This window comes from Frondihabitans sp. GW821-FHT04F02 (assembly GCF_059420045.1).
The window spans coordinates 168,892-282,195 of the sequence record NZ_JBWKSZ010000003.1 but is presented as its reverse complement, the minus strand read 5'-3'; the positions used below and the strand labels follow the sequence as shown (position 1 = coordinate 282,195).

108 protein-coding genes, 1 tRNA gene and 1 riboswitch (2 of these 110 cut by a window edge) are annotated in these 113,304 nt (G+C 69.6%); of the genes, 76 read left to right on the top strand and 33 right to left on the bottom strand.

Annotated elements, in window-relative coordinates:
* The 7 genes in view from AC07TY_RS09965 to AC07TY_RS09935 are tightly spaced (at most 28 nt apart) and all read left to right on the top strand, a layout consistent with a single transcriptional unit that may run on beyond the window.
* A protein-coding gene (locus tag AC07TY_RS09965; protein ID WP_123506282.1) for an ABC transporter substrate-binding protein crosses the window boundary here: on the top strand, nt 1-187 show its final stretch. 941 nt of this gene lie to the left of the window's left edge; the window shows 187 of its 1,128 coding nt (coding positions 942-1,128); its start codon lies off the left edge, out of view; its stop codon occupies nt 185-187.
* Between the two features lie 28 nt (nt 188-215).
* Entirely contained in the window at nt 216-1,049 is an 834-nt protein-coding gene (locus AC07TY_RS09960) for an ABC transporter ATP-binding protein (protein ID WP_233579996.1), read from the top strand.
* The gene (locus AC07TY_RS09955) at nt 1,042-1,929 is read left to right on the top strand and encodes an ABC transporter permease (RefSeq protein WP_488625674.1); all 888 of its coding nucleotides are present in this window, start codon (nt 1,042-1,044) and stop codon (nt 1,927-1,929) included. The genes AC07TY_RS09960 and AC07TY_RS09955 overlap by 8 nt, the downstream gene beginning before the upstream one ends.
* Nucleotides 1,929-2,816 carry an ABC transporter permease gene (locus AC07TY_RS09950; RefSeq protein WP_494785209.1) on the top strand — a complete coding sequence of 296 codons (888 nt, stop codon included), beginning with the start codon at nt 1,929-1,931 and terminating at the stop codon, nt 2,814-2,816. The genes AC07TY_RS09955 and AC07TY_RS09950 overlap by 1 nt, the downstream gene beginning before the upstream one ends.
* Nucleotides 2,813-3,799 carry a nucleoside hydrolase gene (locus AC07TY_RS09945; RefSeq protein WP_488625675.1) on the top strand — a complete coding sequence of 329 codons (987 nt, stop codon included), beginning with the start codon at nt 2,813-2,815 and terminating at the stop codon, nt 3,797-3,799. The genes AC07TY_RS09950 and AC07TY_RS09945 overlap by 4 nt, the downstream gene beginning before the upstream one ends.
* On the top strand, nt 3,796-4,809 hold the full coding sequence (add, locus tag AC07TY_RS09940) for an adenosine deaminase (protein ID WP_494785208.1): 1,014 nt from the start codon (nt 3,796-3,798) through the stop codon (nt 4,807-4,809). The genes AC07TY_RS09945 and add overlap by 4 nt, the downstream gene beginning before the upstream one ends.
* Nucleotides 4,797-6,182 (top strand): 8-oxoguanine deaminase, encoded by a 1,386-nt coding sequence (locus AC07TY_RS09935; RefSeq protein WP_494785207.1) that lies wholly within the window; start codon nt 4,797-4,799, stop codon nt 6,180-6,182. Before add ends, AC07TY_RS09935 begins: the two co-directional genes overlap by 13 nt.
* 60 nt (nt 6,183-6,242) lie before the next feature.
* On the opposite strand, the gene gnd is transcribed toward AC07TY_RS09935, so the two are convergent.
* Nucleotides 6,243-7,703 (bottom strand): NADP-dependent phosphogluconate dehydrogenase, encoded by a 1,461-nt coding sequence (gene gnd / locus AC07TY_RS09930; protein ID WP_123506276.1) that lies wholly within the window; start codon nt 7,701-7,703, stop codon nt 6,243-6,245.
* Between the two features lie 250 nt (nt 7,704-7,953).
* Here gnd and AC07TY_RS09925 point away from each other — a divergent pair, with 250 nt between their 5' ends.
* Both AC07TY_RS09925 and pth read left to right on the top strand, forming a co-directional pair.
* Complete coding sequence (locus AC07TY_RS09925; RefSeq protein ID WP_494785206.1) at nt 7,954-8,568, top strand: 50S ribosomal protein L25/general stress protein Ctc; 615 nt, start codon at nt 7,954-7,956, stop codon at nt 8,566-8,568.
* A gap of 48 nt (nt 8,569-8,616) precedes the next feature.
* Nucleotides 8,617-9,201: an aminoacyl-tRNA hydrolase gene (gene pth, locus AC07TY_RS09920; protein ID WP_123506274.1), complete on the top strand. Its 585-nt coding sequence runs from the start codon at nt 8,617-8,619 to the stop codon at nt 9,199-9,201.
* Between the two features lie 93 nt (nt 9,202-9,294).
* On the opposite strand, the gene AC07TY_RS09915 is transcribed toward pth, so the two are convergent.
* On the bottom strand, nt 9,295-9,585 hold the full coding sequence (locus AC07TY_RS09915; protein ID WP_494785205.1) for a hypothetical protein: 291 nt from the start codon (nt 9,583-9,585) through the stop codon (nt 9,295-9,297).
* Between the two features lie 170 nt (nt 9,586-9,755).
* Between AC07TY_RS09915 and mfd the strand changes: the two genes are divergently transcribed.
* Nucleotides 9,756-13,379 (top strand): transcription-repair coupling factor, encoded by a 3,624-nt coding sequence (gene mfd / locus AC07TY_RS09910; RefSeq protein WP_494785204.1) that lies wholly within the window; start codon nt 9,756-9,758, stop codon nt 13,377-13,379.
* Nucleotides 13,380-13,796: 417 nt separating this feature from the next.
* On the opposite strand, the gene AC07TY_RS09905 is transcribed toward mfd, so the two are convergent.
* Nucleotides 13,797-14,966, bottom strand: a complete 1,170-nt coding sequence (locus AC07TY_RS09905; protein ID WP_494785203.1) for a Na+/H+ antiporter NhaA — start codon at nt 14,964-14,966, stop codon at nt 13,797-13,799.
* 125 nt (nt 14,967-15,091) lie between these two features.
* Here AC07TY_RS09905 and AC07TY_RS09900 point away from each other — a divergent pair, with 125 nt between their 5' ends.
* The 9 genes from AC07TY_RS09900 to AC07TY_RS09860 all read left to right on the top strand — a co-directional run bounded on the left by AC07TY_RS09900 (nt 15,092) and on the right by AC07TY_RS09860 (nt 23,841).
* Nucleotides 15,092-15,826, top strand: a complete 735-nt coding sequence (locus AC07TY_RS09900) for a MazG nucleotide pyrophosphohydrolase domain-containing protein (protein WP_494785202.1) — start codon at nt 15,092-15,094, stop codon at nt 15,824-15,826.
* A 204-nt stretch (nt 15,827-16,030) separates the two neighbouring features.
* Nucleotides 16,031-16,627, top strand: a complete 597-nt coding sequence (locus AC07TY_RS09895; protein ID WP_494785201.1) for a TetR/AcrR family transcriptional regulator — start codon at nt 16,031-16,033, stop codon at nt 16,625-16,627.
* Nucleotides 16,628-16,892: 265 nt separating this feature from the next.
* Nucleotides 16,893-18,119, top strand: a complete 1,227-nt coding sequence (gene hisS / locus AC07TY_RS09890) for a histidine--tRNA ligase (RefSeq protein WP_494785200.1) — start codon at nt 16,893-16,895, stop codon at nt 18,117-18,119.
* Between the two features lie 134 nt (nt 18,120-18,253).
* The gene (eno, locus tag AC07TY_RS09885; RefSeq protein WP_488625689.1) at nt 18,254-19,534 is read left to right on the top strand and encodes a phosphopyruvate hydratase; all 1,281 of its coding nucleotides are present in this window, start codon (nt 18,254-18,256) and stop codon (nt 19,532-19,534) included.
* Between the two features lie 151 nt (nt 19,535-19,685).
* Nucleotides 19,686-20,234 carry an FtsB family cell division protein gene (locus AC07TY_RS09880; RefSeq protein WP_488625690.1) on the top strand — a complete coding sequence of 183 codons (549 nt, stop codon included), beginning with the start codon at nt 19,686-19,688 and terminating at the stop codon, nt 20,232-20,234.
* Between the two features lie 20 nt (nt 20,235-20,254).
* A complete protein-coding gene (locus tag AC07TY_RS09875) occupies nt 20,255-20,773 on the top strand; it encodes a DUF501 domain-containing protein (protein WP_494785199.1) in 519 nt (172 codons plus the stop codon).
* Nucleotides 20,774-20,777: 4 nt separating this feature from the next.
* Nucleotides 20,778-22,025, top strand: a complete 1,248-nt coding sequence (locus tag AC07TY_RS09870; RefSeq protein WP_494785198.1) for a S8 family peptidase — start codon at nt 20,778-20,780, stop codon at nt 22,023-22,025.
* A gap of 39 nt (nt 22,026-22,064) precedes the next feature.
* On the top strand, nt 22,065-23,549 hold the full coding sequence (locus AC07TY_RS09865; protein ID WP_123506264.1) for an NAD(P)/FAD-dependent oxidoreductase: 1,485 nt from the start codon (nt 22,065-22,067) through the stop codon (nt 23,547-23,549).
* A gap of 218 nt (nt 23,550-23,767) precedes the next feature.
* Nucleotides 23,768-23,841 (top strand) — tRNA-Leu (locus AC07TY_RS09860).
* A gap of 14 nt (nt 23,842-23,855) precedes the next feature.
* Here the strand turns inward: AC07TY_RS09860 and AC07TY_RS09855 are convergent.
* Nucleotides 23,856-26,111, bottom strand: a complete 2,256-nt coding sequence (locus AC07TY_RS09855) for a hypothetical protein (RefSeq protein WP_494785197.1) — start codon at nt 26,109-26,111, stop codon at nt 23,856-23,858.
* Between the two features lie 184 nt (nt 26,112-26,295).
* Here AC07TY_RS09855 and AC07TY_RS09850 point away from each other — a divergent pair, with 184 nt between their 5' ends.
* The gene (locus AC07TY_RS09850) at nt 26,296-26,877 is read left to right on the top strand and encodes a LemA family protein (RefSeq protein WP_199738261.1); all 582 of its coding nucleotides are present in this window, start codon (nt 26,296-26,298) and stop codon (nt 26,875-26,877) included.
* Nucleotides 26,878-26,896: 19 nt separating this feature from the next.
* The gene (locus AC07TY_RS09845; protein ID WP_123506262.1) at nt 26,897-27,802 is read left to right on the top strand and encodes a M48 family metallopeptidase; all 906 of its coding nucleotides are present in this window, start codon (nt 26,897-26,899) and stop codon (nt 27,800-27,802) included.
* Between the two features lie 142 nt (nt 27,803-27,944).
* Here AC07TY_RS09845 and AC07TY_RS09840 read toward each other — a convergent pair whose 3' ends face one another.
* A complete protein-coding gene (locus AC07TY_RS09840; RefSeq protein WP_494785196.1) occupies nt 27,945-29,159 on the bottom strand; it encodes a winged helix-turn-helix domain-containing protein in 1,215 nt (404 codons plus the stop codon).
* Between the two features lie 72 nt (nt 29,160-29,231).
* Between AC07TY_RS09840 and ilvA the strand changes: the two genes are divergently transcribed.
* A complete protein-coding gene (gene ilvA, locus AC07TY_RS09835; protein ID WP_123506260.1) occupies nt 29,232-30,473 on the top strand; it encodes a threonine ammonia-lyase in 1,242 nt (413 codons plus the stop codon).
* A 62-nt stretch (nt 30,474-30,535) separates the two neighbouring features.
* On the opposite strand, the gene greA is transcribed toward ilvA, so the two are convergent.
* Both greA and AC07TY_RS09825 read right to left on the bottom strand, forming a co-directional pair.
* Nucleotides 30,536-31,027 carry a transcription elongation factor GreA gene (gene greA, locus AC07TY_RS09830; RefSeq protein WP_233579994.1) on the bottom strand — a complete coding sequence of 164 codons (492 nt, stop codon included), beginning with the start codon at nt 31,025-31,027 and terminating at the stop codon, nt 30,536-30,538.
* A 101-nt stretch (nt 31,028-31,128) separates the two neighbouring features.
* Nucleotides 31,129-31,569: a DUF4307 domain-containing protein gene (locus AC07TY_RS09825; protein ID WP_494785195.1), complete on the bottom strand. Its 441-nt coding sequence runs from the start codon at nt 31,567-31,569 to the stop codon at nt 31,129-31,131.
* A gap of 49 nt (nt 31,570-31,618) precedes the next feature.
* Here AC07TY_RS09825 and mca point away from each other — a divergent pair, with 49 nt between their 5' ends.
* Together mca and AC07TY_RS09815 are read left to right on the top strand one after the other, a co-directional pair.
* On the top strand, nt 31,619-32,503 hold the full coding sequence (mca, locus tag AC07TY_RS09820) for a mycothiol conjugate amidase Mca (protein WP_494785194.1): 885 nt from the start codon (nt 31,619-31,621) through the stop codon (nt 32,501-32,503).
* A complete protein-coding gene (locus tag AC07TY_RS09815; RefSeq protein ID WP_199738259.1) occupies nt 32,500-32,784 on the top strand; it encodes a hypothetical protein in 285 nt (94 codons plus the stop codon). The genes mca and AC07TY_RS09815 overlap by 4 nt, the downstream gene beginning before the upstream one ends.
* A 66-nt stretch (nt 32,785-32,850) precedes the next feature.
* Here the strand turns inward: AC07TY_RS09815 and trhA are convergent, their stop codons facing one another.
* Nucleotides 32,851-33,498: a PAQR family membrane homeostasis protein TrhA gene (gene trhA / locus AC07TY_RS09810; RefSeq protein WP_123506258.1), complete on the bottom strand. Its 648-nt coding sequence runs from the start codon at nt 33,496-33,498 to the stop codon at nt 32,851-32,853.
* A 249-nt stretch (nt 33,499-33,747) separates the two neighbouring features.
* Between trhA and AC07TY_RS09805 the strand changes: the two genes are divergently transcribed.
* The 10 genes from AC07TY_RS09805 (at nt 33,748) to AC07TY_RS09760 (ending at nt 43,644) form a co-directional block, all read left to right on the top strand.
* Nucleotides 33,748-34,521, top strand: coding sequence for a hypothetical protein (locus AC07TY_RS09805; protein WP_494785193.1), 774 nt, complete (start codon nt 33,748-33,750; stop codon nt 34,519-34,521).
* On the top strand, nt 34,518-34,934 hold the full coding sequence (locus tag AC07TY_RS09800) for a peptidase inhibitor family I36 protein (RefSeq protein ID WP_158614218.1): 417 nt from the start codon (nt 34,518-34,520) through the stop codon (nt 34,932-34,934). The genes AC07TY_RS09805 and AC07TY_RS09800 overlap by 4 nt, the downstream gene beginning before the upstream one ends.
* Nucleotides 34,935-34,981: 47 nt before the next feature.
* Nucleotides 34,982-35,428 (top strand): peptidase inhibitor family I36 protein, encoded by a 447-nt coding sequence (locus tag AC07TY_RS09795; RefSeq protein WP_494785192.1) that lies wholly within the window; start codon nt 34,982-34,984, stop codon nt 35,426-35,428.
* Nucleotides 35,425-36,300, top strand: a complete 876-nt coding sequence (locus tag AC07TY_RS09790) for a hypothetical protein (protein WP_494785191.1) — start codon at nt 35,425-35,427, stop codon at nt 36,298-36,300. Before AC07TY_RS09795 ends, AC07TY_RS09790 begins: the two co-directional genes overlap by 4 nt.
* A 13-nt stretch (nt 36,301-36,313) precedes the next feature.
* Nucleotides 36,314-37,426 (top strand): peptidoglycan-binding protein, encoded by a 1,113-nt coding sequence (locus AC07TY_RS09785; RefSeq protein WP_494785190.1) that lies wholly within the window; start codon nt 36,314-36,316, stop codon nt 37,424-37,426.
* 1 nt (nt 37,427) lies between these two features.
* Complete coding sequence (locus AC07TY_RS09780) at nt 37,428-39,302, top strand: ABC transporter ATP-binding protein/permease (RefSeq protein WP_494785189.1); 1,875 nt, start codon at nt 37,428-37,430, stop codon at nt 39,300-39,302.
* 93 nt (nt 39,303-39,395) lie between these two features.
* Nucleotides 39,396-40,208, top strand: a complete 813-nt coding sequence (locus AC07TY_RS09775) for an isoprenyl transferase (protein WP_123506541.1) — start codon at nt 39,396-39,398, stop codon at nt 40,206-40,208.
* A gap of 25 nt (nt 40,209-40,233) precedes the next feature.
* Nucleotides 40,234-41,361, top strand: coding sequence for an aminotransferase class V-fold PLP-dependent enzyme (locus tag AC07TY_RS09770; protein ID WP_494785188.1), 1,128 nt, complete (start codon nt 40,234-40,236; stop codon nt 41,359-41,361).
* A gap of 264 nt (nt 41,362-41,625) precedes the next feature.
* Nucleotides 41,626-42,981 carry an RNA 5'-3' helicase PhoH2 gene (gene phoH2, locus AC07TY_RS09765; protein WP_494785434.1) on the top strand — a complete coding sequence of 452 codons (1,356 nt, stop codon included), beginning with the start codon at nt 41,626-41,628 and terminating at the stop codon, nt 42,979-42,981.
* A gap of 150 nt (nt 42,982-43,131) precedes the next feature.
* Nucleotides 43,132-43,644 carry an A24 family peptidase gene (locus AC07TY_RS09760; RefSeq protein ID WP_488625705.1) on the top strand — a complete coding sequence of 171 codons (513 nt, stop codon included), beginning with the start codon at nt 43,132-43,134 and terminating at the stop codon, nt 43,642-43,644.
* A gap of 91 nt (nt 43,645-43,735) precedes the next feature.
* On the opposite strand, the gene AC07TY_RS09755 is transcribed toward AC07TY_RS09760, so the two are convergent.
* The 5 genes from AC07TY_RS09755 to xseA form a co-directional block, all read right to left on the bottom strand.
* Entirely contained in the window at nt 43,736-45,175 is a 1,440-nt protein-coding gene (locus tag AC07TY_RS09755; RefSeq protein WP_255410950.1) for a class II fumarate hydratase, read from the bottom strand.
* 46 nt (nt 45,176-45,221) lie between these two features.
* Complete coding sequence (locus AC07TY_RS09750; protein WP_488626771.1) at nt 45,222-45,815, bottom strand: carbonic anhydrase; 594 nt, start codon at nt 45,813-45,815, stop codon at nt 45,222-45,224.
* A 104-nt stretch (nt 45,816-45,919) separates the two neighbouring features.
* Entirely contained in the window at nt 45,920-46,579 is a 660-nt protein-coding gene (locus AC07TY_RS09745) for a DUF4245 domain-containing protein (protein ID WP_494785187.1), read from the bottom strand.
* Nucleotides 46,576-46,815, bottom strand: coding sequence for an exodeoxyribonuclease VII small subunit (locus AC07TY_RS09740; RefSeq protein ID WP_123506248.1), 240 nt, complete (start codon nt 46,813-46,815; stop codon nt 46,576-46,578). The genes AC07TY_RS09745 and AC07TY_RS09740 overlap by 4 nt, the downstream gene beginning before the upstream one ends.
* A 9-nt stretch (nt 46,816-46,824) precedes the next feature.
* Nucleotides 46,825-48,081 carry an exodeoxyribonuclease VII large subunit gene (gene xseA / locus AC07TY_RS09735; protein WP_494785186.1) on the bottom strand — a complete coding sequence of 419 codons (1,257 nt, stop codon included), beginning with the start codon at nt 48,079-48,081 and terminating at the stop codon, nt 46,825-46,827.
* A gap of 72 nt (nt 48,082-48,153) precedes the next feature.
* Between xseA and AC07TY_RS09730 the strand changes: the two genes are divergently transcribed.
* Nucleotides 48,154-49,227, top strand: coding sequence for a 4-hydroxy-3-methylbut-2-enyl diphosphate reductase (locus AC07TY_RS09730; protein WP_494785185.1), 1,074 nt, complete (start codon nt 48,154-48,156; stop codon nt 49,225-49,227).
* The gene (locus AC07TY_RS09725; RefSeq protein ID WP_488625708.1) at nt 49,224-49,859 is read left to right on the top strand and encodes a DUF6264 family protein; all 636 of its coding nucleotides are present in this window, start codon (nt 49,224-49,226) and stop codon (nt 49,857-49,859) included. The genes AC07TY_RS09730 and AC07TY_RS09725 overlap by 4 nt, the downstream gene beginning before the upstream one ends.
* An 88-nt stretch (nt 49,860-49,947) precedes the next feature.
* On the opposite strand, the gene fbaA is transcribed toward AC07TY_RS09725, so the two are convergent.
* Entirely contained in the window at nt 49,948-50,976 is a 1,029-nt protein-coding gene (gene fbaA, locus AC07TY_RS09720; RefSeq protein WP_123506245.1) for a class II fructose-bisphosphate aldolase, read from the bottom strand.
* Nucleotides 50,977-51,127: 151 nt separating this feature from the next.
* Here fbaA and glpX point away from each other — a divergent pair, with 151 nt between their 5' ends.
* Complete coding sequence (glpX, locus tag AC07TY_RS09715; RefSeq protein ID WP_123506244.1) at nt 51,128-52,123, top strand: class II fructose-bisphosphatase; 996 nt, start codon at nt 51,128-51,130, stop codon at nt 52,121-52,123.
* A 4-nt stretch (nt 52,124-52,127) separates the two neighbouring features.
* On the opposite strand, the gene AC07TY_RS09710 is transcribed toward glpX, so the two are convergent.
* Nucleotides 52,128-53,357 carry a DNA recombination protein RmuC gene (locus tag AC07TY_RS09710; protein ID WP_494785184.1) on the bottom strand — a complete coding sequence of 410 codons (1,230 nt, stop codon included), beginning with the start codon at nt 53,355-53,357 and terminating at the stop codon, nt 52,128-52,130.
* Nucleotides 53,358-53,493: 136 nt separating this feature from the next.
* On the opposite strand from AC07TY_RS09710, the gene iolC reads away from it, so the two are divergent.
* The 10 genes from iolC to AC07TY_RS09660 are packed head-to-tail and all read left to right on the top strand — an operon-like array spanning nt 53,494 to nt 64,288.
* On the top strand, nt 53,494-54,459 hold the full coding sequence (gene iolC, locus AC07TY_RS09705) for a 5-dehydro-2-deoxygluconokinase (protein WP_494785183.1): 966 nt from the start codon (nt 53,494-53,496) through the stop codon (nt 54,457-54,459).
* A complete protein-coding gene (locus AC07TY_RS09700; protein ID WP_494785182.1) occupies nt 54,452-55,375 on the top strand; it encodes a class I fructose-bisphosphate aldolase in 924 nt (307 codons plus the stop codon). Before iolC ends, AC07TY_RS09700 begins: the two co-directional genes overlap by 8 nt.
* A gap of 31 nt (nt 55,376-55,406) precedes the next feature.
* Nucleotides 55,407-56,936 (top strand): CoA-acylating methylmalonate-semialdehyde dehydrogenase, encoded by a 1,530-nt coding sequence (locus AC07TY_RS09695; RefSeq protein WP_494785181.1) that lies wholly within the window; start codon nt 55,407-55,409, stop codon nt 56,934-56,936.
* A 7-nt stretch (nt 56,937-56,943) separates the two neighbouring features.
* The gene (iolB, locus tag AC07TY_RS09690; protein ID WP_494785180.1) at nt 56,944-57,867 is read left to right on the top strand and encodes a 5-deoxy-glucuronate isomerase; all 924 of its coding nucleotides are present in this window, start codon (nt 56,944-56,946) and stop codon (nt 57,865-57,867) included.
* On the top strand, nt 57,864-59,777 hold the full coding sequence (iolD, locus tag AC07TY_RS09685) for a 3D-(3,5/4)-trihydroxycyclohexane-1,2-dione acylhydrolase (decyclizing) (protein WP_494785179.1): 1,914 nt from the start codon (nt 57,864-57,866) through the stop codon (nt 59,775-59,777). Before iolB ends, iolD begins: the two co-directional genes overlap by 4 nt.
* A gap of 39 nt (nt 59,778-59,816) precedes the next feature.
* Nucleotides 59,817-60,740, top strand: coding sequence for a sugar phosphate isomerase/epimerase family protein (locus AC07TY_RS09680; RefSeq protein ID WP_488625715.1), 924 nt, complete (start codon nt 59,817-59,819; stop codon nt 60,738-60,740).
* A gap of 39 nt (nt 60,741-60,779) precedes the next feature.
* Nucleotides 60,780-61,826 carry a Gfo/Idh/MocA family protein gene (locus tag AC07TY_RS09675; protein ID WP_494785178.1) on the top strand — a complete coding sequence of 349 codons (1,047 nt, stop codon included), beginning with the start codon at nt 60,780-60,782 and terminating at the stop codon, nt 61,824-61,826.
* Complete coding sequence (locus AC07TY_RS09670) at nt 61,826-62,731, top strand: sugar phosphate isomerase/epimerase family protein (RefSeq protein ID WP_494785177.1); 906 nt, start codon at nt 61,826-61,828, stop codon at nt 62,729-62,731. Before AC07TY_RS09675 ends, AC07TY_RS09670 begins: the two co-directional genes overlap by 1 nt.
* A gap of 39 nt (nt 62,732-62,770) precedes the next feature.
* On the top strand, nt 62,771-63,877 hold the full coding sequence (locus AC07TY_RS09665; RefSeq protein WP_494785176.1) for a transaldolase family protein: 1,107 nt from the start codon (nt 62,771-62,773) through the stop codon (nt 63,875-63,877).
* Nucleotides 63,878-63,883: 6 nt separating this feature from the next.
* A complete protein-coding gene (locus tag AC07TY_RS09660) occupies nt 63,884-64,288 on the top strand; it encodes a tautomerase family protein (RefSeq protein WP_494785175.1) in 405 nt (134 codons plus the stop codon).
* Between the two features lie 117 nt (nt 64,289-64,405).
* On the opposite strand, the gene AC07TY_RS09655 is transcribed toward AC07TY_RS09660, so the two are convergent.
* Nucleotides 64,406-65,167, bottom strand: a complete 762-nt coding sequence (locus tag AC07TY_RS09655; RefSeq protein ID WP_123506232.1) for a GntR family transcriptional regulator — start codon at nt 65,165-65,167, stop codon at nt 64,406-64,408.
* Nucleotides 65,168-65,357: 190 nt separating this feature from the next.
* Here AC07TY_RS09655 and AC07TY_RS09650 point away from each other — a divergent pair, with 190 nt between their 5' ends.
* Nucleotides 65,358-66,644, top strand: a complete 1,287-nt coding sequence (locus AC07TY_RS09650) for a glycoside hydrolase family 2 TIM barrel-domain containing protein (protein ID WP_494785174.1) — start codon at nt 65,358-65,360, stop codon at nt 66,642-66,644.
* Nucleotides 66,645-66,696: 52 nt separating this feature from the next.
* Here the strand turns inward: AC07TY_RS09650 and AC07TY_RS09645 are convergent, their stop codons facing one another.
* Nucleotides 66,697-67,287, bottom strand: a complete 591-nt coding sequence (locus AC07TY_RS09645; RefSeq protein WP_494785173.1) for an exonuclease domain-containing protein — start codon at nt 67,285-67,287, stop codon at nt 66,697-66,699.
* Between the two features lie 128 nt (nt 67,288-67,415).
* Between AC07TY_RS09645 and ychF the strand changes: the two genes are divergently transcribed.
* The 5 genes from ychF to AC07TY_RS09620 all read left to right on the top strand — a co-directional run bounded on the left by ychF (nt 67,416) and on the right by AC07TY_RS09620 (nt 70,818).
* On the top strand, nt 67,416-68,489 hold the full coding sequence (ychF, locus tag AC07TY_RS09640) for a redox-regulated ATPase YchF (RefSeq protein WP_494785172.1): 1,074 nt from the start codon (nt 67,416-67,418) through the stop codon (nt 68,487-68,489).
* A gap of 87 nt (nt 68,490-68,576) precedes the next feature.
* A complete protein-coding gene (locus tag AC07TY_RS09635) occupies nt 68,577-69,158 on the top strand; it encodes an LON peptidase substrate-binding domain-containing protein (protein ID WP_494785171.1) in 582 nt (193 codons plus the stop codon).
* Nucleotides 69,159-69,546: 388 nt separating this feature from the next.
* Nucleotides 69,547-69,945, top strand: a complete 399-nt coding sequence (locus AC07TY_RS09630; RefSeq protein WP_494785170.1) for an ADP-ribosylation/crystallin J1 — start codon at nt 69,547-69,549, stop codon at nt 69,943-69,945.
* Between the two features lie 89 nt (nt 69,946-70,034).
* Nucleotides 70,035-70,499, top strand: a complete 465-nt coding sequence (locus AC07TY_RS09625; RefSeq protein WP_494785169.1) for a DUF8821 family protein — start codon at nt 70,035-70,037, stop codon at nt 70,497-70,499.
* Nucleotides 70,500-70,602: 103 nt separating this feature from the next.
* A complete protein-coding gene (locus AC07TY_RS09620) occupies nt 70,603-70,818 on the top strand; it encodes a hypothetical protein (RefSeq protein ID WP_123506228.1) in 216 nt (71 codons plus the stop codon).
* A gap of 125 nt (nt 70,819-70,943) precedes the next feature.
* Here the strand turns inward: AC07TY_RS09620 and AC07TY_RS09615 are convergent, their stop codons facing one another.
* Nucleotides 70,944-71,450 (bottom strand): DUF1877 family protein, encoded by a 507-nt coding sequence (locus AC07TY_RS09615; protein WP_488625728.1) that lies wholly within the window; start codon nt 71,448-71,450, stop codon nt 70,944-70,946.
* Nucleotides 71,451-71,572: 122 nt separating this feature from the next.
* Here AC07TY_RS09615 and AC07TY_RS09610 point away from each other — a divergent pair, with 122 nt between their 5' ends.
* Complete coding sequence (locus tag AC07TY_RS09610) at nt 71,573-71,863, top strand: hypothetical protein (RefSeq protein WP_123506226.1); 291 nt, start codon at nt 71,573-71,575, stop codon at nt 71,861-71,863.
* 131 nt (nt 71,864-71,994) lie between these two features.
* Here the strand turns inward: AC07TY_RS09610 and AC07TY_RS09605 are convergent, their stop codons facing one another.
* Both AC07TY_RS09605 and AC07TY_RS09600 read right to left on the bottom strand, forming a co-directional pair.
* Nucleotides 71,995-72,354 (bottom strand): DUF4180 domain-containing protein, encoded by a 360-nt coding sequence (locus AC07TY_RS09605; protein ID WP_494785168.1) that lies wholly within the window; start codon nt 72,352-72,354, stop codon nt 71,995-71,997.
* A gap of 9 nt (nt 72,355-72,363) precedes the next feature.
* Entirely contained in the window at nt 72,364-73,254 is an 891-nt protein-coding gene (locus tag AC07TY_RS09600) for an aldo/keto reductase (RefSeq protein WP_494785167.1), read from the bottom strand.
* 88 nt (nt 73,255-73,342) lie between these two features.
* On the opposite strand from AC07TY_RS09600, the gene AC07TY_RS09595 reads away from it, so the two are divergent.
* Nucleotides 73,343-73,963 (top strand): TetR/AcrR family transcriptional regulator, encoded by a 621-nt coding sequence (locus tag AC07TY_RS09595; protein ID WP_494785166.1) that lies wholly within the window; start codon nt 73,343-73,345, stop codon nt 73,961-73,963.
* Between the two features lie 151 nt (nt 73,964-74,114).
* On the opposite strand, the gene AC07TY_RS09590 is transcribed toward AC07TY_RS09595, so the two are convergent.
* A complete protein-coding gene (locus AC07TY_RS09590; RefSeq protein WP_494785433.1) occupies nt 74,115-75,062 on the bottom strand; it encodes a bifunctional methionine sulfoxide reductase B/A protein in 948 nt (315 codons plus the stop codon).
* A 107-nt stretch (nt 75,063-75,169) separates the two neighbouring features.
* Between AC07TY_RS09590 and AC07TY_RS09585 the strand changes: the two genes are divergently transcribed.
* On the top strand, nt 75,170-76,780 hold the full coding sequence (locus AC07TY_RS09585) for an ABC-F family ATP-binding cassette domain-containing protein (RefSeq protein WP_494785165.1): 1,611 nt from the start codon (nt 75,170-75,172) through the stop codon (nt 76,778-76,780).
* Nucleotides 76,781-76,790: 10 nt separating this feature from the next.
* Nucleotides 76,791-77,630, top strand: a complete 840-nt coding sequence (locus AC07TY_RS09580) for an NAD-dependent epimerase/dehydratase family protein (protein ID WP_494785164.1) — start codon at nt 76,791-76,793, stop codon at nt 77,628-77,630.
* Nucleotides 77,631-77,684: 54 nt separating this feature from the next.
* Here the strand turns inward: AC07TY_RS09580 and bla are convergent, their stop codons facing one another.
* Complete coding sequence (bla, locus tag AC07TY_RS09575) at nt 77,685-78,608, bottom strand: class A beta-lactamase (RefSeq protein ID WP_494785163.1); 924 nt, start codon at nt 78,606-78,608, stop codon at nt 77,685-77,687.
* 309 nt (nt 78,609-78,917) lie between these two features.
* On the opposite strand from bla, the gene deoC reads away from it, so the two are divergent.
* Nucleotides 78,918-79,628: a deoxyribose-phosphate aldolase gene (deoC, locus tag AC07TY_RS09570; RefSeq protein ID WP_494785162.1), complete on the top strand. Its 711-nt coding sequence runs from the start codon at nt 78,918-78,920 to the stop codon at nt 79,626-79,628.
* On the opposite strand, the gene AC07TY_RS09565 is transcribed toward deoC, so the two are convergent.
* Nucleotides 79,622-80,554, bottom strand: coding sequence for a glycerophosphodiester phosphodiesterase family protein (locus AC07TY_RS09565; protein ID WP_494785161.1), 933 nt, complete (start codon nt 80,552-80,554; stop codon nt 79,622-79,624). The genes deoC and AC07TY_RS09565 overlap by 7 nt on opposite strands.
* 97 nt (nt 80,555-80,651) lie before the next feature.
* Between AC07TY_RS09565 and AC07TY_RS09560 the strand changes: the two genes are divergently transcribed.
* Complete coding sequence (locus AC07TY_RS09560) at nt 80,652-81,038, top strand: VOC family protein (RefSeq protein WP_488625738.1); 387 nt, start codon at nt 80,652-80,654, stop codon at nt 81,036-81,038.
* Between the two features lie 100 nt (nt 81,039-81,138).
* Here the strand turns inward: AC07TY_RS09560 and AC07TY_RS09555 are convergent, their stop codons facing one another.
* The 4 genes from AC07TY_RS09555 to AC07TY_RS09540 all read right to left on the bottom strand — a co-directional run bounded on the left by AC07TY_RS09555 (nt 81,139) and on the right by AC07TY_RS09540 (nt 84,623).
* On the bottom strand, nt 81,139-81,987 hold the full coding sequence (locus tag AC07TY_RS09555) for an ABC transporter permease (protein ID WP_494785160.1): 849 nt from the start codon (nt 81,985-81,987) through the stop codon (nt 81,139-81,141).
* Nucleotides 81,974-82,942 carry an ABC transporter ATP-binding protein gene (locus AC07TY_RS09550; protein ID WP_494785159.1) on the bottom strand — a complete coding sequence of 323 codons (969 nt, stop codon included), beginning with the start codon at nt 82,940-82,942 and terminating at the stop codon, nt 81,974-81,976. Before AC07TY_RS09550 ends, AC07TY_RS09555 begins: the two co-directional genes overlap by 14 nt.
* Before the next feature lie 11 nt (nt 82,943-82,953).
* The gene (locus tag AC07TY_RS09545; RefSeq protein ID WP_494785158.1) at nt 82,954-84,063 is read right to left on the bottom strand and encodes a LolA family protein; all 1,110 of its coding nucleotides are present in this window, start codon (nt 84,061-84,063) and stop codon (nt 82,954-82,956) included.
* Between the two features lie 77 nt (nt 84,064-84,140).
* Nucleotides 84,141-84,623, bottom strand: a complete 483-nt coding sequence (locus AC07TY_RS09540) for an FBP domain-containing protein (protein WP_494785157.1) — start codon at nt 84,621-84,623, stop codon at nt 84,141-84,143.
* An 80-nt stretch (nt 84,624-84,703) separates the two neighbouring features.
* On the opposite strand from AC07TY_RS09540, the gene AC07TY_RS09535 reads away from it, so the two are divergent.
* Nucleotides 84,704-85,078, top strand: a complete 375-nt coding sequence (locus tag AC07TY_RS09535) for a PH domain-containing protein (protein WP_494785156.1) — start codon at nt 84,704-84,706, stop codon at nt 85,076-85,078.
* A gap of 38 nt (nt 85,079-85,116) precedes the next feature.
* Complete coding sequence (locus tag AC07TY_RS09530; RefSeq protein WP_123506214.1) at nt 85,117-85,896, top strand: class I SAM-dependent methyltransferase; 780 nt, start codon at nt 85,117-85,119, stop codon at nt 85,894-85,896.
* A gap of 14 nt (nt 85,897-85,910) precedes the next feature.
* Here AC07TY_RS09530 and AC07TY_RS09525 read toward each other — a convergent pair whose 3' ends face one another.
* Nucleotides 85,911-86,975, bottom strand: coding sequence for a DUF475 domain-containing protein (locus AC07TY_RS09525; protein ID WP_494785155.1), 1,065 nt, complete (start codon nt 86,973-86,975; stop codon nt 85,911-85,913).
* Nucleotides 86,976-87,155: 180 nt separating this feature from the next.
* Here AC07TY_RS09525 and AC07TY_RS09520 point away from each other — a divergent pair, with 180 nt between their 5' ends.
* The 4 genes from AC07TY_RS09520 to gcvP all read left to right on the top strand — a co-directional run bounded on the left by AC07TY_RS09520 (nt 87,156) and on the right by gcvP (nt 92,528).
* A complete protein-coding gene (locus AC07TY_RS09520; protein WP_488625742.1) occupies nt 87,156-87,749 on the top strand; it encodes an SseB family protein in 594 nt (197 codons plus the stop codon).
* A 71-nt stretch (nt 87,750-87,820) separates the two neighbouring features.
* Nucleotides 87,821-87,915, top strand: a riboswitch (glycine riboswitch).
* A gap of 153 nt (nt 87,916-88,068) precedes the next feature.
* The gene (gene gcvT, locus AC07TY_RS09515; protein ID WP_488625743.1) at nt 88,069-89,256 is read left to right on the top strand and encodes a glycine cleavage system aminomethyltransferase GcvT; all 1,188 of its coding nucleotides are present in this window, start codon (nt 88,069-88,071) and stop codon (nt 89,254-89,256) included.
* A 12-nt stretch (nt 89,257-89,268) separates the two neighbouring features.
* The gene (gcvH, locus tag AC07TY_RS09510; protein WP_488625744.1) at nt 89,269-89,643 is read left to right on the top strand and encodes a glycine cleavage system protein GcvH; all 375 of its coding nucleotides are present in this window, start codon (nt 89,269-89,271) and stop codon (nt 89,641-89,643) included.
* A complete protein-coding gene (gene gcvP / locus AC07TY_RS09505; protein WP_494785154.1) occupies nt 89,640-92,528 on the top strand; it encodes an aminomethyl-transferring glycine dehydrogenase in 2,889 nt (962 codons plus the stop codon). Before gcvH ends, gcvP begins: the two co-directional genes overlap by 4 nt.
* A 178-nt stretch (nt 92,529-92,706) precedes the next feature.
* On the opposite strand, the gene AC07TY_RS09500 is transcribed toward gcvP, so the two are convergent.
* Nucleotides 92,707-93,495, bottom strand: a complete 789-nt coding sequence (locus tag AC07TY_RS09500) for a CPBP family intramembrane glutamic endopeptidase (RefSeq protein ID WP_494785432.1) — start codon at nt 93,493-93,495, stop codon at nt 92,707-92,709.
* 312 nt (nt 93,496-93,807) lie between these two features.
* Between AC07TY_RS09500 and AC07TY_RS09495 the strand changes: the two genes are divergently transcribed.
* From AC07TY_RS09495 to typA, 5 genes are all read left to right on the top strand, one after another.
* A complete protein-coding gene (locus AC07TY_RS09495; RefSeq protein ID WP_370454090.1) occupies nt 93,808-95,445 on the top strand; it encodes a peptide ABC transporter substrate-binding protein in 1,638 nt (545 codons plus the stop codon).
* A 153-nt stretch (nt 95,446-95,598) separates the two neighbouring features.
* On the top strand, nt 95,599-96,528 hold the full coding sequence (locus tag AC07TY_RS09490; RefSeq protein WP_123506208.1) for an ABC transporter permease: 930 nt from the start codon (nt 95,599-95,601) through the stop codon (nt 96,526-96,528).
* The gene (locus AC07TY_RS09485) at nt 96,518-97,474 is read left to right on the top strand and encodes an ABC transporter permease (protein ID WP_488625747.1); all 957 of its coding nucleotides are present in this window, start codon (nt 96,518-96,520) and stop codon (nt 97,472-97,474) included. The genes AC07TY_RS09490 and AC07TY_RS09485 overlap by 11 nt, the downstream gene beginning before the upstream one ends.
* Nucleotides 97,471-99,231, top strand: a complete 1,761-nt coding sequence (locus tag AC07TY_RS09480; RefSeq protein WP_494785153.1) for a dipeptide ABC transporter ATP-binding protein — start codon at nt 97,471-97,473, stop codon at nt 99,229-99,231. The genes AC07TY_RS09485 and AC07TY_RS09480 overlap by 4 nt, the downstream gene beginning before the upstream one ends.
* A 170-nt stretch (nt 99,232-99,401) precedes the next feature.
* A complete protein-coding gene (gene typA / locus AC07TY_RS09475) occupies nt 99,402-101,309 on the top strand; it encodes a translational GTPase TypA (protein ID WP_123506205.1) in 1,908 nt (635 codons plus the stop codon).
* A gap of 169 nt (nt 101,310-101,478) precedes the next feature.
* On the opposite strand, the gene AC07TY_RS09470 is transcribed toward typA, so the two are convergent.
* Nucleotides 101,479-103,152, bottom strand: a complete 1,674-nt coding sequence (locus AC07TY_RS09470; RefSeq protein WP_123506204.1) for an ABC transporter family substrate-binding protein — start codon at nt 103,150-103,152, stop codon at nt 101,479-101,481.
* A 210-nt stretch (nt 103,153-103,362) separates the two neighbouring features.
* On the opposite strand from AC07TY_RS09470, the gene AC07TY_RS09465 reads away from it, so the two are divergent.
* Genes AC07TY_RS09465 through AC07TY_RS09455 form a run of 3 tightly spaced genes read left to right on the top strand, consistent with a single transcriptional unit; the run spans nt 103,363 to nt 107,529 of the window.
* Nucleotides 103,363-104,349, top strand: a complete 987-nt coding sequence (locus AC07TY_RS09465; protein ID WP_494785152.1) for an ABC transporter permease — start codon at nt 103,363-103,365, stop codon at nt 104,347-104,349.
* A 10-nt stretch (nt 104,350-104,359) separates the two neighbouring features.
* Nucleotides 104,360-105,409: an ABC transporter permease gene (locus AC07TY_RS09460; protein WP_123506202.1), complete on the top strand. Its 1,050-nt coding sequence runs from the start codon at nt 104,360-104,362 to the stop codon at nt 105,407-105,409.
* Entirely contained in the window at nt 105,406-107,529 is a 2,124-nt protein-coding gene (locus tag AC07TY_RS09455) for a dipeptide ABC transporter ATP-binding protein (RefSeq protein ID WP_488625750.1), read from the top strand. The genes AC07TY_RS09460 and AC07TY_RS09455 overlap by 4 nt, the downstream gene beginning before the upstream one ends.
* A 26-nt stretch (nt 107,530-107,555) precedes the next feature.
* On the opposite strand, the gene efeB is transcribed toward AC07TY_RS09455, so the two are convergent.
* Genes efeB through efeU form a run of 3 tightly spaced genes read right to left on the bottom strand, consistent with a single transcriptional unit; the run spans nt 107,556 to nt 110,939 of the window.
* Nucleotides 107,556-108,869, bottom strand: coding sequence for an iron uptake transporter deferrochelatase/peroxidase subunit (gene efeB, locus AC07TY_RS09450; protein WP_494785151.1), 1,314 nt, complete (start codon nt 108,867-108,869; stop codon nt 107,556-107,558).
* Nucleotides 108,870-108,876: 7 nt separating this feature from the next.
* Nucleotides 108,877-110,073: an iron uptake system protein EfeO gene (gene efeO / locus AC07TY_RS09445; protein WP_494785150.1), complete on the bottom strand. Its 1,197-nt coding sequence runs from the start codon at nt 110,071-110,073 to the stop codon at nt 108,877-108,879.
* Complete coding sequence (efeU, locus tag AC07TY_RS09440) at nt 110,070-110,939, bottom strand: iron uptake transporter permease EfeU (protein WP_494785149.1); 870 nt, start codon at nt 110,937-110,939, stop codon at nt 110,070-110,072. Before efeU ends, efeO begins: the two co-directional genes overlap by 4 nt.
* 138 nt (nt 110,940-111,077) lie before the next feature.
* On the opposite strand from efeU, the gene AC07TY_RS09435 reads away from it, so the two are divergent.
* The 3 genes in view from AC07TY_RS09435 to dapC are tightly spaced (at most 10 nt apart) and all read left to right on the top strand, a layout consistent with a single transcriptional unit that may run on beyond the window.
* Nucleotides 111,078-112,379, top strand: coding sequence for a PIG-L family deacetylase (locus AC07TY_RS09435; RefSeq protein ID WP_494785148.1), 1,302 nt, complete (start codon nt 111,078-111,080; stop codon nt 112,377-112,379).
* Nucleotides 112,376-112,702 carry a ferredoxin gene (gene fdxA, locus AC07TY_RS09430; protein ID WP_123506196.1) on the top strand — a complete coding sequence of 109 codons (327 nt, stop codon included), beginning with the start codon at nt 112,376-112,378 and terminating at the stop codon, nt 112,700-112,702. The genes AC07TY_RS09435 and fdxA overlap by 4 nt, the downstream gene beginning before the upstream one ends.
* A 10-nt stretch (nt 112,703-112,712) precedes the next feature.
* Nucleotides 112,713-113,304, top strand: partial view of a succinyldiaminopimelate transaminase gene (dapC, locus tag AC07TY_RS09425; protein WP_494785147.1) — the 5' portion only. It continues 539 nt past the right edge of the window; 592 of the gene's 1,131 nt are visible here — the first part of the coding sequence; it begins with the start codon at nt 112,713-112,715; the stop codon falls past the right edge of the window.

The following is a 113,304-nucleotide window of genomic DNA, read 5'->3' as shown; positions in this document are numbered from 1 at the left end:
CACCGACGACGTCAACTCGAACGGCCTCTTCACGATGACCGACGAGCTCGTCTCCGAGACCATCAAGTCGCTCGGCGACATGGGCACGACCATCACGGCCGACAAGCTCTTCGACCTCTCGATCCTGAAAGAGGTCTACAAGGAGAACCCCGACCTCATCACCTCCTTCACGATCCCGGCTTCCTGATAGCTCCGCTCCAGTAGAGATGTCCTTCATGCCCAGTACTCAGCTCGCCCTCGCCACGAACGACCCGGCCGGTTCGCCGGACCTCGCGACCGGCATCAACATTCAGGGACTCACCAAGACGTTCCAGCTCGGCCGCAAGTCGGTGCAGGCGCTGTCCGAGGTGAACCTGGGCACGAAGAAGGATGCCTTCCTCACGCTCCTCGGCCCGTCGGGATGCGGAAAATCGACGATTCTCCGCATCCTGGCGGGGCTGGAGACCCCGACCACCGGCTCCGTCGTCGTGAACGGCAAGTCGTCGGCCGAGGTCCAGAAGAGCCACGAGACCGGCATCGCCTTCCAGGACAGCGCGCTGCTGCCCTGGCGCACGGTCGCCAAGAACATCCGGCTGCCCCTCGAGGTGGCTGGCATCACCCCCGAACCCGGTCTCATCGACGACCTGATCGACCTCGTCGGCCTCAAGGGCTTCGAGAACGCCAAGCCCGCCCAGCTCTCGGGCGGAATGCGCCAGCGCGTGTCGATCGCCCGCTGCCTCGCGGTGCAGCCGACGATCATGCTCCTCGACGAGCCGTTCGGCGCCCTCGACGACATGACGCGCCAGCGCATGAACGTCGAGCTCCTCCGCATCTGGACCGAGAAGCCCTCGACCACCCTCATGGTGACGCACGGCATCTCGGAGGCGGTCTTCCTCTCCGACGTCGTCGCGGTCATGAGCGCTCGCCCCGGACGCATCGCCGAGGTCGTCGAGATCGACCTTCCGCGCCCGCGCCTCCCTGAGCTGACCCGCACCCCCGAGTTCCACGCCTACGTCGACCAGATCTCGGAGATCCTCTTCGGAGCGCACGGGGCGGCGACCGATGACTGACATCAGGAGAGAGTACGAACGCGATCTCTCGCAGAGCATCGCGCTCGACGCCGAGACGAGCAGACGCACCCGCCGCTCCGTCATGGGCACGTTCCACGCCATGCCGCCGTGGGTCGGGGCCGTCGTCGGCATCGTCGTCATCCTGATCGTCTGGCAGATCGTCGCCGTCACGATCTTCAAGGTCACCGGCAGCGTGCCGCAGCCCGGCCTCGTCTTCGCGCAGCTCTTCCACGACCTGACCGACTCGGTCTACTGGAACGCCATCGCCAAGACCGCGGCCAGCGCCGGCTGGGGCTTCCTCTGGGGCAACGTCATCGCGCTCGTGCTCGCCGCGCTCGTGCTGGTGTTCCCCTGGTTCGAGGGCATGTCGACGCAGCTCGCGGTGGTCACGACATGCATCCCGCTGACTGCGATCGCCCCGATCGTCACCCTGCTGATGCCGGCCGGCAGCCGCACGACGTCGATCTTCCTGGCGGCGCTCAGTGTCATCTTCACGACGGTGGTCGGCACGATCCTCGGCCTGAACGCCGCCAGCCAGACGCAGATCGACGTGATCCGCGCCTACGGCGGCTCGCGCTTCACCGTGCTGGTGAAGGTGCGCCTCATCGCGGCCCTCCCGAGCATCATGGCCGCCCTCAAGCTCGCGGCGCCCGCGGCGTTCCTCGGCGCCGTCCTCGGCGAGTACTTCCTCATCGGGGTCGACTCCGGCATCGGCATCCTCCTGCTCGCTGCGACGGCCACCGCCGCCTCGGTGAAGCTCTGGGCGGTCGCGCTCATCAGCGCCGGCGTGGCCGGCCTCGCCTACTTCGTCATCGGACGCATCGGACGCCTCGTGGCGCCCTGGTCGGCCGGCGACGCCCGTGCTGGAGGAGGGTTCTGATGGCCACCGCACTCACCACCGCCCGTCGCGCTCCCGTGACAACGACGGCGAGCACGTCCACCGCCCGGTTCATCGGGCGCCGCGTCGGGCGCACCGTGCTGACGATCGCGATCTCGCTGATCCTCATCTGCATCGCCTGGCAGCTCGCCCTGATCGCGCTGCACGCCAATCCGCTGATCGCCAAGACGCCGCTCGACGTGTACCGCTACCTGTTCGTGGACAGCGCGGGCACCCCCGCGAACGACGCCTCGAAGAACCGCGAGGTGCTCGTGGGCCTCAGCGGCGAGACGCTCTTCCACTCTCTCATCGGCTTCGTGTTCGGCGTCGGGGGGTCGGTCGTCATCGCGATCGCCTTCACCCTGATCCGCCCGCTCGAGTTCATGTTCATGCCGATCGCCATGGTGCTCCGCACCGTGCCGCTGCTGGCCATGGCCCCCGTCATCTTCCTGATCTTCGGCGTCGGCTGGGTCACGGCCGCCTTCGTCGGCGGCGTGGTCGTCTTCTTCCCGCTCCTGGTCAATCTGACGCTGGGCTTCAACTCGGTCAGCGCGCAGTCCGTCGACCTGATCCGCGTCTACGGCGGCAATCGCTGGACGATCATGCGCCGCGTCGCGATCCCGACGGCGCTCCCGCACTTCTTCGCCTCGATGCGGATCGCCGTCCCCGGTGCGATCACGGGTGCGATGCTCTACGAGTGGCTCTTCACATACCAGGGGCTCGGCGCCGCGGTCACCAGCGCCAAGGCGCAGTTCGACTACGGCCAGATCTGGGCCATCGGCGTGATCGTCACGGCCCTGTCGGTGCTCTTCTACACGATCGCGACCTTCGTCGAGACGGCCGTCCTGGCCAAGTGGGGCCCTGACGCCGGAAAGGCCGTCACGAAGTGACCCGCACCGTCCACGTCGATACCGATACCGGCATCGACGACGCGTTGGCCCTGCTCTTCCTCGCCGCGCAGCCGGATGTCGAGATCGTCGGCATCAGCGCCGTCTACGGCAACTGCGTCGTCGACGACGCCCTCCGCAACATCGGCCACGTCACGCGCCTCGGAGGCCGGCCTCTGACGCCCGTCTCCCGGGGGGCCGCCGGCCCGCTCGCCGCGGAGGCGCACATCGCGCACTACGTCCACGGTCACGACGGCCTCGGCGACGTCGTCGAGACGCGCCTCCTCCCCGAGGTGCTCCTCGAGCTGACGGCGGCCGAGCACCTCGTGAAGTCCGCGAACGACGCCCCGGGCGAGGTCGACCTGCTCACGCTCGGCCCCCTGACGAACCTGGCCCTGGCACTGGCGCAGGATCCCCTGCTCTTGACGAAGTTCCGGTCCGTCACGATCATGGGCGGCAGCGGGCCCTTCCCCGAGCTCGGCGCCAGCCACATGTTCGACGCCAACATCCAGAACGACCCGAAGGCGGCTAAGGCGGTCTTCTCCGCACCGGCCACCCGCCGGGTCATGGTCGGAGTGAATGCCACGGGGACCGTCTTCACCGACGAGGCCGACATCAAGGCCCTGCACGCCTCCGGCACCCCGACCGGCACCTTCGCCGCCGACATCCTGGAGTCGTACCTCGACTTCTACCAGTTCGCCTGGGGTCGCCGCGTCAGCCCGGTGCACGACGGACTCGCCGCAGCCCTGACGGTCCGCCCCGAGTGGATCGCCGAGTCGGCGAGCGGGCCCGTCAACATCACCGACGACGGCTTCACGGTCCGGGCGCGCATCATGACCGCCGCCGACGGCACCCCGGTGCCGTGGGCGATCGACGAGGTCCCCGACACGATCGCCGTCCTCACCGTCGACAACGACGCATTCCACCGAGCATTCCTCGACGCCCTCGTCGGCGGCGGGGCTCGCACCCAAGGAGCACCCGAATGACCGAAGCACCCGCAGCCGTCCGCGACCTCGTCGCCGTCCGCGACCTGAAGGACCTCCCGAAGGCCCACCTCCACATCCACCACGAGGCGGCCATCCGGCCCGAGACCCTCGCTGAGATGGGGGCGGCGGAGGGCGTCGATGTCAGCGTCCCCGATCACTTCGACGATTTCAGCGACTTCAGCCAGACCTACCGCGGCATGCTGCAGGTGCTGTCGATCAAGGAGAACCTGTTCCGCCTGATCGAGGAGTCGATCGAGGACTGCGCTCGCGACGGCGTCGCCTACGCCGAGTTCGGCGCGAGCCCGCACTTCTACGTCGCCACCTTCGGCTCGACCGAGCTGGCCCTCGACGCCATGATCGAGAAGGCCCGCGAGTACGGCGCCAAGTGGGGCGTCGAGGTCGGCTACATGATCACGGCCGACCGCGTCGAGAGTCCCGACGAGGCAGTGGCCTACGCGAAGACGGTCGCTCCCTACGCGGGCCGCGGCGTCGTCTCGTTCGGTCTCGCCAACGACGAGCGCGGCCACCCCGCCGCACAGTTCGAGGAGGCCTTCCGCATCGCCAAGGAGGCCGGTCTCCTCGCGACTCCGCACGCCGGCGAGCTGGCCGGCCCCGACGAGATCCTGTCGGCGCTCGACGTGCTCGGTGCCGACCGCATCCTGCACGGTGCCACCGCCGTGCAGAGCGACGAGCTCGTCGCCCGCCTCGCGCAGGACGGCACCTGCCTCGACCTCTGCCCGACGTCGAACCTGCTGCTCGGCGTGGTGCCGACCCTCGAGGCGCACCCGCTGAAGACGCTGCTCGACGCCGGCGTGCGCTGCTCGATCAATGCGGACGACCCGGTGCTGTTCGGCCCCGGAATCCTCGAGGAGTACCAGCTCTGCCGCGATGTGCTCGGCCTCAGCGACGAAGAGCTCGCCGCGTGCGCGCTCTCGTCGATCGAGTGCAGCGGGGCGTCCGAGGTCGTGAAGCAGAAGGCCGTCGCCGGCATCGCGGCGTGGCTGGCGTGACCCGGCGCCTCGTCTTCGAGGGCGCCTATGTCGCGACGGTCGACGCAGCGGGCTCCGAGTTCGCGGCGGGCCACGTCGTCGTCGACGACTCGCGCATCGTCGCGGTGGGCGACGGGCCGGCACCGGAGTGGGCCACCGATGCGTTGGGCGACGTGACCGTCGAGCGCATCGACGCTCGCGGACGTCTCCTGACGCCCGGACTCGTCAACACCCACCACCACCTGTACCAGTGGCTCACGCGCGGCATCGCGCAGGACTCCATCCTGTTCGACTGGCTGGTCGCGCTGTACCCGACCTGGGCGCGCATCGACGAGACGCTCGTCGAGGCCGGCGCGGAGGCAGGACTGTCCGTCCTCGCCAAATCGGGCTGCACCCTCGCCGCCGACCACCACTACGTCTTCCCCGCAGGATCCGGCGACATCCTCGGCGGGATCGTCCGGGCGGCGGCCCGTGTCGGAATCCGGCTCCACGGCACCCGCGGTTCGATGGACCTCGGACGCTCGGCCGGCGGCCTCCCGCCCGACTTCGCCGTCGAGACCACGACCGCCGCCCTCGAGGCGTCCGCGGTCGCCGTCGAGAAGTACCACGACGCGTCTCCCGACGCCATGACGCAGATCGCGCTGGCGCCGTGCTCGCCGTTCTCGGTGACGTCCGACCTGCTGCGCGAGGCCGCCGTGCTCGGGCGCTCGCTCGGGGTGCGGCTGCACACGCACGGTTCCGAGACCGTCGAAGAGGACGCCTTCTGCCAGGAGCGCTTCGGAAAGACGCCGACCCAGTACCTCGACGATCTCGGCTGGCTCGGCGACGACGTGTGGATGGCGCACAGCGTCCATCTCGACGAGCACGCGATCGCCCGCTTCGGCGCCACCGGCACCGGCAGCGCGCACTGCCCGTCCTCCAACGCGCGCCTCGCCGCGGGGATCGCGCCGATCCCGCAGCTGCTCGCCGCCGGGGCTCCCGTCGGGCTCGGCGTCGACGGCTCGGCCTCGAACGAGTCCGGCCAGCTCGGCACCGAGATCCGCCAGGCCGTGCTGATGAACCGGCTCCGCGCCGGGGCCGACGGCTTCAGCGTGCGCGACGGACTCCGCATCGCGACCATCGGCGGCGCCCGGGTGCTCGGACGAGACGCCGATCTCGGCTCGATCGAGGTCGGCAAGCTGGCCGACCTGGCGCTCTGGGACGTCTCGGGCGTCGAGTTCGCCGGCCTGGTCGACCCGGTCGCAGCTCTCGGCCTGGCGTCGATGCCGCCGGTGGCGGGACTGTTCGTCGGCGGCGACCGCGTGGTCACGGACGGCCGCCTGACGACGGTGGACGAGGTCGGCGTCGCGGAAGCGGCGGCACGGGCGACGACGGAGCTGCTCGCGCGGGTGTGAGACGGACGGGCGACGGGACAGTTCCTGCGCCCGCCGCCCGCGCTCTTCTCTGATCTGCCTCTAGTGCGTCGAAGGGTCCTGTGCCACCTCGCTGCGGTCGTCCGACCACAGCGTGTGGAAGGTGCCCTCCTTGTCGACGCGCTTGTAGGTGTGCGCTCCGAAGAAGTCGCGCTGGCCCTGGATCAGGCTCGCGGGCAGGCGCTCGGAGGCGAGCGAGTCGTAGTAGCTGAGCGCGGACGCGAAGCCGGGAACGGGGATCCCCGACAGGGCGGCCTTGGCGACGATTCGCCGCCAGGCATCCTCGCCGTCGGCCACGGCCTTGGCGAAGTACTCGTCTTCGAGGAGCGTCGCGATGGTCGAGTCGTTCTCGTAGGCGTCGACGATCCGGTTCAGGAACTGGGCCCGGATGATGCAGCCGCCCCGCCAGATCTTGGCGACGGCGCCCTTGTCGATGTCCCAGCCGTACTCCTTGGCCCCGGCGATGATCGCGTCGAAGCCCTGAGCGTAGGCGACCATCTTCGAGGCGTAGAGCGCCTTCTGCACGTCGTCTTCGAAGCCCTCGCCGGCCTCCTGGATGTCGGGACGGTTCTTGAGCGTCTTCTGCACCGCGGCGCGCTGGTCGGGCTTGGACGACACGGCGCGCGCGAACACGGCCTCGGCGATGCCGCCGACGGGGACGCCCAGGCCGACCGAGTTCTGCACGGTCCAGACGCCGGTGCCCTTGGAGCCCGCCTCGTCGAGGATGAGGTCGACGAGCGGCGTGCCGGTCTCGGCGTCCTTCTGCTTGAGCACCTCGGCGGTGATCTCGATCAGGTACGACTCGAGCTCGCCCTTGTTCCACTCCTCGAACACGGCGGCGATCGCGTCGGGGTCGTGGCCGCCGACGCGGCGGAGCAGGTCGTACGACTCGGCGATGAGCTGCATGTCGGCGTACTCGATGCCGTTGTGGATCATCTTGACGAAGTGTCCGGCGCCGTCGGTGCCGATGTGCGTCACGCACGGCTCGCCCTCGGCGACCGCGGCGATCGACTTCAGGATCGGGCCGAGCGTCTCCCAGGCCTCGGCGCTGCCGCCCGGCATGATCGACGGGCCCTTGAGCGCGCCCTCCTCGCCGCCCGAGATGCCGGTGCCCACGAAGTTGAGGCCCTTCTCCTTCAGGTCGTGCTCGCGGCGGATCGTGTCGTGGAAGTTGGCGTTGCCGCCGTCGACGATGATGTCGCCCTCCTCGAACAGGTCGGCGAGTTGGCCGATGACGGCGTCGGTGCCACGGCCCGCCTGGACCATGATGATCGCCGTGCGGGGCTTCGACAGCGAGGCGACGAAGTCCTCGATCGACTTCGACGCGATGAACCCGGCGTCGCCGTGCTCGTCCATGAGCAGGTCGGTGCGCTCGGGGGAGCGGTTGTAGACGGCAACGGTGTTGCCCTCTCGGCTGGCGAGGTTGCGGGCGAGGTTCGAGCCCATGACGGCCAGCCCCACGACGCCGATGTTCGCCTTTGCGGTCTCTCCGTGTTCGGCCACGGTGCCTCCTTCACAGTAAGTACGGACAATCTATCCACGCTTCTGGGCGGACAGCCAGGGTCTGGCAGTACGAGGTTCGACCATCCGGTGAACGTGCCGTAGACTCCTACCCGAACTTCGGCGAGGGGTGCGGTGCACCCGTTATCGACGCGGTGGGCGGACAGTCCCTGTCTTTCCTCACGCTTATTGATGCGTTCGAGTTGAATTCCCGGGCTCCACGAGAGCCCACCACTTCCAGAAGGAGACACACATGTCTGACGACAACAAGCTGTCCGTCGAGATCCGCACGAGCTTCGGCAAGGGCGCGGCCCGCAAGATCCGCGCCGTCAACAAGATCCCCGCCGTCATCTACGGCCACGGCACCGAGCCGGTCCACGTGACCATGCCCGGCCACGAGACCATGCTGATCACCCGCCGCTCGAACTCGGTCCTCGAGCTCGACATCGAGGGCACCAAGCAGCTCGCCCTCGTCAAGGACATCCAGCGCGACCCGGTCCGCCAGATCATCGAGCACATCGACCTCGTCATCGTCCGCGCCGGCGAGCGCGTCGAGGTCGAGGTCCCCGTTCACATCGAGGGCGAGTCGTACCCCGGCACGATTCACGTGATCGAGTCGAACACTCTGCTGCTCGACGTCGAGGCCACTCACATCCCCCAGAACGTCGTCGTCTCGATCGAGGGCCTCGAGGACGGCGCCCAGATCCTGGCCTCGGCCGTGGAGCTGCCGTCCGGCGCCAAGCTGATCAGCGACCCCGAGTCGCTCGTCGTCATCATCAGCCTCCCTCGCGCCGAGGTGGCTGCGGAGGGCGAGGTCGCCGCCGAGGGCGACGTGCCCTCGATCGAAGACGAAGAGCGCTCCGAGTAGGTTCTCGCAACGGCACATCCCGAAGGCGGATCAGCGAAGGGCGCAGTCCTGGACGACAACAGATGGCTCGTGGTCGGGCTCGGCAACCCCGGGCCCGGCTACGCGTCCACCCGGCACAACGTCGGTCAGATGGTGCTGTCGCTGCTCGCTGACCGGCTTCACTCGGGTTTCAAGACCCACAAGACGCAGGCGACGGTCGCCGAGGGACGCTCGTTCCCCGGCGGCCCCCGGCTGGTCCTGGCGAAGCCCACCACGTTCATGAACGTGTCCGGCCCGCCGGTGGCAGCACTGCTGCGCTTCTACGACCTCGACGTGTCGCGGCTCATCGTCGTGCACGACGAGCTCGACATCCCGTTCGACACCCTCAAGATCAAGCAGGGCGGCGGGCACGGAGGCCACAACGGCCTCCGCGACATCATCTCCGCGTGCGGCTCGAAGGACTTCCTCCGGGTGCGGGTCGGCATCGGCCGTCCCCCCGGTCGGCAGGACGCCGCCGATTTCGTGCTGCACGACTTCAGTGCCACCGAGCGCAAGACGCTCCCCAACCTCCTCGACGAGGCGGCCGACGCGGTCGAGCTCATCGCGACCGACGGTCTGACCGCGGCGCAGCTCCGGTTCCACACGGCGAGTTAGGTCCGCGCGGCGGGTCGGGTCGCCGCGGCGGGCCCTGTGCGCGGCCTCCGCCCGGGCCAGTGTCGCACGGGACGACTCAGCCTGTGTGGCTTGTCACCTCCGCCGTACCCGCATGCCGAGACGGCCTTCGCGGATCTCCTTGCGGACCGTCAGCAAGACGGACACGGATACGCCGCCAACGACGACGAGTAGCAGACCCAAGTCATTCACGGCGAAGCTCACGGCGGGCAGGCCGTCGTTTTCCGCGAACCGTCCGGCAACGAGCCCCGGCAGGCGGATATCGACCGCACTGAAAAGTGATATCGAGACCGCCGTGAGGATGACAACGACTAGTACGGCCAGCCCGCCCAGCGCGCCGCGTAGGGCGCCTGCAACGAGTCTCATGGTTACACGCAATCTGTCCTCCAGGAGCTCGCGTCACGTATGAATACAGAATTCCACACTGATCCGTGGGGCGCATCCTCTGAGCAGATAAAACCGTGCACAAAAGAGGACTCTCGTGATGGCGACCTCCGCCCGGGCCAGTGTCAGAGGGGGCCCGTACACTCGTACGAGTGATCCTCCAGGGCTTGATTCCTGCGCTTTCGCGCGCCTCGACGTTCGGCGACGCCCTCGAGGGGGCTGAGAGATCGAGCGACTTCTCCGTGGTCGACGGGCTGCGCGTGCCGCTGCTCGCCGGGCTCCTCTCCAGCCGGGAGGGGCCGCAGCGCCAGACCCCCCAGTGCCTCCTCGTGATCACCGCGACGGGCCGGGAATCCGAGGCGGTCCGCTCGGCGATCTCCTCCTACATCCCCGAGGCCGAGGTGCTGGAGTTCCCCGCGTGGGAGACCCTGCCCCACGAGCGCCTCAGCCCGAGTGCCGAGACCGTGGGCAAGCGCATCCGCGCGCTCCGGCGCCTCGCGGAGTGGGAGAAGACTGAGAAGGTCGCAGGAACTCCGCCACTCGTCGTCGTCGCCGGCGTCCGGGCGGCCCTCCAGCCCCTCTCCGACAACCTCGCCGACGTCGACCCCGTCGTGCTCGCCACCGGCACGCGCGGCCACGACCTGTCGGGCATCGCCACGCAGCTCGTCGACCTCGCCTACGCCCGCGTCGACATGGTCACGCGACGCGGCGAGTTCGCCGTGCGCGGCGGCATCCTCGACGTCTTCCCGCCGACAGCCGAGCACCCCGTCCGCGTCGACTTCTTCGGCGACGAGGTCGACCAGATCCGTCCGTTCTCCGTGGCCGACCAGCGCAGCCTCGACTCCGAGGTGACCGAGGTCGAGTTGCCGCCGAGCCGCGAGATGCTGCTCACCGAAGTCGTCCGACAGCGTGCGCGCGAGATGCAGCACGAGTTCCCGAGCCTGGCGCAGATGCTCGAGAAGCTCGGCCAGGGGATCCCCGTCGAGGGCATGGAGTCGCTGGCACCGGCGCTGGTGCACCGCCTGGTGCCGATCACGCACTATCTGCCGCAGAGTGCGGCCATCGCGGTGCTGTCTCCCGAGCGAGTCGTGTCGCGGGCGAAGAGCCTGGCCGAGACGAACCGCGAGTTCCTGCAGGCTGCCTGGATCGCGGCCACCGCCGGCGCCGAGGCCCCGATCGACCTCGACTCGGGCGACTTCCTCACCGTCGGCGACCTGCGGCTGAAGGCCGACGGCCGAGCCTGGTGGTCGATCTCGGGCTTCGACTCGGGTCTCGTGCTCACCGACGAAGAGAAGATCGAGGCCGCCGGCGACTACCGCCGCGTCGACGCCGAGACCGTCCCCAGCTTCGCCGGCAACGCCGAGGGCGCCGCCCTGCACGTCGCCGAGCGCGTCTCCGGGGGCTGGACCGTCGTCGTCACGGCCCGCGGCACCGGGCTCGTCGACCGCGCCCGCGACGTGCTCGCCGAGCTCGGCGTCGCGGCACGCGTTCAGGAGTCCCTGCCCGCCGACCCCGAACCCGGCGTCGCGCACCTCGTCACCGCCGGCGTCGAGGCCGGCTTCGAGATCCCGTCGGCGAAGCTCTCCGTGCTCAGCGAGTCCGACTTCTTCGGCCGGGCCGCCGGCTACGAGTCGCGGCAGGTCAAGAAGCTCGCCTCGCGACGCAAGAACGTCGTCGACCCCTTGCAGCTCAAGGCCGGAGACATCGTCGTGCACTCCACGCACGGCATCGGCAGGTTCCTGGAGCTCACCAGCCGCGAGGTGTCGACCGGCGGCCGCAACGCCGTCAAGCACAACCGCGAGTACCTCGTGCTCGAGTACGCGCCGTCGAAGCGTGGCCAGGCGGGCGACCGCCTCTACGTGCCGACCGACCAGCTCGACCTCCTCAGCCGCTACGTCGGCGGCGAGGCCCCGAAGCTCAGCAAGATGGGCGGCAGCGACTGGTCTCAGGCCAAGGGCAAGGCGCGCAAGGCCGTCCGCGACATCGCCGTCGAGCTCGTGAAGCTCTACTCCGCGCGCATGGCCTCGAAGGGGTACGCGTTCGGCCCCGACACCCCGTGGCAGCGCGAGCTCGAAGAGGCGTTCCCGTTCGCCGAGACGCCCGACCAGCTCACGACCATCGACGAGATCAAGGCCGACATGGAGCGGCCCATCCCGATGGACCGCCTCATCTCGGGCGACGTCGGCTACGGCAAGACGGAGGTCGCGATCCGTGCCGCCTTCAAGGCCGTGCAAGACGGCAAGCAGGTCGCCATGCTCGTCCCGACGACACTGCTCGTGAAGCAGCACATGGAGACCTTCTCGGAGCGCTTCGCCGGGTTTCCGGTGCACCTGCGCGCCCTCAGCCGCTTCCAGTCGGCGAAGGAGTCGAAAGAGACGATCAAGGGCATCGGCGACGGCACCGTCGACATCGTCATCGGCACGCACCGCATCCTTACCGAGGGCCTCGCGTTCAAAGACCTCGGCCTCGTCATCATCGACGAGGAGCAGCGGTTCGGCGTGGAGCACAAAGACCAGCTGAAGAAGCTCAAGACCAACGTCGACATCCTCGCGATGAGCGCGACGCCGATCCCGCGCACGCTCGAGATGGCGGTCACGGGAATCCGCGAGATGTCGACGCTGGCGACGCCACCCGAAGATCGGCACCCGATCCTCACCTTCGTGGGGCCGAACAGCGACCGCCAGATCGCCGCCGCCATCCGGCGGGAGCTGCTGCGCGAGGGTCAGATCTTCTTCGTGCACAACCGCGTCTCGTCGATCAACCGCATCGCCGCCCAGCTCGCCGAGCTCGTGCCCGAGGCGCGCATCGCCGTCGCTCACGGGCAGATGCCCGAGTCGGCGCTCGAGCAGGTCATGGTCGACTTCTGGGAGCGCAAGTTCGACGTGCTCGTCTCGACGACCATCATCGAGACCGGTCTCGACATCGCCAACGCGAACACCCTGATCATCGACCGCGCCGACCGGTACGGCCTCTCGCAGCTGCACCAGCTCCGCGGCCGCGTCGGCCGCGGGCGCGAGCGCGGCTACGCGTACTTCCTCTTCGACGCCGACAAGCCGCTCAGCGAGACTGCTCAAGACCGCCTGGAGACGATCGCCGCCAACAACGAGCTCGGCGCGGGCATGCAGGTCGCGCTGAAAGACCTGGAGATCCGAGGCGCCGGAAACCTGCTCGGCGGCGAGCAGTCGGGCCACATCGCGGGTGTCGGCTTCGACCTCTACCTGCGGATGATCGGCGAGGCCGTGAATGCGTTCCGCGGCGATGTGGCCGAGGGCCAGACCGAGCTGCGGCTCGAGCTGCCGGTCGACGCCCACATCCCCGAAGACTACGTCGAGAGCGAGCGCCTGCGCCTCGAGGCCTACCAGAAGCTGTCCACCGCCTCGTCGCCGACCTCCACCGACGAGCAGATCGACTCCGTCCTCGACGAGATGAAAGACCGGTACGGCGAGCCGCCCGCCGAGGTGCTCGCGCTCATCGAGGTCTCGCGCCTCCGCCGCATGGCCCAGAAGACGGGTCTGAGCGAAGTCGTCGCCATGGGCTCCAACCTCCGGGTGGCGGCGCAGGAACTCCCCGACTCCGTCCAGCTCCGCCTCGGCCGGCTGTTCCCCGGCGGCCGCTACTTCGCGCAGACGAAGTCCGTGTCGGTGCCAATGCCGCGGAAGAACGGCGAGCCCCTGCCGGACGCCGAGCTGATCGAGTGGGTCGAGCAGCTGCTCACCGCGATCTACGACGCGGCGCCGGCGAAGCCGGCCGGCAGCGCGGCGCCGTCGCCGGGGTAGGCGGCGCGCGACCCGCGGGGCGCGAGATCGCGATCCGCGTCGGGTCCGACCCGGGGCGGCGACGGGAAGTGCGATCTCGCGGCCGCGTCGTGGGGCGGTCGGGCGGCGGGTCCGGAGTTCCTGCGCCCGGGGCTGCCCCTCGGAATCGGCACGGAGAGACGCGGTCGGCTGCAAAGTCCACGCGCTCGGTGCGGCCGCGCGGCTGGCTTGGGCGCGAGATCGCGATTGGCGTCGGGTCTGACCCGACGGGGCGACGGGAAGTGCGATCTCGCCGCCTCGGCCTGCGGCCCGGTGAGGTGCGGCGGGCGCGAGGAATGCGCCGGTTCGAGGAACGCGGCGGACGCGAGGAACGCGGCGGCGCGAGGAACGCGGCGGGCGCGAGGGGCGGCGCTCAGCGGGGCGCGGCGCGGGCCGGGCTCAGCGCACGCGACGTTGGTGTGCGCGCTTGAGCATGCTCACCAGGACGGCCGCGATGACGATCGAGATGCCCGAGCCGAGGAGCACGGCGAGCGTGCCCTCGTCGACGATCTCCTCCGACTGCTTGAAGGCGAGCTCGTTCATGAGGAGCGAGACGGTGAAGCCGATGCCGCCCAGCATCGCGACGGTGACGATCTCGACCATCGACAGCGTCTGACTGCGGCGGGCCGGGTCGGGGTTGCGGAAGATGCGGGAGGCGATCCCGCCGGCGAGAGTGATGCCGATGAGCTTGCCGATGGGGAGCGCGATGACGATCGCCCAGAACACGGGGCTGAGCTCGCCGAGCCCGACGCTCGGCACGACGACCGCCGCGGCGGCGAAGGCGAAGACGGGCAGCACGATGCCGTTGGTGAACGGCTCGAGCGCGTGGACGGCCTTGCGGGCCGGACCGAGCGGCAGCACCAGGCCGACGGCGACTGCGGCGATCGTCGCGTGCACGCCCGAGCGGTAGACGAGGTACCAGGTGACGACGGCCAGGACGGTGATCATCACGACGACGGCGACGCCGGCGGCGCCCGTGCGACGGCCGAGCAGCTTGCCCGCGGCGAAGGTGGCGATCACGGCCACGACGCCGAGCGCGAGAAACAGCAGGTTGCTGCCGTGGGTGAAGAACACCGCGATGATCAGGATGGCGATGAGGTCGTCGAGCACGGCGAGCGCCAGCAGGAACACCCGGATGCGACCCGGCAACGCCGACCCGAAGACCGCGAGGACGCCGAGGGCGAAGGCGATGTCGGTGGCGGTCGGCACCGGCCAGCCCGAGGAGTACCGGGTGCCGGCCGTGACGAGCAGGTAGACGCCGGCCGGGACGATCACGCCGCCGACCGCGGCGATCGCCGGCACGACGGCCTTCGACACCGAGTTGAGGTCGCCGCGCACCAGCTCGTGCTTGAGATCGACGGCGACGACGAAGAAGAAGAGGGCGAGGAGGCCGTCCGAGATCCAGTGCCCCACCGACAGGTCGAGCCCCATGGACGGGAAGCCGAAGTGGAAGGCCTTGATGTCGAGCAGAGCGGGCCCGGTGGCGAGGTTCGCGAGGAGGAGGCCGAGCACGGCGGCGCCGAGGAGGATGCCCGCGGACGCGCGCTCCGAGCGGAAGAGAGAGCTCATGGAGTCCTGACTGATGAGGTCGAGCCCCGAGAAGAGGTCGACAGAGGAAGCGTCGACCAGACTTCCCGACTCACCGAGGAGCATTCTATCGTGAGACCACCGACATCGGCTGGGACAGGAGACACGTGACGGACCACGACGCGGGCACGGCCATCGAGGCTCTTCAGCACACGGTCGACGATCTGCTCGACCCGCCCGGCTGCGAGTGGAACCGCGCCCAGACCCACGCCTCGCTCGTGACCTACCTGCTCGAGGAGTCCTACGAGCTGGTCGAGGCCATCGAGGCGGGCTCGGCTGACGATCTCCGCGAGGAGCTCGGCGACGTGCTGTACCAGGTGGTGCTCCACGCCGGTATCGCCCAGCGCGCGGGGGAGGGCTTCGGCCTGGCCGACGTCGTCGACGACGTCGACGCGAAGATCCGCAGGAGGCACCCGCACGTGTTCGGCGCGGACACAGCCGCCGACGTCGACGACATCGTCCGGCTCTGGTCGGCGGCGAAGGCCGTCGAGAAGGCGGGGCGCGAGAGCGCGTTCGACGGGGTCCCTCTCGGGCTCCCGGCGCTGTCGCGCGTTCAGAAGATCGCGGGTCGTGCGGGCGAGGCAGGGGGCGCAGGAACTCGACGCGGCACCTTTGCCGCCGACACCGAGCTCGACTGGGGACGCCACCTGCTCGCCGAGGTCGACGAGGCATCGGCTCGCGGCTGGGATGCGGAACGGGCTTTGCGCGAGGCTCTGCGTGAGCGCGAGCAGGCGCTGCGTGCCCGAGAAACGTCGCTCCGCACCCGAGAAAAGTCGCTGCGCACCCGAGAAGAGTCGCTGCGCGGAGAAGAAGAGTGGCGGGGCGCCCCACAACCCGAATAGAGGGGACCCCGCCCGGATCAGTGATCAGCCGACCCGATCGCGCTTGTTCAGCGCGACGTGCTCACTCTACACCAGACTGAAATGTCATCTGAACATTCTCGGTATTTCACCAGGTCGTTTTCGTGTGCGACTGCTCTGTTATCGTGATTCAGCTTGCTCGGGGGCGCAGGGTCTCCGGAGGCGGGCAATCGTGAAGGACGGCTCGTGCCCCGGAAACCCGACCCCACTCGCAAGCCGGAGCTCCTGGGGCGGATCCTCGAGCATCTCGCCGGCCGCACGCTCGCGACCGTGTCGTTCCGGACGCTGGCCGAGGCCCTCGGTGTCAGCACGTACGTCTTCGTCTACCACTTCGGCAACCGAGCGCAGCTCGTCGACGAGATCGTGCGCGCGATCGTCGCCCGCCAGGACGCCCTCCTGGCCGTCGACCCGGTCGACCTCGACGAGCCTGCGTGGCTCGAGTTCATCGAGACGGCCTGGGCCGAGGTATCGACGCCGTACAACCTGCAGCTGATGCGCCTCGAGTACGAGGCGGCGATGCTGGAGATGATCGACGGCGATGCCGGCGGGATCGCGCGCTCGGCCGTGTCGCGGTGGCAGGCCTTCACCAAGGAATGGTGCATCGCGCGCGGCCTCGACGTTGACGTCGCCGACGTGGAGTCGCGGCTGTTCACCGACACGATCTACGGGCTGCAGTACGACGCTCTGGCGACGGGCGACACCGAGCGGGTCACGGCGGCGTTCCGCCTCCACGTGCGCGCGTTCGCGGCACGAGTGCGGGCGACGGCAGCCGCGGCCGTCTGACCTGTCAGTCGTGAGATGAACGGTGCCCCGCGCTCTAGCGCGGGGCACCGCCAGCCTGGCCGGGATCGTCGCCGCAGGGAAGGGACGAGCCGCCAGGCAGACGAGCGCGCAACCCGATTCGCGCTCGTCGGTCTCGGGGAGCAGCAGTCACGAGGAAGGGGTGACTCGTGTCTCCTGCTCTGCCATGCGGGCGACACCCAGCGTACATGAAATTTCACATGGAGACAAGTCACGGCTTCCTCCGCCCATCTGGGAGGATTGACGCATGCCCTCTCCCGTGAACCCGCCCCGCGGAATGCGCGACTTCCTCCCGGCCGACAAGCGACGGCGCGATCTCGTGCTCGGGACCATCCGCGAGACCTATCGCTCGTACGGCTTCGACGAGATCGAGACGCCCGTCGTCGAGGAGAGCTCGCGGCTGCATGCCGGGCTCGGCGGAGACAACGAGAAGCTCGCCTTCGCGATCATGAAGCGCGGCCTGAGCACCGAGACGCTCCAGAGCGCCGAGACGGCGCTCGAGCTCGCCGATCTCGGCCTCCGCTTCGACCTCACCGTGCCGCTCGCCCGGTTCTACGCCACCCACCGCGCGACGCTTCCGACCGTCTTCCGCGCCATCCAGATCGCCCCGGTGTGGCGCGCAGAGCGTCCGCAGAAGGGTCGCTACCGCCAGTTCGTGCAGTGCGACATCGACATCATCGGCGAAGCCGGCCCGATGGCCGAGATCGAGCTGATCAGCGCGACTGCCGAGGTGCTCGGGCGCCTCGGCCTCGTCGGCACCACCATCCGGATCAACGACCGGCGCATCCTCCTCGGGCTGCTGTCGCACTGGAAGGTGCCGACGGAGCGATTCGACACCGCGCTGGTGATCATCGACAAGCTCGACAAGATCGGGATCGACGGCGTCGTCGGCGAGCTGGCCGAGATCGGAGTCCCGACCGACGACCTCGCGGCGCAGCTGGCGGAGCTGGCGGGGGCCACCTGGGAGTCCTCGGTGGGTGCTCGGTGGCTCGACGCCGAGGCCTTCGGCGACCTGCTGTCGCTGCGCGAGGCGCTTCCGGACGCCCGGCTCGAGTTCGACCCGACGCTGGTGCGCGGCATGGGCTACTACACGGGCACCATCTTCGAGGTGGCCCACCCCGACTTCGGCTACTCGCTCGGCGGCGGCGGGCGCTACGACGGGATGATCGGGCGGTTCCTCGGCGCCGACGTGCCGGCGGCCGGCTTCTCGCTCGGCTTCGAGCGGCTCGTCGACCTCGTCGAGCTGCCCGGCGGCTCGGCCGAGGGCTCCGTCATCCTCTACGACGCCACAGTCCCACCCGCCGAGCTGGTGCGCCTCCAGCACGAGCTCGCCGCCGACGGCACCCGGGTGCGCCTCGACAGGCGCGCGAAGAACCTCAAGAACCAGCTCGCCGGCCTGGCCGAGCTCGGCTACACGCGCTTCGCCACCCCCGCCGATGCGGCAGCGCCCTTGGAGTGGAAGCCGCTCAGCTAGACGGGGCGGCTACAGCCGAGCGGGGCCTGTGGAGAACGTCTCCTCCCCGATGAGGCCGGTGGGTAGGATTGGGGCCGGGTCAGCGCCGGTGACGCTCGCGGCCCTCGTAGTCAGTCAACCGAAGGAGTAATTCCGTGGCAGCAATCGACGCCGTAGGCGCCCGCGAAATCCTCGACTCGCGGGGCAACCCCACGGTCGAGGTCGAAGTCCTGCTCGACGACGGCGTGGTCGCCCGCGCCGCAGTGCCGTCCGGCGCATCGACCGGTGCCTTCGAGGCGTACGAGCTCCGCGACGGAGACAAGGCCCGTTACCAGGGCAAAGGCGTGCTCAAGGCCGTCGCCGCCGTCATCGACGAGATCGGCCCTGAGATCGAGGGCCTCGACGCCACCGACCAGCGCGTCATCGACGGCGCTATGATCGCCCTCGACGGCACCGACAACAAGGCCCGCCTCGGCGCCAACGCCATCCTCGGGGTCTCGCTCGCCGTCGCCCGTGCCGCAGCCGACTCGGCCGACCTGCCGCTGTTCCGCTACATCGGCGGCCCGAACGCGCACACGCTGCCCGTGCCGATGATGAACGTCATCAACGGCGGCTCGCACGCCGACAGCAACGTCGACATCCAGGAGTTCATGATCCTGCCGATCGGCGCCTCGACGTTCTCCGAGGCGCTCCGCTGGGGCACCGAGACCTACCACGTGCTCAAGGGCCTGCTCAAGTCTCAGGGCCTCTCGACCGGCCTGGGCGACGAGGGCGGCTTCGCGCCCAACCTCTCGAGCAACCGCGCCGCGCTCGACCTCCTCGTCGAGGCGATCACGACCGCCGGCTTCACCCCCGGCAAAGACATTGCGCTCGGCCTCGACGTCGCCTCCAGCGAGTTCTTCAAGGACGGCTCGTACACCTTCGAGGGCTCCGCGAAGTCGGCCGAGCAGATGTCGTCGTACTACGAGGAGCTCGTGGCCTCGTACCCCCTCGTCACCATCGAAGACCCCCTCGACGAAGACGACTGGGAGGGCTGGGCTCACCTCACGTCCGTCATCGGCTCGAAGACCCAGATCGTGGGCGACGACCTGTTCGTCACGAACCCGACGCGCCTCGCCAAGGGCATCGAGAACGGCGCCGCCAACGCGCTGCTCGTCAAGGTCAACCAGATCGGCACGCTGACCGAGACCCTCGACGCCGTCGCGCTCGCTCAGCGCTCCGGCTACAAGACGGTCATGTCGCACCGATCGGGCGAGACCGAAGACACCACGATCTCCGACCTCGCGGTCGCGACCGACGGCGGCCAGATCAAGACCGGCGCCCCGGCTCGCTCCGAGCGCGTCGCGAAGTACAACCAGCTGCTCCGCATCGAGGAGGAGCTCGGCGAGGCCGCGATCTACGCCGGCGCGTCGGCGTTCCCGCGCTTCACGGCGTAGTCACGAGCACCGGCAGGCCCGCCCCGCGCACGTCGCGGGGCGGGCCTTCGCCGTGTCGGCGGCGGGGTGGCACTTCCTGCGCCCAGAGCACTCTCAGCGACCCACCGCCGCAGCGGCTCGAGAAGCCGGAACGGTCGCCTAGGGTCGGAGCATGGCCGAGACACCCCGCACCCGCAGTGCGTCCGACAGGCGGGCACCCGTCAAGCGCGTCCCCGTCAGCCTGCCCGCGATGGAGAGCGCCGCCGGCGGGTGGCTCCGCGGCATGCGGTTCTCCGGCTTCAGTCTGCTCATGCTCGTGATAATCGTGCTCTTCATCGTCATCCTGGCCCCGAGCCTGCGCACGCTCATCCAGCAGCAGCAGCAGATCACGCAGCTGCAGGGGCAGGTCGACGAGCAGAAGCAGAACGTGGACGACCTCAAAGACGACGTCGCGCGCTGGAACGACCCGGCCTACATCGAGGCGCAGGCCCGCGACCGCCTGCTCTACGTCTACCCGGGCGAGTACAGCTACCTGGTGATGGACGACTCGAAGTCGAGCGGCACGACGTCGACCACGTCGACGGGCACGAAGATCACCAGAGACATCCAGACCCCGACGGTCGACTGGGTGAGCGCGATGCAGGCGTCGATCCTCGATGCGGGGCTGACCGACGAGCCGGCGACGAAGCTGGTCGCCCCCGACATCAGCGGCAAGAAGTAGCGTTTAGGCTTGGTGGCGAAATGACCACGCCTCCCTTCGCCGCCGTCACCGAGCGCGACATCCAGATCGTGTCCGCCCAGCTCGGCCGCCCCGCGCGCAACGTGATCGGCATCGCAGCGCGGTGCGTCTGCGGCAACCCCACGGTGGTCTCGACGAAGCCGCGCCTCGCCGACGGGACGCCGTTCCCCACCCTGTACTACCTGTGCCACCCGGGCGCGACCGCCGCCATCTCGACCCTCGAGGCGAACGGCGTCATGGCCGAGTTCACCGACCAGATGGCATCGAGCCCCGAGCTCAAGCAGCAGTATGCCGCGGCGCACGAGGCCTACCTCGCCGACCGCGAGAGCATCGAGCACGTCGACGAGATCGCGCACGTGACCGCCGGCGGCATGCCCGAGCGCATCAAGTGCCTGCACGCGCTGGCCGGCCACTCCCTCGCAGCCGGCCCTGGCGTCAACCCGTTCGGCGACCTCGCCCTCGAGCGCGCGACCTGGAGCCCTGACGTCTGCACCTGCGACGACTACCTCCTCGAGAGCTGATCGGATGCGCCGGGGGAGCGCCATCGCGGCGTTCGTCGCCGCAGTCGCCCTTGCCCTCCTGCTGCCGGCCTCGGCGGCGTCGGCCGACTCGATCCGCGACCGCGAGTACTGGCTGAGCGACTACGGCATCGAGCAGGCGTGGGCGACGACCCGCGGCGAGGGGGTGAAGATCGCCGTCATCGACTCGGGCGTCGACGGCAGCGTCCGAGAGCTGCAGGGCGCCGTCGCGGGCGGCACCGACTTCTCGGGGTCGGGCGGAGCGAACGGCCAGACCCCGATCGGCGACGACTCCGCGCACGGCACGCTCGTCGCCTCCCTTCTCGTCGGGAGGGGCACGGGCGCAGGAACCGGCGTGATCGGCGTCGCACCCGACGCCCAGGTGCTCAGCATCTCCGTCGGGTTCGGCGCCCAGGCCACGGACGCCGACGACCAGATCGCCAAGGCGGTGCGGTGGGCCGTCGACCACGGCGCCAAGGTCATCAACATGTCGTTGACGCGCAACACGCTGGACTGGCCGCAGAGCTGGGACTCCGCGTTCCTCTACGCGATGAAGAAGAACGTCGTCGTCGTGGCTGCCGCAGGCAACCGGGGGAGCGGCACGGACGAGGTCGGGGCGCCGGCGACCATGCCCGGCGTGCTCGCCGTGGCCGGTGTCGACCAGTCGCAGAACGCCTCGTTCGACGCGTCGAGCCAGGGCATCACCATCGGCGTGGCCGCACCGAGCGAAGGCCTCGTCGGCGTCGGCCCCGGTGGGCAGTACCTACTCTGGTCGGGAACCAGCGGTGCGGCCCCGCTCGTCTCGGGCATCGCCGCTCTCGTGATCGCGGCGCACCCCGGCATCAGCGCGGATGACGTGATCCAGCGCATCGTCTCGACGGCGACGCCGAAAGGCAGCCCGTCGCCCGGGCCGATCTACGGGCACGGACTGGTGAACGCCGAGGCGGCTGTCACGCGCGACGTCGCCCACGCCACCGAGAACCCTCTCGGCAGCCTGACCGACTGGGTGCGGCTGCACCGTCGGGCCGAGGCCGCGCCCATACCGACCTCGTCGCCCGAGCCCTCGGCTCCTGTGACGGCGACGCCGACGACAGCTGTCGCCAATAGGGACGGAAACGCTGGGTTCCCCCCGTCAACCCAGGAGCTGCGCTCCACTGCCATCCCGCTGGCGGTTTACGCTGGTCTCGGTGTCAGTGTGATCGCCGTCGTCATCGGGGCCGTTCGGCATTTCAAACGCTTACGCAACAGGCACTAGCCTGTTTCTCGTCCACACCTACCAAGGAGTCAATCCCTCGTGCCCAAAATCCTGATCGTCGGCGGCGGCTACGCCGGTTTCTACACCGCCTGGAAGCTCGAGAAGTGGCTGCGCAAGGGCGAGGCGGATGTCACGGTCGTCGACCCCCTGCCGTACATGACCTACCAGCCCTTCCTCCCCGAGGTCGCCGCCGGCTCGATCGAGCCCCGCCACGCCATCGTGTCGCTGCGCCGTCACCTCACGCGCACCAACGTCGTCACCGCGAAGGTGACCAAGGTCGACCACGCCTCCAAGACCGCCACCATCACCCCCGAGGTCGGCGACGCCTGGGAGATGGAGTACGACCAGATCGTCATGACGGCCGGCGCAGTGTCGCGCACCTTCCCGATCCCGGGTGTCGCTGACGAGGCCATCGGACTCAAGACGATCGAAGAGGCCGAGGCGATCCGCGACAAGCTCCTCACCAACTTCCAGAAGGCGGCGAACCTCGACGCCGGCCCCGAGCGCGACCGCCTGCTCACGACCGTGGTCGTCGGCGGAGGCTTCGCCGGCATCGAGGTCTTCGCCGAGCTCCGCAGCTTCGCGACCGACCTCCTCAAGAACTACCCGAACCTGACCATCGACGACACGCACTTCCACCTCGTCGAGGCGATGGGCCGGATCATGCCCGAGGTCGCCCTCGAGACCAGCCACTGGGTGTTGAAGAACCTCGCCGAGCGCCAGGCGATCGTGCACCTCGACACGCAGCTCCAGTCCGCCGTCGGCGGCAAGGTCGAGCTCTCCACCGGCGAGTCATTCGAGTCCGACCTCATCATCTGGACCGCGGGCGTCATGGCGAACCCCGTCGTCCGCAGCACCGACTTCCCGCTCGAGGCCCGTGGCCGCATCACCGTGCAGCCCGACCTCCGCATCGTCACCGAAGACGGCACCGTCGTCCCCGACGCGTGGGCCTGCGGCGATGTCGCAGCGACCCCCGATCTCACCGGCGCCGGCGTCGGCGGCTTCTGCGTGCCCAACGCGCAGCACGCCGTCCGCATGGGCAAGCAGCTCGCTAAGAACATCACCGCGGTGCTCCGCGGCGAGAACACGAAGGACTACCGCCACGACAACCTCGGCGCCGTCGCGGGCCTGGGTCTCGGCATCGGCGTCTTCCAGAGCGGCAAGTTCGCGCTCAAGGGCTTCCCGGCCTGGGCCGCGCACCGCGGCTACCACGGCATGGCGATGCCGTCGTTCGAGCGCAAGATTCGCGTCGTCACCGGCTGGGCCAACAACATGATCCTCGGCCGCGACATCGCCTCGCTCGACAACGTGACCAGGCCGCGTGCGGCCTTCGAGGAGTTCGCGTCGCGCCCGAAGCCGGCCGCCCCGGCCGAGGCCTCTGCTCCGGCGCCCGAGATCGGTGCGCCGAAGGACGCCCCTGGTCCCGCGTACGCGACGCCGGCCGACTCGTCCACCGAGGCTGCGCCCGTGAAGAAGGCTCCGGCCCGCAAGGCCGCCGCCAAGAAGGCTCCGGTCGCCGAGTAGCTGTCAGCTCCCGGAACGCCCCGCGTCGACATCGGTCGGGCGGGGCGTTCCTGCGTGCGATACATCCCCCGGCCGCTCGCACCACGATCGGGACTCCGCACCACGGCTTCGCGTGGTGCCGAGTCCCGATCGTGGGTCGAAGCGCGGCCGGGGTGGTGTCGAGTCCGGATCGTGGTGCGGCGGCGGGAGGCCGGGCGTCCCCTACGCTGGAAGCCCGCGCCCCCGTAGCCCAATTGGCAGAGGCAGGCGACTTAAAATCGCTTCAGTCAGGGTTCGAACCCCTGCGGGGGCACCGCGAGCGCGAGGTCAGACGTAGTCGTCGGTCGCCGGCTCGACGAACCGCACCCACGCCCACGCGCCGAGGGCGACCACGGCGAACGCTATCGCGGCGACGACCAGCGGGCCGATGGGGAAGGCCTCGGCAGGGCCCCCGGCGTAGACGACCGCGGCGGCGGCCACCCCGACGATCGCGAGCCCGACGAGGGTCGGCTTCGACCACGAGTAGAGCGCGCGGCCGGGCAGCCTGCCGACGGGCACGAGCAGCACGATGAGCGACCCGAGGCCCGCCAGGCACACGGTGGCCAGCGTCTCGCGGGTGATCTCGACGGCGAAGACGGCGTTGCCCGCGGGAACGAGGCCGTGGGCGACCCAGGCGACGAGCGAGACGAGGGCGAGGCTGCCGAGCTGCGCGGTGGCGACGATTCCGCCGCGCCGCACGTCGCCGATCTCATCGAGGTCGCGCCCGGCGGTGTCGACCAGGCCGGCCGCGAGGAGCACGCCCAGCACCATCGGCGGGTCGAGGTCGAGGATACGCGTCGCGAGGCAGGCGAGGGCCGCGGCCAGCAGCAGGCGGGGCGACAGGGTGAGACGCAGGCGCAGGCCCAGTCGGCGCCCGGCGATCCACGTCGGCAGGACGATGCCGAGCCCGTTGATGAGGCCGAGTCCGATGACGATGGCCACGGCGAGGCGGACGTAGCGGACCTGGTCGTCGACCCCGGCGGCGAGGGCGACGAGGAGAGCGCCCGCCGCCAGGGCGGTGGCCACGGCGGCGGCCGGAGAGAGCGCAGGCTGCGCGGAGTCGTCGCGGCGGGAGCGGTTGCGGCCGGTGAGGTGCCGGGCCCGCATCGCGAGGCGGCCGCCGAGCGCCGACGCGGCGAGCCTCATCGGAGCGAGCACCAGGGCGACGAAGACCAGCCCGAGAAGGAGCGCCCACGCCCACGCGGAGCCGCCCACGCTCTCCGAGAGGGTCGGCAGACTGCGGCCGAAGCCCGTCGAGGCCGTCCAGGAGGAGGCCTCGGACAGGGCGGAGCCCGGTGCGGCGGCCGAGCCGTGAGTTCCTGCGCCGCCGTCACCGGGGACAGCCCCGCCGGAGCCCGGGCCTCCTGCGCTGCCGGAGCCGACGCCGGTCGACCCGCCGCCGCCGGGCGTGCTCGGTGAGGCGGTCGAAGAGGAGCCGGGGTCGCTCGGCGTCTGGCCGCTGCCGGGTGCCTGCCCCGGCGTGTTCGTCGAGGGGGCCGACGGCGTCGACGACGGGGTGGCCTTGGCGAAGTCGACCTTCACGGCAGCGCTCGGTGCGCCGTAGTTGCCGGCGGCGTCGCGCTGCGCGGCCTGGACGCTTCGCGTACCGGAGGGAAGCAGGAGCCCGGCCGAGGTGCAGCTCCAGTAGCCGTTCTTCACGACCGCGGTGCAGACCGGGTTGCTGTCGACGTAGGTGGTGACGGTCGCGCCGTTCTGGCCGTTGCCGTCGAACGTGAGGGGCTGCGTCGAGACCGTCGAGCCGGCGGCGGGGTGCAGGAGCCGCGGGGCGGGCGGGGCCTCGCGGTCGATCGACACGGAGAGCGGCGACGACGCGCTCGACACGGGCACCTTCGGCACGGCCGTCGACGACTGGACGCCGGTGACCGAGTACGTGCCCGTCGGGACGGTCGAGGCGGGCAGCACGCTCGACCATGAGCCGTCGGAGGCGACGGTCGTCCTGACCTCGGTGCTGTAGCCGCCCTCGACGAGGGTCAGCGTCACGGTCGCGCCGGCGAACGCCGTGCCCTGCAGCCGGGCGCCCACCGAGACACCGGCCGACGTCGAGACGGCGGGGGCCGCCAGGATCGAGAACGGCTCGGAGATGACGTCGGCGAACTGCGTGTTCGTGAGGTCGCGGAGGGTCAAACGCTGATCGGCACCGCTCGAGACGGTCACCGAGCAGTACCAGGAGCCGTCGCTCGCCGCTGTGGTCGTGCACAGCGACGAGGCGGGGTGCGTCGGGTCGAGGATGCGGAGGCTCGCTCCTGGGGTCGCGGTGCCGGTCGCGCGCGTCGTCGATGACGGAGCGTCGGCGACCGTGATCGTGGGCGTGACCGGGGAGAGCGTGGGAGCCGCCGAGCCACCCGGGTTCGGGCCGGCGGCCGGCTCGGCGATGGCCGGGAACTGGCCGAGCACGAGTGCCCCGACGAGGCCGGCGAGAGCTGCGAGGCCGAGGAGGCCGACCACTCGGGCACGGCGACGACGCGGACCGGCGAGGGCCGCGGAGCATCGGGAGCTGGGGGTCGTGTCGGTGAGCACTGTCACCCAGTAAGCCAAGGAGCGGGGTACAAGTCAATCCACCCCAGGGCTGAACCGCGAAAAGTTTCACCAATCGTTAGATTCCGCGGTCTGCCACTTCGTGAGTTGGCTCCGAGAATGCCCAGGCCACATGAAGGCCGCACCCCGCCCGTTTATAGTGAATGCCGAATCAACAAGGAGCAACTCGAGCATGGATTCCGCCCTCATCGGCATTCTCATCGCGGTAGGCATCGTCGTCCTGCTGCTCGTCATCGTCGGCATCTACTTCTGGGCGACCTACAACTCGATGGTCACGCTGAAGGTGCGTGTCGACGAGGCGTGGAGCGACATCACGGTGCAGCTGAAGCGCCGAGGCGACCTGATCCCCAACATCATCAGCACGGTCAAGGGATACGCGTCGCACGAGTCGGGCGTGTTCGAAAGCGTCACCAAAGCCCGCGCCGAGACTCTGAGTGCTTCGTCGCCCGCCGAGGCCGCTGTCGCCGAGGGCCACCTGCAGAAGTCGCTCAAGAGCATCTTCGCCGTCGCCGAGAACTACCCCCAGCTGCAGGCGAGCCAGAACTTCCTCCAGCTTCAGTCGGAGCTCGTCGACACCGAAGACAAGATCCAGGGAGCTCGCCGCTTCTACAACGGCGGGGTCCGCGAGTTCAACACGAAGACGACCGTCTTCCCGAACACTCTCGTGGCGAAGCGACTCGGCTTCACGAACCGCGATTTCTTCGAGGTCTCCGAGCCGTCGGCGATCGCCGAGCCCCCGCGCGTCCAGTTCTGACGCGAGGCTGAGACGCCCCATGTACAACGCCGTCGCGCGGAACAAGCGCAACACCGTCTTCATCATCCTGATCTTCCTGGTCATCATCGGTGGTCTCGGCTTCGCCGCCAGCGCCATCTGGAGCAACCCCTCCATCGGCTTCACGGTGCTCGTCGTGGCCGCCCTCTACGCCCTCGTGCAGTATTTCTTCGCCTCGCGCCAGGCCATCGCGATGAGCCACGGCATCCGCATCGACGCGACGACAGAGCCTCGCCTGTATCGAACCGTCGAGAACCTCTCGATCACGATGGGCATGACGATGCCCGAGGTGTACGTCGTGCAAGACCCCGCACCCAACGCCTTCGCCACCGGGCGCGACCCGCAGCACGCCGTCGTCGCCGCCACGACCGGCCTGCTCGAGATCATGGACGACGCTGAGCTCGAGGGCGTCATGGCGCACGAGATGGGCCACGTCAAAAACTACGACATCCGGGTGTCGACGATCGTCTTCGGGCTGGTGGTGGCCGTCGGCTTCCTCGCCGACGTCCTCGTGCGGATGTCGTTTTTCGGCGCCATGTTCGGCGGGAGCAACAACGACCGGCGCGAGGGCGGGGGCGGAAGCAACCCCGTCATGATCATCCTCGGCCTCGCGGGCATGATCGTCGCGCCCCTGGCGGCCGCCGGCGTCCAGGCCGCCGTCTCGCGCCAGCGCGAGTACCTCGCCGACGCCACCGGAGCCCTGACGACCCGCTACCCCGAGGGCCTGGCCCGGGCGCTCGAGAAGCTCGGCGCCTACGGGCGGCCGATGCTGACGCAGAACTCGTCGATGGCCCACCTGTGGATCAGCGACCCGGCCCGACCGGGCCTGATGTCGCGCATCTTCTCGACGCACCCGCCGATCGAGCAGCGCGTCGAGCGGCTGCGGTCGAGCGCAGGCACCTTCTAGCCGCGAATTCGACGGGCACCCGCCGATTCGGCGCATTCCCGTCGAACAGACGGCGGGTTCCTGCCGATCCGGCGGGCCTGGCACGGCCGGTGCGACGCGCAGAACCAGGGCGCAGGAACTGCCCAGCCCCGCCGTACCGACGTCAGGCGGCCCGCAGCGCGGCCGCCACTGCCGGCGCCAGGTCGCCGCGCCCCGTCACCTCGACGTCGCCGAGCCCCTGCCACGCCGCCGTGCGCCGAAGGAGCGCCGCGAGCCGCTCCACGTCGACCGCCTGCCCGGCCTCGTGCCACGCGGCCTGGACGCGGAGGATGCCCGCCTGCCGGTCGGACTTCAGATCGATGCGGCCGACCAGAGCCTCGTCTTGGAGGATGGGCAGCACGTAGTAGCCGAAGATGCGCTTCGGCTGCGGCGTGTAGATCTCGATCCGGTAGTGGAATCCGAACATCCGCTCGGCGCGGGCGCGCTCCCACACGATCGGGTCGAACGGCGACAGCAGCGCGTCGGAGGCGATTCGACGGGGGAGTCGCGCACCGGTGTGCAGGAACGCCTTGCGCTTCCAGCCGGGCACCTCGACCTCCTGGACGATGCCGGCGTCTTCGAGCTCGCGGAGCGCGGGGATGACGTCGACGGCCTTGAGCCGGTAGTAGTCGGCGAGGTCGGACGCCGTGCCGATGCCGTGGGCGGCCGCGGCGCGAGCTACGAGCTCGCGGTGGGCGTCGGCCCGCGACACCTCCCGCGACGCGATCTCGGCGGGCAGGACCTGCTCGGGCAGGCCGTACACGCGCTCGAATCGACTGCGACCGGCGCTCACGACCTCGCCGGTGCGAAACAGCACCTCGAGGCCGCGCTTCACGTCGCTCCAGCCCCACCAGGGGCCGCGGCGGACGTTCGAACCCTCCTGCCCCATGAAGTCAGCCTCGATGGCACTCGCCGGCAGCGGCCCCGTCGAGCGCAGCTCGTCGAGCAGCCAGTCGAGCATCGGACGGTTCGTGCGCGAGAAGGACGTCTCGTCGGCCTCCCATTTCGCCCGGTAGTCGTGCATCCGCCAGCGCCAGAGGGGCCAGGACTCGGTCGGCAGGAAAGCCGCCTCATGCGCCCAGTACTCGACGTAGCGGCCGCCGCGTGCGAAGGTCAGCCGGTCGAGCAGGGACCGGTCGTAGGCGCCCAGCCGGGCGTACAGCGGGAGGTAGTGGCTGCGCTCGAACACGTTGACGGAGTCGATCTGGACGATGCCCAGGCGGTCGATGGCCAGGTTGAGCTGACGCGTCCCCACTGCGGCCGCCGGGGTCTGGCCGAACCCCTGCGCGGCGAGGGCGATGCGACGGGCGAGGGCGGGGGAGACGACGGACTTCGACACGCCCCGAGACTAGGGGGAACCAGTGACATCGGGCGCGAGTTCCTGCACCCCTTCGAGCCGTACACTCTTCCCATGCCTGACGTCATCCTTGCCGGACCCACGCTCGCGGACTTCCATGCGGCGCGGGAACGCGTCTCGCAGGTGGCACACGTGACGCCCATGGAGAGCTCGTCGTTCTTGAGCGCCGTTCTCGGCACGCCTGTCTACCTTAAGTGCGAGAACCTGCAGCGCACGGGGTCGTACAAGATCCGCGGCGCGTACAACCGCCTCTCGCAGCTGAGCGCCGACGAGAAGGCCAACGGCGTCGTCGCCGCGTCGGCCGGCAACCACGCTCAGGGCGTCGCTCTCGCGGCCCGCGAGCTGGGCATCACGGCCACCATCTTCATGCCCGTGGGCGTCGCCCTGCCGAAGCTGCAGGCCACGCGCGACTACGGCGCCGACGTCGTGCTGAGCGGACACTCGGTCGAAGACGCCCTCCGCGCCGCGCGGGACTTCTCGGAGCAGACCGGCGCCGTCTTCATCCCGCCGTACGACCACGCCGACGTCATCGCCGGCCAGGGCACGCTCGGCCTCGAGATCCTCGACCAGGTGCCCGACGTCGAGACGATCATCATGGCGATCGGCGGCGGCGGCCTCATCTCGGGCGTCGCGAGCGCCATCACGCAGACGCGGCGCGAGACCGGCGGAAGCATCCGAATCATCGGCGTCCAGGCGGCCAACTCGGCGCCCTACGCCGTGTCGATGAAGCTGGGAGAGCGCACCGGCGTCGTGCCGACCCCCACCATCGCCGACGGCATCGCCGTCGCCAAGCCCGGCGAGCTCAACTGGCAGATCGTGCGCGAGGTGGTCGACGAGGTCGTCACCGTCGGCGACGACGACACGGCCAAGGCGATCCTGGTGCTGCTCGAGCGCGCCAAGCAGGTCGTCGAGCCCGCGGGTGCCGTCGGCGTCGCCGCTGTGCTGACGGAGCAGGTGCAGGCGCTGGGCAAGACGGTGATCGTGCTCTCGGGCGGCAACATCGACCCGCTCATGATGGAGCGCGTCATCAGCCGGGGCCTCGCGGCCTCCGATCGCTACCTGCACTTCCGGGTGATGCTGCCGGATCGTCCCGGCCAGCTCACCCGTGTCTCGGAACTGATCTCCGAGGCCAACGCGAACGTCGTCGAGGTGCTGCACACCCGCCACGGCCGCGGCCTCCAGATCAGCGAGGTCGAGCTCGAGCTCAGCGTCGAGACGCGCGGGCCGGATCACGCTGAGCAGGTGCTCGCCCGGCTCGCCGACGCGGGCTTCACGCCGGTGCGCGTCGACTCGTAACCCGCGCTGACGCGAGAGGGGCCCGGGTTCGCGAACCCGGGCCCCTCTCGCGTCAGCGCGGCTCAGCCGTCGTAGGGCTCGACGCTGCTGATCGACACCGCGATGTCTTTGCCGTTGGGCGCCGTGTAGCTGGTGCTCTCGCCCGACTTCTTGCCGGTGATCGCCTCACCCAGCGGGCTGGTCGGGCTGTACACGGTGAGGTCGCTGCCGGGCGCGATGATCTCGCGGCTGCCCAGCACGAACGTCGACTCGTCGCCGGCGATCGTGGCGGTGATCAGCATGCCGGGGCCGACGATGCCGGTGTCGGCCGCACCCTCCGAGATGGTGGCGGTCTTCAGCAGGTTGGTCAGCGTGCGGATGCGCGCTTCGAGCTTGGCCTGCTCGTCTTTCGCGGCGTGGTAGCCGCCGTTCTCTTTCAGGTCGCCCTCTTCGCGCGCGGCGGAGATGCGGCCGACGATCTCGTCGCGACCCGAGGTGCTCAGGGTCTCGAGCTCGGCGACCAGGCGGTCGTGGGCCTCCTGCGAGAGCCAGGTGGTCGATTCGGCGTTGCTCATCGGTACTCCCATGAAACGGTTGCCGTGGCGTGCAAGTCTGCAGGCCAGGCCTAAAAAACGAGACCGGCCGTGTGGCCGGTCTCGAGGTCCATCAGACGAGCTTATGGCAGCCAGCACTTGTCGATCAAGCCCGTGACACCGCGGTTCATCGTGTTCAGGTCGGTCGTGTAGGTGTTCGACTGGCTGGTCGAGGCGGGGAAGTGGACGACCTTCCAGCCCACCACGTCGAAGCCGGAGTTGAGTACCTGGATGGCGCAGTCGACCCTCGTACCCGGCGCGACGCTGACTTCGGAGCGAACGGTCGCCGAGTGGGCGTCGTGGATGACGTAGCCGGCATCGTCGGTCTCGATCGAGGCGCTGGTGCCGTCGAACGCGGCGAAGATCACCCAGGCACCGAAGACGACGACGAACGCGCCACCGACGATCGCGGCGATCCAGCGACGACGCAGTCGGAAGGCGCGTGTGCGCCCGTAGCGTCGGTCGAGAGCGGAATCGGCGGGTCGCGAGTCGTGCTCACTCGTAGTCGAGGGGGTGGGGGCCACCGTGGAACTCCGTCCGATTATCCTTGGGAGAAGGTTAGCAACGCTGGCCGTGATCAAGATCCGAGGTAACCCCGTGCCCTTGCGCCTGCTGGCAGTCCACGCCCATCCCGACGACGAGTCGAGCAAGGGTGCCGCCACGTACGCCCACTACCGCAAGCGGGGCGCCGAGGTTCTCGTCGTCAGCTGCACCGGCGGGGAGCAGGGCTCGATCCTGAACGAGCACCTCGAGGCGAAGGCCCACGCCGAGCGCGACATCGCAGGCCTCCGCGTGTACGAGATGGCTCGAGCGCAGGAGGTCATGGGCGTCGAGCACGTCTGGCTCGGCTACGCCGACTCCGGGCTGCCCGGAGAGGGCGAGCCGCTGGCGCCGAACTCGTTCGCCACGATCCCCGTCGAGATCTCGGCCGAGCCCCTGGTGCGCATCATCCGCCGCTTCCAGCCGCACGTCATCGTCACCTACGACGAGAACGGCGGCTACCCGCACCCCGACCACATCCGCACGCACGAGGTCTCGGTCGCCGCCTACGAGGCCGCCGGCGATCCGGCGAGGTACCCCGACGCCGGGCCCGCCTGGCAGGCGTCGAAGCTCTACTACGACCGCATCATGAACTCCACCAAGATGCGCGCGATCTACGACGTCATCAAAGACGAGACGCCCGACTCCGAGGTGCTGAAGCAGATGGACGAGATGTTCGAGCGCTGGGGCGAGCGGCCCGACCTGTCGACGACGCACGTGAACGTCGCGGACTCGTTCGCGGAGCGCGACGCCGCCCTGATCGCCCACGCCAGCCAGGTCGACCCGACCGGATTCTTCTTCTTGCACTCGCGCGATCTCCAGGCCCGCACCTGGCCGACCGAGGACTTCCAGCTCGTCGACTCCAAGGTCGAGTCGACGCTGCCCGAGACCGACCTGTTCGCAGGGATCGCCGAATGATGCTCGCAGCCGTGATCACGACCGTCCTGGCCGAGACGGGCGTCCCGTCTCCCAGTGGGCAGGCCGTGCCCGACAGCCTCGTCACACCCGGCTGGATCGGCTTCCTGGCCATCTTCGGGATCGGGCTGGCCACCGTCTTCCTGATCATCGACATGACCCGACGGGTGCGCCGCACGCGGTACCGCGGAGAGGTGCGCGAGCAGATCGAGCGGGAGCGCGACGAGGCCGCACGCGCGGCGGCGGGACTCGACGACGAGCTGCGCGGGGGCGACGTCAAGTAGGTGGCGGGGTCGCGGTTCCTGCGCCCCTGATTCCTCGCATCGGGCACTGCCCGCTCACGGCGCGGTTCAGATCGCGACGAGAAGCACGGCGGTCCAGTGGCACAGGAACGCCGCCACCGTGAGCGCATGGAACAGCTCGTGGAATCCGAAGACGCCGGGCACGAGGTTGGGACGCTTCGTGCCGTAGCAGACGGCTCCGATGATGTAGAGGAGCCCGCCGGTCAGCACCAGGATCATGGACGCCGGGTTGTTCGCCACCATCTCGCGGACGAAGAGAAGCGCGCCGACTCCGAGGAGCACGTAGAGGGGCGTGTAGAGCCAGCGGGGAGCGCTGGTCCAGAAGACGCGGAAGGCGATGCCGGCCAGGGCGCCGCTCCAGACGATCCAGAGGAGCGTCGTCGCCTGCGGACGGTCGAGGCTCAGCACGGCGATCGGCGTGTAGGTGCCGGCGATGAGCAGGAAGATGTTCGAGTGGTCGAGTCGCTTGAGCAGCAGCTTGGCCTTGGGCTTCCAGTTGAAGCGGTGGTACGTCGCCGAGATGCCGAAGAGCAGGAGCGACGTGCCGAAGTAGATCGCAGTGCTGGCCTTGGCGGGAGCGCCGTTGGCGAGGCACACCAGCAGCACGCCGAGAGCGATGGCCACGGGGAAGGTGGCGGCGTGGATCCAGCCACGCCAGGTGGGCTTGACCTCGAGGGCGGAGGGGATGACCGTCATGGGCCGAGCGTAGGGCGCGCGGCTGGCCGTTCGCCTTGCTCTGCCAGCTGAGGCATTGTCTCATTTGCATGTGAGATTTCGGATTCTCTAGTGTGGACCTACCTCGCCGACGAGGCTGTCTAGGAGATCGATATGTCTGTTCGCGTTGCCGCCGCCTCTGCCGCCGCCCTCGCCCTCATGGGTGGCGCGATCGCAGTGGTGGCCAGCGCCCCGGATGCGTCGTCGGCACGCGCTTCTGCGGCTGCCGGGATGGACGTCGACAGCTGGCGCCTTCCGCTCGACCGGTACGTCGACGACTCGGCGGCGGACGAGCGCTACGCGGAGGCGTTGCTCGTCGCACGGTGCCTGAGATCGAAGGGGATCGATCGGCCGGTGCCTTCCCGGCCGCCGACCACGGCGGAGGCCAGAACGACGAGCGCGGCCGGGCTGACGCCTTTCTCCGAGGAGATCGCGGCTCGTTTCGGCTACCACCAGGCGCCGAGGTCCGATGAGTCTCCGAGTCGCGAGACCGCCCGAGACGCTGTCTCCGCGGCATGTCTGGACGAGGCTCGCACCGTTCTCGTCACCGATCATCCGGAGATCCCCCTGGCGCAGGCACTCGTAGCGGAGGCGCGCGACGCGACTTCCGCCTCGGCCGCCGTGAGGGAGGCATCCGACCGGTGGGCCATGTGCATGTCCCCGCACGGGGTGAGCGACCTCGGAACACGTCCTGTCGACATGCCCAGCGATTCCGTCTCCGAGCGCTTCGGCCTGGCGGGCCATGCCGACCGAGGCAGTGCTCCCTCCGCCGCCGAGGTCGAGTTGGCGGTCGCGGACGCCACGTGCCGGGTCACGAGCGGGTACCGGGACGCGTACTACGCAGGGGAGTGGAGCCAGCAGGAGTCGCTCCTGCTCGCGAACGCCGACGAGCTCGAGCGCTCTCGGGTCGAGATCGAAGAGAAGAAGACGCGGATCGCACGGGTCATAGACCGGCTCGCGCCATCCCGCACCACCGCTACCGAGGCTCCAGGAGGCCGCAGATGAACACAGTCCGAATCGCAATCGCCGTGGCGGCTGCTGCCGCCGCAGTCGTTCTCGTCGCCGGACCAGCAGTGGCGGCGCCTTCGGCAGCCCCGGCGAGCTGCGGGAAGGGCTACGCGTGCGTGTTCCGAGACCACAGCTACGGCGGCACGCAGGTCGCGTTCGAGTACGGGATCCCCGACCTCAGGAAGGTTCTCGTGGCCGGGCCCGGCAGCGCGAACGCCGACAACACGACGTCGTCGGCGTACAACAACGGCCGCACGCACACCGCGCAGTTCTGGGCCGACAAGAACTACAACGGGCCGTCGTTCCGCCTGCTGCCGGGCTACGGCGACAGCAACCTCAACAACTCGACCGGCACCGTCCCGGTCAACTTCAACGACCGGGTGAGCTCGGCGCAGTTCGTGCTGGGGTAGCGGATCTCGCTGCCTATCTATCCTCCTCCCCCCCCAAAGGAACCTCAATGAAACGTCCACTGCTCGCTGTGGCTGCAATCGTCGCTCTGGTCAACGGCCCAATCGCGGTAAGTGAATCAGCTCGCGCCTCGACTGCGTCGGACTCCCTGGAAGCCCGGGCCGTGTCGCCGGCTCCTGCGTCGTGCAAGAAGGGGTCCGCCTGCATCTGGCGCGACAAGAACTACGGCGGAGATCGGATCTCGTTCACGCACCGAATCGACAGCTATGCGGCGATTCTCATTGGCGACGTCGGCTACCGGCACGCCAACGACATCGCGTCGTCCCTTTACAACAACGGTCAGTACAACAGGGCGAAATTCTGGCAGCACAAAGACTTCACAGGTCCTTCGATCCTGCTCGAGCGGCAGAACGGCGACAAGAATCTCGCCGATGCCAATGGCACTGTAAAGAAGGTTTTCAACGACCGGATCAGCTCGAGCATGTTCGTCCAATGAGACGACGTCTGGCCGGGGTGGCAGCGATCGTCATTGCGACCGGGGTGCTCAACGGCTGCGCCTCCGGGTCTGGCGGCAGATCTCTCGAGCACCCGGAGAAGAACCAGGCCCGTTACCTCATGCCGACCGACGCGTATGCCGACAGCGAGTCCGACAACACGATGTATGCCGAGAATGTGTTCATCTCGAAGTGCTTCGCAGAGAAGGGGCTCGAGTACCCTGTCGAGCACCGCACGCTTCGCGAGGACGGCAATGCCAGTTGGAACACCGTGACGAGGCTCCTATTCGACGAGAGCACAGCGCGGCAGTTCGGCTATCACCAGCAGGTCGGCGCGGGCGGGATGACTCCCGAGGAGATCCGGCGGGGTTTCGAGGGGCCGGAGCTGACGCCAGAAGGAGAGCGCCTTTTCTCGAAGTGCCTGGGTGACGCGCGAGAGGAGCTGGGCACCGAACAGCAGATCGAGCAGTACGCGACGGAGCTCGCCGTCGACGCGTACGACGCGACACTCGTCGACCCCGAGGTGAAGGCGGTGACGGCGCGGTGGCGCGAGTGCATGAAGCCGCTCGGGATCAGCGGCCTGGACGCGTCGCCGTCGGGCCCACCGAGTGATGAGTTGAACGCGAGGTTCGGGTTGTCCGGCGACATCCTGCCGACCGAGGACGCCTCGGCCGAAGAGATCCGCATCGCGGTGTTCGACGCACGATGCCAGGAGTCGAGCGGCTACGCGAAGACGATCTACGACACGGAGTGGGCCTTTCAGCAGGAGCTCGTGGAGAAGAACGCCGACAAGCTCCTCCGCGTGAAGGCGCAGATCGATGCGAAGAACGCACGCGTCCACGAGTACATCGCCGAGCATGCGCCCTCGAAGTAGACGCCTCGCGCGGGTGGGCGTCACCACCCTCGTGGCCGCCGCCGTCTTCGGCGGCGGCTGGGCGGCGGCATCCGCGGTGCAGTCGCCCGCCCAGCGGGAAGCGGCGGCATCGGCTCCGCCGAAGCAGCCTGTGACGGCCGCGGTCACGCGGGGCGACCTGGCCGACACGATCACGAGCGAGGCCACCGTCAGGCGCGCGGCGCGGGAGCGGCTCGCGCTGACAGCGGCGGAGGCGCCGGCCGTGGTGACGGGGACGCCAGTTCCTGCGGGCCAGGAGGTCGTCGCCGGGCACAGCCTGCTCGAGGTGAACGGTCGCCCGATCGTCGCGATGCCCGGAGCCTTCCGCTTCTACCGCGACCTCGAAGCCGGACGGAGCGGGCCCGACGTGCGGCAGCTGCAGCAGGGCCTCACCGCCGCGGGCTTCGCGGTGCTGGCCGACGGCGTCTTCGGCACGGGTACCGAGCGCGCTGCCCGCGATCTCTACCGTGCGATCGGATACCCGGCCCACGAGGTCGCCGACCCGGCCCCGGCGAAGGCCGACGCGGGTGCCAGCGACGCAGAGTCCTCACCGCCGACGACCCACATCGTCATCCCGCGTGCCGAGCTCATCGTCATGGCGACCGATCGCGCCCACCTCGTCACGGGGCCCGCGGTCGGGGCATCCGTCGACGACGAGACCGAGATCGTCGTCGAGCGCGGCGAGCTGATCGCGGTAGCGGAGGTCCCCTCGACCGTCGGCGTCCGGGTGCGGGACGGAATGACCGGCACGCTGACGGCGGCCGGGAAAGACGCCCCCGTGAAGGTCACCCGGGTCAATGACGGCGCGAAAGAGGGCGAGTCGACGATCGAGCTCGCCCCGACGGCGGCGGGTGCGACCATCTCCTCTGCGGCGGGCAGAGCGTTCCTGAGGCTCGACATCGAAGTCGTGCGCAGGAACTCCCTCCTCGTTCCCAGCACGGCCGTCGTGACGGGCGGCACCGCCGGCGACCACGTCCGCAAGCGCCTCGCCGACGGCGGCTTCGTGCGGGTGCCCGTCGACGAGGCCGGGCAGCCCGGCGGCCAGAGCGCTGTCGTGCCGACCACGAGGGGGATGCTGCAGACCGGCGACCTCGTGCGGGTGGACTGAGGTGGTCGATCTCGACCTGCACTCTGTGCGGCGGCGCTACGAGCCCGGCGGCCCGGAGGCGCTCGCCGGTGTCTCTGCCGTGATCCGCTCGGGAGAGTTCGTGGCGATCGAGGGGCCGTCGGGCGGAGGCAAGTCGACGCTCCTCAACACGCTCGGACTCCTCGACAGCCCCGACGCGGGAACGTACTCGATCGACGGCATCGATGCGATGTCGGCGTCGCCGGGGCGGCTGGCCGAGCTCCGGTCGGACACGTTCGCGTTCGTCTTCCAGAGCTTCCACCTTCTCGACCGGCGTCCCGTCGTCGACAGCGTGGAGCTCGGGCTGCTGTACCGAGCGGTCACGCCGTCCGAGCGCCGTAATGCGGCGCTTGCCGCACTCGCCGCCGTGGGGCTGTCCGCCTTCGCCGACAAGCGCGCTGCCGACCTCTCCGGCGGCGAGCGCCAGCGGGTGGCCATCGCACGCGCCCTCGCGACGAACGCTCCGGTGCTCGTCGCCGACGAGCCGACAGGCAATCTCGACAGCGCCAACAGCCAGCGGATCGTCGAGAGCCTGCGGTCGGTGCACGAGCGGGGCGCGACGGTGGTCCTGGTGACGCACTCGCCCGAGGTCGCGGCGGAGGCCGAGCGGCGGCTGACCATGAACGACGGCCAGCTGACCGAGCGCGGGGCCACCCCGCCGGGGCGCGACCTGCCGGAGGTGCCCGCGCCGGCGGGACGGGCTTCGCGCCTGCGGCTTCGCGACCTCCTCGCCGACGCCCGCGCGTCGGTGCTGTCGCGGGCCGGCCGCACGGCAGGCCTCGTCGCGGCCGTGGCCGTCGGCGTCGCGCTCGCCGTCGCGACGCTGGGCATCTCCGCCTCGGCCTCATCGCAGGTCGCCGACACGTTCGACGCCCACGCGAACCGCGCTGTGACAGCGTCGTGGGGTGACGGAGACCTGTCGCCCGCAGCGGACGTCGACGGAATGCCGGCTCGGCTCCGGGCGCTCGCCGGGGTGGATGCCGTCGGCATCGTCACGGACCACGGGGGTGTCGACGTCCAGGCATCGCCGCGGCGGCCGATGCTCCAGGCCGGCGGGTACAGCACGGAGGACGCCGGGCTGTCGGCCACGGATGCGTCGATACGGTGGGCCGACGGGCACCCGCGGGCTCTCGACAACGGCGAGGTGGTGATCGGCCGCAACCTCGCCGCGCAGCTCGAGCTGGCCGGCGTGGACGCGCGGCCGGCGATCACCGTGGCGGGACGACGAGCGATCGTCGTCGGCGTCCTGCGTTCGTCTTCCCGGATCCCGACACTCACCGGCTCCGTCCTGCTGCCGACCTCGGCGGGGCTTCCGGCTGAGTCGAGCCAGGTCTACGCGCTCGTGACCGTGCGGCCCGGTGCCGCTCAGCAGGTGGCGTCGCAGGTCTCGCTGGCGATCGATCCGTACACCCCGTCAGCGGTCGCGGTCGACGCGCCACCCGATCCATCGACGCTGCGGGCCGACATCCAGAGCGACGTCCGCTCGACGCTCCTGGCGTTCACGGGACTCGCGGTCCTCGCGTCGGTGGTCGGCCTCGGCAACTCGATGGTGCTGTCCGTGCTCGAGCGCCGGGCCGAGTTCGGTCTGCGTCGAGCCGTCGGGGCGCGTCCGGTGCACATCTCCGGGCTGGTGCTCGCGGAGTCGTCGATCATCGGCGCGATCGGCGGTCTCGCGGGCCTGGCGGTCGGCGTGGCCGGGATCCTGGGCATCACGATCGCACGGCAGTGGATCCCCGTCTTCGACCTCCGTCTCGCGCCGCTCGCCGTTCTCGGCGGGATGGCGATCGGGGCACTCGGAGGAGTGCTCGCGGCCGCTCGGGCGTCGCGGATTCTGCCGCACGAAGCCCTGCGGCAATAATGGCTGCGGTGCCGGCGCGGGGGTCCGCACGGACGACCCGGGTCCACCCGACGGCCGACGCCGACTCACTGGCGGGTGGGCTACCGTAGCTTCGTGACGACACGGCGACGAACCACGGGTGGCGACGCGGGCGAGAACCCGGTCGGCCGCGGGTTCGCCTACCGCCTCTACCAGCGTCGCATCCGGCGCGGCCTTGCGGGCCTGGAGCTGCCGCACCACGTCGCCATGATCGTCGACGGCAACCGGCGCTGGGCGAAGCAGCGGATGCTCGAGACGGCCGCGCACGGCCACCGGGCGGGTGCGGCGAAGATCCGCGAGTTCCTGACCTGGTGCGACGAGCTCGGCATCAAGGTCGTCACGCTGTACCTCCTGTCGGCCGACAACCTCACGAACCGCCACGACGCCGAGCTGGAGGCGCTGGTCGACATCATCTCGGAGCTGGCGCACGACCTTTCGCGCACCGGCGACTGGCGCGTGCAGCACGTCGGAGCCGTCGACGGGCTGCCCGGGTCGCTCGTCGACGCCCTCCACGATGCCGAGTCGCGCACTGCCGACCACACCGGCCTGCACGTCAACCTCGCCGTCGGCTACGGCGGCCGTCGCGAGATCGCCGACGCGATGCGCAGCATCGTGCGCGCTCACGGAGAGGGCGGCGGTACCATCGACGACCTCGCCGAGGTGCTCACCCCCGAGCTCATCGCCGACCACCTCTACACCGGCGGCCAGCCCGATCCCGACCTCGTGATCCGCACCTCGGGCGAGCAGCGCCTGAGCGACTTCATGCTGTGGCAGAGCGCCCACAGCGAGTTCTACTTCGTCGAGGCGTTCTATCCCGATCTGCGCGAGGTCGACTTCCTCCGAGCCGTGCGAGACTTCGCCAACCGCCATCGCAGGTACGGTAGTTAGGTTCAGTTTTCAGCAAGGAGCCCGATTGAGCAGCATCGACGACTACAGAGACGGCTTCTCTGAAGACCCCGGCTACCTCGACTTCGCCTCGTTCGGCCCCATGGGCCGCGCAGTGGTGGCGGAGCAGGCGGCCCTCGACGAGATCCACGTGCGCGCCCGCTACGGCGCGGCGAACGTCTTCGACGAGCAGGACATCCGGGTGCGCGAGGCGGTTCGCCGCGTCACCGGGTTCCCGACCGAGCGCATCGTGTTCCAGCCGAACACCTCGGTCGGCCTCTTCCACGCGATGTTCGGCCTGTCGGGCCAGGTGCTGTACTCGGCGCGCGAGTACCCGAGCATCCCGGTGGCCGCACAGCGCGCCGCTCAGGCGCTGCACGTGCTCGACCAGATCACGATGGAGCCCCCGGCGGGCGTCGTCACGCCGTCGGTCGTCCGCGACAACCTGACGCCGGCCACGACCGCCGTCGCGGTCAGCCTCGTCGACTACCGCACGGGCTACAAGGTCGATCTCGAGGGCATCCGCGACGTCATCGGCGACCGCCTGCTCATCGTCGACGCGATCCAGGGCTTCGGCGTCACCGAGGCGCCGTACGAGGTGGCCGACGTGGTCGTCGCCGGGGGCCAGAAGTGGGTCCGCGCCGGCTGGGGCACCGGCTTCCTCGGTCTCAGCGAGCGTGCCGCGACCGATCTCGTGCCTCTGATCAGCGGCGTGAGCGGCACGATCGTCCCGCTCGGCGGCTCGTACGACGAGGTGCCGCCGCCGCTCCAGGGCGCCGCGGCCTTCCAGGTGACCCGTTGCGACCCGATCGCGCAGGCTCGGTTCGCGACCGCACTCGAGGGCATCGCCGACGCCGGCGTCGGGCAGATCGCCGGCGCCATCGCCCTCACCGTCTCGGCAGTGATCGACATCGCCGACGAGTTCGCCATCCCGGTCGTCTCGTCGCGCGACGAGACCGAGCGCGCCGGCATCGTCGTCCTCCAGCCCGAGGCCGGTCACGTCACCGCCCTCACCGCCGCCCTCATCAACCACGGCGTCACCGCGACCGTGCGCGACGGGCTCGTGCGCCTCAGCGTGCACGTGTCCACCGGCGAAGAGACCCTCGGGGCCCTCCGCGGGGCGCTGACCTCGTACGGGTCGGCGATCCAGTACTGACGGGCGCAGGGCGGTGCTGATCGGCGCAGGAACGCCGGCCCTCGCGTCGGCGGGGCGCGAGTTCCTGCGCCCTGTGACGCCTGTGACGGGGGTTAATCTGCTCGTAACCCGGCGTCAGCGTGTCGCATTTGTGGGATGTCGGTGGGCTGACGTAGCTTCAACCCATCAGGTAAGGCACCTGATCGAGACGGCCACGTAAGTTCGTTTCGAAACTGCTCCACGGCCGTCTTGAGGGAAGGTACCGAGTGCCCACCGCACCCGGAGATGGAGTCGGTCGTGACCGCATACGACGTCGCAGAAACCCCCACCACCAGCGCCGAGGGGGTGAAGACCGGCCAGAAGACCTACGTTCTCGACACCTCGGTTCTGCTCAGCGATCCGCAGGCGATGTTCCGCTTCGCGGAGCAGTCGGTCGTGATCCCGGTCGTCGTCATCGGCGAACTGGAGAAGAAACGTCACGACCCCGAGCTCGGCTACTTCGCACGTCAAGCTCTCCGCCTGCTCGATGAGCTCCGCGTCAAGCACGACCGCCTCGATTTTCCGGTCGAGGTCGGCAAGGGCGGTTCGCTCCGCGTCGAGCTGAACCACTCGAACATGACCGTGCTGCCCTCGGGGCTCCGTCTCGACGACAACGACTCCCGGATCCTCGCCGTCGCGTCGAACCTGTCGAACGACGGACTCGAGGTCGTGGTCGTGTCGAAAGACCTCCCGCTGCGGGTCAAGGCGGCGTCGATCGGTCTCGCGGCCGAGGAGTACCGGGCCGAGCAGATCGTCGACTCCGGCTACACGGGGCTCGCCGAGGTCGACATCTCGAGTGAGCAGATGGCGAAGCTGTACGACGACGAGCACATCTCGACGCGTGCCGCGGAGCAGCCGGTCAACACGGGTCTCGTCATGCACTCCGATCGCGGTTCGGCCCTCGGCCGCGTGGTCTCGAAGGGGCACGTGCGCCTGGTGCGCGGCGACCGCGACGTCTTCGGCCTGCACGGTCGCTCGGCGGAGCAGCGCCTCGCGATCGACCTGCTCCTCGACCCCGAGGTGGGCATCGTCTCGCTCGGCGGCCGCGCCGGCACCGGCAAGTCGGCGCTCGCCCTCTGCGCGGGCCTGGAGGCCGTGCTCGAGAAGCAGCAGCACAAGAAGATCATGGTGTTCCGGCCGCTGTACGCGGTCGGCGGCCAGGACCTCGGCTTCCTGCCGGGCGACGCAGGCGAGAAGATGAACCCGTGGGCGCAGGCCGTCTTCGACACGCTCGGCGCGATCGTGTCTCAGAACGTTCTCGACGAGGTCGTCGAGCGGGGCATTCTCGAGGTGCTGCCGCTGACGCATATCCGCGGTCGCTCGCTGCACGACGCGTTCGTGATCGTCGACGAGGCCCAGTCGCTCGAGCGCAACGTGCTGCTCACGGTCCTGTCGCGCATCGGCCAGAACTCGCGAGTGGTGCTCACGCACGACGTCGCCCAGCGCGACAACCTGCGGGTCGGACGCCACGACGGAGTCGCCTCGGTCATCGAGACGCTCAAGGGGCACCCCCTGTTCGCCCACGTGACGTTGACGCGTTCGGAGCGGTCGGCGATCGCCGCGCTGGTCACCGAGCTGCTGGAGTCGAACGAGCTGGCCTAGTCGCCGTCGGGCGGCCTCGGGTCTCCTGCACAGTGCAGGGCTGTGCTCACACGAGCAGGACTGTGTGCACACAGGCAGGACCGGGGGCCGCTCTCCACAGATCGAGCCCGGGGTGACCGGGGGTGCATCGCCGGCTCCTACGGTCGACGCATGCATCCCCTCGTCGACGCCCTGGTCATCCTCGCCCTGCTCGGCGTGAGCGTCTCCCTGCCAGTGGCGGCGCTTCCGCTGGCCGTGTGGCTGGCCTTCACGACGCCGCTTCTGGTGCGGAGTGATGTCGCGTCGCTCCGCCTCCCCAACGCCGTGACGCATCCTGCTCTGGCAATCGCCCCGGTCGGCGGGGTGGTGGCCGTCGTCGCGGGCGCCTGGCCGCCGTCGGCCGCCGCCGTCGCGCTGGGCGTCGTGGTCGCCACAGCCGCCGTCGGCTGCCTGGCGGCCTCCCGCGGCGCCGTGGGGATGGGCGACGTCAAGCTGGCCACCGCCGTCGCCTGCGGGGCGCAGTCGGCGTGGCCGGGCGGGGCCGCCGTCGCGCTCGTCGGGTGCGGCGTCGCAGGTCTCGTCACCCTCGTCGTGTCCCGGCGCCGGCGCCCGGCGCCGCCCGTGGTGCCGTACGGCCCGGCCGTTCTCGCGGGCTTCTGGCTGGCCGCTGCCCTCGCACCGTGACGACGGAGTGCCCTGGAACGGCGGTTCCGGGGGCGCACGGGCAGCCCCAGTGGACGCCCATCGGTCGCGGCGCTTTCCGGGACGGCTCGGCTCAGCCCGGGTGGGTCATGCTGAGCACGTCGAGCGCCTTGTCGAGCTGCTCCTCGGTGACCTCGCCGCGTTCGACGAATCCGAGGTCGATGACGGCCTCGCGCACGGTCATCTTCGCGCTGACGGAGTGCTTGGCGATCTTCGCCGCCGCCTCGTAGCCGACGATGCGGTTGAGGGGCGTGACGATCGACGGCGAGGACTCGGCGAGGGCGCGGGCGTGCTCGACGTTGGCAATCAGCCCGTCGACAGCCTTGTCGGCGAGAGCGACGGTCGCGTTCGACAGCAGGCGGATCGATTCGAGCAGCGCGGTGCCCATGACAGGGATGGCGACGTTGAGCTCGAAGGCCCCTGAGGCGCCCGCCCAGGCGATGGTGGCGTCGTTGCCGATGACGCGGGCGCTCACCATGAGCACCGCCTCGGGGATGACGGGGTTGACCTTGCCGGGCATGATCGACGAGCCGGGCTGGAGGTCGGGGATGTGCAGCTCGCCGAGGCCGGTGTTGGGGCCGGAGCCCATCCAGCGGAGGTCGTTGTTGATCTTGGTCAGGCTCACGGCGAGCACGCGCAGGGCGCCGGACGCCTCGACGAGGCCGTCGCGGGCGCCCTGGGCCTCGAAGTGGTCGAGCGCCTCGGTGACGGGCAGGCCCGAGTCGGCCGCGAGGGCCGCGATGACGCGCTGCGGAAAGCCGATGGGCGTGTTGATGCCGGTGCCGGTGGCCGTGCCGCCGAGCGGCACCTCGGCGACGCGGGGGAGCGTCGCGGTGACGCGCTCGATGCCGAGGCGGATCTGGCGGGCGTAGCCGCCGAACTCCTGGCCCAGGGTGACAGGCGTGGCGTCCATCAGGTGGGTGCGACCCGACTTGACGACGCCCTTCCATTCGTCGGCCTTCTTCTCGAGGGCGAGGGCGAGGTGGTCGAGAGCGGGGACGAGGTCGTGCAGTAGGGCGCCCGTGACGGCCACGTGGACCGAGGTCGGGAAGACGTCGTTCGACGACTGCGACGCGTTGACGTGGTCGTTGGGGTGAACCGGCGAGCCGAGGATTCCGGAGGCCAGCGTGGCGAGCACCTCGTTCATGTTCATGTTCGACGAGGTGCCGCTGCCGGTCTGATAGACGTCGACAGGGAACTGGTCGTGATGCGAGCCGCCGATGATGAGGTCGGCCGCCTCGGCGATCGCCGCTGAGATGGGGCCCTCGAGGATCCCCATCTCGCCGTTGACGATCGCGGCCGCGCGCTTGATGCGCGCGAGGGCGACGATCTGCGCCGGCTCGAGCCCCGCACCCGAGATCGGGAAGTTCTCGACGGCGCGCTGCGTCTGGGCACTGTAGAGGGCGCTGGCCGGGACCCTCACCTCGCCCATCGTGTCGTGCTCGATGCGGAACTCGCCGGCGGCGCCGCTCGAGGTCGAGTCGGGCGTTGCGGTGGTCTCGGTGGTGGTCACGTCGCTGTGGTCCTTCCGTCAGGGGGTGTGGTGTGCGGGTCGGGCCTCAGAGATCGCCGACGACCGTGTGGAAGTCGACTCGGCCGTTGGCGAGGTCGTAGTTGGCTCCGACGACTGCCAATCTACCGCTGGCGACTGCGTCCGAGATCACAATCGAGCGCTCGAGGAGAGCGCCGACGGACGCCTCGATGTGCAGCCGGCCGACCTCCCGCGGATCGAGAGCGCCCGCGGCATCCGCGAGCTCGCGGTGCGCCCGCTTGACCGAGGGCACGATCATGTCGACGAGGCGCTGCAGGTAGAACGACTGCGACTCGGAGTTAGCATCGATCGACGCGATGGCGGCGGCCACGGCACCGCAGCTGTCGTGCCCGAGCACGACGATCAGCGGCACCTTCAGAGCGGTCACAGCGAACTCGAGCGAGCCGATCTCGTTGTCGCCGACGACCTGACCGGCGTTCCTCACCACGAAGAGGTCGCCGAGACCGCTGTCGAAGATGATCTCGGCGCCGAGGCGGCTGTCAGCGCACCCGAACACGGCCGCGATCGGCTTCTGACCGGAGGCCACCAGGGAGCGACGGTCGGCGTCCTGGTGCGGGTGCTCGGGGCGGCCCTCGACGAACCGCACGTTGCCGGCGGACATGGCCTTCCAGGCGGTGCCGGGGGTCGGGGTGGCTGTGGTGTCGGTCACGAGGGCTCTCCAGGGGTCGGGATCGGGAGGGTCGGGGGGCTCGGCTCGTCGGCTGCTCAGCCGGCCAGCTGCGCGGCGACGCGGGTGGCGAGAAGGTCGAACTGGGTGTCGCTGGCGGTGCCGGCGAGGACGACGGTCGAGTCGCCCTCGGTCGCGACCATCGCGTACGCGTTGTTGCCGGTGTTGTTCTCGGCGCGCTGGTCGTACACGGTCCAGGTCACGCCGCCGACGGTCTTCTCGGAGGTCTTGCGTGCCTCGTCGAGTTTGTTGCTGACCCACGTCGCATTCGCTTTGAAGCCCTGCGTCAGGCCGATGAACTGCGTGTCGGGGGTGAGGAAGCCGACGTACCAGGTGGCTACGCCGTCGGCGCCCGCGGGCGCGATCTCGGCGCGGTTCGACGTCCACTTCGAGGGCATCGCGGGTGCGGCGAGCTTCTCGGTCTGCTGGGGCTGCGCCTCGGAGGCCACCTTCTGGTAGTCGACGACCTGCAGGTGCGAGCCGTCGTCACGGGGCACAGCCAGAACGAGCAGGACGACGATGGCCACCGAGACGATGATCGCGATGGTCAGGTTGAAGGCGGTCTGGTTCTCGCGATGCGCACGCGAGCTCGCGGCCTTGCGGGCTGCCGTTTCGCCGGGGGTCTCGGGGCGGCCGAGCTCGGCGACCACGCGGGGCGCGCGCTGCTTGCCGAGAGGAGGGGGCGGGATGTCGCTCATTCGGCGACCGCACTCGAGCGCGCCTTCTCGAGGCGCTCCTTGGCGCCCTGCAGCCACTCTTCGCACCGGGCGGCGAGGGCCTCGCCGCGCTCCCAGAGGGCGAGCGACCGCTCGAGCGTCGAAGCGCCCTGCTCGAGCTCGTTGACGACGGTCACGAGCTCGTCGCGAGCCTGCTCGTAGGTGTACGAGGAGACGGCGGGGAGATCGGCGACATCGGAGACGGGGGAGGTTGCCACGGTGAAATCCTATCGAGCGGGGGTGGGAGCGCCATCCGAGGCGCCGTCGGTGCGAGGCCCTCGGCTGACGGTGTCGAGCGAGCCGGAGGCGAGGGTCAGCAGCAGGGGAGTGTCGGGCGGCGCCTCGGACGAGTCGCGGAGCACCGCGCCCGAGGGGAGCTGGGCGATCGAGTAGCCGCGCCGGAGCGTGGACTCGGGCGAGAGGGCGCGGAGCTGGGCGGCGAGCTCCGAGACCCGGACGCCGGCGCGCTCGATTGCGCGTCGCAGGAGCTCTTCGCTCCGGGCGACGTACCGGACCAGCTCGTCGGCGCGGATGTCGAGGAGAGTCTGCGGGCGGGCGAGCACGGGCCGGCTGCGGATCTGGCCTAGCCGGTCGATCTCTCCGTTGATCAGGTGCGTGAGGCGGCCGGCCATGCGCCCGCGGGCCTGCTGCACGCGCAGGAGCTCTTCTCCGACGTCCGGCACGACGCGCTTGGCCGCGTCGGTCGGCGTGGAGGCGCGGAGATCGGCGACCTCGTCGAGCAGCGGGCGGTCGGCCTCGTGGCCGATGGCGCTGACGATGGGCGTCGTCGCGGCGGCGGCCGCGCGAAGGAGCCCCTCGTCGCTGAAGCCGAGCAGGTTCTGGAAGTCGCCGCCGCCGCGGGCGACGATGATGACGTCGACCTCGGGGTCGGCGTCGAGCGCCTTCACCGCCGCGGTCACCTCGCTCGGCATGCGCTCGCCCTGGACGGCGGCGTGGATCGTCTTGAACCGCACCGAGGGCCAGCGCAGCTGGGCGTTGCGGAGCACGTCCTTCTCGGCGTCGCTGTCCTTGCCGGTGACGAGGCCGATGCACTGAGGGAGGAAGGGCAGTCGCCGCTTCCGAGCCGGATCGAACAGCCCCTCGGACGCGAGCTGCCGACGCAGGCGCTCGAGCCGCTCGAGCAGGTCGCCGAGACCGACGTGCCGCATGTCGAACACCTGCATGGTGAGCGATCCGCCCTTAACCCAGTAGTTGGGCTTGATGGCGGCGATGACCCGGTCGCCCTGCTTGAGGTCGTCGGGGATCTTGCCCCGCACGCTCGACCAGATCGAGAACGAGACCGTGGCGTCCTGCTCGAGGTCTTTGAGCTTGCCGTAGACGTTGCCGCCGGAGCTGTTCCACTGCGTGATCTCGCCCTCGACCCAGGCCGTGCCGAGGCGGTCGATCCAGTCGCGGACCTTGGCCGCCAGCAGCCCGACGGGCCAGGGCGCGTCGGCTGTGGGAGGCGGGGTGACGATCGTCAAAGAAGCTCCTCCTGGGCGCCAGCGTCGAGAGACTCTCAGGCCGGTCGGACCAGGCCCGCCTAGAATCACTCCGTGAGCCGAATTACGAATGGCGCTCTCGCCATCGACCTTCCGACACCGCGTGTTCCCGCGGTGCGCAACAGGCTAAAGGATACCCCCGTCATCGGGCGCAAACGCGTGCTCCTGGCGGCCCCCCGCGGCTACTGCGCCGGTGTCGACCGCGCCGTGATCGCCGTCGAGAAGGCCCTCGAGCACTACGGCTCGCCGGTCTACGTCCGCAAGCAGATCGTGCACAACGTCCACGTCGTGGCCACGCTCGAGCAGCAGGGCGCCATCTTCGTCGACGAGGTCGACGAGGTACCCGAGGGCTCGCACATCGTCTTCAGCGCGCACGGCGTCTCGCCGGCCGTCGTGAAGGGCGCCGACGACCGCGGTCTGTTGTCCATCGACGCGACCTGCCCGCTGGTCACCAAGGTGCACCGCGAGGCCATCCGATTCGCGAAGCAAGACCAGCACATCATCCTCATCGGCCACGCCGGCCACGAGGAGGTCGAGGGCACCATGGGCCACGCTCCCGAGCGGACCACCCTCGTGCAGAACCCCGGCGAGGTAGACACGCTCGTCGTCGACGACCCCGACAACCTGGTCTGGCTGTCGCAGACGACCCTCAGCGTCGACGAGACGATGGAGACGGTCAACCGCCTCCGCCAGCGCTTCCCGAACATCCAGAACCCGCCGTCCGACGACATCTGCTATGCCACTCAGAACCGCCAGGTCGCGATCAAGAAGGTCGCGAGAGACGCCGATCTGGTGATCGTCGTCGGCAGCGCGAACAGCTCGAACAGCGTGCGCCTCGTCGAAGTCGCCCTCGAATACGGCGCCAAGGCGGCGTACCGCGTCGACTACTCCTCCGAGATCCAGCAGGAGTGGCTCGACGGCGTCGAGACCGTCGGCGTCACCTCCGGCGCCTCCGTGCCCGAGGTCCTGGTCGACGAGGTCCTGGCCGAGCTCTCCGACGCCGGCTATGCCGACGTGGGCGAGGTCAAGACCGCCGAAGAAGACCTGATGTTCTCGCTCCCGAAAGAGCTGCGCAAGGATTCCACCGGCGGGGTCGACTCCCGAGCCCTGGGCGGCCGCACCCGATGACCACGCCTCCCGAGCAGACCGCGCACGCCGAGACACCCCAGTCCGCGGCCGCCGAGCCCGTCCGGGTCGAGGGCCGTCCAGCCCCGGAATACGGCGAGTACGCCCCTCCGGGCTGGGTCAGCCCCGTCGCTCCGCCGCCTGAGCCGAGCACAGCCGAGACACCGGCGCAGCAAGTCAGGGCCTCCGCCGCACCGCAGCGTCCGGGTGCTCCGACCATCGACGCACCGCCGCCCACCGGCGCGCCCGTCCCCGGGGCTCCGCCCAAGGCACTTCGCAACGCGGCCTTCAACCGCTTCGCGACGCTCGGTCTCATCGTCTACGGGCTGTACGACGTGGTCCGCTCGGCCTTGGAGTCCGACACCTTCGTGACGACCTACGTCGCGGAGTTCCGCTCGCTCGGGTACCTCTCCGGCGCGTTCGAGAGCACGGCGGCGCTGCAGCTCGTCGGGGTCGTCAGCGCCGCCGCCTCGGTGCCGATCTTCCTGATCACGATGATCGTCGCGATCCGCCGGCTCCGGGCGGGCAAGCGCTCCTGGCTCGTGCTCCTGATCGTCGGACTCGCCGTCAACGTCGTGACCGGACTGGTCGTGGTGGGCGTCGTCATGGGCGACTCGTCGTTCGTCGGGGCCTGACGGGGCGCACCCGGACGCAGGCGAGGCGGCCGCCGAGTGGCGACCGCCCCGTGATCCTGCCTATCTCAGCCTCGTGGGCCGAAGGCCGTCAGCTCTTGCTCTGGCCGTGCGAGCCCAGCTGCTTCGTCGCCTCCAGCACGCGGGCGGCCATGGCGGTCTCGGCGATCTTGCCCCAGGAGCGCGGGTCGTAGACCTTCTTGTTGCCGACCTCGCCGTCGACCTTGAGGAACCCGTCGTAGTTCTTGAGCACGGTGTCGGCGATCGAGCGCGAGAACGCGTACTGCGTGTCGGTGTCGATGTTCATCTTGACGACGCCGTTCGACACGGCCTCTGAGATCTCGGCGTCGGACGAACCCGATCCGCCGTGGAAGACCAGCTCGAGCGGCTTGGCCGCGGTGCCGAACCTCTCGGCGATGCCGGCCTGGATCTCGCCGAGGAGCTCGGGGCGCAGCTTGACGTTGCCGGGCTTGTAGACGCCGTGCACGTTGCCGAAGGTGAGAGCGGCGATGTAGCGGCCCTTGTCGCCCAGGCCGAGCGCCTCGACCACGCGGGTCACGTCGCCGACGGTCGTGTAGAGCGCGTCGTTCGTGCCCTCGTGCTCGACGCCGTCCTCCTCGCCGCCGACGACGCCGATCTCGACCTCGAGGATCGCGTTGATGGCCTTGGTGCGCTTGAGCATGTCTTCGGCGATCGAGATGTTCTCGTCGAGGGGCACCGCGCTGCCGTCCCACATGTGCGACTGGAAGAGGGGGTTGCGGCCCGCCTTGACCTCCTCCTCGGAGGCGGCGATGAGCGGCATGACGAAGCCGTCGAGGGCGTCTTTGGGGCAGTGGTCGGTGTGGAGGGCGACCGTGACGGGGTAGTTCTTGGCCACCTCGGTGGCGAACTTCGCGAATGCGATGGCGCCCGCGGCGCGGTTCTTGACCGTCTGGCCGGCGAAGTAGTCGGCGCCTCCGGTCGTGACCTGGATGATGCCATCCGACCCGGCCTCGGTGAGACCCTGCAGCACGGCGTTGATGGTCTGCGACGACGAGACGTTGATCGCGGGGTAGGCGAACCCCTGCGTCTTCGCTCGGTCGAGCATCTCGGCGTACTGCTCTGGGGTGGCGACGGGCATGACTTCTCCTTCGATGACGGGCGCGTTCTCGTTTCACTCTACCGAGGCGCGATGGGCGCTCGCCGGGTCGATCCGGCGCTGCACATGTGTGCACCTGCAATCGCGCGACGGCGTAATGGCTCGGACTTCCGACCCGGGTAAAGTTCGCCTCATGACCATCAGCGATCCTGGCACCCTGTTCACCCACCCCGACCGGAACCTCGGAATGGAGCTGGTGCGGGCGACGGAGGCCGCGGCCATCCGGGCGGCACCGTGGATCGGCCGCGGTGAGAAGAACCTCGCCGACGGCGCCGCTGTCGATGCGATGCGCAAGTTCCTCGGCACCGTCGACTTCGACGGCGTCGTGGTGATCGGCGAGGGCGAGAAGGACGACGCCCCGATGCTCTTCAACGGCGAGCACGTCGGCACCGGCAACGGCCCCTCGTTCGACATCGCGGTCGACCCGATCGACGGCACCTCGCTCACCGCGACCGGCCGCATGAACGCCGTCTCCGTGATCGCCGTCTCGGACCGCGGCACGATGTACGACCCCAGCGCCGTCTTCTACATGGACAAGATCGTGACCGGCCCCGAGGGCCTCGGCGTGATCGACCTCAGCCTCCCCATCGGCGACAACATCCGCGCGCTCGCTGCGGCCAAGGGCATGCCGGTCGAAGAGATGCAGATCGCGGTCCTCGACCGTCCGCGTCACAAGCAGCTCATCGCCGACATCCGAGCAGCGGGCGCAGGAACGCGGCTCCTCCTCGACGGCGACGTCGCGGGCGGAATCAACGCCGCCCGCCCCGAGTCCCGCATCGACATGTGCGTCGGCGTCGGCGGCACCCCCGAGGGCATCATCACCGCCTGCGCAGTCAAGGCGCTCGGCGGCGTCATCCAGGGCAAGCTGAAGCCGAAGGACGACGCGGAGCGCCAGCGCGCGATCGACGCCGGCCACGACCTCGACCGCATTCTCACGGGCGACGACCTGGTCACGGGCGACAACACCTACTTCGTCGCGACCGGCGTCACCGACGGCGCTCTCGTCGCCGGTGTCTCCCGCAAGAACGGCCTGATCCGCACCGAGTCGCTGGTGCTCCGCTCGCACTCGGGCACCCAGCGCCGCGTGATCGCCGATCACCTCGAGTCGAAGTGGCTCGGCGAGGCCTAGGTCTCTAGCTCTCGCGCACGCGGTCGAGCTCGGCAGTGAGCTCGACCGCCGCGAGGTCGCGCGGCAGGTCGTCGATCGGCGCGGCCGGTGCCAGCACAGTCGCCTCGTCGAGCATCGACAGCCGTCGGGCCGACGGAAGCACCTGCCTCTCCAGCGAGCCGACGAACCTGTTGTAGTCGGTCACCGTGCCGCGGATGGAGCGCCCGAGCTTGTCGACGTGCCCGGCCATCGTCGACAGGCGGCCGTACAGCTCGCGACTGAGGTCGAAGAGCTGCTTGGCCTCCTGCGTCACGACGTCCTGCTGCCAGCTGAACGCGATGGTCTTCAGCACCGACCACAGGGTGACCGGCGAGGCCAGGGCGACGCGCTTCTGGAACGCGTAGTCCATGATCGACGGGTCGGCCTCGAGCGCCGACGATACGAGCGACTCGCTCGGGATGAACGCGATCGTGAGCTCGGGCGACGAGTCGAGACCCGACCAGTACGCCTTCGCGGCGAGGGCGTCGATGTGGGCCCGGACGGCCTTGACGTGCGCGCGGAGCAGGTCGTCGCGGCGTGCACGGTCGGCGCCGGTCGCCGTGGCCGGGATCGTCGATGCCTCGAGGTAGGCGGTGAACGGCACCTTGGCGTCGACGGCGATGTTCTTGCCGCCGGGCAGGTGGATGACCATGTCGGGGCGCCTCGCGCCGGAGTCGGCCGCGATCGACGACTGGACGTCGAAGTCGACGCGCTCGAGGAGCCCCGCCGCCTGCACGACGTTGCGGAGCTGCGTCTCGCCCCAGACGCCGCGCGTGCTGTTCGACTTGAGGGCCGCCGCCAGCGACTCGGCCGTCGAGCGCAGGCGCTCCTCCGACTCGGAGGCGGAGCGCAGCTGCTCGCTGAGCTCGCCGTGCTGCCGTTGGCGTTGCTGCTCGAGCTCGGCGACCTTGAGCTGCACGGCACGGAGGCTCTCGGCCACGGGGCTCAGGGCGGTGAGCACCCGGCCGTCGGCCGACGAACGCGCCGTCTCGGCCTCTGCCGAGGCGATCAGCCGGTCGTGCAGCTCGTCGACCCGTTGCTCCTGCAGTTCGAGCTGCCGGGCGTGCTGCGCCTCCTGCGCGTCGAGGCGCTCGCGCAGGGCGGCGGCCGTCGACGCGGAGCCGGCGACGCGGCCGCGCGCCAGCGCGAGGCCGATGAGGATGCCGAGCGCGGCGCCGGCGAGGAGCCCGAGGAAGAGAGCGGCGGTGGAGGACATGCTGGGAGTCTGGCAGTGCCCACCGACAAAGGTCTCGCAATCCGGAGGCTTAATGTCCTGACATTAAGGCAAGAGACGTGTACGCTCGACATCACAGCACGGTTCCGCCTTCACACAGGAAGTTGTACATCGGAGTATGACCCAGACAGCAGGTACCCCCTACGACGTCGTGACCATGGGCCGGGTCGGCGTCGACATCTATCCGCAGCAGGCCGGAGTGCCTCTCGAGGAGGTCGAGACGTTCTCCAAGTCGGTCGGCGGCAGTGCGACCAACGTCGCCATCGCGGCCACGCGCTACGGCAACCGGTCCGGCGTCATCACCCGCACCGGTGCCGACCCGTTCGGCCGCTACGTCGTGAAGGAGCTCGAGCGCCTCGGCGTCTCGACGGAGTTCATCTCGACCGTCGCCGGGCTCAACACCCCCGTCACGTTCTGCGAGATCTTCCCGCCCGACGACTTCCCGCTCTACTTCTACCGGGCGCCCAAGGCCCCCGACCTGATGATCACGGTGCAGTCGCTCGACCTCGCCGCCATCGAGCAGGCCCGGGTCTTCTGGACGACCGTCACAGGCCTCTCCGAGGAGCCCAGCCGACAGGCCCACCACGTCGCCTACCAGGCGCGCGGCCGACGCCCCCTGACGATCCTCGACCTCGACTACCGTCCGATGTTCTGGTCGTCGGCCGAGGTGGCCACCCGCGAGGTCGGGCGTGCCCTCGAGCACGTCACGGTCGCGGTGGGAAACAAGGAGGAGTGCGAGATCGCCGTCGGCGAGACGGAGCCCGAGCGCGCAGCCGACGCCCTCCTCGAGCGCGGCGTCGAGCTCGCGATCGTCAAGCAGGGCCCGCGCGGGGTCCTCGCCAAGACGCGCGACGAGTCGATCGAGGTACCCGCCCACCTGGTCAAGGTCATCAACGGCCTCGGCTCGGGCGACGGCTTCGGCGGCGCCCTCATCCACGGGCTCCTGCAGGGCTGGCAGCTCGAGCGCGTCCTGCGCTTCGCCAACGCCGCCGGCGGCATCGTCGCCACCCGCTTCGAATGCTCGACCGCGATGCCCACCGCGGCCGAGGTCGAGGCAGTCCTCGAGGAGGCCCTCCATGTCTGACGCATCCTCGTCGTTCGCCGACAGGGTCGCGCGTCTGCGCGACATCCGCGCCGCCGAGCCGGAGGCGATCGGCGCCGCTCTCGCGAGCCGCGTCCGGCGCCCGCTCCTGGAGGGCGACGGCCGCCTGTTCATCGTGGCCGCCGACCACACGGCCCGCGGCGCCCTCGGAGTCCGCGGAGACTCGCTGGCGATGTCCGACCGGGGCGAGCTGCTCCGCCGCCTCGTAGTCGCTCTCGAGCGACCAGGCGTCGACGGCGTGCTCGGCACCCCCGACATCCTCGAAGACCTGGCCCTGCTCGGCGCTCTCGACGGGAAGGTCGTCGTCGGCTCGATGAACCGCGGCGGCCTCCAGGGCGCCACGTTCGAGATGGACGACCGCTTCACCGCCTACTCGTCCCAGGGCATCGTCGACGCCGGGTTCGACTTCGCGAAGCTGCTCATGCGCATCAACCTCGAGGATGCCGGCACCGCGACGACCATCGAGGCGACCGCTCGGGCCGTCAGCGAGTCGGCCGCCCTCCACCTGCCGATCATGCTCGAGCCGTTCGTGTCGAACTGGGTCGACGGCCGCATCGTCAACGACCTCTCGACGGAGGCCGTCATCAAGTCGGTCGCCATCGCCTCGGGCCTCGGCGAGTCGACGGCCTACAGCTGGCTGAAGCTCCCGGTCGTCGACGACATGGAGCGCGTGATGGCCGCGACCACCCTGCCGACGCTCCTCCTGGGAGGCGACCCGGCCGAGAACCCCGACGAGACCTACGCGAAGTGGGGCGCCGCCCTGGCGCAGCCCGGCGTGCGCGGCCTCACCGTCGGCCGGACCCTGCTCTACCCGTCCGACGACGACGTCGTCGCAGCCGTCGACACGGCGGCCGGGCTCGTCCACTCCACTGTCCCGGCGCAGGTCCAGAACGCCTAGACCGAACGCTCCGCTCAGAAAGAAGAAGCAGATGACTACCACCGCTCCCACCGCCGGCGCGACCGCGACCGAGCTTCCCGAGATCACCCACTGGATCGACGGAGCGCGCGTCTCGGGCGCGTCGGGCCGCACGGCCCCGGTCTACGACCCCGCGCTCGGCGTCGCGACGAAGACCGTCGCCCTCGCCAGCCAGGAGGAGATCGACCGCGCCATCGCGAGCGCCAAGGCGGCGTTCCCGAAGTGGCGCGACCTGTCGATCACGAAGCGCCAGCAGATCATGTTCCGCTTCCGCGAGCTGGTCAACGCGCGCAAGGACGAGCTCGCCGAGATCCTCACCGCCGAGCACGGCAAGGTCATCTCCGACTCGCTGGGCGAGATCCAGCGCGGCCTCGAGGTCCTGGAGCTCGCGACCGGATTCCCGCACCTCATCAAGGGCGAGTTCAGCCAGCAGGTGTCCACCGGCGTCGACGTCTACTCGACCAAGTCGCCGCTCGGCGTCGTGGGCATCATCAGCCCCTTCAACTTCCCGGTCATGGTGCCGATGTGGTTCTTCCCGATCGCCATCGCGGTCGGCAACACGGTCGTCCTCAAGCCCAGCGAGAAGGACCCGTCGTCGAGCATCTTCCTGGCGGAGCTCTTCAAGGAGGCCGGTCTGCCCGACGGCGTCTTCACCGTCCTGCAGGGCGACAAGCTCGCCGTCGACGGCCTGCTGAACAGCCCCGACGTCGCCAGCATCTCGTTCGTCGGCTCGACGCCGATCGCGAAGTACATCTACGAGACCGCAGCCAAGAACGGCAAGCGCGTCCAGGCCCTCGGCGGCGCGAAGAACCACATGCTCGTGCTGCCCGACGCCGACCTCGACCTGGTGGCCGACTCGGCCATCAACGCGGGCTTCGGCTCGGCCGGCGAGCGCTGCATGGCGATCAGCGTTCTCGTCGCCGTCGGCGACGTAGCTGACAAGGTGGTGCCGATGATCAAGGAGCGCATGTCGAAGCTCGTGATCGGCGACGGTCGGCGATCCTGCGATATGGGCCCTCTGGTCACCGAGCAGCACCGCGACACGGTCGCCTCGTACGTCGACATCGCGATCGCCGACGGAGCCGACGTCGTCGTCGACGGCCGCGGCATCGAGGTCGACGGCGACAAGGCCGGCTTCTGGTTCGGCCCCACCCTGATCGACAGGGTGCCGCTGACCAGCCGCGTGTACACGGAGGAGATCTTCGGACCAGTGCTCAGCGTGGTCCGCGTCGACACCTACGAGGAGGGCGTCGAGCTCATCAACTCGGGCGCCTTCGGCAACGGCACGGCGATCTTCACCAACGACGGGGGAGCTGCGCGTCGCTTCCAGAACGAGATCGAGGTCGGCATGATCGGCATCAACGTGCCGATCCCCGTCCCGGTCGCCTACTACTCGTTCGGCGGGTTCAAAGACTCGATCTTCGGCGACTCGAAGGCCTACGGCATGCAGGGGTTCCACTTCTTCACGCGCGAGAAGGCCATCACGTCGCGCTGGTCCGACCCGTCGCACGGCGGCATCAACCTCGGCTTCCCCCAGGCGTGACGCACCCATGACCACCTGGTTCCACCCCGCACAGAGCCTGGCCCGCGGTGGCTGGCAGTCGGTCGTCGACGACACCCTCGAAGGCTGGCAGCACACCGGCCTCCGGGTCGGCGAGCTGGCGGCCGGCGAGCTGACGCTGACCGCCGGCGATAGGGAGCGCATAATCGTGCCGCTGACCGGCGACGTCCGCATCGAGTGGGCGTCCGCCGGCGACCGCGGCACGATCGAACTCGAGGGCCGCGCCTCGGTCTTCGACGGTCCGCCCGATGTCGCCTACCTCGGCGTCGGCACCTCGGCGACCCTCTCCGGCTCCGGCCGGGTCGGCGTCGCCGAGGCGCCCGCCACCGAGGTGCTCTCGGTGCAGGTGCTCCGCAAGGCCGACATCCCGATCGAGATCCGCGGGGCCGGCCGCTCGACCCGCCAGGTGCACAACTACGGCACGCCCGCGGGTCTGCACGCGCAGAAGCTCATCGTCTGCGAGGTCATCACACCGGCCGAGAACTGGTCGTCGTACCCGGCGCACAAGCACGACGAGGCCGTGCCCGGCGTCGAGTCGCGGCTGGAGGAGATCTACTACTTCGAGTCCGAGGTCACCCGCGGGGCAACCGCTCCGGCCGAGGCGCAGCCCTTCGGCATGTTCGCCACCTACTCGTCGCCCGCCGGCGCGATCGACATCAACGCCATGGTCCGCACCGGCGACATCGCGCTGGTGCCCTTCGGCTACCACGGCCCTGCCGTGGCCGCCCCGGGCTACGACCTGTACTACCTGAACGTGATGGCCGGGCCCGACCCGGAGCGCGTCTGGAACATCACCGACGATCCGGCGCACGGGTGGGTCCGCGCCGAATGGTCGGAGCAAGAGACCGACCCCCGCCTCCCGTACGCCGCCGCAGAGCCGCACACGCTCAACCAGAAAGCATCAGGTCGATGACGACTTCCCCAGCACAGACCATCCGGATGACCGTGGGCCAGACCCTCGTCGAGTTCCTCGCCAACCAGTGGACGGTCGACGGCGATGTGCGCGAGCGCACGATCCCGGGCATCTTCGGCATCTTCGGCCACGGCAACGTGGCGGGCGTCGGCCAGGCGCTCAAGCAGCTGCACGAGACCAAGCCCGGTCTCATGCCGTACCTCCAGGCCCGCAACGAGCAGGCCATGGTGCACCAGGCCGTCGCGTACGCGCGCATGCACCGCCGCCGCGCGACCTATGCGTCGACCGCGTCGGTCGGCCCCGGCGCCGCCAACATGCTGACCGCCGCGGCCCTCGCGACGACGAACCGCCTGCCCGCGCTGCTCCTCGCCAGCGACACCTTCGCGACCCGGGTCTCCGACCCGGTGCTGCAGCAGATCGAGATGCCCCACGACACCTCGATCAGCGTGAACGACGCGTTCCGCCCGCTCTCGCGATTCTTCGACCGGGTGGTCCGCCCCGAGCAGCTGTTCTCGATAGCCCTGTCGGCCATGCGCGTTCTGACGGATCCGGTCGAGACGGGAGCGGTGACGATCGCGCTTCCCGAAGACGTGCAGGCCGAGGCGATCGACGTCCCCGTCGAGTTCCTGCGTCACCGCGAATGGCACGTTCGCCGACCCGTCCCCGAGAAGGGCCCGCTAGAGCGCGCGATCGCCGCGATCCGCGGCGCCGAGCGCCCGTTCATCGTCGCCGGCGGCGGAGTTCTCTACTCGGGCGCCGAAGAGCAGCTCCGCGCCTTCGCGGCGGCGACCGGCATCCCGGTCGGCACGACGCAGGCCGGTGGCGGCGCCCTCGACTGGGACCACCCGCAGTACCTCGGCGGCGTAGGCGCCACCGGCTCGCTCGCGGCGAACGACCTCGCGGCCGAGGCCGACGTCGTGATCGGCATCGGCACCCGCTACAGCGACTTCACGACGGCTTCGCGCACCGCGTTCCAGGACCCCGACGTGTCCTTCGTCAACATCAACGTCGCGTCGTTCGACGCCTACAAGCACGGCTCGCAGCTGCCGATCATCGCCGACGCCCGCGAGAGCATCGACGCGCTGTCGCACGGCCTCTCGGAGTTCGCCGTCTCGAGCGACTACGCCGCGCGCATCGCGTCCGAGAAGGCCGCGTGGGACGACCTCGTCGACGAGGCCTTCCTCCCCAGCGGCCTCGCGCTGCCGGGCCAGCCCGAGATCATCGGAGCCGTCCAGGCGGCATCCGACCCGACCGACGTCGTGGTCCAGGCCGCGGGCTCGCTCCCGGGCGACCTGCACAAGCTCTGGCGCACCCGCGACGCCCTCGGCTACCACGTCGAGTACGCGTTCTCGTGCATGGGCTACGAGATCGCCGGCGGCATCGGCGTGAAGCGCGGCGCCCCCGACCGCGACGTCATCATCATGGTCGGCGACGGCTCGTACCTGATGCTGCACACCGAGCTGGTCACGGCGGTCGCCGAGGGCATCAAGGTGATCGTCGTCCTGATCCAGAACCACGGCTACGCGTCGATCGGCCACCTCTCCGAGACGGTCGGCTCGGAGCGCTTCGGCACCCTGTATCGCAAGCAGGACAAGGCGACGCTCGACTTCCAGGGCTCCGAGATCCTGCCGGTCGATCTCGCGATGAACGCGCGCAGCTACGGCGTCGACGTCATCGAGATCGAGCCGACGACGAACGCGATCGCCGACCTGTCGGCGGCGTTCGCCACGGCGAAGACGTCCGAGACCTCAACCCTGATCCACATCAACAGCGACCCGCTCGTCTACGCGCCCGACGGCGCCGGCTGGTGGGACGTCCCGGTCGCTCAGGTCTCGACCCTCCCCTCGACGCAGAAGGCCTACGACGACTACCTCGTCGAGCAGGCGAGGCAGCGGCCCCTCCTCGGCTGAACCCCGACAACCTCCTACCAAGAAAGAGACAGCGCAGTCATGACCGTCACCGACACCCAGGGCATCCGCATCGGCACCGCACCCGACTCGTGGGGCGTGTGGTTCCCGGAGCACCCCAGCCAGATCCCCTGGGACCGCTTCCTCGACGAGGTCCAGAAGGCCGGCTACGAGTGGATCGAGCTGGGGCCGTTCGGCTACCTGCCGACCGACCCGCACCAGCTGGAGGACGAGCTCGGCAAGCGCGACCTCAAGCTCTCGGCGGGCACCGTCTTCACGGGGTTCCACAAGGGCGAGGAGCAGTGGAAGCGCGCGTGGGACCAAGCGCTCGACGTCGCCGGCCTCGCCTCCAAGCTCGGTGCCGAGCACCTCGTCGTCATCCCCGACCTCTGGCGGAGCGATGCCACCAACGAGGTGCTCGAGGCGCGCACCCTGACCGACGAGCAGTGGGCGAAGCTCGGCGCCGGCCACGACAAGCTCGGCAAGGCGCTGCTGGAGGAGTTCGGCATGCACCAGCAGTTCCACACGCACGCCGACAGCCACGTCGGCACCTACCAGGAGACCGAGCGCTTCCTGCAGGTCACCGATCAGCAGTTCACCAACCTGTGCCTCGACACCGGCCACTTCGCCTACTACGGCGGCGACAACGTGCGCCTCATCGAGCAGTACCCGGAGCGCATCGGCTACCTCCACCTCAAGCAGGTCGACTCCGACCTCCGCTTCACGGTGCTGAAGAACGACATCCCCTTCGGCGAGGCCGTCGGGATGGGCGTGATGGTAGAGCCCCCGAAGGGAGTTCCTGCGCTCGCCCCGATCATCGAGGCCGTGGCGAAGCTCGACTCGAACATCTTCGGGATCGTCGAGCAGGACATGTTCCCGGTCGCCTCGATCGACCTGCCGCTCGGCATCGCCACGCGCACCCGCGAGCACATCTTCGGGTGCACCCACCTCGCCCGAGTCAACTAGTCCCGCTGACAACCAGAGCACCAGAGAAAGAAGAGAACCATGAGCACGCAGGAACTCCGCGTCGCCGTCGTCGGCGCCGGCATGATGGGCGCCGACCACGTCGCCCGCATCACCCAGCGCATCTCCGGCGCCCGCGTCACGGCGGTCGTCGACCCCGACACCGCCCGCGCCGCCGCCGCCGCGGCCCTCGCGCCCGGCGCCCAGACGTTCGCCGCCTTCGAGGACGCCCTCGCGGGCACCGAGATCGACGCCGTCATCATCGCGACCCCCGGGTTCCTGCACGAGCCGGTGATCCTGCCCGCGCTCGAGAAGGGCCTGGCGATCCTGAGCGAGAAGCCACTGAGCGACACAGTCGAGTCGAGCCTCCGCATCATCGAGGCCGAGCAGAAGCTCGACCGACCGCACATGCAGGTGGGCTTCATGCGCCGCTTCGACGCTGGCTACCTCCAGCTCCGCGAGCTCGTGCGGTCGGGAGCCAACGGGTCGCTGCTCGCACTCCATTGCGCTCATCGCAACGCGTCCACGCCTCCGAACTACTCGGAGTCGGCGCTCATCACCGACTCGGTGATCCACGAGATCGACATCGTGCCGTTCATCGCCGGCGAGCCGATCGTCTCGGTCGAGGTCAAGAAGCCGCGTCGCAACTCGCTCGCGCCCGACGGCCTGGTCGAGCCGCAGTTCGTCCTGCTCGAGACGCTGTCCGGCACCCTCGCGATCGTCGAGATCAGCGTCAACATCCAGTTCGGCTACCAGGTGACGACCGACGCGGTCTTCGAGTCGGGCGTGGCGTCGATCGGCCGCGCCGAGACCATCCAGGTCGCCAGCGCGGGCCAGATCGGCCAGAGCGTCACCCCGTCGTTCAAGGAGCGCTTCGGCGCCGCCTACGACGTCGAGATCCAGCGCTGGGTCGACGCGGCGCACCGCGGCGAGATCGACGGACCGTCGGCCTGGGACGGCTACCTCGCCAGCGTCGTCGCCGACGCGGGCGTGCTCGCGCAGTCGTCGGGCGAGAAGGTCGTCGTCGAATACGCCCTCGAGAAGCCTGCCTTCTACGAGACGGGCGCCCGCGAGGCGGTCTCGGCCTGATGGTCAAGATCGCCCTCGATCCGACGCCGTTCCACCACGACTACTCGCTCCTCGAGCTGCCGCAGAAGGTCCGCGACCTCGGGTACGACCACCTCCAGCTGACACCGCACAGAGACTTCATCCCGTTCTTCCGGCACCCGAAGGCCGACGACGACCTCGTCGACGCCTTCGCCGCGGCCTGCCGCAATGCCGGGGTGACGGTGGCATCCGTGCTGCCGGTGCTCCGCTGGTCGGGTCCGTCCGACGACGAGCGCCGTGCCGCCGTCAAGCAGTGGAAGCGCGTCATCGACATCACGGCCCGTCTCGGCGTCGACCTCATCAACACGGAGTTCTCCGGGCGGCCCGAGCTGCAGGAGGAGTCCGAGCGCCAGTTCTACTGGTCGATGGAGGAGCTCCTCCCGCTGTTCGAGCGCGAGGGCATCCGGGTGCTCATCGACCCGCACCCCGACGACTTCGTCGAGGACGGCTTGGAGGCCGTCCGTGTGATCCGCGGGCTGAACTCGAAGCAGGTGGGCATGGCGTTCGTCTCGTGCCATACCTTCCACTACGGCGACCAGACCCCGGCGATCTTCGAGGCGGCCGGCCAGTCCATCGGCCTCGTGCACATCGCCGACACGTTCGACCACCACCGGTCGCACGGACTCCGCTACATCACCAACCCGCCCGGTAATCCCGTGCGAGTGCATCAGCACCTGCCGATCGGCCACGGCGACGTCGACTGGGCCCAGTTCTTCGGCGGTCTGGGCGGCCTCGGATTCTTCGACCGCGATGACACGGTGGCCGTGTCGAGCGTGTTCGCCGAAGACGAGAACGCCGACGAGGTCTCGAAGTTCCAGCGCAAGCAGATCGCAGCCCGGATCGCCGCCACCCGCACCCCGCAGTCCTCTCGCCCGACGCTGTCGTAACCGGCACGCGGTCGACTCACACGATCAAGGAGACATCTCATGACGACAGTTCTCACCGATACCCGGCCGAGCACCCTCCGCGCCGCGCAGGACACCCCGACGAGCCTCTGGAACGACTCGGCCGACCCGCAGGAACTCGCGCGCTCCATCGCCGAGTTCGGCGCCGTCGGCGCCACCTGCAACCCCGTCATCGCCCTCACCTGCATCAAGAACGACCCCGGCACCTGGATCCCGCGCCTGCGCGAGCTCGCCGCCGAGAACCCGACGATGGGGGAGTCCCAGCTGGGCTGGAAGGCCGTCGAGGAGCTCTCGATCGGCGCGGCGAAGCTGCTCGAGCCGGCGTTCGAGGCGTCGGGCGGCCGCAACGGCCGTCTGTCGATGCAGACCGACCCGCGGTTCCACCGCGACAAGGACGCCCTCGTCGAGCAGGCCGTCTCCTTCTCGGGTCTCGCGAAGAACATCATCGTGAAGATCCCCGCCACGAAGCTCGGCATCGAGGCGATGGAGGAGGCCGTGTACCGCGGCGTCTCGATCAACGCGACCGTGTCGTTCACGGTGCCGCAGGCCGTCGCCGTCGGCGAGGCTCTCGAACGCGGCCTGGCCCGCCGGGCCGCCGACGTGCTCCCCGCGGCCCTGCACCCGGAGAAGACGGAATTCGGCAACGTCGTCACCATCATGGGCGGACGCCTCGACGACTGGCTGAAGGTCGTCGCCAAACGCGACGGGATACTCATCGATCCGGGCTACCTGGAGTGGGCCGGCGTCGCCGCTCTGAAGAAGGCGCACCACGTCTTCGTCGAGCGCGGCTTCTCGTCGCGCGTGCTCTCGGCCGGGTTCCGCAACTATATGCAGTGGTCGGAGCTCGTCGGAGGAGACCTCGTCGTATCGCCGCCGTTCCAGTGGCAGGTCGACATCAACGCGAACGAGATCCCCGCCGAGAACCGCATCGACGTGCCGGTCGACCCGGAGATCATCGAGACGCTCCGTGCGAGGATCCCCGACTTCACCCGCGCCTACGACGTCGACGGCATGGAGCCGGCCGAGTTCGACCGGTTCGGCGCCACCGTCACGACGCTCCGTCAATTCCTCGACGCCGACGCCCAGCTCGACGCACTCGTGCGCGACGTGATCGTGCCGGGGGTCTGAGCGCGCATGCCCCTCGTCAGAATCGACGTCACCGCCGGCCGTCCCGACTCGGAGGTCACCGCGATCGCCGACGCCATCCACGAGGCGATCGTGGAGGTCTACGGCATCCCGGTGCGCGACCGCTTCCAGATCATCACCGAGCTCCCCGCCAGCCGCATCATCGCGCAGGACGCCGGACTCGGCTTCGAGCGCACCGACGGCGTCGTCATGATCCAGATCGTCACCCAGCGCGGCCGCACCGACGAGACGAAGGCGGCGCTCTACGACCGCATCGCCACCGGCCTCGCCGCCGTCGGCGTCGCGGGCGAGGACGTCTTCATCGGCTACGTCGAGAACGGCCCGCAGGACTGGTCGTTCGGCTTCGGCGTCGCCCAGTACATGACCGGCGAGCTGTCCGTCCCGAAGGCGTAGCCGACTGCCATCAGCGGGAGTGCTCGGGTGCGTGAGATGCAAGGCGGAGCCCCGCCGGCAATAGCGAAGCTATGCCGGCGGGGCGACAACGCCGCAGATTGCGCGTCCGAGTGCTCCCTACTTCTCGACGAGGGTGATCGAGAACGAGTACAGGTCGGGGCGGTAGCAGTGGTAGCCGACCTCGACGGCGCGGCCCGACGCGTCGTAGGCCGTGCGGCTCATGGTCAGCACGGCCCCGTGCTCGTCGATCTCGAGCAGCGACGCCTCGTCGTCGACGGCGGCCCGAGCCCCGATGGTCTGCTTGGCGACGCGCATCGTCACGCCGCGGCCGCGCAGCACCTGGTACAGGCCGAACTCCTCGAAGTCGATGGCCGACAGGTCGGCGACGACCGTCGGCAGGTAGTTCTCGAGAAGCGCGACCGGCACGTCGTCGGCCAGCCGGAGGCGTCGGATGTGCGTGACGGGATCGCCCACCGCGATGCCCAGGGCCTCGGCGATCTGCTCGTCGGCGGGGAGGACGCTGTGCGACAGCACGCGCGTCGTCGGGTGCTGGTCGCCCGAGCGGAGATCGTCGAACAGGCTCGTCAGCTCGACCTTGCGGCTCACGGGCCCGTGCACGACCTGCGTGCCGATGCCGCGCCGACGCACGAGCAGACCCTTGTCGACGAGCTCCTGGATCGCACGGCGGATCGTGGGGCGCGACAGGCCGAGGCGCTCGCCGAGGGCGACCTCGTTCTCGAGGCGCGATCCTGCCGGAAGCACTCCCGTCGCGATCGCGTTCTCGATGCGGCTCGAGACCTGGAAGTAGAGCGGCATGGGCCCCGAGCGGTCGAGGTCCATGAAGAGGTCGGGCGGCAGCACGCCATCGTGTTCGGTCATCGAGTCTTCCCGGTACAGGCGGCGGCCCGAGGCCGTCGCGCGATTGTTCAGACATTATCATCGGCGATGCGCGGCCGGTGCGGTCCGCGCCTCTCAGACGCGCGGGGTTCTGTCGGTTCCCTCTTTGGGGGACTGACGGGGGAGGCGGCGGCACGTAGCGTGGTCGTCAACCGATCACTCTGGAGGCCCCATGCCCCGCCCTCTGCTTGCGCGTGCCATCGCGACGACCGCGGCCCTCGCACTCGGGGCCGCCGCTCTCGTCGCCGCGCAGCCCGCCGCCGCTGCGACGACAGGCGTCCACGTCACCGGCACGACGGGCCACTGGTCGCTCACGGTCGACGGCCAGCCGTACACGGTGAAGGGCGTCACCTACGATCCCAAGGTCAACGCCCCGGCGAAGTACCTGCCCGACGTGCACGCGATGGGCGCCAACACCGTGCGCGACTGGGGTACCGACATCTCGTCGACCACCCACGACCTCTTCACCGCCGCGGAAGACAACCACCTGCGCGTCATCGCCGGCTTCTGGATCGACTACGGCCAGGACTGGACCACGAACTCGGCCTACCAGTCGCAGATGATCAGCGAGATCACCAAGACCGTCACGTTCTACAAGAACAGCGACGCCGTGCTGATGTGGGACGTCGGCAACGAGGTCATGCAGAACCTCCCGTCGAGCGCCCAGCGGGCCGCGTACGCGAAGTTCATCGAGAAGGCCGCGAAGGCGATCCACAAGGCCGACCCCGACCACCCGGTCACGTCGACCGACTCGCAGACGTCGTTCTGGCCCGCGTACGAGAAGTACGCCCCGTCTCTCGACCTCTTCGCCCTGAACACGTACGGCGGCATCACGTCGGTGAAGAAGGCCTGGGGCGCAGGAACGTACACGAAGCCGTACATCCTCACCGAAGCGGGTACGGACGGCTACTGGGAGGTCCCCGCCGACCGCAACGGTCAGCCGACGCAGCCGAGCGATGCCGCTGCCGCCGCCGACTACACCGCCGCATGGAAGGCCATCGTCGGCGACCCGGGCGTCGCCCTGGGCGGCACCATGTTCCACTACTCGAACGAGACCGACCAGAACGCGATCTGGTTCGGCCTCCGCCCCGGTGATCTCAAGCGGGCGTCGTACTACGCGCTCGTCAAGGCGTGGGGTGGGAACGTCGGGGCGAACCGGCCGCCGGTGGTGTTGCAGATGAAGTTCTCGACGTACGCTGTGAAGGCGGGCAAGACGTTCATCCTGGCGGCTCCCGCCACCGATCCCGACGGCGACGCCATCGCCTACGCGATCACGCGCACACCCCTGGCGATCGGCGCCAACGGGACCCCGCCGGCCGCGCATGCGACGAAGCTGACACCCGGGCGGTACACGATCAAGGCGCCGGCGACACCTGGGGTGTACCGGTTCTACGCGCGCGTCAGCGACGGGCATGGGAACGCCGACTACGAGTCGAGGACGATCCGCGTCACGCGGTGACGACAGGGCTGCGAGCCCGACGCGGTCTCGTTTGGACGTCGTTCTGTCTCGACTACACGAAGCGGACGGTGCGCTTCGGCTCGAGCAGGTTGACGCGGACGCCCGCGGCCGCGGCCAGCTCGTCGACGGTCGTCGCGCCGTGACGCTTCGCCGCGTGCACGATGATCGCCGCGCACGCCTCGGCGTCGGCCAGGGCGTCGTGGTGGGTGAACTCCTCGAAGCCCGCGGCCCTGGCGGCCACCGGCAGGCGGTACGACTCGAGGGCGTACGTCTTGCGCGCCACCTGGAGGCTGCAGAGGTAGCGGGACGCCGGCGGCTCCTGGCCGGTGGCCTCGCACGCGCCGCGGATCACGCCCATGTCGAAGCCCGCATTGTGAGCCACGAGAACGTCGTCGCCGGCGAACTCGACGAGGTCGTCGAGCTGCTCGTGCCAGCCCAGCGCGTCGATGACGTCGGACTGCCGGATGCCGTGGATGCGGGTGTTCCACTCGCTGAACTCGTCGTGCCCGGGCGGCGGCTTGATCAGCCAGTACGCACGATCGACGACCCGGGCGTCGCTGACCCGCACCATGCCCACCGAGCACGCGGAGGCACTGGACGAGTTGGCGGTCTCGAAGTCGATGGCAACGTAGTCGAGTGGCATGGCGACATCGTGTCACGGGGTGCCGACATTGCCGGAACCCACGCGGGCGGTCCCGCGGTCGGCCCTCCGTCTGTCCTGCGGGCCCTCCGTCCGTCCCGTCGGGCCGGCTCCGGTTAGGCTCTATGACCGTGGCTCTCACTATCGCGATCGTCGGACTCCCCAATGTGGGCAAGTCCACCCTCTTCAACGCCCTGACCAAGAACCAGGTGCTGGCGGCGAACTACCCGTTCGCGACCATCGAGCCGAACGTCGGCATCGTGAACCTGCCCGACCCGCGCCTGCAGGTGCTCGCCGACCTCTTCAGCAGCGAGAAGATCCTGCCCGCGCCGGTGTCGTTCGTCGACATCGCCGGCATCGTGAAGGGCGCGTCGGAGGGCGAGGGGCTCGGCAACAAGTTCCTGGCCAATATCCGCGAGGCCGACGCCATCGCCGAGGTGGTCCGCGGATTTGCCGACCCCGACGTGGTCCACGTCGACGGCGTCGTCGACCCGGCGGCCGACATGGGCACGATCAACACCGAGCTGATCCTCGCCGACCTCGAGACCGTCGAGAAGGCGCTCGTGCGGTACGAGAAGGAGCTCCGCCTCAAGCGCGTCGAGCCGATCGTGCACGACACTGCGGTCGCCGCCCGCGACGCGCTCCAGCGCGGCGAGGCCCTCTCGTCGACCACGATCGACCTCGAGCCGATCCGCGAGCTCGGCCTGCTCACGGCCAAGCCCTTCATCTACGTGTTCAACGTCGACGAGGCCGTCATCGGCTCGCCCGAGCGCCAGGCTGAGCTCTCTGCCCTCGTGGCGCCGGCCGAGGCGATCTTCCTCGACGCGAAGATCGAGTCCGAGCTCATCGACCTCGATCCCGCGGACGCCGCCGAGCTGCTCGCGTCGACGGGTCAGGAGGAGTCGGGCCTCGATCAGCTCGCCCGCATCGGCTTCGACACGCTGGGCCTGCAGACCTACCTCACGGCCGGCCCGAAGGAGACCCGCGCCTGGACCATCGGCAAGGGCTGGAAGGCCCCGCAGGCCGCCGGCGTCATCCACACCGACTTCGAGAAGGGCTTCATCAAGGCCGAGGTCATCTCGTTCTCCGACCTCGTCGAGACCGGCTCCATCGCCGAGGCGCGCAGCCACGGCAAGGCCCGCATCGAGGGCAAGGAGTACGTCATGCAGGACGGCGACGTGGTGGAGTTCCGCTTCAACAACTAGGCGTTCTTCGCGGTGTGGACGAGCGCTCTCCGGGCACCTGTGAACTTGTCGTCCGCGGTGCTTCACTGGGTTATGGCCGTCTCACCGATGTTCCCGCTGGGATCAGTGCTGTTCCCATTCGTGCCCATCCAGCTGCGTATCTTCGAGCCTCGGTATCTCACGTTGGTCGGCCGCTTGCTCGACGAGGATGAACCCGAGTTCGGCGTCGTCCTCATCGAGCGCGGATCAGAAGCCGGGGGTGGCGACCAGCGCGCCTCGGTCGGGACGATGGCGCGTCTCGTGAGCGCCGCCGCGGGCGCCGACGACCTGTTCATCGTCGGCTTGGGGACCCGGCGGTTCACGGTCGAACGTTGGGTCGACGAGGATCCGTACCCGCGGGCCGAGCTCTCGATTCTGCCGGATCTCGAGTGGTCAGAGAAGCTCGCACCCCTGCGGGACCAGGCCGAAGCCGCTGTCCGCCGCTTGATTGTTCGCGCCGCGGGGCCCCAGTCGGATGACGACATCGAGCTGTCGGACGATCCAGTCGCAGCCGTCTGGCAACTGGCGGCGATCGCCCCGCTGGGTGATTACGACAGCTACACCCTGTTGAGGTCGACGACCTTGGGGGGTCTCCTGCGTCAACTGATCGATCTGGTCCTCGAGGCCGAGGAGCTCTGGTCCGCCGAGTGAGGCTTCTCACCACCGTTCACCACCTCTGGGGTTCCGCGGCACCTCACGCTGATTGAACGTGTCCACGACCGGGCCCGAGCCGTCGCCGGTCGTCGACGCGCTCGCCGGGCTCCGGGCCAGCGAGGCCTGTTCACTCGGGCAGGGGCGGCGAGAACTTCGGGCGTGAGGACTGTTTTGGAGAGAGACGCCCCTCGCCTATGCTTCGCATGGACATTCAAAGGTCATGCTTCGGAGGGTCGAAACTCGGCGGAGTTCCGCTTCAACAACGAGCTCCGCGATGGCAGTGAGTCGCGTTTCCGACATCTCGGCGCGATTATTCGCGACTAGATGCCAGATACGTGACTAGACGCCAGCTCGAGGCGGCGCGACGGCATGCCAAGGTGGGGGAATGACGCAGGACGAGCCGACAACCGTGACCCTGTGGCGACCGACTGGTCCCGAGGAGCTCGAGCTGGTGCGCGAGTCAGGATGGTCAGCATGGCCGCCCCGCCTGCCGGAGCAGCCGATCTTCTACCCGGTGCTGAACGAGGACTACGCGATCCGGATCGCGCGGGACTGGAACGTGCGGGCGTCGGGGGTGGGGCACGTGACGAAGTTCGAGGTCGACGGCGAGTTCTTGCGCCAGTTCGACGTGCAGCAGGTCGGCGGCGAGACGATCCTCGAGTACTGGATACCCGCCGAGCGCCTCGACGACTTCAACGACGCCATAGTGGGCACGATCGACGTGGTCCGCACCTTCAGCCGCGGCGTCGACGGCGAGATCGTGGAGACCGTCGGCCAGCCCTAGGTGGTACGCGCGAAACGCGACGCGATTCGAGAAACGCGGCGACACGGAGGCGCGCTAGCGTTGCCCCACCGAGAACACCGAGGAGCCCCATGCCCTACACCGTCGACTTCGTGAACGTCTCCACGACCGGCCTCGAGACATCGCCGGTCGCCGACGCGCTCGCCGGCCTCCGCGCCAACGAGGCCCGCTACTTCAAGAACAAGTACGACCACGTCTTCGTCACATCGACGGTCGACGAGGCTCCCGAGCCGCTCGCCTGGATCACCGACATCCTGAAGACCGAGCGCGACATCGAGATCGCGTCGAAGCCGCTCGAGGTCACCGAGTTCGAGGTCGAGGGCATGCGCATGGCATACGTCTTCTTCGAGTCGGGGCTCTCGATCAACGTCATGTACACGGTGGCCGACGGCAGCAAGCGCGCCGTCGGCATCAAGCTCTCCGACGGCATGGAGGTGCCCGACGAGCTGGTCGAGCGCTTCAAGTTCGCGCGCCAGAAGTCGAAGCTCGCCGGAACGATCCGCGGCTCCTTCTTCGTCATCAAGGGCGAGCACTAGCGCGACCGCTACGACCGCCGGGTACATCCGGTGAGCCGCGCACATCTTCGGTGGAGTGTGCTGGGGTCAACTCCTTGCTCCATCTCAACCGAAAGGCTCCACCATGAACCCCGTCAAGTTCGTCCACGACCTCGGCTTCCGTAGCGAGCACATGTACCTCGGCGGCTTCGCCTCCATCATCATCGCGCTGCTCGCATGGCTGGTGTCGCGTGGCAAGAAGTCCGACGACAAGGCGCAGTCCGACCGCTGGGGCATCTTCGTCGGCCACTGGGCGCCGACGTTCTTCGCGCTCGGCCTCGCCCTGAAGAACGAGGAGTAGCCGCCGCCGGGTGGGCGCACCTCGTCGAGGCCGCCCACCCGTGCCACGGGCGCAGGAACTGCAGCTCCCCGGGCGCACCCGATCCGCCAGTCCACCCGATGCGCCAGTTCACCCGATGCGCCCGCTCACCCGATGCGATAGACCACGCCGTGGCCGGCCGCCGCGGTCCGCGCCGTGAACTCCTTCGCCTTCTCGAGGTAGTGCCCCACGTACGAGACGTCTTCGCGGAGACGGTCGGCCGCATCGTCGTCCATTCGTCCGCGCCAACGCTCGGAGGCGAGGAACATCGCGAGGACGTCGACCTTGTCGACGTGAGTGATCCAGAGCGCGATCTCGGCTATCTCGGAGGGCTCCAGCACGGCGTAGTGGCAGCGGTACCCCTCCGCATAGCCGTTGGGATACTGCACCTCGCCCTGCACGAGCTTCAAACACGGGTCGTCGGGGTAGCGGTGGGGCCAGACGAAGAGCCGCTGGAAGTACTGCCAGGACTTGTCGAGCTCCAGAACCAGGCGGTCGTCGTCGGGATCGTCGTGGTCGACGATCGGATTGTTGTTCATGTAGTCGAGAGGGTTCTGGCGAGCGAGCGCGATGTCGTCGGCGAGGACCGGATAGGCGTAGTAGCGGATTCCCATGCCGACGATCCTGGAGTCGGAGCGGCGGTGTCCGCTGGCGTTCTCCACAGGCCCAGCGGCAATCGTTCTGCCCTGGGCGGACTGGGGAGAATCCTCCACAGGTCGAGGCATAGGCTCCGACCATGCCGCACATCGTCTACGCCGGAGTCCGCACCGCCATCTCGTCGTCGCAGCTCGTCGACCTGAAAGACAAGCTCACCGCGGCCGCAGCCGCGGGCGAGCCGCTCGAGATCAGCCTGATCGACGCCGAGGGCAGCGCCTCGTGGCTGTTCTGGACGCCAGGTGCGCCCATCGTCCTCAACGACGCCGACGTGCCGCCGGTGCCGGAGTTCCCGTTCCCCGACCTCTCGTCGCTCGGGTTGCCCGGGTTCCCAGAGGCGCCGCCGCAGCAGCAGCGGCGCGTGGGGTTCTGAGGCGCGGGATCCTCAGCGGAGGACGCCCCGCGGGCGCACAGGGATGCGGCCGCGGATCTGCACGCCCCACAAGGAGAAGACGGTCGCGCCGCATGCCTCACAAGGATGGCCAGGGCCTGAATCCTTGTCAGTCACCCCGCGAGTCGCGCCGCCAGAGTCGCCTCGTCGCGGGCGAACCACACCTGCGAGCCGGTATTCGACTCGCGGATCCAGTCGCGAAGGGCTGAGCTCGACGCCTCGAACGCCGAGACGTCGCCCAGCACGACCAGGCGGACGCGGTAGTTCACGAGCTTCTGCGCAAAGTGGCCGGCCAGCCGTGTCGACAGGTCGAAGAACGCCGGGTCGAAGCGCCCGACCGGAATGGCGATGACCTCGGCCTCCGCACCGAACGCCTCGCCCAGGAGGTCGACGGCGTCACCTTCCGTCGAGAGCGGCGGGCCGTCGTCGTCGGCGAACAGCACGCGCCCACCCGGGAAGTCGTCGATGCGCATGCCGCCAGCCTAGGTCGGGTTTGCGGCAGAGCGGGCGATCCCGTCGAGCGCCTCGACGAGCGCCGTCGGCAGGACCACGTCGGCGACCGCGAGGTTCTCGTCGAGGTGGGCGACGGTGGCGGTGCCCGGGATCAGGAGGGTGGTGGGGGAGTGCTGCAGCAGCCACGCGAGGCCGACCTGCGACGGGGTGAGGCCGAGTTCCTGCGCCCCGGTGATCACCTCAGGCCGGTCGACGACCTTGGGCACCTGCAGAAACCCGCTGCCGAGCGGGAAGAACGGCACCCAGGCGATGTCGTTCGCGGTGCAGACGAGAAGGAGGTCTTCGGCCTCGCGGCTGATCAGGGAGTAGCTGTTCTGCACGCAGACGATGCCGGCGGGGAGCGCGTGGCGGAGGGTGTCGGCGGTGATGCTGGAGAGGCCGATGGCGCCGATCGCTCCGGAGTCGCGCAGGCCGACGAGCACTTCGAGCTGGTCGTCGACGTCGACGACCTGGTCGCCCTCGGCCGAGATGCCGGGGCCCACGTCGAGGCGGCGCAGGTTGACGACGTCGAGACGGTCGACGCCCAGGCTGCGGAGGTTGGCCTCGACCGCGTCGCGGATCTCGTCGGGCCTCTGCGCGGGGCGGAGCGGGATCGGGCCGCCGGGGTTCGGAGCAGCGCCGACCTTGGTGACGACGACGGCCTCGGAGGATCGCGCCGCCGTCTCGCGGAGCAGGCCGTTGACGAAGCCGTCTCCGTAGAACTCCGCGGTGTCGAAGTGGTCGACGCCGTGCGCGAGAGCGTGCTCGAGGAGGGCGATCGCGGCGGGGCGGTCGTCATGGAGCTTCTCGAGCTGCATCGCTCCGTAGCCGACGCGGCCGACGGTGTGGTCGCCGAGGCGGCCGGTGGAGGTGCTGGTCATGGTGCGTCCTCTCGTGGTGTGCGAAGATGAGGGTGTTCCGGAGATGCCTCCGGTTTGTTCACCGTAGCATTAACGGAGGTGCCTCCGCTTGCCAGCCGAGACGACCCGCGCCCAGACGACCCGCACCCAGTCGACCCCCGCCCAGTCGACCCCCGTCACCCCGCGCCGCTCGCGCGCCGACGGCCTGCGCAACCGCGAGCTCCTCCTGAGCGCCGCGCACGATGCCTTCGCCGCCGCCGACGGCCGACCGGTGTCGCTGGAGGGCATCGCCAAGGCCGCCGGAGTCGGCATCGGCACCCTGTACCGGCACTTCCCGACGCGGGAGGCGCTCGTCGAGGCGGTGTACGAGTCCGAGCTGTCGGCGCTGACCGACCCGGCGACCCTGCCGTCCGGGCCGGCCGACCGGGCGCTGCGCCTGTGGATGGAGCGGTACGCCGTGTTCGTCGCCACCAAGCGGGGGATGATGGACGTCCTCCGCGCGGGCTGGGCGTCGGGGTCGATCGCGACCCCGTCGACGCGCGAGCGGATCAACGGCGTCGTCGACGGCTACCTGACGGCAGGAGCCGACGAGGGAGTGCTGCGCGCAGGCATCGTGGCCGACGACGTCACGGCGGCGCTGCTCGGCGCGTTCCAGTCGACGGCGACGAGCGACGACCCCGAGCAGATCGGGCGGCTGCTCGACCTGCTGGTCGCGGGGGTGCGGGCATGACGCGGGCGGGCCTGTCGCTGCCTTGGATAAGGACCGCGCGCACGCTGGCAAGGAGATCGCCGCCTACCTGCACGCCCCACAAGGAGAACGGCCCCTGCCAGCACCGCTGACAAGGACCGCCCCCTCGAACTTCCTTAGCTAAGGACGCGCGCTAGCTCGCGACGCTCGCATCCCGCGCCGGCAGCCGCCACCCCGGCCGCACGTAGTGGCACGTGTACCCGTACGGGTCCTTCTCGAGGTAGTCCTGGTGCTCCTCCTCGGCCTCCCAGAAGTCCGACGCCGGTGTCACCTCGGTGACGACCTTGCCCGGCCAGAGACCGGACGCATCGACGTCGGCGATGGTGTCGAGAGCCGTCTCGCGCTGCGCCTCGGACGTGAAGAAGATCGCCGAGCGGTAGCTCTCGCCGACATCGTTGCCCTGGCGGTTCTTCGTCGACGGGTCGTGGATCTGGAAGAAGAACTCCAGGATCTCGCGGTACGACGTCAACGCCGGGTCGAACACGATCTCGACTGCCTCGGCGTGACCGGCGTGGTGCCGATAGGTGGCGTTGGCCTGCGTGCCGCCCGAGTACCCGACGCGCGTCGAGATGATGCCCGGACGGCGGCGCAGCAGCTGCTGCGCGCCCCAGAAGCACCCTCCGGCCAGCACGGCCGTCTCACGCGCCGATGAGCCGATCGGTGTGGTCGGCGACTCGAACAGGTGCGAGTACTCGCCGTAGCCCTGCGACTCGAGCGACCCCGCCGGCACGAACCGGAGAGCCGCGGAGTTCATGCAGTAGCGCTCGCCGCCGGCGGCCGTCGGGCCGTCCGGGAAGACGTGGCCCAGGTGGCTGTCGCCCGTCGCCGAGCGGACCTCGGTGCGCTTCATGAACAGCTTGCGATCGGTCTTCGTGGTGACGCTCTCAGCCGCGATCGGCTTCGTGAAGCTCGGCCAGCCGGTGCCGCTGTCGTACTTGTCGGTCGACGAGAACAGCGGCTCGCCGGTCACGACGTCCACGTAGATGCCGGGCGCCTTCTGGTCCCAGAACTCGTTGTCGAACGCCGGCTCGGTTCCGCCCCGCTGCGTGACACGGAACTGCTCGGCGTTCAGGGCCTTCACGGCCTCGTCGGTCTTGCTGTATGAGTTCGACACTGTGCCTCCAATGGTCGGTATCTGGTCTCTACAACACGCACCGGGGCCGATACGTTCCCTGTCAGACTGAGTCCATGAGCCTGCTCCGCCTGAACGACGTCACCGTCCGATTCGAGAACCGTCCCGTGCTGCGCGAGGCCTTCCTGAAGCTCGAGCAGGGCGATCGAGTCGGTCTGATCGGCCGCAACGGATCCGGCAAGACGACCCTCCTCAAGCTGATCCTCGAGCAGGTGCAGCCCGACGAGGGCACGGTCGCGGTCGAGCAGGGCGTCACCGTCGGCTACTTCTCGCAGTTCTCCGAGCTGAACGGCGCCAACACAATCGTCGCGGAGCTCGAGGGTCTGTTCACCCACGTCACCGACATCGAGCAGGAACTCGCGGCCATCGACGCCCGCATCGCCGTCGTCGCCGTCGATCCCGATGCGGGCGACGAGCTGACGCGCCTCGTCGACCGCCAGGCCGAGCTGTTCGCCGAGATGGACCGCCTCGACGGCTGGGAGTACGGACGCCACATCGACACGGCCCTCAGCGTGCTCGGCTTCAGCGATGCCCACCGCACGAGCCCGATCGACGACCTCTCGGGCGGCTGGCGCAATCGCGCGGCCCTCGCGAAGCTCGTGCTGCAGAAGCCCGACGTGCTGCTGCTCGACGAGCCGACGAACTTCCTCGACGTCGCGGGCGTCGAGTGGCTCGAGGCGTGGTTCCGTGACTTCCGCGGCGGCGCGATCGTCGTCTCGCACGACCGGTCGTTCCTCGACGCCATCGCGACCCGCATCGTCGAGGTCGAGAACTTCCACCTCCACGAGTACGCGGGCAACTTCGCCGAGTACATCACGCAGAAGACCTTCCGCCTCAAGACCCTCGAGTCGCAGTACCAGCACGAGTCCGAGCTGCTCGCCTTCGAGTCCGAGGGGATCGCCGACCGCCGCGAGGCCGCGAAGGCGGCGAAGGCGGGCACGACCCTGTCGAAAGAGCTGGCGAAGATCAAGAAGTCGCGGACGCCGCGCCCCGTCGACCAGATCATCACCGAGATCTACGGCGGGCTGCACGTCAAAGACGTGCTCGGCCGCGTCGAGGGTCTTGCCAAGTCGTACGGCGACCGCACGCTCTTCCGCGACGTGTCGTTCGAGGTCCATCGACGCGAGCGCATCGTCGTGCTCGGCGCCAACGGCAGCGGCAAGAGCACCCTGCTGCGGGTGCTCACGGGCGAGGAGGCGCAGGAACGCGGGTCGGTCACCTGGTCGGCCGGCGCCAAGGTCGTGTCGTACAACCGCGTGCTCGACGAGCTGGACGGCGACGACACGGTCACCCACGCCGTCAACGCGATGCCCGACAGCCTGGCGCTGACGGCGACCCGCAAGTCGGTCGGCCGGTTCCTGGCGATGTTCCAGTTCTCGGAGGCCGATCTGCAGTCGCGGATCAAGAACCTCTCCGGCGGGCAGCGCGCCCGCGTGGCGATGGCGCAGTGCCTGCTCTCGGGAGCGTCGGTGCTGCTCCTCGACGAGCCGACCAACCACCTCGACCTCGCCAGCACCCAGGTGATGGAGCGGGCGCTGGAGCACTTCCCCGGCGCGGTCGTCGTCGTGTCGCACGACCGCTTCTTCGCCGAGAAGGTCGGCACCCGTCGGGTCGTCTTCGGCGCCGAGGGCGCCGAGGCCGGCGAGCTCGAGATCACCGCGGCCTAGGCGCCTCGACATGACGATCCTCATCGCCGGAGCCGGCGACCTCGGCACCGAGGTCGGCCTCCGCTTCGTCGCGCAGGGCGAGCACGTCGTCGCCGTGCGACGTCGGGCCGATCTCCTCCCCGCCGCCCTCGACTCCGTGTCGCTCGATCTCCGGAGCGATCGGCTCGTCGTCCCGCCGGACACCACCGTCATCGTCGTGGCTCTGACCGCGGGGGAGCGCTCGCCGGAGGCGTACCGGGCCACCTATGTCGACGGACTCGGAGCCGTGCTGGACGCGGTGGACGCATCGGAGGCCGATCCGCGCATCCTGCTGGTGTCGTCGACAGCCGTGTACGGCGTGGACGACGGATCGGAGGTGACGGAGGCGACGGAGGCCCTGCCATCGACGCCGACCGCCGAAGTGCTGCTGGAGGCCGAGGCTCTCCTGAACCGGCGGGCAGCGCACCCCGTCGTGGTGCGGGTGGGAGGCATCTACGGGCCCGGGCGCGAGTTCCTGATCGATCAGGTGCGCAGCGGTGCGTCGTCCGTGCCGGAGGCGTCGCCCTTCACGAACCGGATCCACCGCGACGACATCGCCGCGGCCCTCGTCCATCTCGCCGGGCTCGAGGCGCCGCCGCCTCTCGTGCTCGCGGTCGACGACGAGCCCGCACGCCTCGGCGACGTCTTCCGCTTCCTGGCCGCCGAGCTCCAGGTCGCCCCGCCCGACGAGACGCGGAAGGAACTGCGCGGGGCCGGCGACAAGCGGATCAGCAACGCGCTGCTCCGGTCGACGGGGTTCCGCTTCGTCTACCCGACGTTCCGCGAGGGCTACCGGGCCGTGCTCGCCGGCGAGGGGATCCGGCACCCGTAGGCTTCCGGCCCGGGATGGCGGACGCTATCCGATGGGGATCGCCGACGTCGTCGCTCAGCGGAGCTGCTCGACGACCGCCTTCGTCGCGTCAGCGAGCAGGCCGTCGTCGCTGGCCGCGCCCTCGACGCCGCGATCGCTGAGGAGGGCGAGCACGATCGGGTCGCCGGTCGACGGGTAGACCACCGCGATGTCGTTGCGGGTGCCGTAGGAGGCGTTCCCCGTCTTGTCGGCGACCCGCCACCCGGCGGGGACCCCGGCGCGGATCCAGGGCGCCCCGGTGGTGTTGCCGAGAAGGAGGTCGCGGAGTTCCTGCGCCCGGGTCCGCGAGAGGGTGCCGCCGAGGACGAAGCCGCGCAGGTCGCCGGCGATGGCGGCGGGCGTGGTCGTGTCGCGGGGGTCGCCCGGCGTCGCGGTGTTCACGTCGGGCTCGGTGCGATCGACGTTCGTCACGTCGTCGCCGAGCGACCGGAGCGCACTGGTCAGGTCCGCCGGGCCGCCGAGCTGCTCGAGCAGGAGGTTCGCGGCGGTGTTGTCGCTGTACTGGAGGGCGGCGGCGATGATCGCGCGGACGGTCATTCCGCTGGCGACGTGCTTCTCGGTGACGGGGGAGTAGTCGACGAGGTCGCTCGCGGAGTACCGGACCACCGCGTCGAGCTCGGCATCGGTCTGCGTCTTGAGGAGGACGCCCGCGGCGAGGGCCTTGTACGTCGACGCGAAGGCGAAGCGCTCGCCGGAGCGGTACTCGACGGTGCGGCCGGTGCCCGTGTCGACGGCGTAGACGCCGAGCCGGGCGGAGTAGCGGGACTCGAGGGCGCGGAACGGGGCGGCGTCGGTGGTGGGGGTCGCGGTGGGGGCGGCTGTCGTCGAGGCCGACGTCGTCTCGGTCGCCATTGTCTGGCCCGCGGTCGGCGGCGGGGCCGTGCAGCCGGCGAGGAGGAGGGCGGACGAGGCGAGGGCGATCAGCGGGAGGGCACGCACGGTGCCAGTGTGCGCGGGCCGACCTGGGTGTTCCGTGGTGGCTTGGCCGCTCGCGCGCACGAGGTGGCCCTCGTCGTCGGGGGGCCCGGGCCGGGGCGACGCCGAGGGCCATCTCGCGGGCGGCCGGGCAGCCCGCCGGCGGGGCTGCTGTCCGCACCGCGTCGCTCGCGCGCGCGAGGTGGCCCTTGTCGTCGGGGGGCCCGGGCCGGGGCGACGCCGAGGGCCATCTCGCGGGCGGCCGGGCAGCCCGAAGCGGCGCGGACGGCCACCTCGCGCAAGAGCGTCGGCCGCCCCGGCTACCCTGGGAGCATGAACCACGAGACCGAGCCCACCCCCGCCGACGTCGCCGGGATCGTCGACCACACCCTCCTCAAGCCCGAGGCCACGCGCGCCGACGTCGACGCCCTCATCGTCGAGGCGGCCGACCTGGGCACGTACTCGATCTGCGTCTCGCCGTCGATGCTCCCCGTCACCCTGCCGGAGGGCAGCGGGCTCAAGGTCGCCGTTGTCTGCGGCTTCCCGAGCGGCAAGCACACGTCGGCCGTGAAAGCGTTCGAGGCCGCCGAGTCGGTGCGTCTCGGCGCCGACGAAATCGACATGGTCATCGACGTCGGGGCCGCGAAGGCGGGCGAGTTCTCCGCCGTCGAGGCTGACATCGCCGCGGTGCGGGCGGCAGTTCCTGCGCCCACGGTTCTCAAGGTGATCATCGAGTCGGCCGTGCTCACCGACGACGAGATCGTCGCCGTCTCGAAGGCCGCCGAGGCGGCCGGGGCCGACTTCGTCAAGACCTCGACCGGTTTCCATCCCGCAGGCGGCGCCACCGAGCACGCCGTCGCGCTCATGGCTCAGACCGTCGGAGGCCGACTCGGCGTCAAGGCGTCGGGCGGGGTGCGGAGCCTCGCTGACGCACGCCGCTACATCGCCGCCGGTGCCACTCGCCTCGGCGTCTCGGGTACGCGTGCCCTGCTGGCCTCAGGTGACGATGCGGGCGCAGGAACGAGCGCTTCGTCGTCTTACTGAGCACCGCCCGCCGTCAGATGCGGCACGGTCTCCGCCACCCCCGACAGCATGAGCCCGTCGGCCCCGAGCGCCAGGGCGGCGCGCGCGGCCTCGAGGGAGGGCACGACGTGAGCGATCACGGGCTTGCCCATCGAACGCACCGCCGCCCACTGGCCGGAGGCGCCGCCGTAGTCGAGGCCGAGCACCGACCAGTAGTCCTGCGTGTCGGCGAGCAGCGACGGCTTAGCCGACATCTCGTTCGCGTAGTAGAACCCCCAGCCGCGGTAGCCGCGCGAGCGGGACTCCGTCGCCCAGGGGATGCTCGTGCAGTAGCCCTTGGCGATGATCGACTCGGTCGGCGCCGAGACGCGCTTCTCGATGATCGCGAACACCTCGCCGAAGCGTGACGGGTCGGCCGCCTTCGGGTCGACGAAGAGCGTGTGCGTCGAGGCATGCGCGTCGAGGATGCTCTCGAATCGCGCGTACGGGCGGGTCGCCTGGCCGGGAGTTCCCGTGCTCGGCGGCTTGATGCGGAGCGCGTTGATCTCGGCCCAGGTGTAGTCGGCCGCCTCGATGTGGAAGGTGCCCGACGTGCGGTCGAGGGTGGTGTCGTGGAGGCCGAACCAGACGCCGTCCGACGAGCGCGCGAGCGACACCTCGAGGGCATTGATGCCGGCGGAGACCGATCGCTTGTAGGCGTACAGCGACTCCTCGGGCCAGTCGCGCGATCCGCCGTGGTGGGCGACCGTGAACCCCGGGGTGTCGAGGAGCCGAGTGGCCAGGCGCCCTGCCGTCTCGGCCGCTTCGGCGGGTTGCTCGGTGGCGGCCGGTGGACGCAGTGCGAACGCCGCGCCGGTGCCGGCCCCGGCCAGCGCGACCGCGCCCGCGCCGATCAGGACCGCCCGGCGAGACGGCCCGCGCTTCGGTTCGGGTCCGGCGCTGGACATATCGCAAGTATGAGCATTCGTCACGCCGATCGATAGGGGGTCGTCGAAGTTCGCTGGCCCATCGGCGTCGGCGTGTGCCGCGGCGTACCCTGCGGGCATGACGACACGACCTTCGATCCGCCTCGACCTGACGGTGCTGGACGCCGCCGACATCGCAGGCCTCGCCGACTTCTACCGGACGATCCTCGGCTGGGACTTCATCGACGCCGACGACGACTGGATCACCATCCGGCCCGCCGAGGGCGTCGCGCCGGGCATGGCCTTCCAGCTGGCGCCCGACCACGTCGCACCGACCTGGCCCGACGGGGCCGTGCCGCAGCAGAGCCATCTCGATCTCGACGTGGTCGATCTCGACGAGGCCGAGGCGTTCGTGGTCGAGGCGGGCGCGACTGCGACGGGGCTGCCCGAAGGAGAGGGGCACACGTTCCGGGTGTACCTCGACCCGGCGGGGCATCCGTTCTGCCTGTGCCGCGAGTCGGCCTGACGGCGGCGGGGCCCACACACATGGGCGGCAGATGATCGCCGCCGCGGCGAGGCTCCTGCGCCGCCGGCGGGGGTAACCGCCGGGGCGGGGAGGCCACCCCTCAGCTCAGGATGTCCTTCGTCGAGAACCGGCCCCACGCCAGGAACCCGAACACGACGATGTAGCCCGCCTGCAGCAGCGCGTTGTCTCCGAACGACTCCCACGAGATCGGCGCGCGCAGCAGGTCGCCGAACTCCATCCAGTGGTCGGTGAACAGCCACGGGTGCAAGAACTCCAGTTGCGGCAGCGACCCCAGGATCTGCGCCACCGTCGAGAGCACGATCGTCGCGGCCATCGCTCCGACCGGCACCGACGTCAGCGTCGAGATGAACAGGCCGATCGCCGAGAGGCCGAGCATCGACACCGTCACGTAGAGAGCGAGCAGCAGCAGCCGGGCGAAGTAGGCGCCCAGGCCGACCGTCTGACCGGAGAGCAGCGTCACGGGCCCGATCGGAAACAGGATCGCCCCGATCGCCGCCCCGACGATCACGATCACGAGAGTCGACGCGAGGCAGAACACCGCCGTCGCGAGGTACTTCACGACGAGCAGCCGGACGCGGCCCGCGGGCGCCACCAGGAGGTACCGCAGCGTCCCGAGCCCGGCCTCGCCAGCCACCGTGTCGCCCGCGACCACGCCGACCGTGAGCGGCAGGAAGAGCGGGATCGCCACGACGAGCGAGGTCAGGGCGACGAACAGCCCGTTCTGCGTGATGTCGCCCAGGAACGCCGGCCCCCGACCGCTCTCACCGCCGGTCGTGATGCGGACGGCGACGGCGAGCAGCACCGGCACCGCCGCCAGGGCACCCAGCATGGCGATGGTCCGCGCGCGGCGGAACAGCGTCTTCATCTCGGACAGCAGGAGCTCGAGGCCGAGCCGCCCACCCCGAACCCGCGCCTCAGCCTGCGACATCGAACCCCTCCCCGGTCAGGTCGACGAACCGATCCTCGAGAGTGGCCCCGGTGACCTGGAGCCCGCGAACCCGCACACCCGCCGCCACCAGCGCGGCGGTGATGCGCTCGGGCTCGGTGTCGTCGACGGGGAGCTCGGCCGAGACTCCGGCGGGCGTCGTCGCGGCTTCGAGCCCCAGCCCCGCCAGGACTGCGGCGGCCTCGGCGCCGTCGGGCGTCGTGACGACGATGCGCTGGACACCGTGGCGCCGCACTTCGTCGAGAGTGCCCTGGGTGAGCAGGCGCCCGGCGCTCATGACGGCGACGTGCGAGCACATCTGCTCGATCTCGCTGAGCAGGTGGCTCGAGACGAACACGGTCGTGCCGTCGTCGGCGAGGGAGCCGATCAGCGACCGGACCTCGCGCGTGCCCTGGGGGTCGAGCCCGTTGCTGGGCTCGTCGAGGATGAGCAGCTCTCGCGGCATCAGCAGGGCGCCGGCGATACCGAGGCGCTGCTTCATGCCGAGCGAGTACGCGTGCGCCTTCTTGTCGGCGGCGTGTCCGAGACCGACCCGGTCGAGGGCCGCGTCGACGCGGTCACGGCGGCTGGCCGACGGGGCGTCGCGGTCGGCGGTGTCGAGGCGGTGCAGATTGGCGCGTCCCGAGAGGAACGGCGCGAACGCGGGACCCTCGACGAGAGCACCCACCCGCGGGAGGACCCGGCGCAGGTCGCCGGGCATCGGCGCACCCAGCAGGCGGATATCGCCGCTCGTCGCCTGCGTCAGGCCGAGCAGCATGCGGATCGTCGAGGTCTTACCCGACCCGTTGGGCCCCAGGAAACCGAAGACGCTGCCCCGAGGAACCAGCAGGTCGACGCCGTCGACGGCGCGCTGCCGACCGAACGTCTTGGTGAGAGCCGTCGTCTCGATGGCGGCCTCTGTGCTCGCCGAGCTCTTCGGCGCTGTGCTGTCGGGCACCCCTGTCGCAGTTACTCGCCGGCGGCGGCTTCGAGGGCGGACGGCTTGACGGCGCCGACGTAGACGTGGCCGTCGTCGGTCAGGAGCACCGACACGAGCGAGGTCTGGAGCAGGCGGCCACCCGCGACGGCCGTCGTGACCTGATCGAGCATCCCGGCCTGAGACCCGCTCAGCGCCGAGGTGTCGCCGGCTGGCAACGTGAGCCCCACGACGGTCGACCAGCCGGTGCCGGTCACCGTCGGCTCGGCCTCGGACTTTGCGACTCCGTCTTCGCGGGAGACCGCACCCGGGTGGACGAAGTGCTTCGACGACGAGGCCGACGTCGGGGCCGTGATCATCTTGACGGCGGTGCCCTTCGGCGGCGTGAACGCGAAGGTCGACGCCGAGGGCGTCGAGTAGTCGATCGACGTGAAGGCGACGGAGTAGGCGGGGTCGGTCTGGCCCGCGGCTGTGATGGCGGCGCGGAGCGGGATGCCGGTCGAGGCGTCCACGGCTAGTGTCACATCGCCCACGAGCGTGGTGGTGTCGTTCTTCGGCGTGAGCGTGATCTGGTACGCCTTCTGGCCGGCGACGCGGACGTTGCTGCTGGTGGTCACGGTCGTGTAGTCGTCGATCTGCGCGAGGACCTGGTCGGCGATGTCGGTGGGCGAGGAGGGGACGGCGCTCGGCAGCGAGCGGTCGCCCGAGGACGGGATCGTCGCGTGGACGGCCTTCTTCGACGACGAGTCGTAGGCCCAGACAGAGTCCCCGTTGCGGATCACGTCTCGCTCGGACAGCTCGTCGAGGGTCTGGATGCGCGACTTGGTCGAGCCCGAGGCGAACACGCGGGCCTTGTGGGTGCCCGACAGCTGGCTGACGATGTCGCTCACGCTGCCGGAGTCGCCGTTGCCGCCCTGCGCGCCCTGGAGGGACGACAGGTCGGGAAGGCCGAGATTCGCGGTCTGCTCGACCGTGCCCGAGAAGGACGACCCGCCGCTCTTCTGCGCCAGGGCGACGATCTGCGCCGCCGACTTGTGCGGGAGGTTGACCGACGCAGTGGCCATGGCAGGGACCGCCACGGCGCCGGCGACCACGAGGGCGGGCACGGCGATTGCGGGGATCCAACGGAGCTGCTTGTTCATCTCAGGACCTTCTTACGCTGTTCGAACTTCTGAGAAGGCTACGTCTGCAGACTGCGAGCCCGCCGGGGAGATCCTGCTCAGGCCGTCTTCATGATGTCGGCGGTGAAGTTCTGCACCCGCGCGAGGAGCCCGGCGGCGCGCTCGGCGATGCGCTCGGGAGGGTTCAGGTGCGGGGGAGCGACGCGGATCAGCAGTGAGCACGCGAGGTCTTCGCAGATGTAGGTGCCGACGGTGTTGCCGTTGAGGCCGGCCTCGCCCGCGCGCGGCGCCGTGAAGAGGCGCACCTGAGTGGCCGGCTGCGGCGAGTGGCAGAGCGAGCACATCGCGGCGATGCCGGGGCGCAGCGAGGTGGACGAGGTGCGGACCACGAGACCCGTCGGCTTGTCGTCCATCCAGACGACGATGTAGCCGCGCAGGTGGGCCTGGCTGTCGCGCCAGCCGAGGAACTCGCGGTCTTCCCACAGCATCTCGTGGAGACCCGGGATCGGGAGCCGCTCGAGGTCGCCCGGCATGGCGTTCACGAACGACGAGCGGATGTCGTCTTCGGTCAGGGGCTTCACGCTTCCAGCCTACCCACGCGCCCGGGAACGGGCTCTTAGGCAGGCACCGAAATGTAGGACCTCACCGATAAGGTGCGACCATGATCGACTTCAATTCCAATTCCATTTTCAAGCTGAGCCACATCGACCCGCGGGAGATCCTGCCGGCTATCAGCTCGCTGCTGCTCGACGGCGAGGAGGTGCTCGTCGCCGCGAAGACTGTCCGTGACTTCGTCGTCTTCACCGACAAGCGCATCCTCGCCGTCAACGTCCAGGGAATGACCGGCAAAAAACGGGACTTCACCTCACTGCCTTACTCGAAGATCCAGGCCTTCTCTGTCGAGACGGCCGGCACCTTCGATCTCGACGCGGAGCTCGAGCTGTGGTTCTCGGGCCTGGGAAAAGTGCACCTGGAGTTCAAGGGCAAGTTCGACATCACCTACCTCGGCAAGCTGATCGCGTCGAAGATCCTCTAGAGACCCAGCGTCGGCGCGGGCGTAGGTAGGGTCGGGGCATGAGCACCGAGCGCGCCATCGACGGCAGCGCGGGCGACGCCGACTACGGTCGCATCGGCCGCGGGTACACCGATTACCGGCAACCCGATCCGCAGATCGAGAGAGCCATCGCGCAGGAACTCGGCGATGCCGCCACGATCCTCAACGTCGGGGCCGGCGCGGGCTCGTACGAGCCCCGCCGCCCGGGCGTGACCGCCGTCGAGCCCAGCGCGGCGATGCGCGCCAACCGACCGCCCGACCTCACGCCCGCCGTCGACGCGACCTCCGAGAGCCTGCCGTTCGCCGACGAGTCCTTCGACGCGTCGATGTCGACGTTCTCGATCCACCAGTGGGGCGACCTGGGCGCTGGCCTCGCCGAGATGCGGCGCGTCACCCGCGGGCCCGTGGTGCTGCTGTCGTGCGACCCCGCCGCGCTCGACCGGTTCTGGCTCGTCGAGTACGCGCCGGAGGTGATCGCGGTCGAGGGGTCGCGGTATCCCGCACCGGCGGCGGTCGCCGAGCTGCTCGGCGGAGACGTGTCGGTCACGAGCCTGCCGATCCCGCTCGACTGCACCGACGGGTTCGGCGAGGCGTACTACGGGCGTCCCGAGCGGCTGCTCGAGCCGGGCGCGCGCCTCGCGAACTCGGCGTGGAGCTTCGTCGAGCCCGGCGTCGAGGAGCGCTTCGTCGAACGGCTGTCGGCCGACCTCGAGTCCGGCGCCTGGGACGCCCGCTTCGGGCACCTGCGCACCCAGCCGTCCTTCGACGGCTCGCTGCGGCTCATCGTCGGCCGCCCCTGACCGGTGCGGGAGGGTCAGGCGGGGGAGACGGCACGGGCCCCGCGGCGCCGACGCGGGAGCGACGACAGCAGCGCCGCCCCGATGATGAGGCTCCCGAACCAGCCGGCGACGGTCGCCGGGATCGGCACGGCGAGGCTCGCCCACAGCAGCACCGACAGCACACCCAGCACGTAGGCCGCCCCGGCCTTGAGGTAGCGCAGCCGCGTGAGCCCCTGGTGGGAGTCGACCGTGGCCGTCAGGCGGGCGAGGAAGACCGCGCCGACCCCGACTCCACCCGCGGCGACGAGCGCCTGGTCGACCTGGCTGAGGCCCGACTCCGGCGACGGCGACGAGAGCGTGTAGGCCCCGTCGAGGATCTCGAACAGCATGAACACCGTGAGGCCGCGCTCGAAGACGACGGTGGCGGCGTGCACGTGCAGGCGCCACGGCGGCGCGGCGTCGCGCTTCGCCCAGGCCTGAGCGAGCTTGACGCCGAGGTACGACGCCAGGCCGGTCGCGCCCCCGACGGCGATGGCGGCGCGCTCGCCGGGGGTGCCGAGGAGGGCGGCGGCAGTTCCTGCGCCCGCAGCGATCGTGAGGGCGGCGATCCGGGGGAACCTCACGTCGGCCAGCACCGCCTCAAACCTCCCGAGCCAGGCGCGGCGCGGGGCGCGGTCGACGTTGAAGAGGTACTCCGAGAAGACCAGCCAGATGAAGACGGCGCCGAAGGCCGCGATCCCGGGGCGCGCCATGGCGAGGTGCTCCGCGAACAGGCTGGGCTGCAGCACGGCTTCGGCGGCCGCGTCGGCGGGCGACTCGGCGAGCGACACCGCGACGGCGGCGGGCGGCAGGATCAGGCGCATCGCCAGCACTCCGGCGACCAGCCCCACCGACAGGAATATGCGTCTCGCCGGGTGATGGATCCGCGACGCGATCCCCGCCATCGGCACCGACGAGTCGGCCGCCATCGCGATCTCGAGCACGGCGAGCGCGATCAGGGCCAGCGCGGCGGCGGGCGAGATGAGCAGCCACGCGGCGACCACGGCCCCGGCGAGCAGAGCGAGCGGCAGGGTGAGGCTTCGACGGACGAGCGGGCGCATCGGGGCTCCTCGGGTTCGCAAGGCGGCGGCGCGTCGTCGGGCCCGGGCGTCCAGTCACCCACCCGACCCTGGGCGGGGCCTCCGTTGTTGCACGCGGCGCAGGAACTCCGGACCGCCGTACCACCTGAGCGCCCGACGCGAAATTGTGCGATCCGCCCCCATCCCGGGCAGAGTGGTGCGATGACTTCCTCTGAAGACACCCCCACGACTCCTGATCTCGCGGCCGATGAGACCGTTGCCGACGAGACGAGCACCGACGAGACGAGCACCGACGAGACCGGCACCGACGCGCCCGAGCGCGAGGCCACGCCCCTCGAGGCGTCCATCCTGAAGGGGCAGACCGGCGAGGGCGACATGAACGAGGTCATCGGCCAGTTCGTCAACGCGCTGATCGTCGTCCCGACGGCCACCGAGGTGACCGACGACCTCAACGCGCTCGAGCCCGTGCTGTTCGACCGCGAGGGCATGCCCATGCTCGCCGTGTTCTCGCACATCGACCGCGTGCCCGAGCAGGTCGCGCAGGTCGCGGGCTATGCCGTGCAGATGCCCGCCGCCGAGCTCGTCCAGGCGATCCCCGAGGGGACCGGCCTCGTCGTCAACCCCGGCCACACCGCCGGCTTCGAGATGCTCGCCGAGGGCGTGCAGCAGCTCGCCCACGACGTGCGCGGCATGCTCGAGGCGATGGAGCAGGGTCAGGCGGCCGCCGGCGCCGGAGGCTCGGGCGAGCCGGCCGCGCCGAAGAAGGTCGACCCGTCGGGCATCCCGAACTTCTGAGCCGCGGCGCCGGCACCTCCGGGTGTCGGCGCCTCTTGCTAGGCTTCACGCACAATCGAACATCGGGCCATTTCCACTGCGCGGGAGAGTGCCCGGCCATGCGGCCGGCCACCGAAGGAGCAAGCTTCCCCGCCAATCTCTCAGGTAGACGTACCGCGCGGTGTGGGCCACTCTGAAAAGCAGGAGCGCGCTGTCGCACGCTCCTCGCCCACGGTGAAAGTCGCGACCACGGACGCGGTGAAGCTCTCAGGCCTATGACAGAGGGGGAGCACGACTGCGAGTCCGCGGTCGTCTGCCCTCGATCATCCGGAGCCCTGAGATGTCCGACGCACCCGAACTGCCTTCCGAATCCGAACCGCGCGACGACGACCTGCTGGCCGAGGTCGCAGCCACGGACGCGCCGGAGGCCCGATTCAGCCCCCTTCACGACGTCCACGTCGCGGCGGGTGCCAGCTTCACCGACTTCGCCGGCTGGCAGATGCCGGTCCGGTACAGCTCCGACCTCCAAGAGCACCATGCCGTGCGCCAGGCCGCGGGGCTGTTCGACCTCTCGCACATGGCCGAGATCGCCGTCGTCGGGCCGGAGGCGGGCGCGTTCCTCGATCACGCCCTCGCCGGCACTCTGTCGTCGATCGCGATCGGCCGGGCGAAGTACTCGCTCCTGCTCGCCGAGGCGGGCGGCATCGTCGACGACCTCGTCGTCTACCGGCTCGACGAGCACGACTTCCTGGTGGTCGCCAACGCCGGCAACCGCGAGGCGGCCTTCGCCGCGCTCGCGCAGCGCGCCCACGGCTTCGACGTGACGGTCGACGACGAGAGCGACGACACCGCGCTGATCGCCATCCAGGGCCCCGAGTCGGCCGGGGTGCTCGACGAGCTGATCACCTCCGACCGCCTCGCCCCCGACGAGCCGCTCTCCGAGCTCCGCTACTACCGCGCCCTGCAGGGCACCTTCGACGACGTGCCCGTGCTCCTGGCCCGCACCGGCTACACCGGCGAAGACGGCTTCGAGCTCTACATCGACGTCGACGACGCCCCCGCGCTCTGGCAGGCGCTCGCCGAGGCGGGTGCTCCGCGTGGGGTCGTCCCGGCCGGGCTCGCCAGCCGCGACACGCTCCGCCTCGAGGCCGGCATGCCGCTCTACGGCCACGAGCTCGGGCTCGACACGAAGCCGGCCCAGGCGGGTCTCGGCCGCGTCGTCGACCTCGGCAAAGACGTCTTCGTCGGCCGCGATGCCGTCGAGCCGGCCGAAGGTGCTCGCGTCCTCGTCGGCCTCGCCCTCGAGGGCCGCCGTGCCGCGCGCGCCGAGTACCCCGTGCTCGACGACTCGGGCGCCGAGGTCGGCGTCGTGACCAGCGGCGCCCTCTCGCCGACCCTCGGCCATCCCGTGGCTATGGCCTACGTCGACCCGTCCGCCTCTGCCGTCGGAACGACGCTCGGCGTCGACGTCCGCGGCACCACGATCCCCGCGACCGTCGTCGCGCTCCCCTTCTACAAGCGCTCCTGAAAGGTGCCGACCGTGTCAGACCTCACCTCCCTCCAGTACACCGCCGAGCACGAGTGGCTCCTGATCGACGGCGACACCGCGACCGTCGGGATCACCGACTACGCCGCCGACAAGCTCGGCGACGTCGTCTACGTCGACCTCCCCGCCGTGGGCACCGCCGTCGAGGCAGGCAAGGTCGTCGGCGAGATCGAGTCGACGAAGTCGGTCGGCGAGCTCTTCGCGCCGGTGCTCGGCACCGTCACCGAGATCAACGACGCCGTCGTCGACAGCCCCGACCTGGTCAACTCGGCGCCGTTCGGCGACGGCTGGCTCGTGAAGATCACGCTCTCCGGCGACCTCCCGGCCCTCCTCTCGCGCGACGAGTACGTCGCCCTGACCGCCGAATGAGCGGCCTGATCCCCGGCACCGCGGCGAGCGGGTTCGTCGACCGCCACATCGGCACCACGCCCGAGGCGCAGGCGCAGATGCTGGCCGTCACCGGCCACGCGAGCGTCGACGAGCTGGTCCGCACGGCCGTCCCCGACAGCATCCGCGCGGCAGCCCTCGACTCGACGTCGCTGCCCGAGCCCGCCTCCGAAGAGGAGACCCTCGCCGAGCTCCGCCAGATCGCACGGCGCAACACGGTCAGCCGCTCCTTCCTGGGCCTCGGCTACTACGGCACCATCACGCCCGCCGTCATCCAGCGGAACGTGCTCGAGAACCCCAGCTGGTACACCGCGTACACGCCCTATCAGCCCGAGATCTCGCAGGGCCGCCTCGAGGCGCTCATCAACTTCCAGACGATGGTCTCCGAGCTGACCGGCCTGACGACGGCGAACGCCTCCATGCTCGACGAGGGCACGGCCGTCGTCGAGGGCATGCTGCTGGCGCGCCGCGCCTCGAAGGCGTCCTCCGACGTGTTCGTCGTCGACTCCGACGCCCTCCCGCAGACGAAGGCGCTCCTCGCCGGCCGCGCGGCCGCCGTCGGCATCCGCCTCGTCGAGCTGCCGCTCGCGTCCGTCGACCCGGCCGACGTGCCCGAGGCCTTCGGCGGCTTCGTGCAGTACCCCGGCGCCTCCGGCCGCGTGTGGAGCCCAGCCGCGATCGTCGACCGGCTGCACGAGAGCGGCGGACTCGCCGTCGTCGCCGCCGACCTCCTCGCCCTCACGCTGCTCGTCGCCCCCGGCGAGTTCGGCGCCGACGTCGCCGTCGGCACCTCTCAGCGCTTCGGCGTGCCGATGGGCTTCGGCGGCCCGCACGCCGGCTACATGGCCGTCCGCACCGGCCTCGAGCGGCAGCTGCCGGGGCGCCTCGTCGGCGTCTCGCAGGACGCCGTCGGCAACCCCGCTTACCGCCTCAGCCTGCAGACGCGCGAGCAGCACATCCGCCGCGAGAAGGCCACCTCGAACATCTGCACCGCGCAGGTGCTGCTCGCCGTCATGGCCTCGATGTACGCGGTCTACCACGGGCCGTGGGGGCTGAAGCACATCGCCGGGCGGACGCACCAGCACGCCGTCGACCTGAGCTCGGCGGCGAAAGCCGCAGGGCTCGCCACCGGTTCCGACGTGTTCTTCGACACGGTGACCCTGACGGTGCCGGGTCGCGCGCACGACATCGTCGCCGCGGCCCACGACAGGGGCTACCTGCTGCTCGAGGTCGACGCCGATACGGTGGCGATCTCGACCGACGAGACGACGACGGCGGACGACCTCGCCGCCCTGGGCGAGGTGCTCGGGTTCGAGGTGCCCGCGGGGGCGGAGTCGCCGCTGGCGGGCGAGTTCCTGCGCACCAGCGACTACCTGACCCACCCCGTCTTCAGGACGCACCGCAGCGAGACCAGCATGATGCGGTACCTCAAGCACCTCGCCGACAAGGACTACGCGCTCGACCGCGGCATGATCCCGCTCGGCTCGTGCACCATGAAGCTCAACGCGGCGTCCGAGATGGCGGCCGTGACCTGGCCGGAGTTCGCGAACATCCACCCGTTCGCGCCGACCTCCGACGTCGAGGGCTACCTCGGCCTCATCGGGCAGCTCGAGGGCTGGCTCGCCGAGGTCACCGGCTACGACACCGTCTCGCTGCAGCCCAACGCCGGCAGCCAGGGCGAGCTCGCCGGCCTGCTCGCGATCCGCGGCTACCACCTCTCGCGCGGTGACGACGCGCGCACCGTCTGCCTGATCCCGCAGTCGGCGCACGGCACCAACGCCGCCAGCGCCGTGCTCGCGGGGCTCCGTGTCGTGGTGGTCGCGTGCGACGAGCTCGGCAACGTCGACCTGCCCGACCTCCGGGCCAGGGTGTCGGAGCACGCGCAGGAGCTGGCCGCCCTCATGATCACGTACCCGTCCACGCACGGCGTCTACGAGCACGACATCCGCGAGATCACCGACGCGGTGCACGCGGCCGGCGGCCAGGTCTACGTCGACGGCGCGAACCTCAACGCGCTGCTCGGCTACGCGCGCTTCGGCGAGTTCGGCGGCGACGTGTCGCACCTGAACCTCCACAAGACGTTCTGCATCCCGCACGGCGGGGGCGGCCCCGGCGTCGGCCCGGTCGCCGCCAAGGCGCATCTCGCGCCGTTCCTGCCGGGGCACCCGCTGGCGCAGCAGGCCGACCGGCGGCCGGGGAGCGTCTCCGCGGAGCGGCTCGCCCACGCCGGTGTTCCGGTCTCGGCGGCGCCGTACGGCTCGCCCAGCATCCTGCCGATCTCGTGGTCGTACGTGCGCATGATGGGCACCCGGGGCCTCACCGAGGCCACCGGAGCCGCCGTGCTCGCCGCGAACTACGTGGCTGCGCGCCTCCGCGACCACTACCCGGTGCTCTACTCGGGCGAGGGCGGGCTCGTCGCGCACGAGTGCATCCTCGACCTGCGGCCCCTCCGCGACGCCACAGGCGTGACCGTCGACGACGTGGCAAAGCGCCTGATCGACTACGGGTTCCACGCACCGACGATGTCGTTCCCGGTCGCGGGCACGCTCATGGTCGAGCCGACCGAGAGCGAGGACCTCGCCGAGATCGACCGATTCGTCGACGCGATGATCGCCATCAGGGAGGAGGCCGACCGGGTCGGCGCGGGGGAGTGGGCGCCAGACGCCTCACCGCTGCGCGGCGCCCCGCATACGGCCGAGTCGGTCATCCTCGGCGAGTGGTCGGAGGCCTACAGCCGCGAGGAGGCCGTCTACCCCGTGCGCTCGCTCGTGCGCTCGAAGTACTGGCCGCCCGTGCGCCGTATCGACCAGGCCTACGGCGACCGCAACCTGTTCTGCGCGTGCCCACCGGTCGAGGCCTTCGCCTGACGCGATTCTCGGGGCGGCAATCTGCGGCGTTGTCGCCCCGCGGGCATAGCTCCGCTATTACCCGCGGGGCTCCGCCTTGCATCTCACCGCTCCGAGCGACGCGCGCCCGACTCGATGGGCGACACCGCTTTCGCCGCGCGACACCGGCGATAACCGGCGTCACGAGGCGAAAGCGGTGTCAGCTGCCGAAGAGGGCCGGGAACGCGGCTGCCGCCCAGGGGTAGCCGACGAACACCGCCGCATCCATCAGGAAGTGCGCGATGACGAGGGGCAGGATCCTGCCGAAGCGCATGTAGAGCCAGCCGAAGACGAGGCCCATCACCGCGTTGCCGATGAACGCGCCGAAGCCCTGGTACAGGTGGTATGTGCCGCGAAGCAGAGCGGCCGCGAGCAGGATCCAGAGCGGCCGCCACGAGAGGTCTCTGAGCCGCGCGAAGAGGTAGGCCACGACGATGACCTCCTCGGTGATGCCCGAGCGGAGCGCGGAGAAGAGCAGCACGGGCACTGTCCACCAGTGGGCGGCGAGGTTGGTGGGCACCACGTCGACGGTGATCCCGATGGCGCGGCCGGCGAAATAGAGCGCGAGCCCCGGGATGCCGATCGAGAGGGCGAGAGCCGCGCCGTACAGCGCGTCCTTTCCGACGCGCGAGAAGTCGACGCCGAGCCGGCCGAGGTGGGGCCGGGCGGCCTTCCAGAGCACGAAGGCGACCAGCACGACGGGCACGAGGTCGAAGCCGTTGCCGAGCACCTGGTAGACGAAGTCGAAGATCTCGCGGCTGTCGAGCGAGGTGTTCAGCTGCGCGGTCTGGTTCGACAGGGGAGCCGACCGGGTCAGGAGGTCGAGGATCTGAACGACGGAGTACACCGCGCTGGCCCCGAGCGACAGGGCGAGGACGATGAGGATCTCGGCTCGGACCCGCCCGCGCGTGTTTCCGGAGCCCAGCGGTTCGGCCACAGGGAACGGCAGCGGTCGGCGGAATGGCAGCGGCTGGCGGATCGGCACCGGCCCATGATGTCAGACGATGACGGGGAAGTTGCAAAGCTTGGGCGCACCTGCATACTCCCTGAAATGACGGATTGTTGCGCGCAAATCCGAATCCACGCAAGGAACTGACCTACTTCGCAACAAATGCGCTTCGCGTGTTTCCAAGTCGTAACGCTTTGGTTCGCGGTTTGGCGTTTCGCAACCGTTTACTTATGGTCTTCTTATCCAGAGCCGTTCGGCGTGCCCCTTGCGCGTTGGCTCGTGTGCGTCACATTCCATCAGGAGGAACATTCAGTGAAAATCACTGGTAAGCGTCTGCGCCCGCTCTTCGGCGCCATTGCGATCGTGGGTGCGGCCAGCATGGTCCTCGCCGGTTGCAGCTCGTCCGGCGGCGACTCGGCGACGAAGTCGGCCGCGGCCGGCGACGCGACCGCGATCATCTCGGCCAACGGAACCGAGCCGCAGAAGCCGCTCATCCCGTCCGACACCACCGAGACCGGCGGCGGCAGGATCGTCACGCAGCTCTTCGACGGACTGGTCAGCTACGACGCCAAGGGCGCGATCGTCAACGAGGTCGCCAAGAGCATCACCTCCGACGACCAGCAGAACTGGGACATCAAGCTCAACGACGACTGGACCTTCACCGACGGTACGAAGGTCACCGCCGAGTCGTTCACGAAGGCGTGGGCCTGGGCGGCCGACCTCAAGAACGCTCAGACCGCATCGTCCTTCTTCGCGAACTTCAAGGGCTATGACGGCGCGAAGAGCTCGCAGCTCGACCTCACCGTCGTGAGCCCGACCGAGTTCAAGGTCGCTCTCCTCGCGCCGCAGGCGGACTTCCCCCTCAGCCTCGGCTACTCGGCCTTCTACCCGCTGCCTTCCTCCTTCTACAAGGACACCAAGGCCTTCGGTCAGGACCCGATCGGCAACGGCCCCTACAAGCTCAAGTCGGCCACCGCGTGGAAGCACAACGTCGGCATCGACCTCGTGACCAACAAGGACTACGCCGGCTCGCGCAAGCCCGTCAACGGCGGACTGAACTTCTCCTTCTACACCGGTCTCGACTCCGCCTACGCTGACGCGCAGGCCGGCAACCTCGACATCGACGACACCGTGCCGGACGCCAACTTCGCCACGTACCAGTCCGACTTCCCGGACCACTTCTCCAACTCGCCTGCCGCGATCTTCCAGTCCTTCACGATTCCGAGCAACCTCGCTCACTTCAAGGAAGACAAAGAAGGCAAGCTGCGTCGCGAGGCGATCTCCCTCGCCATCGACCGCTCGCAGATCACCAAGGTGATCTTCCAGGGCACCCGCACGCCCGCCAAGGACTTCACCACCCCGGTGATCGACGGCTACTCGGCTGACGTCGAGGGCAACGACGTCCTGAACTACAACAAGTCGAAGGCTGTGGAGCTGTGGAAGGAAGCTGACGCGATCTCGCCGTTCACCGGCACCTTCACCATCGCGTACAACGCCGACGGCGGCCACAAGGGCTGGGTCGACGCAGTCACCAACGGCATCACCAACGTGCTCGGCATCAAGGCCGCTGGCCAGTCGTACCCGACGTTCGGCGGATTCCGCGATGACGTCGCGGGTGGCAAGACCAGCGGTGCCTTCCGCTCTGGCTGGCAGGCCGACTACCCGTCGCTGAACGACTTCCTCGCCCCGCTGTACGTCACGGGTGCATCGTCGAACGACGGCAAGTACTCGAGCTCCGAGTTCGACGCCCTCGTCAAGAAGGGCAGCTCGCAGGCCACGGTCGCGGACGCCAACAAGATCTACCAGCAGGCGCAGACCGTCCTCTTCCAGGACCTCCCCGCCATCCCGCTGTGGTACTCGAACGAGGTCGGCGTCTGGAGCACCAAGGTGTCCAACGTCAAGTTCGGCTGGGACTCCACGCCGCTGTACTACGCGGTCACCAAGAACTAGCCAGTTCGCGTAACCTCACTACAAACAACTGAAGGGTCCGGGGTGGGTTTCTCACCCCGGACCTTTTGGTGAGTTCCCTCCATTCCCCATGATTGCGACACGAATGACTTCGCAGATAGACCTCTTGCTTTCGCAGACCGGGGAGGACGACTGATGCTCTGGTACATCGGCAAGCGCCTCCTCCAACTGATCCCCGTCTTCTTCGGGGCGACGTTCCTCATCTACTTCATGGTCTTCGCCCTGCCAGGCGATCCGGTCGCAGCACTGTACGGCGACAAGCAGCCCAGCCCTCAGGTCATCGCCGAGATCCGTGCTCAGTTCAACCTGGACAAGCCGTTCATCGTCCAGTACCTGATCTACATCGGGCACCTCTTCCAGGGCAACCTCGGCACCACCTTCTCGGGCATCCCGGTCATCGACCAGCTCAAGCAGGCCTTCCCCATCACCTTCCGACTCTCGATGCTGGCCCTCCTCTTCGAGGCCGTCGCCGGCATCCTGGTCGGTCTGATCTCGGGTCTGCGCAAAGGCAAGATCTTCGACAACTCGGCGCTCGTCGTCAGCCTGCTGCTGATCTCGGTCCCGACCTTCGTCGTCGGCTTCCTGCTCCAGTTCTTCCTCGGCATCAAGTGGGGCCTCTTCGCGGTCACGGTGAGTCCCGAAGCGCCCTGGGGCGACCTCGTCCTGCCGGCGATCGTGCTGGCCACGGTGTCGTTCGCCTACATCGTCCGCCTCACTCGGGCCTCGGTCTCCGAGAACATGAGCGCCGACTTCGTGCGAACCGCCACAGCGAAGGGCCTTCCGCGCCGTCGCGTGATCTCGGTCCACATCCTGCGCAACTCCCTGGTCCCCGTCGTCACCTACCTGGGCGTCGACATCGGATCGCTCATGGTCGGCGCCATCGTCACCGAGGGAATCTTCAACATCCAGGGCGTCGGAGGAACCGTCTACAAGGCGATCCAGCTCCAGCAGGGGCCGACAGTCGTCTCGTTCGTCGCCGTGATGGTCATCATCTTCATGCTGGCGAACCTGCTCGTCGACCTCCTCTACGCTCTCCTCGACCCCAGGATCCGTTATGCCAAGTAGCACGACTCCGGGCCAGCTGTCGCCCGACCACTACGTCGCCGACCTCGAGGAGACGCCGCTCAAGGCCGTCGACGCGGTCGACGAGTCCGAGAAGCCCCGCTCCAGCGCGCGCGACGCCTGGGACTCCATGCGCACCCGCCCGCTGTTCTGGATCTCGGGGGTCCTCATCGTCCTCGTGATCGTGATCGCTCTGTTCCCCGGGCTCTTCACGCACGTGAGCCCGCAGGCGAACAGCCTGTCCAACAGCAACGCCGGGGCCCGGTCCGGTCACCCGCTGGGCTTCACGTTCCAGGGCTACGACGTCTTCTCCCGAGTGATCTACGGCACCCGTGCCTCGCTCCTCGTCGGCATCCTCGCAACGGTCCTCGTGACCGTCGTCGGCGTGGTCATCGGCTCGCTCGCCGGCTACTACGGAGGCTGGCTCGACGCGGTCGTCTCGCGCATCGGCGACATCTTCTTCTCGATCCCCACCGTCCTCGGTGCGATCGTCGTCATGTCGACGATCACCGATCGCAATCCGCTCACCGTCGCGCTGATCCTCGCCCTGTTCGCCTGGCCGCAGATCGCGCGCATCATGCGCGGCTCGGTCATCAGCGCGACAGCGACGGACTACGTCATGGCCTCGACCGCTCTGGGCGTCTCGCGGTTCCGGATCCTCCTGCGGCATGTGGTGCCGAACGCCATCGCGCCGGTCATCGTCGTCGCCACCGTCTCGCTCGGCACGTTCATCGTCGCCGAGTCGACCCTGTCGTTCCTCGGCATCGGCCTGCCGGGCACGACCGTCTCGTGGGGTGGCGACATCGACAACGCTCGCACGACGCTCCGCACGGCACCGCTGCCGCTGTTCTGGCCGGCCGCCGCGCTGAGCATCACCGTTCTCTCGTTCCTCATGATGGGCGACGTCGTGCGCGACGCCCTCGACCCGAAGGCGAGGGCCCGCCGATGACCACCACGACCGACACTCAGACCCAGGCTGCGAACGGCGTGGTGAAGGGCGCTCCGCTGCTCGAGATCAAAGGCCTGAACATTGGGTTCAAGACCCAGTCGGGCTACGTCGAGGCCGTGCGCGGCGTCGACCTGACCCTCGGTCAGGGCGAGACCCTCGCGATCGTCGGCGAGTCCGGCTCGGGCAAGTCGACGACCGCGACGAGCATCATCGACCTGCTTCCCGGGACCGGCAAGGTCACGGCCGGCGAGATCTTCTTCGAGGGCCGCGACCTCGTGAAGCTGCCGAAGTCCGAGATCTCGGACATCCGCGGTCGTCTGATCGGCTACGTGCCGCAAGACCCGATGTCGAACCTCAACCCGGTCTGGTCGATCGGCTTCCAGGTCGAAGAGGCCATCCGCGCCAACCGCGTGGCCTCCGGCAAGGACGTCCGCAAGCGCGCCATCCAGGTCCTCGAAGAAGCCGGTCTCCCTGACGCAGGAACCCGCCTGAAGCAGTTCCCCCACCAGTTCTCGGGCGGTATGCGCCAGCGCGTCCTCATCGGCATCGGCCTCTCGGCCCGGCCGAAGCTCCTGATCGCCGACGAGCCCACCTCGGCTCTCGACGTGACGGTGCAGCGCCGGATCCTGGACCACCTCGGGACCCTGACCCGCGACTACGGCACCTCGGTGCTCTTCATCACGCACGACCTCGGCCTCGCCGCCGAGCGTGCCGAGAAGCTCGTCGTCATGTACAAGGGCCGCGTCGTCGAGTCCGGCCCGTCGCAGGAGATCCTCGCGAACCCGCAGCACCCGTACACGCAGCGCCTGGTGGCTGCGGCTCCGAGCCTCGCGAGCCGCCGCATCCAGTCGCAGATCGCTCCGTCGGCCGTCCACGGCGACGCCGTCGCCGAAGCGGGCTCGGACGACGCGCGCCGTCTCCAGGCCGCGCACGAGCGCGAGCAGATCGCCAAGCACGAGGCGCCCGACTTCATCAAGGTCGAGAACCTGACCAAGGTCTACAAGATCCGTCAGGGCGGCTTCAAGTCGTCCGAGCTGAAGGCCGTCGACGACGTGTCCTTCGAGATCCCGCGCGGCACGACGATGGCGCTGGTGGGGGAGTCCGGCTCGGGCAAGTCGACCGTCGCGAAGCTGGTGCTGCAGCTGGAGTCGATCACATCTGGCACGGTCACGGTCGGCGGCAGCTCCGTCGGCGCTCTGACCGGCAAGGACCTGTTCAACTTCCGCCGCCGCGTCCAGCCGGTCTTCCAGGACCCGTACGGATCCCTCGACCCCGTCTACAGCGTCGGCAACACGATCGCGGAGCCGCTCATCACGCACGGCGTCGGCGACAGCGCGAGCCGTCAGGCTCGCGTCCGCGAGCTCCTTGAGCAGGTGTCGCTTCCGATCTCGATGATCAACCGCTACCCGAACGAGCTCTCCGGCGGTCAGCGCCAGCGGATCGCGGTCGCGCGCGCCCTGGCGCTCAAGCCCGACGTGATCGTGCTCGACGAGGCCGTGTCCGCCCTCGACGTGCTGGTGCAGGGCCAGATCCTGAACCTGCTCACCGACCTCCAGTCGGAGCTCGGCCTGACCTACCTCTTCATCACGCACGACCTCGCGGTCGTGCGCCTGGTGGCCGACAAGGTCGCAGTGATGCAGAAGGGCCGGATCGTCGAGAGCGCGTCGACCGACGAGGTCTTCAGCAATCCGTCGAAGGAGTACACCCGCGATCTCCTCGAGGCGATCCCGGGCGCGAACTTCGCGTTCGGCAAGTAGGCGCAGCATCGTCCGGCACCCCGCGAACCCCGGTTCGCGGGTTGCCGCCCGTTAAGCCCTCGGAGGACGAAATCTGCTGTTCACCCGTTGGCAGGTAGACTCTTGAGGTCGGGGCCATGATCGCCCCTCTCGACTTTCTCCCAAATCCCTCTTCCAAAGGACGTACAACTATGGCGACTGCCATCCGCAGTGACCTGCGCAACGTGGCAATCGTTGCCCACGTCGACCACGGCAAGACCACTCTCGTCGACGCGATGCTCAAGCAGACGAACTCGTTCGACGCGCACTTCGACACCGAAGACCGAATGATGGACGGCAACGAGCTCGAGCGCGAGAAGGGCATCACGATCCTCGCCAAGAACACCTCGGTGCTCTACAACGGCAAGCACGCGACCGACGGTGCCATCACGATCAACGTGATCGACACACCGGGCCACGCCGACTTCGGCGGCGAGGTCGAGCGCGGCCTCTCCATGGTCGACGGCGTCGTGCTGCTGGTCGACGCGTCCGAGGGCCCGCTGCCCCAGACGCGCTTCGTGCTCCGCAAGGCCCTGGCCGCGAAGCTCCCCGTGATCCTCCTGGTCAACAAGACCGACCGCCCCGACGCGCGCATCGACGACGTCGTCGCCGAGTCGCAGGACCTCCTGCTCGGTCTCGCCTCCGACCTGGCGGAAGAGGTCGAAGACCTCGACCTCGACGCGATCCTCGACGTTCCCGTCGTCTACGCCTCCGGCCGCGCCGGTGCCGCGTCGACGAACAAGCCCGAGAACGGCTCGCTGCCCGACAACGACGACCTCGAGCCGCTCTTCGAGGCGATCCTCCAGCACGTCCCGGCTCCGACCTACGACGACGAGCACCCCCTTCAGGCGCACGTCACCAACCTCGACGCGTCGCCGTTCCTCGGCCGCCTCGCCCTCCTGCGCGTCTTCCACGGCACGCTGAAGAAGGGCCAGACCGTGGCCTGGGTGAAGTCCGACGGCACCGTCCAGAACGCCCGCATCACCGAGCTCCTGATCACGAAGGCTCTCTCGCGCTACCCCGCCGAGAGCGCGGGCCCCGGTGACATCGTCGCGGTCGCCGGCTTCGACACCATCACCATCGGCGAGACGCTGTCCGACCCCGACGACGTGCGGCCGCTGCCGACCATCACGGTCGACGATCCCGCCATCTCGATGACCATCGGCACCAACACCTCGCCGATCATCGGCAAGGTCAAGGGCCACAAGCTCACCGCCCGCATGGTCAAGGACCGCCTCGACCGCGAGCTCGTGGGCAACGTCTCGCTCAAGGTCGTCGACATCGGACGCCCCGACGCGTGGGAGGTCCAGGGACGCGGCGAGCTCGCGCTGGCCATCCTCGTCGAGCAGATGCGCCGCGAGGGCTTCGAGCTCACCGTCGGCAAGCCGCAGGTCGTGACGCGTCGCGTCGACGGCAAGCTGCAGGAGCCGTTCGAGCACATGACCATCGACGTCCCCGACGAGTACCTGGGCGCGATCACGCAGCTCATGGCGTCACGCAAGGGCCGCATGGAGAACATGGCGAACCACGGCTCGGGCTGGGTCCGCATGGAGTTCATCATCCCGGCGCGCGGCCTCATCGGCTTCCGCACGCAGTTCCTCACCGACACGCGCGGCACCGGCATCGCCAACGGCATCAGCCACGGCTACGACGCCTGGGCCGGCGAGATCCAGACCCGCACGAACGGCTCGATCATCGCCGACCGCTCGGGAGTCGTCACCCCCTTCGCGATCATCAACCTGCAGGAGCGCATGTCGTTCTTCGTGCAGCCGACTGAAGAGGTCTACGAGGGCATGGTCGTGGGCGAGAACTCGCGCGCCGACGACATGGACGTCAACATCACCAAAGAGAAGAAGCTGACCAACATGCGTCAGTCGACCGCCGACAACTTCGAGTCGATGACGCCCTCCAAGGTGCTCTCGCTCGAGGAGGCGCTCGAGTTCGCCGGTGACGACGAGTGCGTCGAGGTCACCCCCGACGCGATCCGCATCCGCAAGGTCGAGCTCGACGCGTCCGCGCGCCAGCGATCGACCGCTCGCCTCAAGAAGCAGAACGCCTAGGCGCACCCCGCCGGCGCAACGCGACGCCCCGCAGTTCCTGCGCAGATCTTCTGACGCAGGAACGGCGGGGCGTTCGTCGTACCCGGCGTCTCTGGCGCGGCACCCGCACGCGAAACGCCCCCGCCTCAGGAAGAGAGCGGGGGCGTTCCGGGTCGTGCCGGCCGGTCGGCTACTTCTCGAAGCCGATCTTGGTCCAGTCGAGGTCGGTCGCACCGGGGCGGGCGCCGTAGTTGGCGAGCTTCGGGCTGGACGCGATCACGCGAGGCTGCTGCGTGATGGGGAGCGAGTGGCCCTCTTCCCAGATCAGCTTGTCGGCGTCGTTGTAGTCCTGGTTCGACTTCGTCGTGTCGGGCTCGGTGATGGCCGAGGCGAGCAGCTTGTCGACGGCCGAGTCGCTGACGCGGCCGTAGTTCTGTCCCTGCTTGGCGGAGGTGTAGATGCTGACGCCGGCGGCGTGGTAGCCGGTGCCGCCCCACGAGAACATCGTCAGGTCGTACTTGCCCGGCGTGATGTAGTCGGAGAAGAACGTGTCGACGGGAACCGTGTTGATCGTCAGCTTGATGCCCACGTCGGCGAGCTCGCTCTGCACGATCTGCGCGATCTGCGACGACGTCGGAACGCCGGCGGGGATGGTGACGGCCATGGTCAGCTGCTTGCCGCCCTTCTCGCGGACGGACCCGGAGCCGGTCTTCCACCCGTCGGCGTCGAGGATCTTCTTCGCCGAGTCGGGGTCGGACTTGCCGTAGTCGCCCGCCTCGTCTTTGTAGCCCGCGTCGGTCGACAGGAAGATGTGGTTGTTCAGCAGAGACACCTTGTAGGGCAGCGTGCCGTAGATAACGCCGGCGATCGCCTCGCGGTTGATGGTGCTCTGCACGGCGAGTCGGAGCTGCTTGTCTTTCAGGATGCCCGACGACGACATGTCGATGTGGAAGAAGTTGGCACTGGGAGCGGCGCGGAGCACGCTGTTCTTGGCCTTCTTCACGCGGTCGTAGCGGTCGGAGGTGGCGGCCGAGACGACGTCGATCTCGTTGTTCAGGTAGGCGTCGATGTCGGCGTCGCTGTCGAGGGCACGGAAGGTGACCGAGTCGAGCTTCGGCTTGTCACCCCACCAGCTGTCGTCGCGCACGACAGTGACCGTCTGGGCGGTCTTGTCGATCTTGCTGAGCTTGAACGGCCCGCTGGTGACGGGGATCTTGTTCAGGTAGCCCGTGTTGAAGCCGTCAGCTGTGCTGATGACGCTGGCGGGGTAGAGGTAGTTGAACATCGACTTCCAGTCCGCGAAGGGAGTGGAGTACGTGACGATAGCCTGCTTGGCGCTGGTGCCCTGCGTGACCGACTTCATCTGGTTGTAGCCGGTGGGGTCGGCGATCTGGTACTTGGAGTCCTTGCCGTTCAGGGCCTTCCAGTTGGCCTCGAAGTCCTTCCAGGTGATCGGCGTGCCGTCGCTCCACTGCGCCTTGTCGTTGATGTTGTACGTGATCGTCAGCGGGTCGTCCTTGACGTCCACGCTCGAGACGAGGTCGGTGTCGAGGGTCGGCTCGCCCTTGGCGTTGATCGTGTACGGCGACAGCATCATGGTCTTCATGACGTCGAAGGCGTCCTGCAGGGTGCCGTCAACCTCGCCGTAGTTCCAGTTCGCCGGGAACGACGAGAGCGGCACGCGGAGGGTTCCGCCGTCTTTCAGTGCCGATGCGGGCTGGATGTTCTGGTCACCCGAGGACGACAGGGTCTGCTTGCCGTCCGAGGTGCTCTTCGTATCGCCGCCACCCCCGCTGCACCCGGTCAGAACCAGGGCGACCGCGACGGCCCCGGCGGCGAAAACGGCAGATTTCTTCAGTTTCATGGCGCTCCAAGAGTGATCTAATTGCTGATCAGCGGTTGGTTTTCGCCGTCATTCCGAGTGTCTGCCCCCGGCGGCGAAACCGCGTTGTGAATCGGCAATGACTATGACCCTACCGATCCTGAGAATTTCTGCACTCACAGCACGATCTTTTAACGTGTCGGAAACTTGCCGTGCCCGATCGGCTCGGGGGTGCGTCTAGTGTGAGTCACCATGATCCGCTACCTCTCGCGGCGTCTGGTCTATTACGTGATTCTCGCGTTCATCGCCACATCGCTGACGTACTTCCTGGCTTCGGCCACGTTCGACCCCCGGGCCCAGTACTCCCAGCGAAACCCGGCACCGCCCGTGTCGGTCGTCGACGCCAAGCTCGATCACATCGGAGTGAACGACAAGACGCCGATCCTCGTCCGCTACGGGCACTGGGTCGGCGACCTCGCGCACGGCGACCTCGGCCAGACCATCCAGGACACCTCGGTCAACCAGGAGTTCTGGCCGCGTCTCGGCGTCAGCCTCCGGCTGCTGCTCGCGGGCTCGATCGTCGGCATCCTGCTCGGTGTGCTGGTGGGCGTCTGGAACGCGGTGCGGCAGTACAAGCTCTCCGACCGCGTGACGGCGGTGCTGTCGTTCATCCTGATCTCGACACCGGTCTTCTTGACGGCGGTGTTCCTCAAGATCGGAGCGACCCAGCTCAACTCGAGCCTCGGCTTCCAGCTCATCAGCTTCACCGGCGAGGCGACGCCGAACCTCCAGGGCGGGCTCGCCGCCATCGCGGGGGACCGCTTCGTGCACCTGCTGCTGCCGACCATCTCGATCGCCCTCGGCTCGATCGCGATCTACAGCCGGTACCAGCGGGCGACCATGCTCGACGTGCTGCAGGCCGACTACATCCGCACGGCGCGGGCGAAGGGCCTCCGCCAACGGCCGGCGATCCTCAAGCACGGCCTCCGGACCGCTCTGATCCCGATGACGACGCTCTTCGCCTACGGCTTCCTCGGCGTCCTCACCGGCGCGACGTTCACCGAGAAGATCTTCGGCTGGAACGGCCTCGGCGCCTGGTTCATCGACTCCGTCAACGCGAACGACGTCAACTCGGTCGTGGCCTACACGCTGTTCAGCGCCTTCGTGGTGCTGTTCGCCGGCTTCCTGTCGGACGTCCTGAACGCCATCCTCGACCCGCGCGTGCGCACCCAGAGCTGAGGCAGACACCATGACTCGATTCAGTCCCGACCTCCTGCAGGGGTCGAACGACGAGACGCTGCCCGAGACGCCCGAGGAGGAGGTCGCCGCGTCGCCCAATCGCGCCGTGCTCACCATCCGCCGCCTCTTCGCGAACCGCGGGGCAGGCGTGGGCCTCGTCGTGCTCATCCTGCTGTTCGTCTTCGCGTTCATCGGCCCGCTCGTGACGCCGTGGAGCTTCTCCCACATCGACTACCTGAACCTCTCGAAGCCGCCGAGCGGCACGCACTGGTTCGGCACCAACACGATCGGCCAGGACGTCTTCGCGCAGACCGCTCGAGGCATGCAGAAGTCGCTCCTGATCGGACTCTTCGTGGCCCTGTTCTCGACGGTGATCGCCGGCCTGCTCGGCTCGATGGCCGGCTACTTCGGCGGCTGGACCGACCGGATCATCATGTTCGTCGTCGACCTCATGCTGGTGCTGCCGTCGTTCCTGATCGTCGCGATCCTGTCGCCCCGCTTCCGGCAGTTCGGCTGGGTCGCCCTGATCGTCCTGCTCGCCGTCTTCGGCTGGATGATCACGGCGCGCGTGGTGCGCTCGATGACGCTGAGCGTGAAGGAGCGCGAGTTCGTGCGTGCCGCTCGCTACATGGGCATCGGGCACTTCCGCATCATCCTGCGACACATCCTCCCGAACGTGGCGTCGTTCCTCGTGGTCGACGCGTCGATCGCGATCGGCTCGGCGGTGCTGACCGAGGCCGGCCTGTCGTACTTCGGCTTCGGCGTGCAGTCGCCCGACGTGTCGCTCGGAACGCTGATCGCCAACAACCAGGACGCCGCCCTGACCAAGCCGTGGCTGTTCTACTTCTCGGCCGGCGCCCTGGTCGTCTTCGCCCTCGCCAGCAACCTGCTCGGCGACGGCCTCCGGGACGCCCTCGACCCGACCTCCACCGCGGGCCGCAAGGGCCGTCGACGTCGTCGCACCGGCGTCGACTCGAAGCCCGCCGGCCGCGTGACCGCGATGACCGCGACCGACACTCCCACCCCCGAGAAGATCCGCAAGGCGGGACGAGACCGATGACCCTCACCGATTCCAGCACCAGCCGCGCCGCCGGCGGCGATGTCCCCCTCCTCGAGGTCAGCGGCCTGACGGTCGGATTCCCGACGCCCGACGGCGTCGTCGAAGCCGTGCGCGGCATCGACTTCACGCTCCGCCGCGGCGAGGTCCTCGGCATCGTCGGCGAGTCCGGCTCCGGCAAGTCGGTGACGAGCACCGCCATCCTCGGCCTGCTGCCGCCGACGGCCCGCATCGGCGGCTCGATCCGCCTCGACGGCACCGAGCTCGTCGGCGCCGACGACCGCTCGATGTCGGCGATCCGCGGCAAGCGAATCTCGATGGTGTTCCAGGACCCGCTGTCGGCGTTCACGCCGGTCTACACGGTCGGCCAGCAGATCGCGGAGACGGTGCGGATCCACCGGGGCTCCTCGAAGGAGGAGGCCCGCGCCCGCGCCATCGAGCTGCTCGAGATCGTCGGAATCCCCGATGCGCCCCGACGCGTGGACTCGTTCCCGCACGAGTTCTCGGGCGGCATGCGGCAGCGTGCGATGATCGCGATGGCCATCGCCAACGACCCCGACGTGATCCTGGCCGACGAGCCCACGACGGCTCTCGACGTGACCATCCAGGCGCAGGTCATCGCGGTGCTGCGCAAGGCGCAGCAGGAAGCGGGCGCGGCTCTCGTCTTCGTGAGCCACGACCTCGGCGTCATCGCCGGGTTCGCCGACCGCATCGCCGTCATGTACGCCGGTCGGATCGTCGAGACGGCCACCGCCGAAGACCTGTTCACGAAGCCTCGGATGCCTTACACCGTGGGGCTCATCGGGGCGCTCCCGCGTCTGGATCAGCGCTCCGACCAGCCGCTCGTGCCGATCCCCGGAACACCGCCGTCGCTGCTGAACCTGCCGACCGGCTGCCCGTTCGCGGCGCGCTGCCCGCTCGTCACCGACGAGTGCCGGTCGTCCGAGCCGCCGTTGGCCCAGGCCGAGGGCGTGCTCGGCGGCCACCTGGCCGCGTGCCACCACTCCGACGAGCTCGCGCGCACCGGCGCCGACCCCGACGAGGTGTTCGACCTCCCCGAGCTCGAGGCGGGTGCGCTCGACGGCGTGCCGCGCGACGAGCGCGAGACGGTGCTTCACGTCGACGGTCTGGTCAAGACGTTCCCGCTCCGCCGCGGCGCCGTGTTCAAGCGCACGGTCGGCCAGGTCTGGGCGGTCGACGGGGTCGACCTCGACATCAGGGAGGGCGAGACGCTCGGCCTCGTCGGCGAGTCGGGTTCGGGCAAGAGCACGACGCTGCACGAGATCATGGACCTCCGCCGCCCCGAGCAGGGCTCCATCCAGGTGCTCGGCACCGACCTGGGGGCGGGGCAGCTCGACGGGGCCACCGTCCGCCGGCTGCGGTCGACGGTCAGCATGGTGTTCCAGGACCCGATGGCCAGCCTCGATCCTCGGCAGCCGGTCAGCGACATCATCGCGGAGCCGCTGCTCGCGGCGGGGACGCCGGCGGGTGATGTCGCACGTCGAGTTCCTGCGCTCATGAAGATGGTGGGCCTCGACTCGTCAGCGGCCAGCCGGTTCCCGCACGAGTTCTCGGGCGGTCAGCGTCAGCGCATCTCGATCGCGCGGGCCCTCGCCGCGTCGCCGCGCCTCGTCGTGCTCGACGAGCCGGTCTCGGCGCTCGACGTGTCGATCCAGGCCGGCGTGCTGAACCTCCTCCGCGAGCTCAAGGCGAAGCTCGGTCTCTCGTACCTGTTCGTCTCGCACGACCTCAGCGTGATCCGGCACGTCGCCGATCGGGTGTCGGTGATGTACCTCGGCCGCACGGTCGAGACCGGCGCCGTCGACGAGGTCTTCGAGCACCCGCTGCACCCGTACACGCAGGCGCTCCTGTCGGCGGTACCGGTGCCCGACCCGGCGCGGGAGCGCGCCCGCGAGCACATCCTGCTGCCGGGCGACCCGCCGAACCCCACCGAGAAGCAGGTCGGCTGCCGGTTCCGCGGCCGGTGCCCGGTGTTCGCGATGCTGGGCGCCGCCGAGAAGGAGCGCTGCGCGACCGAGGTGCCGCTGGCGCTGCCGCACGGCCGTGACGGCCAGGACCACACGGCCGCCTGCCACTTCCCGCAGGAGAAGCAGCTGGTCTAGACGACGAGCGAGCCGTCGGCGGGACGCTACGCGAAGAGCGTCTCGCCGACGTAGCCTCCGGCCGAAGCGCCGGGCGGCACGGCGAAGATGCCGCTCGACACGTGCTGCACGTACTCGTTCATGGCGTCGTTCGCTGCCAGGGCGCTCTGGATGCGCGCGAACTGGTTCTCGGGGTCGCTCTGGAAGCAGATGAAGAACAGCCCGGCGTTCAGGCGCCCGAGATCGTCGTTGCCATCGACGAAGTTGTAGCCCCGGCGCAGGATCTGCGCACCGCCGTTGTGCTCCGGGTGCGCGAGCGAGGCATGGGCGTCGGCGGCCACCAGCGGGGCGCCGTGCTGCTTCTTCGAGAAGTCGAACGCGGTGAACTCGGTGCCTCCCGAGAGCGGTGCCCCCTCGCCCTTGTCGCGGCCGATGACCGTCTGCTGCTCCTTGAGCGACTGGTGATCCCAGGTCTCGATCTGCATGCGGATCTTGCGCGACACGAGGTAGGTGCCGTTCGCCATCCAGTCGGCCCCGTCGGCGGCGGACGCCCAGACGTCCTGCTTCACGAGCGAGGTGTCCTCCGCCTTGAGGTTGGCGGTGCCGTCCTTGAAGCCGAACAGGTTGCGCGGCGTCGTCTGGCCGCGCGTGGTCGACGAGGTACGGCCGAAGCCGAGCTGCGACCAGCGGAGCGACGCGCGGCCGAAGGCGATGCGCGACAGGTTGCGGATGGCGTGCACGGCCACCTGCGGGTCGTCGCTGCAGGCCTGGATGCAGAGGTCGCCGTTCGAGGCGTCCGCCCGGATGTTGTCGCCCGCGAACTCCGGCAGGTCGATCAGGCGCGCGGGCTTCTTCGACGCCAGGCCGAAGCGGTCGTCGAAGAGCGACGGTCCGAAGCCGATGGTGATGGTGAGGCCGGCGGCGGGAAGGCCGAGCGCCTCGCCGGTGTCGTCCGGGGGAGCGTAGAGCGAGCCGCCGACGGCACCCGACTTCGAGACCTGCTCGCCCTGGGTCATCCGACCGGCGGCGTACGACCAGTCTTTGAGGAGGTCGACGAGCTCGGCGCGCGTCATCCCCGACGTGACGTCGAAGGCGGCGAAGTGGAGGCGATCCTGCGCTGCCGTGATGATCCCCGACTGGTGGGTCGCATAGAACGGGTACGTCTCGGCGGCGCCCGAGGTGCCGATCGCGCCGCTCGTCACGGCGGTCTCGATGCCGAGAGCGGCACCGGCGCCGACGACTCCGGCTCCGAGGCCGACGCCCGCGAGGCCGAGCAGGCCGCGGCGGGACAGCCCGCGGGAACGGGCGACGCCCGAGTCGTCGATCGACTCGGGCGGGGCCGCGTGCTGGTCTTCCGTCACAGGTGGATCATCCCAGGAGCGCTGCCGTGAGCTGGCTGAGGGGCTCGCTCAGGGCGTTGACGCCGTCAGAGAGAGCCTTCTTGTCGGCGGTCGTGAGCGTCGTGTACGACGGGTAGCCCTTGTCCAGCGAGCCGTACTTCGCGAGAAGCTCGTCGAGCGAGGTGAACTCGGCGTCGAGCTCGGTGGCGAGCGCCTTGTCTTTCGTGAGGAGGATGGAGCGCACGCCCTCGTAGGCGACCTGGGCCCCCTCGAGGTTGGCCTGGAAGTCGTACAGGTCGGTGTGCGACCAGGTCTCCTCCTCGCCGGTGATCTTCGAGGTCGCGACCTCGTCGAGCAGGCCGACAGCGCCGTTGCCGATGGTGTCGAGCCCGACGGTGAAGTCAGACGCATTGACCTCGTCGTACAGCTGCTTCGTGTTCTTCGTCAGCTGCGCGCCCATCGTCTTCTTCTCGGCGGCGGTCAGTGCCGGGTAGGACGTCGACGAGCCGGGGACGGCCGCGGAGGGAGCCCACAGGTCTTTCTCGATGCGGTGCCAGCCCGTCCAGGTCTCGCCCTTCTCCAGGTCGGCCGCGCGGTTGTCGAGCTCGGGGTCGAGGTCGCCGAACGACTCGGCGACGGGCTCGATGCGCTCGTAGTGGGCGCGGACGGTCGGGTAGAGCTCCTTGGCCTTCGTGTCGTCGCCCGCGAGGTAGGCGTCGAGGAACTCCTGCGTGCCCGTGACGAGCTGGCCGGTCTGGTCCTTGACGTAGCCGACGTACGCCGCGTCGGCCGCGTCGATCTGCTGCTTCTCGGTGCCGGTGGCCTTGACCGTCTTGCCGGAGTCGGTGACGGTGAACTTCGCGCGGACGCCCTCGCCGACCAGGCCGGGGATGCAGGCGGTGTAGTAGTCGCCCGCGGCGAGCTGCGTGGTCAGGGTGCCCGACGTTCCGGGGCCGATGTTCTCCTTCTCGGAGACGATGCGGAGGCCGTCGGAGGCCAGGACCTCGAACTCGGTGTTGTCGGAGCCCTTGTTCGCCATCGTGAACGTCACGGTGCCGCTGGGGGCCGTGGTGGACGAGAGCTCGCAGGTGGTGTCCTTGCCGGTGACGGCGATCGTGCCGGCGGCGGAGGACGAGCCGCCGCCCGGGTTGTTCTCGACGCAGCCGGTGAGGGCGAGGGCGGCGATGGCGACTCCGGCGGCGATACCGAGGGGACGGAGGATCATTCGGGGGCTCCTGTGGTGAGGACGGGCTCGGGGGTCGAGCGCTGCGCGATGGGATCCGCCGGTGAGCGGCGGCGGGTGGCACGGAAGAAGAGGGGCAGGACGACCGCGAGGTACACGACCCAGACGGCGGACTGCAGCCAGGTCGGCCGCGGCGTGAAGTTGACGAGGCCCTGCAGGAGGGTGCCGTACCAGCTGGTCGGGGGGATCGCCGCCGAGATGTCGAAGGCGTAGTGCCCGACACCGGGGATCACGCCGGCCTCCTGGAGGTCGCCGATGCCGTAGAGCAGGACGCCGGCGGCGACGATCACCAGGAAGAAGCCGGTGATGGTGAAGAAGCGCGCGAGGTTCAGGTGCACGAAGCCGCGGTAGATGCCGATCTCGATGACGACGGCGCTGACGATGCCGAGCAGCGCGCCGATCGCGGGGAGGGCGGTGCCGCCCGCTGTCGAGACGGTGGCCCAGACGAACAGCGCGGTCTCGATGCCCTCGCGGCCGACCGACAGGAAGGCCAGGCCGACGATCGCCCACGCGCCGCCGGCCAGGGCCTTGGCGAGGCTCGACTGGAGGTCGTGCTTCATGTGGTTGGCGGTCTTGGCCATCCAGAACGTCATCGTGGTGACGAAGCCCACGGCGACGATCGAGAGCCCGCCGCCGATGATCTCCTGCGCCTGGAACGACAGGCCGTACTTGCCGAAGGTCAGCAGGGCGCCGAGGCCGAGCGAGAGCACGGTGGCGAGCCCGACGCCGACCCAGATGCGGGGCAGGACGTCTCGGCGCGAGACCTTGACCAGGTAGGCGATGAGGATGCCCACGACGATGGAGGCCTCGAGGCCTTCACGGAGGCCGATGAGGTAGTTGGCGAGCACGGGTGAGCCTTTGGCATTTCGGCGGCCGGAGCCGGTTCGGCGGGGACAGTGGCCCGAGCCGGGTAGGGGAGCCTAATCAAGGTAAGCCTTGCCTAACCAGAGATGACGATAACGGGCGCTCGCCTATCCTGTCCAGTGATGAGCCTCACCGATCCCACCCCCCAGAACCCCGTTGTCTCGACGTCGAACGACATCGAGCGCGTGCTCGTCGTGCACGCCCACCCCGACGACGAGACGATCGCGACCGGAGCGCTGCTGGCGACCCTGGTCGACGACGGCGCGCGCGTGACCGTCGTCACGTGCACGCGGGGCGAGCTGGGCGAGGTGCTCGACCTCCCGATCCCGGCGCAGGAACTCGCCGCCCTCCGTGCCGATCCAGCCGCACTCGCAGTGCACCGCCAGGGCGAGCTCGCCGCCGCCATGCGGGAGCTCGGCGTCTCCGACCACCGCTTCCTCGGCGCCGAGGCCGCCCGCACGCCGGGCCTCCCGGTGCGCGCATACCGCGACTCGGGCATGGAGTGGGGGGCCGACGGCATGCCGATCCCCGTCATCGACGTGCACCCGGCCGCGTTCTGCTCGGCGCCCTTCGGCGAGATCGTCTCCGACCTGGCGGCCGTCATCGCCGACGTGCACCCGACTGCGATCGTGAGCTATGACGCCGACGGCGGCTACGGCCACCCCGACCACGTGCGCACGCACCGCGCCGTCCTGCGGGCCGCCCGGCTCGCCGGTGTCCCGTTCTACGCGATCACCGGCGGTACCGCGCACCCCGGGGCCGAGCTGGTCGCGGCGGGCGGCGACCTGGTCGTCGACGGCTCCGCCGTCCTCGAGCGCAAGGTCGCAGCGCTGGGGAGGTACCGCTCGCAGGTGACCCTCGTGTCGACCCCGGGAGGGCCGGCGCTGGAGTTCCCGCACGGGGCGATCGAACCGGTGACGGTGGTCGAGACCTTCCGCCACGTGCCCGACCAGGCCGACGAGCCGCCGGCATTCCCCGGCCTCGGCGGCCCGGACGAGCTCGGACCGCTCGGCAAGGGAGTGACGCTCGCCGCCTCGCTCGTCGTCGGCGCGCTGTTCGGCGCCATCGGCACGGTGGCCCACCAGGAGGCGCAGGGAGCCTTCCCCTACGGCGTCATCATCGCGCTCGCCATGGTGGCCGCCCTGCTCGTCGGCTTCCGCCTGCAGTTCTCGTCGCGTCTCGCCGGCGTGCTGGCCGCGGTCGGGATCGTCGGCATCATCGGGCTGCTGTCGCTGCCGCAGTCGAGCGGAACCGTGCTGATCCCGGGCAACGCGCTCGGCTACACCTGGCTGTTCGGGCCGACCCTCATCGCCCTCGTCGTGCTGGCGTGGCCCAGGTTCCCCGCCCGCCAGGGCGATAGGATTGCCGGATCGCCGCAGCGCCCTCAGGCGCAGCCCGACGCGAAGGAACAGACAAGCCCGTGACGTATGTGATCGCCCTCCCCTGTGTCGATGTCAAAGACCGCGCCTGCATCGACGAATGCCCGGTCGACTGCATCTACGAGGGTGAACGCTCGCTGTACATCCACCCTGACGAGTGCGTCGACTGCGGTGCGTGCGAGCCGGTCTGCCCCGTCGAGGCGATCTACTACGAAGACGACCTCCCCGACAAGTGGTCCGACTACTACAAGGCCAACGTCGAGTTCTTCGACGAGGTGGGCTCGCCCGGCGGTGCGGCCAAGGTCGGCGTGATCGCGCACGACCACCCTGTCATCGCCGCGCTGCCCCCGCAGTCCGCCGAGCACTGATCTCCGCCTCGTGCCTGTGAACGCCGTGCCGCTGAAGCTCGTGCCCCTCACTCTCCCCGACTTCCCGTGGGACTCCCTGGCCGACGCCACGGCGACAGCCCGGGCGCACGCCGACGGCATTGTCGACCTGTCCGTGGGCTCGCCCGTCGACCCCACGCCCGCTACCGTGCGCGACGCCCTCCGCGAGGCGACCGACGCCCACTCGTATCCGCAGGTCGCGGGCACGCCGGCTCTCCGGGCCGCAATCATCGAGTGGTACGAGCGCCGACGCGGCGTCAGCGGGCTCGGCGACGCGAACGTGCTGCCGACGATCGGCTCGAAGGAGCTCATCGCAGGCATGGCGCTCTGGCTCGGCCTCGGCCCGGGCGACACGGTCGTCTACCCGCGCAACGCCTACCCGACCTACGAGCTCGGCGCCGCCCTCGTCGGCGCGAGCGCGCTCGCCTCCGACGACCCGGCCGAATGGCCCGAGTCGACGAGGCTCGTCTGGCTGAACAGCCCGGGCAACCCCGACGGCCGCGTGCTCTCGATCGACCGGATGCGCGCCGCTGTGACCCGGGCGCGCGAGCTCGGAGCCGTCATCGCGGGTGATGAGTGCTACG

Coding starts and splice junctions, on each gene's coding strand:
- add (WP_494785208.1), top strand. CDS start 3,796: ATGACCGAAGCACCCGCAGCCGTCCGCGACCTCGTCGCCGTCCGCGAC.
- AC07TY_RS09615 (WP_488625728.1), bottom strand. CDS start 71,450: ATGGGAATCCGCTACTACGCCTATCCGGTCCTCGCCGACGACATCGCG.
- AC07TY_RS09480 (WP_494785153.1), top strand. CDS start 97,471: ATGACCACCACGACCGACACTCAGACCCAGGCTGCGAACGGCGTGGTG.
- trhA (WP_123506258.1), bottom strand. CDS start 33,498: ATGACGGTCATCCCCTCCGCCCTCGAGGTCAAGCCCACCTGGCGTGGC.
- AC07TY_RS09745 (WP_494785187.1), bottom strand. CDS start 46,579: ATGAGCGACATCCCGCCCCCTCCTCTCGGCAAGCAGCGCGCGCCCCGC.
- AC07TY_RS09790 (WP_494785191.1), top strand. CDS start 35,425: ATGAGACGACGTCTGGCCGGGGTGGCAGCGATCGTCATTGCGACCGGG.
- hisS (WP_494785200.1), top strand. CDS start 16,893: ATGCCCTCTCCCGTGAACCCGCCCCGCGGAATGCGCGACTTCCTCCCG.
- AC07TY_RS09925 (WP_494785206.1), top strand. CDS start 7,954: ATGTCTGACGACAACAAGCTGTCCGTCGAGATCCGCACGAGCTTCGGC.
- AC07TY_RS09850 (WP_199738261.1), top strand. CDS start 26,296: ATGGATTCCGCCCTCATCGGCATTCTCATCGCGGTAGGCATCGTCGTC.
- AC07TY_RS09915 (WP_494785205.1), bottom strand. CDS start 9,585: ATGAGACTCGTTGCAGGCGCCCTACGCGGCGCGCTGGGCGGGCTGGCC.
- efeO (WP_494785150.1), bottom strand. CDS start 110,073: ATGATCCTCCGTCCCCTCGGTATCGCCGCCGGAGTCGCCATCGCCGCC.
- iolD (WP_494785179.1), top strand. CDS start 57,864: ATGACGACTTCCCCAGCACAGACCATCCGGATGACCGTGGGCCAGACC.
- AC07TY_RS09795 (WP_494785192.1), top strand. CDS start 34,982: ATGAAACGTCCACTGCTCGCTGTGGCTGCAATCGTCGCTCTGGTCAAC.
- AC07TY_RS09815 (WP_199738259.1), top strand. CDS start 32,500: ATGATGCTCGCAGCCGTGATCACGACCGTCCTGGCCGAGACGGGCGTC.
- AC07TY_RS09880 (WP_488625690.1), top strand. CDS start 19,686: ATGGCCGAGACACCCCGCACCCGCAGTGCGTCCGACAGGCGGGCACCC.
- AC07TY_RS09655 (WP_123506232.1), bottom strand. CDS start 65,167: ATGACCGAACACGATGGCGTGCTGCCGCCCGACCTCTTCATGGACCTC.
- AC07TY_RS09710 (WP_494785184.1), bottom strand. CDS start 53,357: ATGTCCTCCACCGCCGCTCTCTTCCTCGGGCTCCTCGCCGGCGCCGCG.
- AC07TY_RS09525 (WP_494785155.1), bottom strand. CDS start 86,975: ATGCGCCCGCTCGTCCGTCGAAGCCTCACCCTGCCGCTCGCTCTGCTC.
- gcvT (WP_488625743.1), top strand. CDS start 88,069: ATGTCCGACGCACCCGAACTGCCTTCCGAATCCGAACCGCGCGACGAC.
- AC07TY_RS09700 (WP_494785182.1), top strand. CDS start 54,452: ATGTCTGACGCATCCTCGTCGTTCGCCGACAGGGTCGCGCGTCTGCGC.
- AC07TY_RS09555 (WP_494785160.1), bottom strand. CDS start 81,987: ATGTCGCAGGCTGAGGCGCGGGTTCGGGGTGGGCGGCTCGGCCTCGAG.
- fbaA (WP_123506245.1), bottom strand. CDS start 50,976: ATGCCCGTCGCCACCCCAGAGCAGTACGCCGAGATGCTCGACCGAGCG.
- AC07TY_RS09630 (WP_494785170.1), top strand. CDS start 69,547: ATGACGCAGGACGAGCCGACAACCGTGACCCTGTGGCGACCGACTGGT.
- AC07TY_RS09485 (WP_488625747.1), top strand. CDS start 96,518: ATGCCAAGTAGCACGACTCCGGGCCAGCTGTCGCCCGACCACTACGTC.
- AC07TY_RS09750 (WP_488626771.1), bottom strand. CDS start 45,815: ATGTCCGCCGGCAACGTGCGGTTCGTCGAGGGCCGCCCCGAGCACCCG.
- AC07TY_RS09675 (WP_494785178.1), top strand. CDS start 60,780: ATGAGCACGCAGGAACTCCGCGTCGCCGTCGTCGGCGCCGGCATGATG.
- AC07TY_RS09760 (WP_488625705.1), top strand. CDS start 43,132: ATGCATCCCCTCGTCGACGCCCTGGTCATCCTCGCCCTGCTCGGCGTG.
- AC07TY_RS09585 (WP_494785165.1), top strand. CDS start 75,170: ATGAGCCTGCTCCGCCTGAACGACGTCACCGTCCGATTCGAGAACCGT.
- AC07TY_RS09725 (WP_488625708.1), top strand. CDS start 49,224: ATGACCACGCCTCCCGAGCAGACCGCGCACGCCGAGACACCCCAGTCC.
- glpX (WP_123506244.1), top strand. CDS start 51,128: ATGACCATCAGCGATCCTGGCACCCTGTTCACCCACCCCGACCGGAAC.
- AC07TY_RS09800 (WP_158614218.1), top strand. CDS start 34,518: ATGAACACAGTCCGAATCGCAATCGCCGTGGCGGCTGCTGCCGCCGCA.
- AC07TY_RS09960 (WP_233579996.1), top strand. CDS start 216: ATGCCCAGTACTCAGCTCGCCCTCGCCACGAACGACCCGGCCGGTTCG.
- AC07TY_RS09660 (WP_494785175.1), top strand. CDS start 63,884: ATGCCCCTCGTCAGAATCGACGTCACCGCCGGCCGTCCCGACTCGGAG.
- AC07TY_RS09460 (WP_123506202.1), top strand. CDS start 104,360: ATGACTCGATTCAGTCCCGACCTCCTGCAGGGGTCGAACGACGAGACG.
- AC07TY_RS09695 (WP_494785181.1), top strand. CDS start 55,407: ATGACTACCACCGCTCCCACCGCCGGCGCGACCGCGACCGAGCTTCCC.
- AC07TY_RS09670 (WP_494785177.1), top strand. CDS start 61,826: ATGGTCAAGATCGCCCTCGATCCGACGCCGTTCCACCACGACTACTCG.
- AC07TY_RS09565 (WP_494785161.1), bottom strand. CDS start 80,554: ATGTCCAGCGCCGGACCCGAACCGAAGCGCGGGCCGTCTCGCCGGGCG.
- AC07TY_RS09535 (WP_494785156.1), top strand. CDS start 84,704: ATGATCGACTTCAATTCCAATTCCATTTTCAAGCTGAGCCACATCGAC.
- iolC (WP_494785183.1), top strand. CDS start 53,494: ATGACCCAGACAGCAGGTACCCCCTACGACGTCGTGACCATGGGCCGG.
- AC07TY_RS09955 (WP_488625674.1), top strand. CDS start 1,042: ATGACTGACATCAGGAGAGAGTACGAACGCGATCTCTCGCAGAGCATC.
- AC07TY_RS09950 (WP_494785209.1), top strand. CDS start 1,929: ATGGCCACCGCACTCACCACCGCCCGTCGCGCTCCCGTGACAACGACG.
- phoH2 (WP_494785434.1), top strand. CDS start 41,626: ATGGAGTCGGTCGTGACCGCATACGACGTCGCAGAAACCCCCACCACC.
- gcvP (WP_494785154.1), top strand. CDS start 89,640: ATGAGCGGCCTGATCCCCGGCACCGCGGCGAGCGGGTTCGTCGACCGC.
- AC07TY_RS09530 (WP_123506214.1), top strand. CDS start 85,117: ATGAGCACCGAGCGCGCCATCGACGGCAGCGCGGGCGACGCCGACTAC.
- AC07TY_RS09650 (WP_494785174.1), top strand. CDS start 65,358: ATGCCCCGCCCTCTGCTTGCGCGTGCCATCGCGACGACCGCGGCCCTC.
- AC07TY_RS09645 (WP_494785173.1), bottom strand. CDS start 67,287: ATGCCACTCGACTACGTTGCCATCGACTTCGAGACCGCCAACTCGTCC.
- AC07TY_RS09665 (WP_494785176.1), top strand. CDS start 62,771: ATGACGACAGTTCTCACCGATACCCGGCCGAGCACCCTCCGCGCCGCG.
- AC07TY_RS09490 (WP_123506208.1), top strand. CDS start 95,599: ATGCTCTGGTACATCGGCAAGCGCCTCCTCCAACTGATCCCCGTCTTC.
- ilvA (WP_123506260.1), top strand. CDS start 29,232: ATGCCTGACGTCATCCTTGCCGGACCCACGCTCGCGGACTTCCATGCG.
- AC07TY_RS09620 (WP_123506228.1), top strand. CDS start 70,603: ATGAACCCCGTCAAGTTCGTCCACGACCTCGGCTTCCGTAGCGAGCAC.
- AC07TY_RS09465 (WP_494785152.1), top strand. CDS start 103,363: ATGATCCGCTACCTCTCGCGGCGTCTGGTCTATTACGTGATTCTCGCG.
- AC07TY_RS09520 (WP_488625742.1), top strand. CDS start 87,156: ATGACTTCCTCTGAAGACACCCCCACGACTCCTGATCTCGCGGCCGAT.
- AC07TY_RS09435 (WP_494785148.1), top strand. CDS start 111,078: ATGAGCCTCACCGATCCCACCCCCCAGAACCCCGTTGTCTCGACGTCG.
- greA (WP_233579994.1), bottom strand. CDS start 31,027: ATGAGCAACGCCGAATCGACCACCTGGCTCTCGCAGGAGGCCCACGAC.
- AC07TY_RS09805 (WP_494785193.1), top strand. CDS start 33,748: ATGGACGTCGACAGCTGGCGCCTTCCGCTCGACCGGTACGTCGACGAC.
- deoC (WP_494785162.1), top strand. CDS start 78,918: ATGAACCACGAGACCGAGCCCACCCCCGCCGACGTCGCCGGGATCGTC.
- iolB (WP_494785180.1), top strand. CDS start 56,944: ATGACCACCTGGTTCCACCCCGCACAGAGCCTGGCCCGCGGTGGCTGG.
- AC07TY_RS09680 (WP_488625715.1), top strand. CDS start 59,817: ATGACCGTCACCGACACCCAGGGCATCCGCATCGGCACCGCACCCGAC.
- AC07TY_RS09635 (WP_494785171.1), top strand. CDS start 68,577: ATGTTCCCGCTGGGATCAGTGCTGTTCCCATTCGTGCCCATCCAGCTG.
- AC07TY_RS09560 (WP_488625738.1), top strand. CDS start 80,652: ATGACGACACGACCTTCGATCCGCCTCGACCTGACGGTGCTGGACGCC.
- AC07TY_RS09470 (WP_123506204.1), bottom strand. CDS start 103,152: ATGAAACTGAAGAAATCTGCCGTTTTCGCCGCCGGGGCCGTCGCGGTC.
- typA (WP_123506205.1), top strand. CDS start 99,402: ATGGCGACTGCCATCCGCAGTGACCTGCGCAACGTGGCAATCGTTGCC.
- AC07TY_RS09610 (WP_123506226.1), top strand. CDS start 71,573: ATGCCGCACATCGTCTACGCCGGAGTCCGCACCGCCATCTCGTCGTCG.
- AC07TY_RS09875 (WP_494785199.1), top strand. CDS start 20,255: ATGACCACGCCTCCCTTCGCCGCCGTCACCGAGCGCGACATCCAGATC.
- AC07TY_RS09600 (WP_494785167.1), bottom strand. CDS start 73,254: ATGACCAGCACCTCCACCGGCCGCCTCGGCGACCACACCGTCGGCCGC.
- AC07TY_RS09845 (WP_123506262.1), top strand. CDS start 26,897: ATGTACAACGCCGTCGCGCGGAACAAGCGCAACACCGTCTTCATCATC.
- AC07TY_RS09605 (WP_494785168.1), bottom strand. CDS start 72,354: ATGCGCATCGACGACTTCCCGGGTGGGCGCGTGCTGTTCGCCGACGAC.
- AC07TY_RS09455 (WP_488625750.1), top strand. CDS start 105,406: ATGACCCTCACCGATTCCAGCACCAGCCGCGCCGCCGGCGGCGATGTC.
- AC07TY_RS09870 (WP_494785198.1), top strand. CDS start 20,778: ATGCGCCGGGGGAGCGCCATCGCGGCGTTCGTCGCCGCAGTCGCCCTT.
- AC07TY_RS09905 (WP_494785203.1), bottom strand. CDS start 14,966: ATGAGCTCTCTCTTCCGCTCGGAGCGCGCGTCCGCGGGCATCCTCCTC.
- AC07TY_RS09580 (WP_494785164.1), top strand. CDS start 76,791: ATGACGATCCTCATCGCCGGAGCCGGCGACCTCGGCACCGAGGTCGGC.
- AC07TY_RS09545 (WP_494785158.1), bottom strand. CDS start 84,063: ATGAACAAGCAGCTCCGTTGGATCCCCGCAATCGCCGTGCCCGCCCTC.
- AC07TY_RS09625 (WP_494785169.1), top strand. CDS start 70,035: ATGCCCTACACCGTCGACTTCGTGAACGTCTCCACGACCGGCCTCGAG.